At 34.9% G+C, this 115,343-nt stretch carries 77 protein-coding genes (1 of these 77 running past the window's edge); 32 read left to right on the forward strand and 45 right to left on the reverse strand.

Features of this window, described 5'->3' with window-relative positions:
* Positions 1 to 380: 380 nt before the first annotated feature.
* Positions 381 to 1,031, reverse strand: coding sequence for a porin family protein (locus OD917_RS07270; RefSeq protein WP_263522892.1), 651 nt, complete (start codon positions 1,029 to 1,031; stop codon positions 381 to 383).
* 509 nt (positions 1,032 to 1,540) lie between these two features.
* Positions 1,541 to 2,593, reverse strand: a complete 1,053-nt coding sequence (locus OD917_RS07275) for a proline iminopeptidase-family hydrolase (RefSeq protein ID WP_263522893.1) — start codon at positions 2,591 to 2,593, stop codon at positions 1,541 to 1,543.
* A 565-nt stretch (positions 2,594 to 3,158) separates the two neighbouring features.
* On the opposite strand from OD917_RS07275, the gene OD917_RS07280 reads away from it, so the two are divergent.
* Positions 3,159 to 3,863 (forward strand): SDR family oxidoreductase, encoded by a 705-nt coding sequence (locus OD917_RS07280; RefSeq protein WP_263522894.1) that lies wholly within the window; start codon positions 3,159 to 3,161, stop codon positions 3,861 to 3,863.
* A gap of 309 nt (positions 3,864 to 4,172) precedes the next feature.
* A complete protein-coding gene (locus OD917_RS07285; protein ID WP_263522895.1) occupies positions 4,173 to 6,185 on the forward strand; it encodes a M13 family metallopeptidase in 2,013 nt (670 codons plus the stop codon).
* A gap of 111 nt (positions 6,186 to 6,296) precedes the next feature.
* Here the strand turns inward: OD917_RS07285 and OD917_RS07290 are convergent, their stop codons facing one another.
* The 3 genes from OD917_RS07290 to OD917_RS07300 all read right to left on the reverse strand — a co-directional run bounded on the left by OD917_RS07290 (position 6,297) and on the right by OD917_RS07300 (position 16,035).
* Entirely contained in the window at positions 6,297 to 6,761 is a 465-nt protein-coding gene (locus OD917_RS07290; RefSeq protein WP_263522896.1) for a hypothetical protein, read from the reverse strand.
* A gap of 215 nt (positions 6,762 to 6,976) precedes the next feature.
* Positions 6,977 to 8,137 (reverse strand): type IX secretion system outer membrane channel protein PorV, encoded by a 1,161-nt coding sequence (porV, locus tag OD917_RS07295; RefSeq protein WP_263522897.1) that lies wholly within the window; start codon positions 8,135 to 8,137, stop codon positions 6,977 to 6,979.
* Positions 8,138 to 8,265: 128 nt separating this feature from the next.
* Positions 8,266 to 16,035, reverse strand: a complete 7,770-nt coding sequence (locus OD917_RS07300) for a S8 family serine peptidase (RefSeq protein WP_263522898.1) — start codon at positions 16,033 to 16,035, stop codon at positions 8,266 to 8,268.
* Between the two features lie 519 nt (positions 16,036 to 16,554).
* Here OD917_RS07300 and OD917_RS07305 point away from each other — a divergent pair.
* Complete coding sequence (locus tag OD917_RS07305) at positions 16,555 to 18,201, forward strand: tetratricopeptide repeat protein (protein ID WP_263522899.1); 1,647 nt, start codon at positions 16,555 to 16,557, stop codon at positions 18,199 to 18,201.
* Between the two features lie 64 nt (positions 18,202 to 18,265).
* Here the strand turns inward: OD917_RS07305 and OD917_RS07310 are convergent, their stop codons facing one another.
* Positions 18,266 to 18,631, reverse strand: coding sequence for a winged helix-turn-helix transcriptional regulator (locus OD917_RS07310; protein WP_263522900.1), 366 nt, complete (start codon positions 18,629 to 18,631; stop codon positions 18,266 to 18,268).
* Positions 18,632 to 18,726: 95 nt separating this feature from the next.
* Here OD917_RS07310 and OD917_RS07315 point away from each other — a divergent pair, with 95 nt between their 5' ends.
* From OD917_RS07315 to OD917_RS07325, 3 genes are all read left to right on the forward strand, one after another.
* Positions 18,727 to 19,335 (forward strand): NAD(P)H-dependent oxidoreductase, encoded by a 609-nt coding sequence (locus OD917_RS07315; RefSeq protein WP_263522901.1) that lies wholly within the window; start codon positions 18,727 to 18,729, stop codon positions 19,333 to 19,335.
* A gap of 17 nt (positions 19,336 to 19,352) precedes the next feature.
* On the forward strand, positions 19,353 to 19,868 hold the full coding sequence (locus OD917_RS07320) for a hypothetical protein (protein WP_263522902.1): 516 nt from the start codon (positions 19,353 to 19,355) through the stop codon (positions 19,866 to 19,868).
* Between the two features lie 216 nt (positions 19,869 to 20,084).
* Positions 20,085 to 20,360, forward strand: a complete 276-nt coding sequence (locus OD917_RS07325; protein ID WP_263522903.1) for a hypothetical protein — start codon at positions 20,085 to 20,087, stop codon at positions 20,358 to 20,360.
* Positions 20,361 to 20,503: 143 nt separating this feature from the next.
* On the opposite strand, the gene OD917_RS07330 is transcribed toward OD917_RS07325, so the two are convergent.
* The 5 genes from OD917_RS07330 to OD917_RS07350 form a co-directional block, all read right to left on the reverse strand.
* The gene (locus tag OD917_RS07330) at positions 20,504 to 22,708 is read right to left on the reverse strand and encodes a TonB-dependent receptor (protein ID WP_263522904.1); all 2,205 of its coding nucleotides are present in this window, start codon (positions 22,706 to 22,708) and stop codon (positions 20,504 to 20,506) included.
* 27 nt (positions 22,709 to 22,735) lie between these two features.
* A complete protein-coding gene (locus OD917_RS07335; RefSeq protein ID WP_263522905.1) occupies positions 22,736 to 24,022 on the reverse strand; it encodes a HupE/UreJ family protein in 1,287 nt (428 codons plus the stop codon).
* A 111-nt stretch (positions 24,023 to 24,133) separates the two neighbouring features.
* A complete protein-coding gene (locus tag OD917_RS07340; RefSeq protein WP_263522906.1) occupies positions 24,134 to 25,270 on the reverse strand; it encodes a DUF3500 domain-containing protein in 1,137 nt (378 codons plus the stop codon).
* A 114-nt stretch (positions 25,271 to 25,384) separates the two neighbouring features.
* Positions 25,385 to 26,068: a LytR/AlgR family response regulator transcription factor gene (locus OD917_RS07345; protein WP_263522907.1), complete on the reverse strand. Its 684-nt coding sequence runs from the start codon at positions 26,066 to 26,068 to the stop codon at positions 25,385 to 25,387.
* Positions 26,065 to 27,165 carry a sensor histidine kinase gene (locus OD917_RS07350; RefSeq protein WP_263522908.1) on the reverse strand — a complete coding sequence of 367 codons (1,101 nt, stop codon included), beginning with the start codon at positions 27,163 to 27,165 and terminating at the stop codon, positions 26,065 to 26,067. The genes OD917_RS07345 and OD917_RS07350 overlap by 4 nt, the downstream gene beginning before the upstream one ends.
* Before the next feature lie 195 nt (positions 27,166 to 27,360).
* On the opposite strand from OD917_RS07350, the gene OD917_RS07355 reads away from it, so the two are divergent.
* Entirely contained in the window at positions 27,361 to 27,939 is a 579-nt protein-coding gene (locus OD917_RS07355; protein WP_263522909.1) for a hypothetical protein, read from the forward strand.
* Between the two features lie 136 nt (positions 27,940 to 28,075).
* Here OD917_RS07355 and OD917_RS07360 read toward each other — a convergent pair whose 3' ends face one another.
* From OD917_RS07360 to OD917_RS07425, 14 genes are all read right to left on the reverse strand, one after another.
* On the reverse strand, positions 28,076 to 30,391 hold the full coding sequence (locus tag OD917_RS07360; RefSeq protein WP_263522910.1) for a glycoside hydrolase family 3 C-terminal domain-containing protein: 2,316 nt from the start codon (positions 30,389 to 30,391) through the stop codon (positions 28,076 to 28,078).
* A gap of 285 nt (positions 30,392 to 30,676) precedes the next feature.
* Positions 30,677 to 31,975 carry a glycosyl hydrolase family 8 gene (locus OD917_RS07365; RefSeq protein WP_263522911.1) on the reverse strand — a complete coding sequence of 433 codons (1,299 nt, stop codon included), beginning with the start codon at positions 31,973 to 31,975 and terminating at the stop codon, positions 30,677 to 30,679.
* A 293-nt stretch (positions 31,976 to 32,268) separates the two neighbouring features.
* Positions 32,269 to 33,762 (reverse strand): RagB/SusD family nutrient uptake outer membrane protein, encoded by a 1,494-nt coding sequence (locus OD917_RS07370; RefSeq protein ID WP_263522912.1) that lies wholly within the window; start codon positions 33,760 to 33,762, stop codon positions 32,269 to 32,271.
* 12 nt (positions 33,763 to 33,774) lie between these two features.
* Positions 33,775 to 36,783, reverse strand: a complete 3,009-nt coding sequence (locus OD917_RS07375; RefSeq protein ID WP_263522913.1) for a SusC/RagA family TonB-linked outer membrane protein — start codon at positions 36,781 to 36,783, stop codon at positions 33,775 to 33,777.
* Between the two features lie 745 nt (positions 36,784 to 37,528).
* A complete protein-coding gene (locus tag OD917_RS07380) occupies positions 37,529 to 39,472 on the reverse strand; it encodes a glycoside hydrolase family 97 protein (RefSeq protein WP_263522914.1) in 1,944 nt (647 codons plus the stop codon).
* Positions 39,473 to 39,868: 396 nt separating this feature from the next.
* Complete coding sequence (gene xyl3A / locus OD917_RS07385) at positions 39,869 to 42,463, reverse strand: xylan 1,4-beta-xylosidase (protein WP_263522915.1); 2,595 nt, start codon at positions 42,461 to 42,463, stop codon at positions 39,869 to 39,871.
* Positions 42,464 to 42,503: 40 nt separating this feature from the next.
* Positions 42,504 to 44,081, reverse strand: a complete 1,578-nt coding sequence (locus OD917_RS07390; protein WP_263522916.1) for a glycoside hydrolase 43 family protein — start codon at positions 44,079 to 44,081, stop codon at positions 42,504 to 42,506.
* 55 nt (positions 44,082 to 44,136) lie between these two features.
* On the reverse strand, positions 44,137 to 44,979 hold the full coding sequence (locus OD917_RS07395; protein ID WP_263522917.1) for a sialate O-acetylesterase: 843 nt from the start codon (positions 44,977 to 44,979) through the stop codon (positions 44,137 to 44,139).
* An 18-nt stretch (positions 44,980 to 44,997) separates the two neighbouring features.
* Positions 44,998 to 46,227, reverse strand: a complete 1,230-nt coding sequence (locus OD917_RS07400; RefSeq protein WP_263522918.1) for an SGNH/GDSL hydrolase family protein — start codon at positions 46,225 to 46,227, stop codon at positions 44,998 to 45,000.
* Between the two features lie 81 nt (positions 46,228 to 46,308).
* The gene (locus OD917_RS07405) at positions 46,309 to 48,036 is read right to left on the reverse strand and encodes a glycoside hydrolase family 43 protein (protein ID WP_263522919.1); all 1,728 of its coding nucleotides are present in this window, start codon (positions 48,034 to 48,036) and stop codon (positions 46,309 to 46,311) included.
* 141 nt (positions 48,037 to 48,177) lie between these two features.
* Positions 48,178 to 50,118 (reverse strand): RagB/SusD family nutrient uptake outer membrane protein, encoded by a 1,941-nt coding sequence (locus tag OD917_RS07410; protein ID WP_263522920.1) that lies wholly within the window; start codon positions 50,116 to 50,118, stop codon positions 48,178 to 48,180.
* Between the two features lie 12 nt (positions 50,119 to 50,130).
* Positions 50,131 to 53,220 (reverse strand): SusC/RagA family TonB-linked outer membrane protein, encoded by a 3,090-nt coding sequence (locus tag OD917_RS07415; RefSeq protein WP_263522921.1) that lies wholly within the window; start codon positions 53,218 to 53,220, stop codon positions 50,131 to 50,133.
* Between the two features lie 607 nt (positions 53,221 to 53,827).
* A complete protein-coding gene (locus OD917_RS07420) occupies positions 53,828 to 54,532 on the reverse strand; it encodes an NUDIX hydrolase (protein WP_263522922.1) in 705 nt (234 codons plus the stop codon).
* A gap of 411 nt (positions 54,533 to 54,943) precedes the next feature.
* Positions 54,944 to 55,975 (reverse strand): LacI family DNA-binding transcriptional regulator, encoded by a 1,032-nt coding sequence (locus OD917_RS07425; protein WP_263522994.1) that lies wholly within the window; start codon positions 55,973 to 55,975, stop codon positions 54,944 to 54,946.
* A gap of 673 nt (positions 55,976 to 56,648) precedes the next feature.
* Here OD917_RS07425 and OD917_RS07430 point away from each other — a divergent pair.
* Complete coding sequence (locus tag OD917_RS07430) at positions 56,649 to 57,254, forward strand: NAD(P)-binding domain-containing protein (RefSeq protein ID WP_263522923.1); 606 nt, start codon at positions 56,649 to 56,651, stop codon at positions 57,252 to 57,254.
* Positions 57,255 to 57,522: 268 nt separating this feature from the next.
* On the opposite strand, the gene OD917_RS07435 is transcribed toward OD917_RS07430, so the two are convergent.
* Complete coding sequence (locus OD917_RS07435) at positions 57,523 to 58,551, reverse strand: rod shape-determining protein (protein WP_263522924.1); 1,029 nt, start codon at positions 58,549 to 58,551, stop codon at positions 57,523 to 57,525.
* 189 nt (positions 58,552 to 58,740) lie between these two features.
* Positions 58,741 to 60,210 carry a M28 family peptidase gene (locus OD917_RS07440; protein WP_263522925.1) on the reverse strand — a complete coding sequence of 490 codons (1,470 nt, stop codon included), beginning with the start codon at positions 60,208 to 60,210 and terminating at the stop codon, positions 58,741 to 58,743.
* 341 nt (positions 60,211 to 60,551) lie between these two features.
* Between OD917_RS07440 and OD917_RS07445 the strand changes: the two genes are divergently transcribed.
* The 7 genes from OD917_RS07445 (at position 60,552) to OD917_RS07475 (ending at position 73,471) form a co-directional block, all read left to right on the forward strand.
* Positions 60,552 to 61,139 carry an RNA polymerase sigma factor gene (locus tag OD917_RS07445; protein ID WP_263522926.1) on the forward strand — a complete coding sequence of 196 codons (588 nt, stop codon included), beginning with the start codon at positions 60,552 to 60,554 and terminating at the stop codon, positions 61,137 to 61,139.
* A gap of 211 nt (positions 61,140 to 61,350) precedes the next feature.
* The gene (locus tag OD917_RS07450) at positions 61,351 to 62,397 is read left to right on the forward strand and encodes a FecR family protein (RefSeq protein WP_263522927.1); all 1,047 of its coding nucleotides are present in this window, start codon (positions 61,351 to 61,353) and stop codon (positions 62,395 to 62,397) included.
* A gap of 265 nt (positions 62,398 to 62,662) precedes the next feature.
* A complete protein-coding gene (locus tag OD917_RS07455) occupies positions 62,663 to 65,968 on the forward strand; it encodes a TonB-dependent receptor (RefSeq protein WP_263522928.1) in 3,306 nt (1,101 codons plus the stop codon).
* Between the two features lie 11 nt (positions 65,969 to 65,979).
* A complete protein-coding gene (locus tag OD917_RS07460) occupies positions 65,980 to 67,347 on the forward strand; it encodes a RagB/SusD family nutrient uptake outer membrane protein (protein WP_263522929.1) in 1,368 nt (455 codons plus the stop codon).
* A 65-nt stretch (positions 67,348 to 67,412) separates the two neighbouring features.
* A complete protein-coding gene (locus tag OD917_RS07465; RefSeq protein ID WP_263522930.1) occupies positions 67,413 to 68,363 on the forward strand; it encodes an ABC transporter ATP-binding protein in 951 nt (316 codons plus the stop codon).
* 15 nt (positions 68,364 to 68,378) lie between these two features.
* Positions 68,379 to 70,646, forward strand: coding sequence for a Gldg family protein (locus OD917_RS07470; RefSeq protein WP_263522931.1), 2,268 nt, complete (start codon positions 68,379 to 68,381; stop codon positions 70,644 to 70,646).
* An 11-nt stretch (positions 70,647 to 70,657) separates the two neighbouring features.
* Entirely contained in the window at positions 70,658 to 73,471 is a 2,814-nt protein-coding gene (locus OD917_RS07475) for a M16 family metallopeptidase (protein WP_263522932.1), read from the forward strand.
* Positions 73,472 to 73,647: 176 nt separating this feature from the next.
* On the opposite strand, the gene OD917_RS07480 is transcribed toward OD917_RS07475, so the two are convergent.
* Positions 73,648 to 74,739, reverse strand: coding sequence for a hypothetical protein (locus OD917_RS07480; protein WP_263522934.1), 1,092 nt, complete (start codon positions 74,737 to 74,739; stop codon positions 73,648 to 73,650).
* Positions 74,740 to 75,434: 695 nt separating this feature from the next.
* Between OD917_RS07480 and OD917_RS07485 the strand changes: the two genes are divergently transcribed.
* From OD917_RS07485 to OD917_RS07495, 3 genes are all read left to right on the forward strand, one after another.
* On the forward strand, positions 75,435 to 76,382 hold the full coding sequence (locus OD917_RS07485) for an AraC family transcriptional regulator (RefSeq protein WP_263522935.1): 948 nt from the start codon (positions 75,435 to 75,437) through the stop codon (positions 76,380 to 76,382).
* A gap of 103 nt (positions 76,383 to 76,485) precedes the next feature.
* A complete protein-coding gene (locus OD917_RS07490) occupies positions 76,486 to 77,409 on the forward strand; it encodes a helix-turn-helix domain-containing protein (RefSeq protein ID WP_263522936.1) in 924 nt (307 codons plus the stop codon).
* Positions 77,410 to 77,456: 47 nt separating this feature from the next.
* Positions 77,457 to 78,395 carry a helix-turn-helix domain-containing protein gene (locus OD917_RS07495; protein WP_263522937.1) on the forward strand — a complete coding sequence of 313 codons (939 nt, stop codon included), beginning with the start codon at positions 77,457 to 77,459 and terminating at the stop codon, positions 78,393 to 78,395.
* Between the two features lie 10 nt (positions 78,396 to 78,405).
* On the opposite strand, the gene OD917_RS07500 is transcribed toward OD917_RS07495, so the two are convergent.
* The 11 genes from OD917_RS07500 to OD917_RS07550 all read right to left on the reverse strand — a co-directional run bounded on the left by OD917_RS07500 (position 78,406) and on the right by OD917_RS07550 (position 87,880).
* Complete coding sequence (locus tag OD917_RS07500; RefSeq protein ID WP_263522938.1) at positions 78,406 to 79,026, reverse strand: pyridoxamine 5'-phosphate oxidase family protein; 621 nt, start codon at positions 79,024 to 79,026, stop codon at positions 78,406 to 78,408.
* Positions 79,027 to 79,143: 117 nt separating this feature from the next.
* Positions 79,144 to 79,578, reverse strand: coding sequence for a DoxX family protein (locus OD917_RS07505; protein ID WP_263522939.1), 435 nt, complete (start codon positions 79,576 to 79,578; stop codon positions 79,144 to 79,146).
* 122 nt (positions 79,579 to 79,700) lie between these two features.
* Complete coding sequence (locus OD917_RS07510; protein WP_263522940.1) at positions 79,701 to 80,390, reverse strand: isochorismatase family protein; 690 nt, start codon at positions 80,388 to 80,390, stop codon at positions 79,701 to 79,703.
* A gap of 89 nt (positions 80,391 to 80,479) precedes the next feature.
* Positions 80,480 to 81,454 (reverse strand): alpha/beta fold hydrolase, encoded by a 975-nt coding sequence (locus OD917_RS07515; protein ID WP_263522941.1) that lies wholly within the window; start codon positions 81,452 to 81,454, stop codon positions 80,480 to 80,482.
* A gap of 42 nt (positions 81,455 to 81,496) precedes the next feature.
* Complete coding sequence (locus tag OD917_RS07520) at positions 81,497 to 83,293, reverse strand: amidohydrolase (protein ID WP_263522942.1); 1,797 nt, start codon at positions 83,291 to 83,293, stop codon at positions 81,497 to 81,499.
* A 17-nt stretch (positions 83,294 to 83,310) separates the two neighbouring features.
* Positions 83,311 to 84,000, reverse strand: coding sequence for an alpha/beta hydrolase (locus OD917_RS07525; RefSeq protein WP_263522943.1), 690 nt, complete (start codon positions 83,998 to 84,000; stop codon positions 83,311 to 83,313).
* 321 nt (positions 84,001 to 84,321) lie between these two features.
* Positions 84,322 to 85,116 carry an alpha/beta fold hydrolase gene (locus tag OD917_RS07530; RefSeq protein WP_263522944.1) on the reverse strand — a complete coding sequence of 265 codons (795 nt, stop codon included), beginning with the start codon at positions 85,114 to 85,116 and terminating at the stop codon, positions 84,322 to 84,324.
* Positions 85,117 to 85,231: 115 nt separating this feature from the next.
* Positions 85,232 to 86,578, reverse strand: coding sequence for an alginate export family protein (locus tag OD917_RS07535; protein WP_263522945.1), 1,347 nt, complete (start codon positions 86,576 to 86,578; stop codon positions 85,232 to 85,234).
* An 82-nt stretch (positions 86,579 to 86,660) separates the two neighbouring features.
* Positions 86,661 to 87,110 (reverse strand): DoxX family protein, encoded by a 450-nt coding sequence (locus OD917_RS07540; protein ID WP_263522946.1) that lies wholly within the window; start codon positions 87,108 to 87,110, stop codon positions 86,661 to 86,663.
* An 11-nt stretch (positions 87,111 to 87,121) separates the two neighbouring features.
* Positions 87,122 to 87,529, reverse strand: coding sequence for a hypothetical protein (locus OD917_RS07545; protein WP_263522947.1), 408 nt, complete (start codon positions 87,527 to 87,529; stop codon positions 87,122 to 87,124).
* A gap of 51 nt (positions 87,530 to 87,580) precedes the next feature.
* A complete protein-coding gene (locus OD917_RS07550) occupies positions 87,581 to 87,880 on the reverse strand; it encodes a phosphoribosylpyrophosphate synthetase (protein ID WP_263522948.1) in 300 nt (99 codons plus the stop codon).
* A gap of 312 nt (positions 87,881 to 88,192) precedes the next feature.
* Here OD917_RS07550 and OD917_RS07555 point away from each other — a divergent pair, with 312 nt between their 5' ends.
* From OD917_RS07555 to OD917_RS07565, 3 genes are all read left to right on the forward strand, one after another.
* The gene (locus OD917_RS07555; RefSeq protein WP_263522949.1) at positions 88,193 to 88,774 is read left to right on the forward strand and encodes a TetR/AcrR family transcriptional regulator; all 582 of its coding nucleotides are present in this window, start codon (positions 88,193 to 88,195) and stop codon (positions 88,772 to 88,774) included.
* A 96-nt stretch (positions 88,775 to 88,870) separates the two neighbouring features.
* A complete protein-coding gene (locus OD917_RS07560; RefSeq protein WP_263522950.1) occupies positions 88,871 to 89,923 on the forward strand; it encodes a proline iminopeptidase-family hydrolase in 1,053 nt (350 codons plus the stop codon).
* 37 nt (positions 89,924 to 89,960) lie between these two features.
* Positions 89,961 to 91,028, forward strand: a complete 1,068-nt coding sequence (locus OD917_RS07565) for a TlpA disulfide reductase family protein (protein WP_263522951.1) — start codon at positions 89,961 to 89,963, stop codon at positions 91,026 to 91,028.
* A gap of 111 nt (positions 91,029 to 91,139) precedes the next feature.
* Here the strand turns inward: OD917_RS07565 and OD917_RS07570 are convergent, their stop codons facing one another.
* From OD917_RS07570 to OD917_RS07590, 5 genes are all read right to left on the reverse strand, one after another.
* The gene (locus OD917_RS07570) at positions 91,140 to 92,123 is read right to left on the reverse strand and encodes a type I glyceraldehyde-3-phosphate dehydrogenase (RefSeq protein ID WP_250836550.1); all 984 of its coding nucleotides are present in this window, start codon (positions 92,121 to 92,123) and stop codon (positions 91,140 to 91,142) included.
* Between the two features lie 138 nt (positions 92,124 to 92,261).
* Positions 92,262 to 93,023 carry a sulfite exporter TauE/SafE family protein gene (locus OD917_RS07575; RefSeq protein ID WP_263522952.1) on the reverse strand — a complete coding sequence of 254 codons (762 nt, stop codon included), beginning with the start codon at positions 93,021 to 93,023 and terminating at the stop codon, positions 92,262 to 92,264.
* Between the two features lie 2 nt (positions 93,024 to 93,025).
* Entirely contained in the window at positions 93,026 to 93,922 is an 897-nt protein-coding gene (locus tag OD917_RS07580) for an alpha/beta fold hydrolase (protein WP_263522953.1), read from the reverse strand.
* 17 nt (positions 93,923 to 93,939) lie between these two features.
* The gene (locus OD917_RS07585; RefSeq protein WP_263522954.1) at positions 93,940 to 94,809 is read right to left on the reverse strand and encodes an alpha/beta fold hydrolase; all 870 of its coding nucleotides are present in this window, start codon (positions 94,807 to 94,809) and stop codon (positions 93,940 to 93,942) included.
* Positions 94,810 to 94,851: 42 nt separating this feature from the next.
* Positions 94,852 to 95,262: a nuclear transport factor 2 family protein gene (locus OD917_RS07590; protein WP_263522955.1), complete on the reverse strand. Its 411-nt coding sequence runs from the start codon at positions 95,260 to 95,262 to the stop codon at positions 94,852 to 94,854.
* A 562-nt stretch (positions 95,263 to 95,824) separates the two neighbouring features.
* On the opposite strand from OD917_RS07590, the gene OD917_RS07595 reads away from it, so the two are divergent.
* Both OD917_RS07595 and OD917_RS07600 read left to right on the forward strand, forming a co-directional pair.
* The gene (locus OD917_RS07595) at positions 95,825 to 96,751 is read left to right on the forward strand and encodes a helix-turn-helix domain-containing protein (RefSeq protein WP_263522956.1); all 927 of its coding nucleotides are present in this window, start codon (positions 95,825 to 95,827) and stop codon (positions 96,749 to 96,751) included.
* A gap of 101 nt (positions 96,752 to 96,852) precedes the next feature.
* The gene (locus OD917_RS07600) at positions 96,853 to 97,791 is read left to right on the forward strand and encodes a helix-turn-helix domain-containing protein (RefSeq protein ID WP_263522957.1); all 939 of its coding nucleotides are present in this window, start codon (positions 96,853 to 96,855) and stop codon (positions 97,789 to 97,791) included.
* Between the two features lie 24 nt (positions 97,792 to 97,815).
* On the opposite strand, the gene OD917_RS07605 is transcribed toward OD917_RS07600, so the two are convergent.
* A complete protein-coding gene (locus OD917_RS07605) occupies positions 97,816 to 98,793 on the reverse strand; it encodes an AraC family transcriptional regulator (protein ID WP_263522958.1) in 978 nt (325 codons plus the stop codon).
* 412 nt (positions 98,794 to 99,205) lie between these two features.
* On the opposite strand from OD917_RS07605, the gene OD917_RS07610 reads away from it, so the two are divergent.
* The 9 genes from OD917_RS07610 to OD917_RS07650 form a co-directional block, all read left to right on the forward strand.
* On the forward strand, positions 99,206 to 99,751 hold the full coding sequence (locus OD917_RS07610) for an RNA polymerase sigma factor (protein WP_263522959.1): 546 nt from the start codon (positions 99,206 to 99,208) through the stop codon (positions 99,749 to 99,751).
* A gap of 78 nt (positions 99,752 to 99,829) precedes the next feature.
* Entirely contained in the window at positions 99,830 to 100,894 is a 1,065-nt protein-coding gene (locus OD917_RS07615; protein WP_263522960.1) for a FecR family protein, read from the forward strand.
* Positions 100,895 to 101,068: 174 nt separating this feature from the next.
* Complete coding sequence (locus tag OD917_RS07620) at positions 101,069 to 104,629, forward strand: SusC/RagA family TonB-linked outer membrane protein (protein ID WP_263522961.1); 3,561 nt, start codon at positions 101,069 to 101,071, stop codon at positions 104,627 to 104,629.
* Between the two features lie 18 nt (positions 104,630 to 104,647).
* The gene (locus OD917_RS07625; RefSeq protein WP_263522962.1) at positions 104,648 to 106,000 is read left to right on the forward strand and encodes a RagB/SusD family nutrient uptake outer membrane protein; all 1,353 of its coding nucleotides are present in this window, start codon (positions 104,648 to 104,650) and stop codon (positions 105,998 to 106,000) included.
* Positions 106,001 to 106,011: 11 nt separating this feature from the next.
* A complete protein-coding gene (locus OD917_RS07630; RefSeq protein WP_263522963.1) occupies positions 106,012 to 107,988 on the forward strand; it encodes a TlpA family protein disulfide reductase in 1,977 nt (658 codons plus the stop codon).
* Positions 107,989 to 108,013: 25 nt separating this feature from the next.
* Positions 108,014 to 110,611, forward strand: coding sequence for a prolyl oligopeptidase family serine peptidase (locus OD917_RS07635; RefSeq protein WP_263522964.1), 2,598 nt, complete (start codon positions 108,014 to 108,016; stop codon positions 110,609 to 110,611).
* Between the two features lie 137 nt (positions 110,612 to 110,748).
* Positions 110,749 to 113,544, forward strand: a complete 2,796-nt coding sequence (locus OD917_RS07640) for a M16 family metallopeptidase (RefSeq protein WP_263522965.1) — start codon at positions 110,749 to 110,751, stop codon at positions 113,542 to 113,544.
* 418 nt (positions 113,545 to 113,962) lie between these two features.
* Positions 113,963 to 114,775 (forward strand): helix-turn-helix domain-containing protein, encoded by an 813-nt coding sequence (locus OD917_RS07645; protein WP_263522966.1) that lies wholly within the window; start codon positions 113,963 to 113,965, stop codon positions 114,773 to 114,775.
* An 11-nt stretch (positions 114,776 to 114,786) separates the two neighbouring features.
* A protein-coding gene (locus OD917_RS07650; protein ID WP_263522967.1) for an SDR family NAD(P)-dependent oxidoreductase crosses the window boundary here: on the forward strand, positions 114,787 to 115,343 show its 5' portion. It continues 241 nt past the right edge of the window; 557 of the gene's 798 nt are visible here — the first part of the coding sequence; its start codon is at positions 114,787 to 114,789; its stop codon lies beyond the right edge, outside the window.

A 115,343-nucleotide genomic window follows, 5' to 3' on the forward strand; every position in this document is an offset into this window, starting at 1 on the left:
GTTTTGCGGGGTGCAAATGTAGCACCTTTATTTAGATTTCCAAGCACTCGACATGAGTTTTTTTCTAACTTTTTTCAAACTTTTTTTTTAACTCACTGATAACATAATATTTATGTTTTAAAATTTTTACATTGTAGTAAAGCTATTCTTGCTTTTAAGCATTAAAAGCAAGAAAGTACTTGTATAAAATCTCTTTTTATTGAATTCACGACTTGAAAACAGCTATTTTCTTTGTCATTACATAAGACAACTTTCCCTAAACTACTATAAAATCACTCTTAAATAGCTTGATTACGCTGTTCAAGTAAATACTTAACTTATATAAATAAAAAAGCCTGAGATATTCTCAAGCTATTTTAAACAATTTTAATGAAGTAATTTTATTTACTGAAATCGTAACTAAGTGAAGCACCTAGTCCAAATTGAAATGTCGATGCGTAATCAGTAACAGCTACTGGCCCCCAATAGTAATCCCAATAATAATCATATCCTACAGCCGCTGACATTGATTGCAGATAAGCATGGAGATTAATTGATAATGGTGAATTGGTTTTTACTTTGACACCTGCCTTAATTTCCCATGCAAAATAAGTTCCGCTGCCACTCTTTGGCGTCTCCAGAATTGCAACTCCTAAACCAGCACCCAGAAATGGAAGCGCTTTTTGAGAACTTGAGCCGAAATAATAAGTATAATCTGCCAATATATAATTAATTGCCCCTTTATCATCTCCAGCATTAACTTGTGTTCCAGCTGGAATAGTACCTTCCCCTAAAGGAATCTTTGTGTATAATGGCATTTTTGTATCAAGTCTGTTATATTTTAATTCTACAGAAGCGTTATCCATTATAAAATATTCCAAACCTATACCATATTCAAAACCATCTTCTACTCGTGCGTATGAAGAATCAAAATCTATCTTGTCAGAAAAGGTATAACCTCCGTACAAATTAAGCAAAAATGACTGCGCACTTTGTGCTGATAAAGTCATTGAAAAGAAAAAAACGATAACTAATAAATGATACTTTTTCATAATTTTTAATTTTGATTTATAATAAATGGTTTAATTTTTTTTTTAAACCTCTTAGCTAAATTGAAAAAATACTTTTATGCTTTTGTATAGGTGGCTTGGTTTGGTTAAGAGGCTCAAGCTTTATTTTTACTAATTAATTCACTTCTTTTTTCCGGCTTTGAATACTCAGAGCAGTAAAATATTTAGAACTTTTTTCATCGTGCATTAATGTATGAAATAATTAGCTGTTTCAAAATTATTATACAAAAAACGTTTTATCACAAAGAAATAGACTTTATCATGTTCCAAATTATAAAATGAAACCATTTTTTTCGAGCGTGTATTAATTTAATCATGAAAAGACAAAAAAATTCTCTTCTTTTATTTAATATAATTTAAGATCTAAAAACTTAAACAACTATTAATCAGAATTATTCTCTAAACCAGTAACCATGAAAAAGTCAGATTAATCTTTGTTTTTTTTTGCAAATGCTTAAGAAAAACCTTTTGGTTCTCAGACCTTCTTGTTTTTATTTTATGTTCTGATCTGCTGCATCGGTATCTTTCAAAAACTTTATAAGTCCGTTCATATAAATGTCCTGATCATCATACATACACATATGGCTTCCATTGGGACAGTACAGATAAGTACCGTTTTTAACCTGAGAGGCAATCCATTTCATATGCTCGGGATCCATAGTATCATATCGAGCTCCAATGGATAATGTAGGCACAACCAGTTTTGGAAGCTCCTTTTTTATATCCCATTTCTCGAGTTTTCCTGACAGTCCAAATTCACTAGGCCCTTGCATAGTTACGTAAAGCGACTGGTTTATTTTACTAAAGGATCTATTTACGGGCTCCGGCCACTTATTTGGATCTAAACGTAGTATATGTTTAGCGTAAAAGTTCGGCATTAATAGCTCCATATACTGTGGATTTTCAAAATCTTTATTCTTCTCTATCTCCCTGATCTTTGCCAAGACATCCGGATCCATCTGTTTTGCCAACACTTCATCTGCATACTTATCATAAGCAATGGCACTCATCATCATATTGGAAATAATAAGCCCCTTTAGATGATGCTGATACTTCAATGCATACTGAGAGGCTAAAATACCACCCCACGAGTGACCTAAGAGATAAAAATTGCTCTGATCTAGACCAAGGGCCTGTCGCACCTGCTCCACTTCTTCTACATAGCGATTAAGATCCCAAAACGCTGGATCATTGGGATTATCGGAATTACCAGTACCTAACTGGTCATAATAGATAAACTCGATCCCTTCTTGAGGCAGAAAACTCTCCATACACTCAAAATATTCATGGGTGGTTCCTGGTCCTCCATTTAAAAGTAGCAGCTTTATTCTCGGGTTATTTCCGATACGCTTGGTCCAGACTTTAAACTTTCCTTTCGGCGTGTTTATCTCTATAACTTTTATCCCTCCTGTTTTTATGCCTGGAGATGTGTCTTTTAAGTACGTACTGAGAGATGCGCTTTCCTTTTCCGTCTGCTTATTGTTGCACGATGTAGCACACAGCATGCCAAGTACCACAAGAAATGTCTTTTTATATGCATTCATGAGATTTTAATTTAAATTTACAGCTTTTAGTTTTCCAGCTCTAATATACTAAATTTCAGCTAAAAGGGTTCTTATACCTGATACATCAATATTGTCTATTTGAAAATCTTAGAGTGGTTTAGGTATATTAATTACCATAATTTTGATTTAAAAGATATCTTTTAAATTTCAGAAACTAAATATTAAATTAGCATCCTATCACACTCACTATTAGACGTTTGTGAATTTACCAGCAAACAGATAGACCAAACCGCAATTTTAATATTCTTTCTTTCCAAGTCCACTAACAGAAATACTTTTATATTGAGACTTGTTTCCAGCTTGAACAGGAATCAAAGCTATATTATGCAATTTTAATTAAATCACAAGCAATCAAATTCAAACACAAATATTCCCTCACTCCAGCCAACTGCCCTTCATACTCGTTATTAGCCAAAATAAAAAAGAGAGCCTGCAATACTAATAATTTATCGTATTTTTATAGACCGTCTCCTTTAAAACAAAGTTCAGACAAAACATTAAACGTAGAAATGAAAATAAAAAAACTTCAATTAATCTTATAAAAATGCAGAACATAGAAAACAAAGTAGCATACATAACTGGCGCATCTAAAGGCATCGGTTTGGGAATTGCAGAAGCTTTAGTGCGAAGCGGAGTAAAAGTGGCTATCTCAGGAAGAGACAGCAAGGCACTTGAAAAGGCTTATCAGGCATTAGGAAACCAGAATGTGATTGTAATAGAATCTGATGTCAGAAATTTCGATGACGAAGTAAAAGCCGTCCAGCAGATTGTGTCTGAGTTTGGAAAACTCGATATTGTCATTGCCAATGCTGGGGTGGGAAAATTTGGATCCATAGACGAAATCTCCCTAGAGGACTGGAACGCAATGATTGACACCAACCTAACTGGGGCTTTCCATACCCTGAAAGCGACCTGTGAACAGCTCAAAGCAAATAAAGGCTATTACATTTCAATCGCATCGCTGGCTGGAACCAATTTCTTTGCGAAAGGAGCTGCTTACAATGCATCAAAATTCGGCCTTGTGGGTTTTACGCAGGCTGCCATGCTGGATCTTCGTGATTATGACGTAAAATGCACCACTATTATGCCAGGCTCGGTTAGCACAAACTTTAACGGCAATACGCCGAGTGAAGATGATAAATGGAAAATACAGCCATCAGATATAGGCCAGATGGTGGTAGACCTCTTAAAAATGAATCCAAATGTACTGCCAAGCAAAATAGAAGTCCGTCCGACAAAAACTAAGTAATTAAAATTTTCTTTCTATTTACATCTCCATACATTAAAAGCGGCTCAAAAGGCTGCTTTTTTATTTACTCTCTATTGGGCACTATTAAGTATACAACTTTGAAGTAATACAGGAAGCATTCTTCACAGAAAAACAATAGGCTAACAATAATAACTGCTTATAATTATGGTTTTTACAAGTAATAATTCTCACAAAAACTTTAGAATTAAAAACGGAATTCCTATATTGTTCTGCTAAAAGATGCCTATGTCAGGCATATACTTGCTTTTAACCTTTTTTCAGTTCATTTTAATAGAAATCATCTAGATTATGAAAAAATCATTACTGTTCTTCGTTACATTAATAGCTTTTACAGCATGCTCAAAACATCAAGGAAAAAAAAGTACCGCTATTAGTGGAGTAGATTCTACATTGCGGCCAGGTAACGATTTTTTTAAATATGTAAATGGCAAATGGTACGATTCTGTATCAATACCTGCCTCTCAGGCTGGAGTGGGTGCCTACATGTTTATGAATTTCCCACAACGAATTCGATTGCAGGGAATATTGGATAGTATCTCCCAAAACAAGAATCCAGAAGGAAGTATAGCACAAAAGGTAGGCGATTTTTATGCGTCAGGTATGGATACTGTGACCATTGAGAAACGCGGTTATGCGCCTATCAAACCTTTACTTGCCAAAATTGAAGCAATTAAAGATCTACCGTCCTTAATGAATTTTGTAGCTAATGAAGAAAAAGCGGGCAATTCTTCTATTATAGCTTTTGGAGTATCATCTGATCAAAAAAACAGCAGCATGAATATTGCCGAAATCTATCAAACTGGAATTGGTTTGCCTGACAGGGATTATTATTTCAAATCCGATTCATCAACTGTTGCTATACAGAAATCATACAAAAAATATGTTGCTGCATTATTTCAACAAATAGGCAGCGATGCCAAAGAGGCTAAAAAGAATGCCGATTTGGTTTACGATATTGACAAACAAATTGCAGTTTCGCATAAAACAAAAGTTGAACTTCGAGATGTGCAGGCAAATTACAACAAAAAGGCTGTAAAAGATCTTGTAAAAAGACATCCCAACATAGACTGGACTTCTTTTTTAAATAATTTAGGTGCTAAAACAGATTCTATTAATGTTTGTCAGCCAGCTTATTATGATGCCCTTAATAAGCTTTTAAAAACCATTCCTATTAATAATTGGAAAATTTATTTGAAGGCAAATTCTATAGAAAGATATGCCGATGATTTGAGCAAACCTTTTGTAGATGCCTCATTTGAGTATACAAAAGTTCTTTCTGGTCAAGCTGTCCAAAAATCACGTGGCGAAAAAATGGCGAATATTATTGACAATTACTTAGGCGAAGCACTGGGTGAATTGTATGCAAAGAAATATTTCTCAGAAGATGCTAAAAAACGTATGTTGATTCTCGTAAATAATTTGCAAAAAGCGTATGCTAAAAGAATCGATAAATTGGAATGGATGAGTCCTATTACAAAACAAAAAGCAAAAGAAAAATTATTTGCTATTACTAAGAAAATAGGATATCCAGACAAATGGAGAGACTATAGCAACGTACACATCGCTAGGAATACCTATTTTGAGAATATAGTTTCGGCCTCTACAGCTGCATATCAATTTCAATTGGCAAAATTGGGGAAACCAGTCGATAAATCAGAATGGTTTACTACTGTTCCAACAGTTACAGCATACAATAATCCTACTGCAAATGAAATTGTTTTTCCGGCAGGTATTTTACAACCCCCATATTTTGATAATGATGCAGATGATGCGCTTAATTATGGAGGTATTGGAATGGTTATAGGTCACGAAATAACCCACACTTTTGATGATCAAGGTGCTCAATATGATAAGAATGGCAACCTGAAAAACTGGTGGACAAAAGAAGATTATGCACAGTTCAAATCAAAAATACAACAGGTTATCAATTTGTACAGCACTTATACTGTTTTAGGTGATCTACACATTAACGGCGCAATGACAGTTGGTGAAAACACCGCAGATATTGCTGGAATAGCAGTTGCTTATGATGCTTTTAAAATGACTCAACAAGGACAAGAAAACACAAAAATCGATGGCTTTACACCAGACCAGCGCTTCTTTATCTCTATAGCCAAAATATGGAGAGTAAAAATGAAAGACGAGTTCCTGCGTTTGTGGATTAACAATAATCCACATTCTCCTCCAAATTGGCGTGTTAACGGTCCTCTTATGAATACTACTCCTTTTTACGAAGCATTTGATGTAAAACAGGGAGATAAAATGTTTTTGCCAAAGAAAGATCGAATTACAATTTGGTAGTATCTCAGTGAAATAAGCGTTTTTCTTATGAACGCAAATCACTTTATCTAAAAACAAAAGCTTCAGATTTCTCTGAAGCTTTTTTGTTGTAGCGGGAAAAGGACTAATTTATTAATGTTTACCTTTTCCTTTTCCGCTATGGCCATTATCATGGTGTCCCTTTTCTTTTCCGGATTTATTGTTACCATTGCCAGGTTTCTGTCCTATTGTTTTCTGAGGTTTCCCTTTATAGCCTTTAGCGTATTTTACTTTATGATTTTTGAAATTATCATAAGGACGGTCGCCTCTGTAATCTGTCAGTACAACCTTGTATTCACTGTAAAGATCATAATTTCTGTAAGCCGATGGCAGAGATCTGGTTCTGATCCATCTTCCATTACTTAAATAAACATAATTAGATGTGCTGATATCATAATACGTTTCAAGATCAGGCAGATAATAATATCGAACGTCTGTATAGCCTACCGGTCCCCATGCAGGAGGATTTCCAATATTAACGTTTACCGATACCTGCGCGTTGGAATAATTAAAAGAAAGAAACAATACTCCAATAATAAAATATTTGATAGTTTTCATGATTACTTTTATTTATTATTATATCAATTTAAAAAGACAAGAAACGTGCCAAAAAAAATAACCTCTAAGAGACACAATAAGTTAATTCATTGTAAATCAAATAAAAAAACCTCTAAATTAAATTTTAGAGGTTTTTAAATATCATCTCAATAGATAAGAAATAATCGGATCTAGCTATTTAAAATGCAGATCAGAGAATCAGAAAAACATTTGTCTTAATTAGCAGGTTTTTCTTGTTCCTGCTCTTCAATCCCAGTCGCAGCATTATCACCAATATTAAAAGACAAAGAAAATCTTATCATATTATCTAATGGAGACTTCTGCTTTGCCGCAGAGCTTAAATAAGAGAAATCAAATTTAACTTTCTTGTATTTAAATCCAGCTCCTAGGGTTAAGTATTTGCGGTTTCCCTTTTCACCGCTTTCATGAAAATAACCTGTTCTTAGGGCAAATGACTTTTGATATAAATATTCCAATCCAAGAGCCCAAGTAACTTCTTTTAATTCTTCACTAAAACCTCCTGGCGCATCAGTAAAAGAACTGAAAGCTCCTTTAACAAATCCAGTTTCCTGATATTGTGCATTAGTTTGGTCATTTTGTGGTGATGGAACTAATAATTTATTAAGTTCCATCGAAGCTGCTAATGTGTTGTCCTGATCAAAAATAAAATCAAAACCACCGCCTACTTTTAAATTAGCTGGCAGAAAGCTTTCAGATCCTGAATCTCCATTATATTTTAATTTTGGACCAAGATTTGAAATATTAAATCCTCCTCGCCAGATACCATTAAAGTTTTTGAAAGCTGTTTCCGGCGTCTGAAAATATCCTGCAATATCTACTGCAAATGAACCCGACGCATGGCCACTTGAATTTCCTTGCTGAATTTCTAAATTAGAATGAATGTATCTTCCCGTAACAGACATGGCAAACTTTTCACTTAATTTTAATGAATAAGATCCATCAAATGCAAATTCATTTGGCTTTACAATTTGCCCTGAATCATCCTCATCTTGTTTGAATAAGGTTTCTCCGATTCCAAAATACCTCAAACTGAATGCAAAGGCACTTCTTTCATTAATCTTGTTAAAGAAATTTAAATTCAATAAACCCGTATCATTTGACAATGAAGACATATAAGGCGTGTAACTCAACCCTATTCCAAATTTATCTTCTGCAAAAGGATATTTCGCCGCATTCCACTGCTGTGAGTAGACATCTGCTGAAGTCGCAACTCCCATATCTCCCATTCCTGATGCTCTTGCATCTGCTGAAACTTGCAAAAAAGGAACTGCAGTAACAATTGCCCTATTTTGTTCTTGAGCGAGTAGATTTCCAACTCCAAAGAGTATTATAAATAATAGAAATATTTTTTTCATGTGTATCTGTTAATTGTTTTTGATTGAAATTCCAATGCGCTTCTGTGATGCAATATCTATTGTCAGACATCAGATTGAATTCTTATGCAACATTAAATTGCATCACCGCGCATTAATTATTTCATTATTTACTCTCCTGATCTTTTGATAAATTTGAAAACTGATGACGTTCCTTCTTTTCCGCTAACATGCAAAAAGTAAGCGCCTGTCGGCAATGTGCTCAAATCTAACTGGCTATATTGTTTCAACTGTACATCATCAATATTAAATCTGCGTACAATTGAACCATTAAGAGCTACAACCTCAACAGTAACATCTCCAGCCCAACGGCTTGTCCACTTGATATTAACAGTATTTACTACAGGGTTAGGAAATATGTTAAGCTCAGCAACTTCTGACTGGTTTACAATAACCGTCACATGCTGTTCTGTACTTGCTCCGTAAATATCTGTAGCTGTTAAAACTAAATCGGTTTGACCATTAGAAAGACTTTCAACTGTAAAACCAGTTGCTGATGTTGATACTGATGCAATCGCAGGATCTGCTATAGTTGCCTCATATGTCAATTCATCTCCGTCAGGATCAGTAAAATATTTATCAAAACTAAAGGCCTCTTGCACAGATAATTTATTGAAGATAATTGCTTCTCCGCCAAGCGCAACAGGAGCGCCATTATTTATTACTTTAACAAGTATGTGTATTTCTGTACTTAATCCAAAAGCATCTGTCGCTGTAAGGGTTACGATTGTTTCGCCTACAGTGTGCGTTTCAATTACAAATTGCCCCAATTCCTGACCAACTGTTACAGTTACAATTTTATCATTTACCGTCGTTGCTTTAAAAGTCATTTCATCGCCGTCTGGATCTGTAAAATAATCCTTGAATTCTTTCACATCGAAATAATCCAGTTTAGAATAAATTAATTCTTCTGACTTAGCAACTATCGGTGCACGATTGGTTTTCAAAACCTTAACTTCAAATACTGCTTCTGAAGATGCACCAAGCTCATCTGTTGCAGTGTAATTGATTGTATATGTTCCCGCAGTTTCATAACCCGGAGCAAGTTTTACTGAAAGTTCACCATTAGTCAGTTCAAATGTAGCCCATGACGGAGCATTAGAAGACTGAACTGTAATTTTATTCGCTTCTTGATCAGTCAGCCCGATTTTTACAATTGCTTCTGAAGCTTCATTAACAACGATAGTTTCTACTGGTAAATTCGAGAAAACTGGAGCTTCATTAATATGCAATTTAACAGGAACCTTTCCAACACTATTAACAGGATCGTTTGTTCTAATGTTTAAAACTGCATGCTGATCTCCACGAACTCCATTTGCAGCTATAAAGTCAAGCTGGACTTCTTTTTTCCCACTAGGAGTAATCGTTCCATCTGAAAGTCCATTTATAGAAACCCATGCATTAGAAGTATATTTTTCCTCACCTGCTCTTACCATCCATCCGTAACCTGGATATAAATCTGCTTCTTGTAAATCATACCATTTCTCGCCATCGCTTAATGTATATCTGCCAGGAGTATCTTCAATCCCGGAAATAGAACCTTGTACATACGGTAATTCATAAGGATATGTGATTACTACATAGAAATCTTCATTTGGATAAAGTCCTTTAGGCTCTTTTATAGGTAATGTTACCCAAGCCCCAGTTTTACCGCCTTCGTAAACATAATCAACAGAACCCTGATCGATTATTGTTGCATCTGCAACCGAAGAACCGCCTGCTCTTATCTCGTAAACAATCGTCCCTGATGGTTTATCCATACCAAACATAAAGGTTTGAAAATGTGATAGCGTAAAACCTTCTTTACCTGCATTAAATCTTGTTGCGGTTGTAAAAGGTTCGCCTCCATCATAACCAAATCGCGTATCTGCAGCTGTTTTGTCTTCATGAGCCAATACTCTGTTAAAAGTAGGTTCAGCATAAATACTCACGCCTCCTTTTGCCACTGGATTTGATTTTAATAATGAATCTGCTTTGGCTGTTTTTGTCTTTTTAGCCATCGATTCTGAACGTAAAGCAATACCTTCTGGAGCTTTTCTCAAATAATCAATGCTCAATTCGTATTTTAAATTTCCACCATTTTGACCATTCTCAAAAACAGCATATTGTGTATCGGTATCTGTTAAATAATTAACAACACTATTAACTTCAGTAGTTTTTACTGCTAAAGCTGGTGGCAGCACAACCTCAGCTTTAATTGGAATTAAGAATTTTGCTGCAGTAGCATTGCTTTCAATAACAACATGATCACTAATAGAACCTGCTGCTGTTGGAGTATAAGTAATTCTAAATTTAGAGTTTTCTCCTGGTAAAATTACTGGGTAATTGCCTGCTAAGTCATTAATATTTGTCCAACTCCAATAGCCTCCGCCAAACCAGCCTGTAAAAAAAGCATAAGTTTCAATGGCATATTGAGAAGAAACACTTTCTATCGAAATATTAGAGATTTGAAGTTTCTCTGCACCTGTATTTTGAACTAAAAATTCTCGTGAATAAATTGCATCTGGATTAACCATTATCTCGCCAAAATTTATTTCTTCTAAACTTGATGCAATAATTGGTGCTCCTGTAACGGTTAGATTAATTGGTTTTTCAAGCAATTCCTGATTCGGAACATTTGTACGCAATTTTAATTTTCCACTATATTCTCCTGCATAAATATTACTTGCATCAATATCTATTTGAGCACTTAAAGTCGTTCCTGCAGGAATTATATGTTTTTTTGCAGGGCTGATCAAAAATGCTAAACCTTTATTATGATTAACTTTTGCATGATTTGAAATGATAACAGAATCTGACTGATCAGCATTTTGAAGGCCTATAACCGACAAATTTGTTGTAAAATCTGCACTTCCGTTAACTTTATACTGAAACTTCATAGTACCATTTTTATAAATGATAACCTGAGCAGAAGTTGGATCTCCTAATCCGCCAAAGAAATTTACAACGTATTCCCACGAGATAATAACTTTATCATTATCTGCATAATAGAAAACTCCAACATCATCTTTTGGATAAGTCATCGTATCAAATGCACCAAATACCCAATAAGGAGCAATAATCGTTTTTAATTCATCTGTTGGCATATTTCCAACAAATGGTGCAGGCGCTTCTGGTTGGTCAAAAGTTAATAATCCAGATATGCCAATATGCATGTCTGTATAATCTTTACCATAATAATTAAAAGACCACGGCATGGTTACTTTCTTCCAATATCCGTCAACATTAGTTGGATCATCACCTACTGATAATTGAGTTCCTGTTTTACGAATATCAATCCATTGATAGTTTGTTCCGTCATTAGAAAGCTCATAACTATAAGTGAAATTTGGAATAGCCTCTGCCGCAGCTGTCGGTACAGACATTGTTAGCCAGTTTGTACCCGTAGCTACCACTTCAAGATCAGCTTTACCTGTGTTTTCAATAAGTAAAGGATATTTAGAGGTTTCTCCGTGCTGTAAAGTCTCTGTTATTAAGTCTAAATTCGTAACTTTTATTCCTGGAGGATCTAATACTTTTCCAGCAAGTGAAATCGTATAATTACCTCCTTTATTATCTGTAATATGCAATATATCTGCAAAATCACCTACAACGTCACTAGGTAAAATAACGTCGTAAACCTTAATAAGTCCCGGTGCTATTGTTGCAGTTGTTTCGCCTGTTACTTGAAATTTATTATTGTCTAAAGTAAAGCCTGTTAATGTTACTGGTGTAGTTCCCGTATTTTTAATACTGAATTTTTTGGTTGCAACAGCTCCCTGAAACACATTTCCAAAATCAATATTTGTTTCAGATATAGCAAGCTCTGCCTTACCTCCGCTTGTGATATTTATTTGTATTAAAGGATTAACCTGCGCATTTACTGGATCTGTAGAAACGATATTCAAATATCTGTTGATCATACCTTCATTCAAGGCTGCCGTTTCCATAACGATATCCATTTTTGCAGATTCACCTGGCAATAAAATTCCTCCAGCATTAGTTACAGAGGTAATCATATCTGGACCTGGATAATCAAAACCTAAAGCAAGTCCTGAATAAATATTTGTTATTTTACTATAATTATTGACTAAAATACCATCTGTCTGATCATAATCTTCTATAAGAACGTTTATATATCCAAGGGTTTCATTTTGATAATTAATATTGTCATAGTAAAAACGGATATTTCCATCGGCAAATAAAACCATCTGTGCACCGATCTTTCCTCCAAGTCCATCATCAAAATTAGAATATTGCACTATAACTCTATCTGCTTCCACTTTATAATGGACTGAACCTCCTTTGCTTAAATCAAAGTACGTTCCTAAAATCGAAATAAGACCTTTTGGAGAATAAGGTGCTCCATCTAAAACTGGATCATTAATAGGATTTATTTCATCATCAAAAGCTGTAAAACCTTTGTAGCTAATGTACAGGGTTTGCATTTTCTTAGCATAGTAAGGAAAATCAAATCCCATTTCAAGAGGATAATACCGGTTTGATTCTGCTTTAAAATAACTTGTAATATCAGTTCCCGTTGCTGAAATGTCATTGTATTCATAAGTTAACGGAGACGTCTCTGAAGCATAACTTGTACGGAATTTATACCCATATTTATGATATCCTCCTTCCCATGTATCACTAGTTCCTGACTGATCAAATTTTGGAACAAAATATTTTAATGCAGCTTTACCTTCATTTTTCACATTAACTGAAGCCGTCACTTGATCTCCTAACGCAACATTATCGATAAGTTGAGTCATTGGGTCAACCACTATTTTTGCAGGTTCAGAACTTACTCCGAATAAAATAATACGCAAAGTTTTAGAACTGCTAGAAGAGGTAAGCGTTAAAAATCCATTATCGTTTCCTGTAGCGCTTGGTGTATATTTTACTTTAAGTACCGCTTCAGTATCTGCGGCAAGCTGATTTGGATAACCGCCAACAAGTTCAAAATTTTGATTAGAGATATTTAGAGCAATATCATTAAAATTACCTAATCCTGTATTTTTTACTACGAATTCCAATTCTTTGGAAGTTCCCTGAAAAACACTTGAGAAATCGAGTTTTTCTGGCCCTTGTAAAACTGGCTGCTGACCTGATACATTTACGGTAACCGGAATTTTAAGCTCTCTTTGAACTGCATCATTAGACTTTAAAATTGCATTAGCATAATAAGTTCCATTTATCAGATTAGAAGCATCAGCAGAAAGGACTGTTTTTTCATTTGCTTTTCCGTTTACTTCACCACTAGAAGGATCTAAAGACAAATATTCTCCTAAATATTTATTTTGGCTGCTTATAATATTGAACCAAGCAAAATCATTGCTATCAAGAGCTGTGCTCAACGGCCCCCATGTTTGTCCAACATCAAAAGAAATAAAACAATTATCAGAACCTTCAGGCGTATTTTCATAACCAAGTCCTAAAGGGTAAAGATTTCCAGCTGGAATATGCAATACAACCCAAAAAGTTTCTCCCTGCTGAAAAAACAATTGTTCCTCTAAATTAATCGACACATAACCTTCAGACGCATCAAAAGGAGTATATTCTTGCGCGTATATTAAATTTTCTTTGTTTAATGACGTTCCTTTATAAACTTCAATTACAACAGGACCAAATTTAGGATCTACTTTTAGGTAGCTTGTAATTTGTGTTAAGTTAAAACCATCTGCTTCACTAACAATGTATTTTGAAGCAGCTGAGTTTGGAAGATTAGTATCTGTATCTCCAATAAGATTTGTAGGATAATCCGAATAACCTTTATCTACTTGCGTAAATCCAAACGGCTGGATTGCTGCTTTTTTTGATGTAGCTGCAATTTTAGATTTACTTCTACCCACTTTTCCTGCTGCTGCAACTTTTGTAGTTTTAGCAGAAGGATATCTGATATTTTTAGCAGAATAAGACAGAGCAGTTTCTTTATGACGGGCTAAAAATTCCCATCTCAATACTCCTTCACCGTTATTTAAGATTGTCATGTCATGAGATCCCTTAAAAGAAGTATCTGCATCTACATTTATCACAATGTCTTTACTATTATCGTCTACCGTAATTTCTGGACCTGCATTTGTCGTTCCCTGAACACTATTTGATAATTCAGACAGATTGTTCCATCTGTCTCCTGAAATTACCGTAAAGTAATAGGTTGTCAATCCTAAAAGCCCGTTAATCGAATGGGTTATCACTGTTCCAGGTTCAACCGTATTTTTGATAATATCGTACTTTGCCGAAGCCAGATTATTCTTTGTCAATGGTGAAGTACTATAATAAATTCTAAAATCTACCGGTTTTAAATCATCCGTATCTGCTGGAACTGTCCATGATAAATTGGCAAATTCCTGTGCTATTCCCGTCACTGCCAGATCTGAAATCGCATTTGGCGCAACACCAGCGTTATTTTGGATTGCTAAAAATGCATCTATATGACCTGAACCTAATTTCCCTTTATAATCAGGATTATGAGAATCGATGTCTACTACTCCCGTCAAAAGTTTAGTTCTCAAAACTTCTGGTGTTAACTGGCTTTTTCTGTTAGCCAAAGCAAGTGCGGCAATACCTGAAACGTGCGGACAAGCCATTGAAGTTCCCTGATAGAATCCGTATTGATTTTTAGGTAATGTGCTTAAAACCCCATTTTTTGCCCCAAGTTCAGTTTCTCCTCCTGGAGCTGCAACGTCTACCCAGGTTCCATAATTAGAATAACTAGCTTTTTGCCAATTTGGTCCAATTGAACTTACAGATAGCGTATTCTCATAATAACCAGGAAACCATTCTCCATCAGAATTACTGTTTCCTGCAGCAAAAATTACTATTCCACCTTTCATTGGACTATTTGGATAATCTCCTGCTTCGGCAATAAAATAATCTATAGCCTCTTTTATCGATTCGTCAAAATTTCCTGGTTCTGTATATCCCCAGCTATTTTGAGAAATTACCGCACCATTGTTTGCCGCATAAATATAACTTTCTTCAAAACTTCCGCCACCTAAAGTCTGAACAGACATAATTTTGGTACCGTCGTTATTGCCGCTTCCTCCAGCAACTCCACAAACACCAATTCCGTTGTTATTTACAGCAGATATTGTTCCCGCTACGTGCGTCCCGTGAGGCTGTCCTTCGATCGCTCCACTATTTTTGTCAAAATTCCAGCCATGAATGTCATCAACATAACCATTTCCGTCATCATCAACTCCAGCAACTCCGTTAAGTTCTGCTTTATTAGTCCAGATATTCGCCAGAAGATCCGGATGCTGAATATCTACTCCCTGATCGTGTATTGAAACTACAATTTCCGGATTCCCTTTTACAATATCCCAAGCCTTAAACAAATTAATATCTGAACCATCTGGATACCCAGTTTGTCCTGTATTGTTATAATGCCATTGTTCTGGCAATTTAGGATCGTTAAAATAAGAATCAGCTACCGAAGATTTTGCATTGCTAATTTCAACTGTTTTAAAATTGTAACTGGACAGCACTTTTTGTTTCTCTGTTTCTGCCGTTTCAATTTCAGCAATTCCCTTGTATTTTTGTACTGCATCTTTAGCGCTCTGGTTCGCGTCTATGTCTACAACATACCATAAATCAAGTTTATGCTTTTTCAATTTTGCTTCTAATCTCGGATTAGGATTTTCTGGAAAGAGCCTACGCATATTCCGGGCTCCAACCTTACTAGAAATCTGATCAAAAGCCTGAATTCCGGTGGTGAGTTTTTTTCCGGTGGTCAGATTCATTTTCTTTAAAGTCGGCGCCAACTGTCCTGAAAATTTAATTTTCACAGAACCTTGCTTGACACCTTCTTTAAAAGTCGCCTGTTGACCAAAGGAAAAAACTGACCAAAGCGAAAAAATAAAAAACCATAATAATCGATTTCCTTTTTTGTAATAATTTGTCATTAAAAATTGTTTTTTGGTTAGTTAATGATTTTGTGTAATTAATAAAGCAACCATTTGATTAAACACTAATCTTAGTATCGAAATAGTTTGCTGTTTTCATTACCCATTAAATGTTTCAGAGCAAGGATATGGAAAAATCAAATAGTGAGGATTCAAACTATAGTTACATCTTATATATAGCGAATAAACAGCCATTACATTTATATAACATAAAACAATAAAATATTGAAAAACAAATATTTACAAAGTAAAAATTATTTTAAAAAAGAGATTTTAGATGATTGAAAACAGCAACAAAACGCACAAAATTTCAGCATTATATTGCATTAAAAAAAAGGAGAAAGTTCGAAATGCAGACCATAATAAGCTTTGCAGACTTTACATTTCTATAAAACCTCAGCTATAGAAAACTTTGCATGCTCTACGATAAAAATCAATCTCTCTACTTTTTGAGCAAATCCCTTTTATATAACTAAATCTTCAAAAATTATTCATAGTTTAGCAAACAAATCATTTAAATTGAAACGTTTTAACATTTATGCCGTTTTTTTCATATTTGTCTGTGAAGCATTGTTTTCACAAAATATTGCCCATTTAAAAGTGCAATATGAAAAAAGCACTGATCCAGATACAAAAGTAAATCTCCTTGTTAAAATCGGGCAAAAATTAGAGAAACAAGACTTGAATTCAGCTCTGTTTTATTATAGAAAAGCACTTTCATTCGAAAAAAAAATCAGTGACACCATTTTAGCCAAAGTATATTCAAATGTCGGAGATGTAAATTTATTGAAAGGTAATATTGATGTCTGTCTGGAATATCAGTTAAAAGCACTGAAATTATATGAGCGTTATCCCCCTCAACAAAATATTATAGGTGTTTACAATAGTATAGCTCTCGTTTATTATTATCAGACTGATTTTGATAAAGCTCTTGAAAAATACAATCAGCTTAAAGCCTTGCTGAATAAAAATATTGTAAAAGATTCTAAAAAACTTCATTATATCAAAGGAAAACTACTCAATAATATTGGTATAATTTACGATAATAAACTTCAAGGAGATCTTGCACTAGAATATTATGTACAGGCTTCAACTCATAGTAAAATAGCTAAGGATAATGAAAATCTGTCTTCTGTATATTCAAATATGGGAATCATTTACCTCAAATCGAAACGTTACGATCTTGCTAAAGCCATTTTCATCGAAGCTCTTAATTTGCGAAAAAAAGAAAATAACATTTTCGGATTATCCAAATCAAATTACCACTTAGGAAGGCTTTATAAGGAAAAACAGGAATTCGATAAAGCGCAACAGCACTTGCTTGCCAGCCTAGAATATTCTAAGCAAATCAAATCTTCATCTTCCAGAGCGTCTGCTTTGGAAGAATTGAGTCTTGTAATGGCAGAAAAAGGAGATTATAAGAGTGCCTACCAATATCATGTTGCTTACAAAGCCCTAAATGATAGTCTTTATAATAAAGAAAATCAGCAAAAAATTACTCAGGCCGAAATGCAGTATAAATTTGATAAGGAAAAACAGGCAGCAAAAATAGCTCAAAACCACAGAGAGCTAGTTTACGCTATTATTGCGATTGTTCTGATTCTGTTAATTATTATCGTGGTTATAATGTACCGACTTCAGGAAACCAAAGCCAAAATCCAGCAATTGGCAAAAGAAAGCGCAGAATCGAGCAATAAACAGCTATCTTTAAGAGAAGATACCTTAAAAAGGGAATTGGAATTTAAAAATAAAGAGCTTACAACAAATATTATGTATCTCTTAAAAAAGAACGAATTTAATACTGAAATTTCAAACCGATTGATGGAGCTTAAAAAGCAGATGAAAAAAAACGATCAGGACGTTATTCAAAAAATAATTCTGGATATTAAAAATGCTCAGGATGATGATATTTGGAAAGAATTTGAAGTTAGATTCAGTCAGGTTTACAATGACTTTTACGAACGTTTAAACATTAAATATCCTGATTTGACACTGAATGAAAAGAGAATCTGTGCCTTTTTAAGATTAAACATGACGACTAAAGAAATCTGCGCATTGACACGTCAGTCTTATAATAGTCTTAATGTGGCAAGGGCGAGGTTAAGAAAAAAACTTAATATTCAAAATGAGGAAATCAATCTGGTGACTTTTTTAGAAAACATATAAGTGTATTACTTCAGCTCAGATAAATAAAAACCAGAGCAAATTTCTTTTACTCTGGTTTTTATTTTCAACTTGATATCTCTTCGATAATCATTCCCTTATCCTCTACTACCTGATTACCCCATTTATGTATAGCATCCAGAACAGGCAGAAATGTTTTTCCAAATTCAGTTAGGTTATAAAGCACTTTAATGGGTGGTTTTTCTCCATGGACTGTTCTGGAAACCAGACCGTCTTCTTCGAGCTGTTTAAGCTGTAGGCTCAATGTTCTCTCTGTCACAGCAGGAAGCTCCCTTCTAAGATCGCTATAGCGCTTTTCACCATCTTTTAAATGATAGAGGATCACCGTTTTCCACTTTCCTCCTACCAGATCCATCGTAAGACTAATGGAACAGGGATACATTTTTCCTTTGACTGAAACAAATTTTCCCATCTTCTCAAATTTTATTAGTCCTATCCATTTGGATAGTTATTGCAAAATTAATTAACTATAAATAATTTTGCAACTATAATTTTTATAGTTACTTAATGAAAAAAATATTTGTAATAAACGGAGGGAGAAAATTTGCACACTCGGGAGGTAAACTAAATAAAACAATAACAGAATGGGACAAAGAGTTCTTTACAGAAGAAAGGGGATTTGAACTCATTACCACAGATTTAAGTGAAACTTATCAAACTGATAAGGAGCTTGAAAAATTCATCTGGGCTGATGTTGTAATCTACCATTTTCCGATCTGGTGGATGTATATTCCTTTTCAACTAAAAGAATACCTAGACAAGGTTCTCACAGCTGGACACCGCAGAGGTATGTATTACAGCGATGGTCGTAAAGCAGATAATCCCGAACGCAATTACGGAACAGGTGGACTAATGCAGAAGACTTCGTATATGGTTACTACAACATGGAATGCTCCAAAGACGGCTTTCACACTTGCGGAAGAATTTTTTCAAGGCCGAAGTGTAGATGACGGAGTCCTTTTTCCCTTTCACCGCATGAATGCCTTCTGTGGCATGAATCAACTGGAAAGTCTTCATTTTCATGATGTCGAAAAAAATGGATCCCCTGAGCTGGTCGCCTCATTTAAAGACCAATATATAAATCATCTCCAGAAAGTTTTTGCATTTGATAATTAATTAAAATAAAACACAAAATGAAACAGAACGCAATAATATGGCCAGAGGAATATCTTCCTGGCACTACGGACAATTACTGTTCGAATGAAGTAATCGTAAAAGGATTGACTACTCTAGACATCTGGCCTTTATTAAATGATCCTTTTCAATGGCCTACTTATTATGCCAACTCATCAGATATTGAGTTTGAAAATAATGGGCAGACCGAATTCAGTGGCAATACCCGCTTTCGATTCAAAACATTTGGATTTCCAATTGAAGCAGAAATTACTGAACATGTTCCCCCTTCAGCCGGAGAACCAGCTCGTATAGCGTGGCACGGATGGGCAGAAGGAGATGCTGATACGAAATTGGATGTTATACATGCTTGGCTGATTGAAGATCTTTCTGGAGGCAGGGTGCGTATCCTGACACAGGAAAGCCAGATTGGAAAACCAGCCCTAGCGCTCGCGACACAAAAGCCCAATCCAATGATAAACGGACATCAGGACTGGCTTGATGGACTTGTCGCTGCTGCTAGAAGCAAACAATAACAGTATATAGCGATCTTTAAAATTTATAAAAAAATATTTATTGCGGTTAATGGACTTAAAGTTTAAAAAAAGACCAAAACCATAAAAAAAGAGTATAAAGAAATGAATATTTAAATCTTAAATCAAATCTAAACCAAGCAACGGAGAGAACTGTCTTGGCTGTCATAATGCAAACCAAAATGAAGATTTTTTCGTATATGAGGTTAAACGGCATTTATGAATACAACAGCCTCTCTTTTCGCAAAAATCCTAACAGCACTTTCTGACAGGGATAGTGGCTTGAATTTGGAACATCTTGCAGCACTTGTCACACCTCTACCAGACAGTGTGGCTGGCTTACACACCACCGAAAAAAATGGGCAGGCTGCATTGCTCGACGCTTTAATAGCCCTGAATGATGGCGGGTATATTGCCTTAAATCCGCTTACCGACCAGAGTCGCATAACTTTAAAGGGACTTGTTTGGATAGGCACAAAAGGCAACTTAAATTAACCATTCATCAAAAATTCAGCTGATAATGATTTTTTCGAACGCCTCAGAAGCAGAATAAAGAAAAACATCAATTCGAATCCAATTAGGATTGCAAAAAAAATAAAAGCCTGAGAAATTTAGATTCTTCAGGCTTTAAAAAATTATTACCAAGCATATTTCAAAATCAATCTTGCATTAAAAGGAGTTCCCGCCGTAAAATGGATTTCTTCAACAGGATCGGTTTCATTGGCCAATCTTGATTCGGTTAAAAACTGTGTTTCTTTCCATTTTGTATTAAAGATATTGTCGATGTTTACACCAATTGAAACTTTCCTAATCTGATAATTCACAGAAAAATCAGTTATGCAGTAACCTTTTGCTACAACTGAATTATCCTCGTTTGCTGGTCTGTCTCCTAAGAAACGAGTCCTTAAACTGCCTGAGAATCCTTTTAGATCTTTTACTGAAAGGCCACTCATCAAAGTATTCTTTGGAGCGAGAGGCAAATAGTCATTTCCTTTGGGCTCGTCTATCGCTCTTGCGTGGGTATAGGTATAATCTGTATTCCAAAACAGCCAGCTGGCCAATTGATATCTAATGCCAAAATCGAAGCCTTTTCTCTCTGTCTTCCCGCTTGGCTCTACTACAGCTTCATCTCCAACATACACAAATTCCTGCGCTAGATACAGATACCAGATCGCTGAATTGATAATCATTCTTGGAAATGGCTTCCAATTGATCCCTAAATCTGCCCCGTAGGTTTCTGGAAGGATCTTTTCTCCTTTCTGCGCCACCACCACACGTGTGTCGTTGCTGTGAAATCCTTTTCCTAACTTTAGAAAATACTGTAATTTGTCATCCTGAGTATACAAAAAATTCAGTTTTGGACTTACAATTGCTTTGGTTTGTGTCTGGTTAGAATAAGCTACAGCTAACTGATCTTCATAGCCAAATTTGAAATAATCTAAACGCAAGCCAGAATTTATCAACCATTTGCGTGATCTAAAATCAAGACTCGCGTAAGAAAAAAGATTTGTTTGATTTACATTTCCTAGACTCAGATATTCTAAAACCGTTTTTCTGTTTAAAGTATGCGAAAGTTCAACATCTTTATTATTGTCGTTTCTAAGTCCAGCTCCTAATTTAAAACGCCATTTTTCATTTATTTTCTGATCATATTCAGACTGAAAGCCTATAATGCTTCTATTTTCCTTTTGCTTGATTTGATCGCCGTTTAAAGGATCATTTAAGAAAAATGTGAAGTTGGAATACAATTCAAAATCATATCTGCTCAAATAGGCAGTACTTTTAATGTGTGTGTTTTCGTCAATTTTAGCTTCATATTGCAAATTGAAGTTGGTTCTATCAGTATTTCCGCCTTCATTGGAATCAATAGCTCCGTAATGCGAAATGGTTCCATCATTTACAGCACGGTCAGGAATCTGTCCGCTGGCATCCCATTGGCTTTTAAAATGCGAAACCGATACAGCCAGGCGGTCTCCGTTCTCCATTTTGGCACTATATTTTCCAAATAGATTAATTCGACTAAAGTTCTGGGGCGCATCAAAATAGCCATTGGTCATCATATAATCCCCCGCAAAATAAGCCGACTGGTTTTCTTTATTAAGCAGATTGAACATGGCAACGGTACGGAAAGTATCAAACTGTCCGCCTTCAAAAGAAATAGAACTGTCCTGCAGCGCATTTTTAGTATTAAAACTCACATATCCTGCCGTTGTAAAATCTCCTTTATCTGCAAAATACGCTCCCTTATCAAAGTCAATATTGTCAACCGTTTCTGGAATCACAAAGTGCAGATCTGAATAACCCTGCCCGTGTGCATGCGAAACCATGTTGACCGGCATTCCATCAACAGTGATATTGATATCGGTTCCGTGATCGCAGTCAAAACCTCTTAAAAAGATCTGTTCTGCCTTTCCCCCACCTGCATGCTGTCCAATGAAAAGCCCTGGAACCTTGCGCAATAGATCCTGAGAATTTGAAACGGGTTGAATCTCTAAATCAATTTTTGAAATAGTATTTAAATACTTCAGATTATTGCTAATTTTAACTTCTTCCAACAAAAATGCTTTTTCTATTAAAACAGCCGAAAATGAATCTAACTTCTCAGCTTTAATCTTTAAGGTTATAAAACCCTGTTTTGAAATCTCAAGACTGTCATTTAGGCTTGTATTTTCTAAAATAAATGTTCCTTTATTGTCCGAATGTGCGTGTGTCTTTGACATCAGATTTCGGATCAATGCATCATTGAGTGGCTTTCCTTTTTCATCGGCTATGTATCCTTTTAAAGATTGGGCATGAAGCGCGAAAGAAAATAGACAAAAAAAAAGGAAGAGAAATTGTTTCATAAAGTTTAAAAAGAATTATTGGCGCTGTTAAACCGGCTTTTTCAATAGAAGCTGTTTTTTAAAAATCAGCTGTGCAAAAGTCATAAAAATTAAAAGCAAAATCAAGAATTTTCCAAATTCGGGAAGTAAAAGCAATTTCTGGGTCACAAAATTTGGTGAACCTGTTACCCTTTCTATAATCCAGAAAACAGAGGCAATGAAAGCTGCAAAAGCGCTAACATTTTTGAGATAACGATAGTTTTTATCCCTGCTTAAAATAAGCAACCAAGGCATAATGAGGAGCACTACAAAAAGCTGCATGATTTCTATGCCAAGATTAAATCCGAGCAAGCTTATTGCCATTCTTGATGGTGAGAGATGAAGGCCCGTTAGAGTTTCAGCAAATGCCAGCCCATGTATTAAGCCAAAACCTAAAGCAATGTAGATTTCTTTATCAGGAAATAATGGCCATATAGCATGAACTGCCGTTATAGCAACCGATACGGCAATTAAAATTTCGATAAGCTGTGGCTGAATGTCAAGCCAGCCAGCCGTTCCTGCAATTAGCGTCAATGAATGACCAATGGTAAAACCGGTTATTATTTTAAAAATTTTAAGCGTGCTTTCTTTTGCTCCTGCAACTCCACTCCATTTTTTTGATTTTACAAGTAAAGCAGAGGGAAGCAACAGAACCAATAAAAATAATAGATGGTCAACTCCTTCTCTGATATGTTCTATCCCCAAAAGAGCCATGCTTTTAAATCCTTTCCAATGACTAGCTTGCGAAAGATTTATTTTTAGAGGAAAGACCTTATTCTTTTCTGTATTCATGCTTATTACAGCGATTTGCTGCGAATCATTATCTACCCTTCCGCCCAGCCAATCCTGGCGGATAGTAATCAGTGCCTGATGATTGATAACCTGATGGACAATAGCATCATAGAAAAGTGTAAATGCTCTACCTGATTGGTTCGCTGGCATTCTGCAGACTAAGGAAACTTCAAGCTGATTAAATGGCCCTGTATAAGACTGCCTTGATCTGCCAATTTTCATACTGCGAATATCCAATCTCCATTTTTTTCCATTTTGCCCCAGAATATGAAAATGACTTTTGATATAATTGGCCAATTCAGTATGATAAGCTTTGATAGATGACTCTGGATCTGAATTTAGGCTTTTTCCAAATGCTAGTTCCAGCTCGCTCAGCGGAAGGCTCAATTCTACATTAGCTGCTTTTTCTTTAATATCAAAAATCAGCAATGAATTCGGAACTGGATGCGAAAAAATGACTAGAGGCAGAACCAGCATTAAACAAAACAATAGATATTTTTTCATGATATAAAACAGGATAAAATAAAACGTCTCGGACTTTTAAGAACAGTTTTTTGCAAGCCATTCAGATAAGGCCAGATAACCATTTATCTGGACCTTACCTAAATTTGCCTCTTACAGTCCTATATAATCTCTTTTATGATCTCTCATAACAGTATGATAATGTATTCCTGACATTACCACTCCATTTTGGCACACAAATTCGATCCAGACACTTGGTCCGTCAATTCTCACGTAATCTGTATTAGCGGTTAAAAAAGAACTTGCTGTTCCTGCTGTAGCACTACTATTGCTGGCATAGCCTACATAAGTGTCCGCCAGCTCATTCTGATAAATAGCTAAGTAAGAAGCTGCCGTTGCATCATCCACATCATTTACCCAAGCTGCGATGGCAGTCAACACTTTTGCCTGCGTTGCGGAACTAAGTGCGCTTACTTTTATTCCTGCTTTAGTGCTTGGCATTGTGTTGGATGTAGAGCCTGGCACCATCAAACAGTCCGAAAATGTTCCTGAAATTTTAGCCGTTGCCAATTCGGTGCTCGACAAAGCGCCAAGCATTTCCTGCATAGCTGTATGTTCAGATTCTATCGGTCCCGTGTACGTCGTTCCTTTATAGGTAAAAGATCCTTTAGGCTCTACCGCTTCGTGCATTGGCGTAATGCTCGTAACTGCTCCGGCATCATAAGTGATATTCTGCGCATAATGGTGTCCACCAATCTGCAGTTGCCATTTTCCTGTTGTGCTTGGAGTTCCTAGAAATGCAATAACATAATTTCCAGAAGAATAGCCAGAAGCTGACAATCCCAAATAATCATCAGCAGTCATGATCTGAGAGAATTCATCGTAACCCTCTCCTGTTCCAGTTCCAAAAGCAGCCTGCGCTAAGGTTTTTGCCGCCGCAAGCTGCGAAGTGCTCAGCGAGCTAAATGCAATTCCATTTCGGCATGAAAGCCCACAAGGAAGATTAGACCATCTTTTCGCATTGGTAAGATTTAAAGCAATCACAGCAGAAGACTGCTGGCTCTCGCTCAGTGTGGCCAGAAAATTATTGGCCAGACATACGATTTTTGCGGTTCCTGTCAGGGAACTGCAATCTGATTCTGCATAATTTCCTGTGCTTTCTGATGCGCCTGTAGCTGTTTCAGCATCTGAAGAATCATCATCGGCGCTTTTACTGCATGAAATCGCAAATGAAACGCCTGAGAAAAGAACCGCAAGCAGAAACACTTTTAAGTAGATTCGGTTTTTCATATTAATTAAATTTAAGAATGGTTAAAAAAAAATATTTTTCTATAATTTTCTATAAATTAAAAAAATGAAAATGAGCGGTTTAAAGTTGTGTGGCAAACGGGCTATTTTCTGTGGTTAAATTCCCAATAAGGCCATAAAATCGTCCTCATAAGTCTTTCCTAAAGGAATTTCTTTTTCTGAAATAAAAATTGTTTTATTTTTAAAGGCAGTTATTTTTGGCATAGCTGCGATATAGGAGCGGTGCACCCTGCAGAACTGTCTGGCAGGGAGCTTTTCAAGAATATTTTTAATGGGCATTCGGATCAGAACAGGCTTTTGGCTGGCTAAATGGATTTTAATGTAATTATCAAAACCTTCAATATACAGGATATCCTGCACACTAATTTTTACCAATCCATAATCCATCCTAAAATAAAGTTCGTTATCCAGCGACTGGGATAAGAGCTTATGTTGCTCTATGGCTTTGTCAACCGCTTTTTTAAAACGTTCAAAGCCAAATGGCTTCAAAAGATAATCTATAGCACCAAACTCGTAGCTCTCAACAGCATATTCTTTATAAGCCGTAGTGAAAATCACCATTGTTTTCTGCGAAATAGATTTATAAAAATCAATTCCAGAATGTGAAGGCATATTAATATCCAAAAATATAAGGTCAACGGCATGTTCCTCCAAATAGAATCTGGCCTCGCTTGTCTTTGAAAATATCTTTTTCAGATCGACTGTCTCAATCCTGCTGCAGTACAGTTCGATGATCTCCAGTGCTGGCATCTCATCATCTATTGCTATTGCTGTTATCATATTAGGGTAATTTTTAAAACAACCGAAAAAGTGTCTTGTGCATTGTCTATCGCTAAACTATGTTTGTTTTGATAAAACAATTCCAGCCTTTCTTTAGTATTCTGAATTCCTATATTGGTCGATTCAATGTTTACAGAAGTTACAATACGATTAAAAACCTTTAAAATGACTTCCTTTCCCAAAGTTTCTATCTGAATGCGAATAACGGATTCCTCATCGGGATTGACGCCGTATTTAAAAGCATTTTCGATAAAGGTGAAAAGAAGCAGTGGCGCAATTTTTTTCCCTTCAAAATTTCCTGAAGTATCATAAGTCAAGTCAACCGTATCTCGCAATCGTGACCTTTGCAGATCAATATAATTACTAATATACTCAATTTCTTTTTCTAAAGAAACTTCATTCTGGTAAGAGTCCTGAAGCAGATAACGCATAAAGTCTGAAAGCTTTATCACCGTTTCTGCCGCCCTTTCGTCTTTTTTAATAGAAAGGGCATAGATGCTGTTTAGGGTATTAAATAAAAAATGCGGATGGATCTGCATTTTTAAATGAGCCAATTCTGCATAAAGCTTTTCGTTTTCTATTTTTCGAATCCGGTTCTGAACCTGCATCAAAATTGAAAAAACGATGATAACCGCATAGAGATAAATATGGTGGCTGATCTGATTCCAAAAATTACCCAAAAAACCAAAGTCTTCCGCAGTTTCATGACTAACTATATGAGGCATTCTTGGAGCATTATGCAAAGGATTTCTTCCTGTAATTAATGACGGTACAATAGAAATCAGAGCAAGACCTGAGAGAATAATAATGCCATAGAGAAAGTATTTTTTTTTGATAAAAAATTTCTCAATGAGATAGTAATAATTCGCATAAAATATGCAAAGCATCATCAGATTTGCAATAAAATCTCGGCGCGTTGGGACAGACAGCAGAAAGTCTTTTTCTTCTGGCGGATGTGTAGGGAAAATTATGGGCGTTGCCATAAAAATAACGCAGGCTATGATATGAAAGGCTATATTTCTGTATTTCCCCATACGAGATGATTTTTTCATCAAATATAACCTATCATTTGCTGATGCGAAAAATAATGTTGCCAATGTGCTAAATTCTGGGGTCAATCAGTAAATTTGTAAGCATAAATGCTTTTCTGCCATAAAAAGCTAAGGCAAATCTTAAAGATCATTCACTTCTCTAAAAAAGATTTTATAAAAAATAATTAAGAACGCATTTTTAACGCCATTATCTTACTCTTCAATTTTCGTTAGCACACCCAATAGTTAAAAAATAACTTTATGAAAAAAAACTTCTGTTATGCATTAATACTAATTATAGCACTTTCCTGTTCTGAAAAAAAAACACAGACAGAAAATATTATAATTAAAAATAGCAAATCCGATACTGTTTCTAAAATGAAGAATGATGAATCGGAAAACGATTCAGATTGCGTATTTGATGACAATTACAAAAAAATAACAGAAGAATGGCTCAATGCGCTTGAAATCAAAAAATATGTTTGGGATTCAAAAACTAACAAAGCGTCATTACTATACAATGGTGATTCTCTAACTGTATATAAAGGAGGCTGTAATCATTTTATCAGTTCAGTGGAAATTAAAACAGATATTTACCCAAATAAGGAATTAGACAGTGCTTTAATAAGAAAAATTAATGATGTAGCATGTAAATTTAAATTTGACAACTATTGCAAAAAGCTTATTGAAGGCCGATTTAAAAAAAATGACAATGGTGATTCATCATTTTTTTTGGAGTTTGAAGATGATGATTCAGAAGATAATTTAGTCTCTGAAGGGATACAGATTTTAGAAAGAGAAAAAAACACATTCATTACAATATCAGAATACTATAATTAAAACTGTTGCTAACAGTGGTTTAGCACTTCTAATAAAAAAGAGCATAATGACGAAAATTAAATCCATCACTTATACTCTCCTTTGTATAAAAAAGTGTGAACATCTTAGTTGCCTACATCCACACTTATAGCCAATGCTACGGTTGCAATTTCAAAACATCATGGCATTTGACTGTCTGCGCCACCGCCTTGAATTCAACATTCTGGCGAATATCATCTGCTGATGCGGCGAAATGTGCAACATAAACTCCTTTGTCAGTAATAAAAGCCTGCTCTGATTCGTCATAAGATGCCAAATCATAATTGGTAAATGTCATATCAATCTTCTGGCTTTCGCCTGGCTGTAATTCTTTTGTTTTTCCAAATGCTTTGAGCTCATAAACTGGTTTTACCAATTTTCCTTTGGGTGCAGTAATATATAACTGGACAGCTTCTCTACTGCCGTATTTTCCAACATTCTTCACAGTTACTGATGCTGTGTAAACGCCGTTCTTTCCCTTAACTGAGGCATTAGCATATTCAAATTGCGTATAATTCATTCCAAATCCAAAAGGATAGGCCGTTTTCTTTCCTGCTGTCTGGAAATATCTGTAGCCAACATCCAAACCCTCATCGTATCTAGTTTCTCCCAAGTTAGGCATTTTATTAATCTCATCCTGCTTGACAAAAATTTCATCTCTCCATGTCAGACCATTAGGGAAATTCTTAGTAGAAGGAACATCAGCCAGAGCTTCCGGCCATGTCATAGTCAGTTTTCCAGAAGGCGCTGTTTTGCCTGTAAGCACATCGACGATACTGTTTCCTGCTTCCATACCAGGCTGCCAAGCCAGCAGTATGGCATCTGAATATTTCTGTATTGGAGCTGTTTCAATTACGCCTCCTACATTTAAAATTACAATGACCTTTTTTCCCTTTTTATGGAAAGCCTCGTAAGTCTGTTTGAGCATATCAAGTTCATCTACGTTTATATTAAAATCTTCAAAAGCACGGTCATTGCCTTCACCAGAACTTCTTCCTACGGTAACAATCGCAAATTCATTTCTTTCTGCAGCATTTGTATAGGTAAAAATTCCCATCTGTGGTTCTTTAACCCTAGGCCTCGGAAAATAGCTCGATGATGAAAAAGCCCCCATTTCAGATTCTGCCTCATGATGGGCATAGTCTCGATATTTTGAATAAACGGTGTTCAAAGTGTCATCAATTCGAATACCAGCGTTTTTGAGTCCCTCAACTAAATCTACCACATACGGCTTATTTACATCGCCAGATCCTGAACCGCCGGCATAAAGATGATAAGAAGTATGTCCAAAAAGAGCCGCTTTTTTCACTGAAGAAACAAGAGGAAGCACATTGCCTTCATTCTTCAGTAGCACCATTCCCTGAGGCGCAGCCTTGCGTATTATTTCTGCATGGGCTTTTAAATTAGGACTGTTTGAAAATTTATATCCATTGAATCTTGGGGTTTTAACTATATATTCCAATACGCGTTTTAGGTTACGGTCGACATCCGCCATAGAGATAGAGCCGTTTTTCAATCCGTCCGTAATCTGTTTAATCTGCTCGGCGTTTCCTGGTGTCAAAAGATCATTTCCAGCATGCACCTGTGCCGCGGTATTTCTGGTATTCGTCCAGTCTGTTAGTACAAGGTTTTTGAACCCCCATTCATCCCGCAGTATTGTAGTGAGCAGATCTTCACTTTCCTGTGTGTACACTCCGTTAATATAGTTGTAGCTGCTCATGATAGTCCAAGGCTGGCTTTTCTTTACCATTATTTCAAATCCTTTCAGATATAGCTCTCTCAATACACGCTGGCTGGCTATCACATTATTGTGGGTTCGGTTCCCCTCCTGATTGTTGGCCGCGAAATGCTTCGCAGAAACTCCAACGCCTCTGCTTTGGATTCCATTAATAATTGCCGCGGCAATCAAACCAGAAACAAAAGGATCCTCAGAATAGTATTCAAAATTGCGTCCACATAGCGGATTTCGCATCAGATTCATGCCCGGCCCCAATATAACATCCACACCATACTCTTTGACCTCGCTTCCGAACGTGGAGCCAATTTCATTCATAAGCCCTGTGTCCCATGTAGAGGCAAGCAGCGTTCCGATTGGAAAACCAGAGCAGTAGTATTTTTTTTGATCATTCGGCCTTTCAGCGCTTATATGGACTCCTGCTGGCCCGTCTGCAAAAACAGTGTGAGGTATTCCAAACCTGTCATTTTTGGCAGTATTACCAGCTGCTCCGAGTACAATAGCTCCGGCATTAGGATCGGGATTAGTTGGCAGTCCCCAATACGATTTTCCAAAGCTATAGCCTACAAGCATATTGGCTTTTTCTTCAATGGTCATTTCCTTAATGACTGCATCAATGTTTTTTGGGTTTAGCTTTATCTGCGCTGTAATACTGCCTGACAGCAGCACAACACCTAGCATAATAATTGCGTTCTTCATTTCTAGCGGTTTTTTAGATAGTAATATTATACTGTAAATCTAAACGTTATAAGAATACAATCGTAAGGTAGAAGATAAAATGTAGAAGACAGAAACATTTAAAAAACTAAAAATCAATATATTAACATCAGTTATTTATCTAAAAAAAGTAGCTATTATAGGTTTGAGAAGAAAATTAAAACCATTAAAAAAGTTCTTCTAAAACTATTGTAATACACTATATATAAAATTATTTGCAAAATTTAGAAACAATGCTGTGCTTTTCATAATTTTTTGTTTAAAAAGTTATTTCACTTCAGGAACAATAATTTGGTATTTTCCGCTAAGATGCATTAGACTAAAAAGATACATCAGCCCGTCATAGTAGGGATCAAAATAGCCGTCTTGATAAGGTTCAAGCTTTGCATTCCAAACCGCATGAACAAAATCCATACTTTCTTTATCGTTATTGACTAATGAAGCAGTGGCTGAAGTCGCTACTAACCCAATGGAATGCCTTAGTTTTTTAATAGGACCAGCCTGAAGAATAAAATCTGGATTAGAACCATCTAGATTAAACTGATCCTCAAATTTGTCCAATCCTTTCGATCGAAGAAAATTTTGAAATCGTTTCGCATATTCTTCCTGCCATTTTTTATCTTTTCCGTACCAAGTATAATCCATTGCCACGTTCATAGGAACACGCCAGGAATCGTAACGAAATCCTTCAGGCATCCAAGGTGTTGGATGCGGTTCGCCAGTAAATTCAGTATAATCTGAATTCAGGCCTGTTAAAGGATGGCATGCATTATGCAAAAAATTTCGCGAAACTTCTGCACATTCTTTATAAAACTGTTCGTGTCCATCTTTAGCATACAATGCCCATATTTCGTAAAATGCAGGGACATGATAAGAAGGATCTGTCCAATTATAGCCTCCACCTTCTGGCACAAATGAAATCTGTTTGTGAACAGTATTTATGATATTATGCACATTGCCAGTGCCGTCTTTTTTCCACATGGCATCCAGAATTTTCCTAGCTTCTTTGTAGTAGTGTATTCCTGTAGCGTTTCCCCATTTATTGGAAGCAAAAAGAAGACTCGTTATATAATATAATTCTCCATCTGAAGCAGATCCTGGAGAATTCTGCTTTTTAGTCAGCGGATTCACGCTCCAAGCAAAATAGCCTTCTCTGGGCCCATTCTGATGCTGCATGTATTTTACAGACCATCGCCAAAGCCTATCGAAAACTTCTTTTTTATTGAACTGAACGGCAATCATCATTCCGTAAGACATTCCTTCGGTACGAGCATCTTTATTTTTGACATCAGAGACGTATGCGAGAGCATCTCCTTCTTCAAAATATACTTTATTTGGCCCTTCAAAAATATCGTAATAGGCTTTAGCTACTTTTTTTTCTATTTCGTCTTGGCTGTAGCCAGCTTCTTTAAAAAGATTTCGGTATTGAGGTCTGCCGACTTCTGTTTTTGCTGTATTTTTTTTCTTCTGTCCCATAACCGAAATTGGCACAGTGATCATGAAGATTAGTATCGAAGTCGAAATTGTAATCAGATGCTGGTTTGATTTTTTTTTATATACAATCATATTTATTTAAATATTAATTATTCATCAGAAAAAAATGAGATTTTTATTTTACGAGACTTACACCTTCTATTGTCTAGGCTATCTTTTATAAACAAGAAAACCAAGATTGGCTGTAAAAACATCTTTGACAATGGGATTTTAAGCTTCTGTCTACCCTGTAAATAAATTACAAAGGAGTACAAATGTTCTATTGCACTAAACAATAAACAGCGCAGTAAAATGCGCTGTTTACAAAAAACTAACTTAACTTAACTTGACTTAACTTAAACTAACCAAAATTTAATTTAATTATCTTAATAACCAGGATTATTATCGCTTGGTTTTATTTTAGGATTCGAAGATGTTTCTCTGTTTGGTATAGGCCATAATTCACTTTTACCAGTAGTAAAACCTGTGCCTTGCAATACAGTGCTTGCTATACCCCATCTTATAAGATCGTCAAAACGAGATTGTTCTCCAGCAAGTTCTACTTGGCGTTCGTGAACAATAGCTGCAAAAACTGTCTCTTTTGTTGGCGTAATATTAGTTGTCAAGTTTGCTCTATCTCGAACTTCTTTAATGTATGCAATCGCTGCTGTTTGCGAACCACCATCTCTTTGATTTTCACATTCGGCTTTCATAAGCAATACATCGGCATAACGCATCACTTTGAAGTTAATGCTAGATCGTGTTGCTTCATCTTCTCTATTATAATAGTTTTGATATTTTTTCCAGCCTGCTCTCCTTACCCCTGCAGAAGTAGTAAAATTACTTGCGAGCATTACCTTGGTTCCTTTTAAATAAGGAGAACCAGGCACATAAAAAGTATCTCCGAAACGGTTATCACCTGGCTCGTAAGAATCGAGAAGATCATCTGATGGATAAACATTATACCAGCTAAGATTTCCATATTCCTGACCTCTAAGTGTTGACTCATCAAAACCAGTTCCGCCACTATCACCAACAGCACCCCATTGATCACCAGTTCCATTTTTTTCGTCAAACTCGATTTCAAAAATCGATTCTTTACCATGTTCCGTTTCTTGCATGAAGTTGTTATAAAAATTTCCTTTATCTTCAAGGCTGTAGCTTGTCACATTATTTAAAGCAGCCAAAGCTTCACTGTATTTCTTTTGGTACAATAATACTTTACCTAATTGCGCATAAGCCGCTTCTTTATTAGCTCTTCCTGCTGATTCTGATGCTTTTGGCAAAAGATTTTGCGAAGCAAAAACAAGATCTTCTTCAATTAAGGCATATACCTCTGTTTTAGGGCTTCTTGCATTTCCTATAATAGTACCTGTTTTATAGATTGGCAAATCACCAAAACGTCTTACTAATAGAAAATAATAGTATGCTCTTAAAAAATGAGCTTCTCCTAAATATTTGTTCTTTTTTTCTTGAGATAAAACAGAATTCGGAAGAGCATTGATTTTAGGTTCGTTATCCAACACAAAATTGGCTCTCGAAATTCCTGTATAACAAGATTCCCAGTAGTATTGAATAATATCATTTCCTGCATTAAAAGAAAAATCCTGAAAAGGTTTCTTGTTACCTTCTAATTGTGGATTTCCTAAAGCATCATGTCCCATAAGATCCATGGCAAAGAAAAGATTTCTTCCATAAAGGCCTCTTGTCTGAAGATTTGCATACGAAGCGTTTACAGCAGACTGCACCTGCGTTTCGGTTTTAAAGAAAGTTTCGGGCGATAAAGTATTGGGATTAGTCAATTCTAATTCGCTACTATCACATGAAGTTAGAGTTAAAACTCCAGACAGTACTATAAGTATATATTTAATGTTTTTCATCGTCTCTAAATATTAAAATGTAACATCGATTCCAAAAATTACCGATTTTGGCTGTGGATATCTCCCTAAATCAATTCCTGCTGAATTTGCATTACCATCTGCGCGTGCAATTTCAGGATCTAAACCGGAGTAATTTGTAATTGTTATAAGGTTCTGTGCACTTAAGTAGAACCTTGCTTTTGAGAAATAACTCTTAAAAGTGTCTCCTGATAATGTATATCCAACAGCGATGTTTTTTAATCTTGTGAATGAACCATCTTCAATATAGCGTTGATTTGCAGAAGACCAGTTGATATCAGCTCCTTGAGCTCTCGGCAATGTAGCTGAAGGATTTGTCACCACACCATTTTCAACAATTGCTCTATCTAAAACGTCTGTGCTTGCATTAAACAAACGGTTCATTCCTTTTAGATCAAAAGTGTTAGCATTATAAATATCGTTACCGGCAACTCCTGTGATAAAACAATTGAAATCAAAGTTTTTATACGCTGCCGTTAGATTCAAACCATAAGTAAAATCGGGGTATGGATTTCCTATGTTTGTTTTATCATCTGAATTGATCACTTTATTGCCATCGCGATCCACAATTTTAATGTCACCTGGCTTTATAGTAGTCTGACCTGGTCCAAAAACAGCATCTACTTCTGCCTGATTTTGGTAAATCCCATCGGTCTGATATCCATAAAAATAGAATAACGGCTGCCCTACTTCTAATCTAGAGAAATTTTCAAGACCTGCTCTTGCTGAAGGTCCACCTAGAACGCTGGTTACTCCTGGGGCTAAACCAACCACTTCATTTTTACTTGTTCCAAGATTTGCTATTGCAGACCATGTAAAGTCTCCTTTTCTGTCATTGTAACCAATAGAAACTTCAAAACCGCTTACTTTTACATCTGCAATATTTTGAATCTGAGTTCCACCGCCTGCAGATCCAACAGAAGCTGCAAGAGGAACTGCAAAAAGAATGTCGCTACTTTTATTGTTGAAATATTCAAACGAACCTGTTAGCTTATCATCAAATAAACCGAAATCAACACCTATATTTCTATCTAGTTTTGACTCCCATTTTAAATCAGGATTAGCTGCAACGCCCAACGAAACACCTGGCGCATTTTCTCCTCCAATTGGATAATTGTAATTTGCCAATAAAGTAGCACTATATTGGTAGTTATCTATTCTATCGTTTCCTGTTGTTCCTGTACTAGCCCTAAGTTTTAAGGTACTGAAAATAGAATTTTGCATAAAACTTTCTTTCGCAATATTCCAACCTAATGCTACAGAATAGAAATTCCCCCAACGGTTATTTGCTCCAAAACGAGAAGAAGCATCTCGACGCCCTGAAACCGCCAAAAGATACTTACCATCATAGTCATAGTTGATACGCGCTATATACCCTAAGTTCTTTTCTTCATAATTAGCAGATCCTAAGCTTCCCTCATTATATCTTAACTGATCAATTTCGTTTGAAATATAATAACGGCTTCCCGCTGCTAAACTTTGCCCTTTTCCGTCAATTTTAGTGATAACTCCCAATATCTCAAGGTTGTGCTTTTGAGCTATAGTCGTTTTATAAGTTAAACTATTATCAAAAACGATGGTTTGCCCTTGAGAATTTGTCTCATTTGTTGAAGAAAATGCTTGCTTATGATAAGAACCATCTTGATAGCTTGGAATAAAAGTATGGTCTTTACTAGTATAATAATCTAAAGAAACCTGTGATCTGAATTTTAATCCTTTGTAAATTTCTAATTCTGCATAAATATTTCCGATAATAGATAGATTATTAATTTTCTGATACCCTAAATTAGCCACGCGTACAGGGTTTTCAGCATCATTTCCGTCAATTGCACTAGGCCCTTGATATCCTCCCAAACTATTATCATTATAGATTGGCAAATAGGGAGCCATTTTAATTGCATGCTCTAGTAATGTTCTTCCTCCCGAGCTACGTTCTGGATTAATGGTACTGAAAGAAACCCCAATGTTGCTTCCTATTTTTAGTTTTCCAATATCTTGTGTATTATTTGCTCTAAAAGAATAGCGTTCGAAACCAGTATTTATAATAGCTCCATCCTGTTTCATATATTCTGCAGAATAGCGTCCTGTTGAAGTCTCAGTACCATTTGAAAAACTCAAATTATAATCCTGCATAACTCCTGTTTGAAAAATCTGATCCTGCCAGTTAGTATTGATATTTCCAAACTCAGCTGCTCTAGCAGTTAAATCACTTCCTAAATCTTTAGCGTATTGAAGGTATTGCTGCGTATTTAAAACATTATATCGTTTTGTCACTTCCTGTCCGCCAACGTAAGTGCTAAAAGTTAACTGGCCCGGACCTTTTTTCCCTTTTTTAGTGGTAACCATAACAACACCATTAAAAGCTTTAGATCCGTACAAGGCTGTTGTGGAAGCATCTTTTAAAACAGAGATACTCTCAATGTCATTAGGGCTTAAACCTGAAAGATTTCCAGTTAAAACTCCGTCAATTACATACAAAGGAGCACTATTTCCCATTGTAGCCAATCCACGAATAGTAACTGTAGGATTTGAACCCGGCGCGCCATTTACAACTGTAACCCCTGCAGCACGTCCTTGTAAAGCAGATTCAGCATTAGTAATAGGCACTGCGGCAATATCTTTTGAACTTACTGTTGCAATTGCTCCTGTAACCTTAGCTCTCTTTTGTGTACCATAGGCAACCACAACTTCATTTAGATTTTGCGTATTTTGAACAAGAGTTACATTAATTGAGCTTCTTTCTCCAACAGTAATAGTCTGTGAGATTAAGCCAACATAAGAATATGTTATTTTATCGGTAGGATTAACTCCTTTTAAAGAATATTTACCGTCAAAATCTGTAGACGCGCTATTCTGCGTACCTTCTACATTAATACTGGCACCTGGCAGCGGAAATCCCGAAGGATCAGTGATCACGCCATGAATGGTCTTTGATTGTGCCATTATACTATGGCTACTAACTAGTAGCAGTCCAATTAGTGCAATTTTAAGTTTTAACTTCATAATGGTTTTTTTGTTTGGTTTAAATAGTTAATGTGGTTTTTGTTTTCTAAAGGTTAATATTCATAATTGATATTTTTTATTTCATTAATAATTGGAAATCTTCAATTTTAGAAGGTTACTTTAATGCAAATCTGTTTCATGCTATTTGTAACAAATATAAAAAAAGAACACAAAAAACAATCGGTTGCATAAATTTTTATTTAATAAAAACGTAAAAAACAAGTATTATAAAAACATTAAAGACAGCATTTAGATTAAAAAAATAATTATTATTCAATATCAAAATAATTTTAAAATATAAAATATCAATTATACAGTCAATTACTATTTTTTTGACAAAAAATGTAATATTAAAAAAGTGAATAAAATTCTTAAAAATGGAATTAAAAAATAAGTATAAACTTGTTAAATATAGATAAATGTGTGATTTTTTTGATTTTTAAAATACAAAAACATTTTTGAAAACGTTAAAAAGAAACAAAAGAGCAATCGGTTGCTAAAAAAAATAATTATAAGTATCTAATGTTACCCTTAAAATTTAACCTAACTGACAGTACTGGATTTTAAGTAAAAGAAAGATAACGATTTGTGTCCGTGCTACAGATTGTTTACTACTAGATAGAAATTTGCAGTTATCTAGTTAATTACAAGACGCATTTCAAACAAAAAAGCCAACTTCAAAATAAGTTGGCTTTTTGTGGATTAATCAAATTTAAAAGTGTCTAATGATGACTATAAAAATCTTTTAATTTGTTATCAATATTCCTCCATTGCGTGGTATTTTTATTTCGACTTCTTGGTTTCTGTCCATTTTAAAGGTACTTACATTCCCATTTAAATGTTCATCGTCCGTGTAACATTTTACTTCCATACCAGACGCTAGCATTTCTAATTTTAATTTTGTTTTCAATACTTTATTTTCAGCATTAATTCCAGCGATATACCACTTTGTGCCATTTCTCCTTGCCAATATTACATATTTGCCCGGGTAGCCTTCTAAAAAACGAACCTCATCCCACAATGTAGGCACTTCTTTCATAAATTTTATGGCCCAATCGGGAGCATCGTATAAATTGTTTGGCGCTAAGGCAAAATGCTGTATTCCACTTTGAAAAAGTACGGAAGTCGCTAATGCAAATACATCAGAAGTCATTCTTTTTGAACCTTTATTTGGTGTGTTATCGCTGTTATAGAATTTATTTAAAGCACTTCCTCCAAAATCCATGCTTCCTACAGTGTTTCTAATAAATGTATGCGTGGCAGCACTTATTGCTTCATTGTCGCAACTTTGCTGTCCAAAATGCAAGTTTTCGCTTGCTAGAACGGCTTCACTTGAGGCAAAATTTGGATACATTCGCTCCCAACCTCGGGGCAGTGTACAGCCATGAAAAATAACCATTATTCCAAAGTCATTGGCATCTGTTAGTATATCTTCGTATAATTTCATAGTAACCTGCTTGTCACCACCAAAAAAATCAACTTTAATTCCTTTTACACCGATGTTTTTCATCCATGCCATTTCTTTACGTCGAATACCTGCATTGTCCATTAACCCCCTCGGTCCCTGCGGAGCATCATTCCAATATCCATTTGAATTGTACCATAAATAAAGCCCTACTCCTTTTTGTGCGCCATATGCTGCTAGCTCTGCAATTTTATCACGACCTATCTGCGTATCCCAAAGTGCATCTATTAAAATGGTTTCATATCCCATCGAAGCGCTAAAATCGATATATTGTTTTTGTATAGGGAAAGTGGTATTATTATCCATTTTCATAATCCAGCTCCAAGTTCCTTTTGTATATTGATAGTCTTTAGAAGCTTGGTATTTTGGCTTAACCAAATCGAATGGAATAGTAGTCTCTACAATAGGCGCCAATGTTTCTCCAATTGTAATGGTTCGCCATGGAGTTTCTCCTGCAAGCGAAATTCCTGGAGAAGTTGTCCCGTTCCCGTTATTTTCTCCCAGCATCGGAAATCCAATTGTGTATAATCCGTCCTCATAGCCTATTAATCTGCTTGCACAATAACCACTGTCTACGCCTGTTTCAGAAATTAAAACCCATCCGTTGTTATTTACTTTAAACAAACATGGAAATGTATAGCCATTTCCCAAACCGTTTTTTCCAACAGCATCATCGAGAGTGTATGAGGTTTCATAACTAGGGGCTGTTCTAGCATATCCTGTCATTGGATTACTTTGCGGACACAAAAATGTAGTGGCTCCTTTAGGCAGTAAAAAACCCGAAACTTCTTCCTGAACCACACATGAAAGAGTTTCCATCTGCGGATATAATTTATATTTAAATCCCAGATTATTATTGCTCACTCTAAATATAACATCAAAAGCAGACTTGCCGTTTTTTGTAAACGAAAAAACAGCTTCATTAGCAGTATACTGAACCTTGCTCTTTTTTATGTTGCGCTGCTGATAAGATTCGTCTATTTTATTTTGTGTAATATTTGTTTCTAAAGTTAATCCCGAACTGAAATCTCCAACATTCGTTTTTAAACCAAGAGGAGATTTCTCGATGAATGTTTTTTCATTGTAAATTACACTATACTGAGCCGTTCCGTTATTTACGTAAACTGATACTGCAAGCTTTCCGTCTGGGCTTTTTATTATAGATTGGGCGTTTAGCTTAAAGAAACTAATTAAACATAAAAATATTAAGCTTTTAAAATTCATAACTTTTAAGATTTACCTTTTGTTAATCGCTTGAACTCTTTTTTTTTGGAAAAATAATGTTTTTAAATGATTATTTCGAAAACATCCAATATTGAAAGTACATATTTTTTTCAGGGGAGTTTCACTTGTATACAAAAAAAGATCATGTACACCTGAAACTTTTTTGATATCTGCTGTAACCAAAGACCATCTGTCATTTCCTCCCGTCATTGGAGCTGGATCGGCTTTATAACTTGTCTGTACAATAGATTTTGACCAAAACCATATACACCAAATAAAAATATCAGAAAAAACAGAGCTATAAATTTAGGTTTAAAAAGCATAAACGCAAACGATAGTTAATAGAACCAAAACAAGATTTACATTAGTTTTCATATCAATATTTTTACGCGTTTTTTATTGTATAACTACTTTAAGTATTTTAAGATCTTTTGCTGCCGAACTATTGCCATAATAGACTTCATATTCGCCAGAAGCTACTTTCAGCCCAGTTGTAGCTGCATCATAAAATTCAAATGAAGAAGCTGGCAAGTCTATAAGGACGTTTTCTTTACTTCCGGCTTTTACAGTAACTCGCTTAAAAGCTTTTAATGTTTTTAAAGGACCATCAGTATCATTTACTTTTTTAACATATACCTGAATAATCTCGGTTCCGTCGTGCTTACTGATATTTTGCACAGGAATATTCAATTGAATATTTTCATCTGATCTTATTTTGCTTTTACTCAATTTTCCTAAGCCAACAATAAACTTAGAATAGCTTAATCCAAAACCAAAAGGAAATAATACATCTGTCGTATATCTGTAAGTACGTCCTTTCATAGAATAGTTTTCAAAATCGCCCAATATTTCAGAATTTTTGTAGAATGAAACAGGCAATTTTCCGGCAGGATTATAATCTCCAAAAAGCACATCAGCAACAGCCTGTCCTCCAGATTCTCCAGGATACCATGCTTGCAAAATAGCATCACAGCTCGACGTTTCTGGTGTTAAAGCAATCGCAGAACCCGAACAGTTTACAAAAACTACTTTTTTTCCTGCCTCTTTTAATTCTTTCAAGCATTTCCTCTGCACGGCTGGCAATTCTATATTGGTTCTGTCACCTCCTTTAAAACCAGGAAAAGAAACTGGCATTTCTTCTCCTTCAAGCAAAGTTGAAAGTCCCCCAACAAACACAACAGTATCAATACCTTTTAATTTTTGGATTAAAGAGGAGAAGTTGATGTCAAATTCTTTCCCAAAATCAAATTCAAGATTCGCCTGCCAGTTGTTTGACTGTGCAAAATCAATTTCAATTGAATAAGTTTTTCCAGCTTCTACGGGAAATGGAATATTTCCTGGAACTGTTCTCCAGTTTGTATATTTTGCGATAGATTTTCCGTTAACCAATAATTCAAAAAATCCTGTCACGCCAGTTTTAAAAACAAGCGTATCCGTTGTTTTTGCGGTAAATTCAGTTTCGTATTTTGCAGAAAAGCCTTCCAATTTAACTCCAGAAGCAAACTCATGCTGTCCAGCTGTTGTCATTTTTATAGGATTGGTAATCTGCGTTGAAATAAGACTATTTCCTTCTCTGTTTGGATTATTCCAATATGTGGCCTTCATTCCTTTTTTGCCTTCAAAAGAAATCTGGTCAAAATAGCTTTGGTTAACTTTATCTTCTACCAAATCACAAGCTTTATCATAAAAGATTTTATCTGCTCCCGTTTTGGATTTAATTCCTTCCTTAATTGTAATTGTTTTAACTGGTGTTCCATTATAATTTCCCCACAGCATCGGTTCATTGGCCGCATTGGGTCCAATAACTGCGATTTTTTTTGATGTTTTGTCTAAAGGAAGAATATTGTTCTTGTTTTGCAGTAATGTCATTGATTTCTGAGCCATTTCTAAAGCCAGCTGCTGATGTTCTTTACTATTAAGCACTGAGGTTGGAATTTGAGTCCATGGCACAATCGCATCATCATCCATTTCTCCTAATTCAAAACGACCTTCTAATACACGCTGTAAGCTTTTGTCGATATCTACTTCTTTAATTAAATCTTTTTCAACGGCTTCTGGAAGATTTTTAAAAGGGTAATTTTCCCATACACATTCTACATCTGTTCCAGCCAATACTGCTTTAGAAGCAGCATGCACAGCATCTGACGAAACTTTGTGTGTAGTATAAAAATCGGTTACGGCTCCACAGTCTGAAACTACCATATATTTAAAACCCCATTCGTCTCTAAGAATACGTTGCAGTAATCGGGTATTGCTGCAGCAAGGCTCATCGTCCAGACGCTGATAGGCGCACATTACTTCGCGGACATCAGCTTCCTGTACCAATGCTTTGAAGGCGGGCAGATAGGTTTCATACAATTCACGCGGATTTACATTATTCAAATTCAATTCGTGTCTGCTCCATTCTGGGCCAGAATGTACGGCAAAATGTTTGGCGCAGGCTAAAAGTTTGCGATATTTGGCATCTGCAGGTCCTTGTAATCCTTTTACAACCGAAATTCCCATTCTGGATGTGAGGTAAGGATCTTCTCCATAAGTTTCTTGTCCACGCCCCCATCTTGGATCTCTAAAAATATTGACATTTGGTGTCCATACCGATAAGCTTAAAAAACGTTTGTTCTCATTTCCATCTTTAATCCATTGGTTGTATTTAGCTCTTGCCTCATCAGAAACCGCATCAAAAACACGATAAAGCAGTTGGTCATCAAATGAGGCCGCCATTCCTATAGGTTCTGGAAAAACAGTCACATTATCATTGTTTGCATAACCGTGTAAGGCTTCGCTCCACCAATTAAATTTTTTAATGCCGAGTCTCGGAACGGCGTCTGATTGATCGCACATTAACGCTGCTTTTTCTTCGAGCGTTAATCTTGAAATTAAGTCTTTTGCGCGATCAGAAGAACTTAATGACGGATTTTTATACGGCATCAGCTGTGCATTGACACTAACTGCCAAAAACAAACTTATAACAAACAAATACCTTATTCTCATTGTTTCTATTTTTAAAATGTATTTAAAACCTTTGTAATGATTAATTCATTTCCGAAATTTTATCCTGCAGACGGAAATAATCAAAATCAGCAAAACCTCCTTCTGTTTTTGTAGCATAATTAAACAGTCCAAATCGGTAACCCATAAAATATGGAATAGTGTACGGCATCTTGATCTTTTTTCCTATCGCAATCCATTTTTTTCCGTCTAAACTGTAATAAAATCTCCCTTGATCTGCTTGGTCTTTAAAGTTGCATTCGGCTTTGAAATATATTTTGTTCTGATTTAATAAAACACTTTCTATTTCCTTCGGATTTCCTTTTTCTGCATCTATCATTATAATTTTTTTCGTCCCATGATCAACTTTTACTCCAACCAGACCAAAATCTTTTTGCAGCAGGCAAAGTCCTGCAAAATCTCCTTCTTTCATATTAGAAAGCTCCAGCATTGTGGTTCCAGAGCATACGGGGCCAAAAGTTCTCTGGGTCAAAATGTTTTTTACCTGCGTAAAACTGCTGTCTATTCTCGATGTTTTTAATCTTAAATAACCCTTTCTTTCTTTAACTGACCAATGAGCATTATCTGGATTATGATTCCATTGCCAAACTAATGGCAGATCATTTTCTCCATTTTTACGGGTAAATTCGTCTGAGTTTACAATTCCGGGAATTAGGCTTTTATTCGCTGGAAGATTTAATTTTTGAGGCACTTTACCATTTTCTCCCAATATTGGCCAGCCGTTTTCCCATTTTACAGGAACAAGATACGGAATACGTCCTACGCCTCCTGCATCTCTAAATAAATAAGAAAACCATCTACCGTCTGGAGTATCAATAAGTCCGCCTTGTGCAACTCCCATATCCTGCAGTCCCATCTTCCCTTCCCACGGACCTGAGATACTATCTGCTCGATGTATAATTACTGTACGCATACCATTTTTGGGCCAGCAGATATTAAATAAATAATATTTCCCGTTAATTTTAAAAAGCTGTGATCCTTCTGCAGGCAGCATAATATCGCTCTTCGCAGGAGCATTCGCATTTTCAATTAAAACTTTTTTCGTCTCTTCTTTAACTTCTGACAGATCTTCTTTTAATTCTACAATTTGAAGTTTTCCGCCACCCCAAACCAAGTAGACTTTACCGTTATCATCAAAAAAAAGAGAATGATCGTGATAAGAATTATTTAAAACCGTTCTCTTCCAAGACCCTTTTTCAATATCTTTTGTAGAAAAAATATAAGTTTTACCGGTTGTTCCCGAAAAAGTGCTTACATAATACATATTATTGTGATAGCGTAAACTGCTCGCCCACGAACCTCTGCCGTAATCATTTTTTTCATGATCTAAATTTAGTCGGTCATCATTATCTTCTAAAGTTTGGTATGCATAATTAACAAGATGCCAATTGACTAAGTCGCTAGATTTCATAATCGGAACTCCAGGATTCATGTGCATAGTCGTACTGCTCATGTAGTAAGTATCCTTAACCCTGATTATCGATAAATCAGGCACATCGGCAAAAATAATAGGATTCTGAACTTTGCCTTTTTGAGACTGAGTGGTTAAGATAGTAAAGGCAATTGCTAGAAACGCATACCTAATTTTTTCTATTTTCATACTAGTTTCTATTTCAATGTTTCTAAAAAATATCAAACGGGAAATATTACAGTTTTCAAATGCTATATCCCAACAACAAAAGCATTTTTTCCGCATAACGTCTTCCTAATTCTCTGTAACCTGCCGCATTAAAATGCAGGAAATCTGAAGCAACAGCACAGCCTTTTGAAGAAATCACATAAGATGTTGGAATGGTTTGAGGCAGAGTTGCAATAATTTTATTCATGCTGGCGCATTTCCCCTTTTGATCTTCGTGAACAGTTTCTCCAGAAAGCAGAGGCACTTTTTTAGGATCCAAATTCAGATCTTTCATCAGATTGTCGTATACTATTTTGACCTTTTTGGCCCATAGTGTGTCACCAGTATTAGATTCTCCCTGATGCAGTAAAATTCCTTTAATAACTCCATCTTTTTGTGCAATTTTTGCCATTTCGACAAGTCTTGCATACGGACTGCCGTTATATTCTTTAATCATACCGAGCATCCAATCTGGCGCTGTTTTTACATAATTTTCAAAATTATCTTTATCAAAAAGTTCTATTTTACATCCTCCCACTGCAACATTTACCACTCCTACTTTAATATTTTTAGGAAGATTGGCTACCATAGTTCTTCCAAAATTATCCGTTAGTGTCAATCCCGTTTTACATCGGCATAACGGCGGTATTGCCGTATACCATTTTCCCATTTCACGGTTTAAATCTGGGCAGTTTACTGCTTCTAAAACCTGAAAACGAGGATCGACATTTATTTTGTCTTCAGCTTCTATTGGAGCAGAACCTTCCATATTGGACTGTCCGAAGCTTAAATAGACATGGAAATTTGGATTCTGAGAATATCCATTATATCCTGCAAAAAATAGGACTGTAAATGCGAAAAATCTAATTATTGATTTCATGATATTTTGTTAATCTTCTTATTTAAATAAATTTAAATCTATTATTTCACCCATTCTCTTGTATCCTAATTCATTAGGATGCAAAAAATCGCCGTCGTGCATATTTGATAAGATTGTCTTTGAATCTGTTTCTGAAGCCATTTCTTTATCAAAATCTATAACTGCATCAAATTTGTTATTTCGAATCCAAGCATTTACAATATCTCTTGCTTCTTGTTTAAAAGGTGCATCATAAAATGACTTTTGAAAAGGCAGAATCGTACAACCATATACTTTTATGCCTTTGGAATGCGCTTTATCTATCATAATTTTATAAGCCTCTATAATTTCCTGCGCTTTTGCAGGAGCGTCTTCTGCTCGTTTAATTCCTCCTATATCATTTATTCCTTCTAAAATTACAAGCCATTTTGCGCCTGCTTGCGAGAGCACGTCTCGATCAAAACGCTCTAACGCCGTTGGTCCAAGTCCGCCTTTTACAACACAATTCCCTCCAATTCCTAAATTTAAGACTCCAATATTTTGGGTCGTTTTATCTGCTGCAAGTCGAGCTGCTAAAATATCGGTCCAGCGGTTTTGTTTGTTTGTTCCAGAACCGCGTCCGTCTGTAATTGAGTTTCCGAGACAGATTACATTTGATGTTTTTTTTGATGCCACTACATCGAGTCCCATAATAGAATACCAATGGTCTGTTTTTATTGCGCCCGAAAAAACCTCATCATTGAGGTGATCGCCTTGCAAAATATAAGAGGTCGTTCTTGAGCCTGGATGCCCAGATGTTTTTTCTGAAGCGGCACCATAGTAAATAGTAATAGCTAGTAACTGCCCTGATTTTAATTGAAAATTCACCTCATCTGAAAATGCTTCCTCACCAGGATTTAATGTTATTTCTTGATTTCCATTAAAACTGAGATTTTTTTGTGTGGTCTTATCAATTGCGGGTGCTTCAAGTGCATTGGCTACGCTGACTTTTTTTAAAACTGTAACTTGATCGCTAAACAAATTGGAGAAACGCAATCGAATATGTTCTCCTCCAATCGAAACTTTTATAATTTGACGAATTGTATTTTGTGCCAAGCCTAGAGCTGGAGGCATATTATGCGGTTCTACAAGCATTTGTGCACAAGCCCATGATCCTACCCAATTTGCTGCAACTGGCTTTTCTGAAGACTTTACTAATGTCTGATTGGGCTTACATCCTGTTATTAAAACAAAGAGTAAAAACAATGCATATTTTAAATATCTTTTCATATTCACTTTTAAAAATTTAAAACATTCTATTCTATCTAAAAGCACATTAACAAAGTACTTCTTTTTTGGCAATTGCTGTTTCTATTTCAGATTTGAATTATTTGCAGTGGTAGCATACAGTCCTATCAAAGCTCCTGTGAATCCTCCAGCTACATTTGTCGAAAGAATATCTCCTGAAACTGGATTTCCAAGATTTTCGAAATCAACACCATTTATGGCATAACTAAATTGATAATTGTCTCCTTCGGCTTTTACTTGTAAACGTAAAGTTCCTTTGATTTCTATTTTTGCACTTGATATAATTTCTGACTGGCCATTTTCTGTTCTTTCCAACAATATATAATTATCTTTTCCTTTTTTAGTCACTCCAAAAACATAATTAAATCGTTCATTCTGAAGGCATACAATTCCTGCCAAATCTTTTTCAGATTGAGGTTTGTAATCTAATGTAGTCGAAAAAGAAAATGAATTGTGCTGTTGTCTGTAGAACAATGTTGAAGTCGGTTTTAATTCTTTGATATTTACAGGAAATGGATTAATCTGCAGACCTTTTTTAACAACAGAAATAAAATTTTCGCGAGGTCCTCTTAATCCGATCCATCTATAATCTAATTTTTCCGAAGTAAAATTCTCTGTGAATGTAAAATTGCCATTCGGGAAAAAACCATCCTTACCTGTTTTATTTTCTACGCCATTAGGCATTTTCAATTTTGGTCCTATTGGAACTAAACCATTCTCAAAAACAGGAAAAGTTCCCGACCAGTCAACTGGCAACATAAATGTTTCGCGGCCTGCATTTACCCTGTCTTTTTCGTTTGGACGAATTCCTAGAAATACGCCATAATATTTATTGTCTCGGCCAAGCACTAAATCTGCATGCCCTGCCCAATCAACTTTATTTGGCCTGTTTTGAGGGAAATATCTTTGAGTAAGAATCGGATTATTTGATGACGGTTTAAATGGTCCTTTTGGACTATCGCTAATAAAAACAACTTCACTATGATTTCCTCCTGTTCCGCCTTCAGCGCACATTAAATAATAATGATTGTCTTTTTTATACAAATGAGGCGCTTCTATCCAAATTGGCTTTTTAGAAAGGTCAACTCCTCCGTCAACAATAATTTTATCAGTTCCTGGAATTACCTGATCTTTCTCTAAATCATATTCCCAAACTTTAATTACGCGATGTCCGTTATATAATTCTTTTCCTTTATCTGGAGCATCATTATGCACGACATAACCTTTTCCGTTATCATCAAAGAAAATAGAAGGATCAATTCCGTCAAAAGCCAATTTAATCGGACTTCCCCAACCTTTTTTAGGATCTTTAGTTTTTACAATTATATTTCCTAAACCGCCTGTAAAAGCTGTTACAATCATATAGAAAGTATCGTTATGTGGATTATAGGTAATTCCTGGCGCGTATACACCAGCGCTGATACCAGTATCATGCGGACTAAATTCTGAAACATTATTTAAAACTCCTCCTAAATCTGTCCAGTTTACCAAATCTTTGGAATGAAAAATCGGTACACCAGGAAACATTGCAAATGAAGAGCATACCATGTAATAATCTTCTCCTTTTCTTGTAATAGCTGGATCAGGATAACATCCTTGCAGAACTGGAGAATAAAATTCATCTACTTTTAATGGATTGTTCTTATAAATCTGATCATCTCCTTTGTATGTAACATTCGAAAAAATGGGAGCCTTTCCGTTTTTTATTTTTTTTGTACTCTCCTGTGCTTGCATAAGCAGCGAGCATAATAGTCCTACAATAGGTAAAAAAAAAGCTTTTTTATTGTTCATGTTCATTATTATTAAAAATCTTTAAAAAATAGTAAAAAGCCGAGAGCATGACTCTCGGCCCTAACTAAACTAACTTAAATCTTAATAGAAGTAACTTGTAAGATTAACACTATTATGATGTTAGCTTAAAAAAAATAGAATTTAATATCCTGGATTCTGATATGCCGCTTTTTCCTCTGCAGACATTTCCATACCATCCATCTGTCCTTGTGGAATAGGTCTTAAATAATGATGCGCATCAATAGTCCTTGTTATAACTTCTGGCGTATGCTGCCCGTAGTTAGATCCTCCAATAGAATACTTGCCAGCAAGTTCATTCCATTTCTGAGTCCTTACTAAATCATACCATCGGTATCCTTCTCCAAAAAATTCACGTGAACGTTCTGCAAGAATGTAATTAATATCAACTACGGTTGGGGTCGCACTTGTCATGGCTGCACTATTGTCTTGTATTTTAGCAGTATTTCCATTATTATCCCATTTCCATTTTCCTGCTCTGGCTCTTAATACATTTACAAGTGATCTGGCACTTAAAGATCCTGTAGCTCCCTTTACAGCTGCTTCTGCGGCAACAAGATACAATTCTGAGAATTTTGCTACAGGAAACGGTCTTGTGCTTCCTGCATTAGGCTGTCCTAGTCCACCAGCATTATCTGTTCTATAAGGTCCAAGTTTCCAGAAACCTGGGTATACAATTCTGCTAATACCTTTTGGTGAGATTACATAATCTGCTCTTCCTGGCAGTACACCCGCTCCAACTCCACTTTCTCCTTGTCCTGAAGGATAGGTAATAGGAGTTCCTGGCTCATCATTAAGGAAGCTTAAAACAGCATCTCCTGGTTTAATTGTCAGACCATTTGCATTGCTTAGAGTTGCAACACCTGTAAGACCAGTTCCTATAAGATTCCAATTCCCTCTAAAAACTGTTGTAAAGGTTCCATCATATCTTGAATCATTGGTCTTATCTGCAAAAGTGTTGGTAAAAACTTCAATAGGTGGCGCCATTCTTGTCCATGGACGTCCCAAAAATTGATTTGCTTCTCTCTGAACTGAAGATACCGCAGCAGTTCCGTTTTTACTTCTAATAGCGGTATAGTTCCACGTCACCATCCAGCCTGAAAAGTTGTCTGGGGCACCACCGCTACCATAAGTAAGGCTGGCTCCATTATAATATTCACTTTCCTGTGTATGATCTGCATAAAGCATTACTTCTTTGTTTCTGTCATTTGCTCCAGAATTAACATCATAATAAGAATCAAGAAGTCCGTATGGTCCAGGATTATTTATTCCGTCAACAGCCAGATCATAAGCTTTTTGAAAATACCACTGCGCATTATGTCCATCAGGGTCTGTTCTTTGAGCATCTGGATAGGTTGGAATATTGTTTGGATTTTCTAACCACCAGCCATAAGTAAGATAAGCCTTTGCTAAAAATAATCTTGCAACGGTTTTGGTTACCGTACCGGTCAATCTTGGCGCATCAGGAAGATCATTAACTGCTGTAAGTAAATCCGGAAAAATGGCTTTTGTATATACTTCAGGAACCGTATTACGTTTAGAATATCTAGATGGTTTACTGTTAAACTTTAATTCGCCAGCCCCTAAATCCATCGGTACGCCTCCAAAAGTCTGCACAAGCAGAAAATAATCAAATCCTCTAAAAAATTTAGACTCTGCAATTAAACTACTGGCAACTCCTACGGCTGCGCCATTCTCTATAATACCGCTGGCAGTATTGATATCATAATAAGAATTATTCCACAAAACATCCGAACGGCTTGAAGTTGGATTAATAATACCTACTCCAGATAAATCGTGGTCTTTAAAATTACCGTCTGCACTCTGTGCATACGTAGCTTCATCTGTTCCTGTCTGGCAAGCATTGTAAAAATAAGCTTGTCCATAAATCCAACGCAAATGCGCATAATGAGAAGTTAATCCTTGTTTAACACCCTGTTCTGTTTTAAAATAGCCAGGTTCATAAAAATCATGCGGTTTTTCTTCTAATATATCAGAACAGCCAGCTAAAGAAAATAAAACTGCTGATCCTATTATTAAATTTTTAAAAATATATCTTTTCATTTGTGTGTCTGATTAAAATGTTAAATTAAGTCCAAATAAATAATTTCTGGTTGTAGGAGTATTTGTTCCGATAACCGAAAACCTTCTCTGATAAGAGGCAACAGCTTGATTTTCATCTCCTAATGAATTCGTTTCAGGATCCATTCCAGATAAGTCATGATATGGAGAAAATAAAACAAACGGATTTTGTGCAGTGAAATATAATCTTAATTTGTCAATGCCTAAATTTCTTGTAAAATTCTGGTCAATCGTGTATCCTAAAGTAAGCGCTCTAATTTTTACATACGATGCATCAAAATATCCCATAGTTGACATATATTTAGGGTTATCGCCGCTTCTAATCCCTCTTGGATTTGGGAATTCTGCATCTGTATTATCAGGAGTCCAGTAGTCTACATCAACATTGCTTCTTCTTCCGTTTAATAAGTTCATGTAGCTAGCTCCTCCATAGAGTGTACTGATTAATACTCCACCACTTTTAAATGCTCCCACTGCATTAAAATCAAAACCTTTATAAGTTACGTTAGTGTTGAAACCTCCCTGAAAATCTGGATCTGTTTCAATAATCTGACGATCGCTGGCATTTATAGCTCGCGTTGGTGAACCATCTGCATTATATTCTCCAGTATATTTTACTTTAATAGATCCCACAACCGTTCCTTGCTGATTGACATCTGTTGGCCCTGGTTCATAAATTGACATATATGGATCACCTTCCTGCCAGAGGCCAATTTTTTGATAATCATAAATTGAATTGATATTATATCCAACAAACCAGTTGTTGGCTTCATCACGGCTGGCTCCAGAAGCGAGAGCAACCAGTTGATTTTCATTTTTGTAGAAATTAACCCCCACAGACCAAGTCACACCATTAGGATTATCCAAAATAACCCCGTTTAATGAAATTTCATAACCTTTATTCTCTGTTTCTCCAACATTAGCAACATAACTGCTCACTCCAGAAGTTGCTGGAAGACCTACACGCTGAAGTAGGTTTTTGGTATTGGTTTTATAGTATTCAACTGTACCAGATAGACGGTTGTTAAAGAATCCGAAATCTAATCCGTAGTTCCATGTCGTTGAAAATTCCCATCCTAAATTAGGATTTGGCAACTCTGTAACATATACTCCGGTCGAATTAGTGCTTCCAAAATTATAAGGTCTTGTGCTCAACGCTCCTAATGTTGCATAAGGCGATACTGCTTGATTAGATGTCTCTCCATATCCAGCTCTCAATTTCAATAAATTAATATGCTTGACATCTTTAAGGAAAGACTCATTTGAAAGTGTCCATCCTGCTGAAACTGCTGGATAAGTTACCCATTTATTGCCCGGAGAAAGTCTTGAAGAACCGTCAGAACGAACTGTTCCAGATATGAAATAACGATTATCGTAAGAATACATTAACCTTGCCATATATGAAGTTAATCCCCATTGGGTATAATCCTGATCGGCTGGATTAATAACAGCTTCTTCTTCGCTTTGTCCTAAATTATAAAATTGGAAGGCATCAGAAGTAATCCCATTTCTTGTCACTCTTGAACTCTGTCCTGTATATTGCTCATTTGAATACAATCCGACAAAATTTATAGTATGTTTCTGCGCAAAAGTTTTATCGTATGTCAGCAAATTTTCTAAAAGCCATTGAGTAGACCAGCCGTTAGTGATTGCAGCATTGGAAAGTGTTGTTGGATTTACATCAAAGACTCCTTGCCCCTCATAATACCCAGCGTTTGAAGTACGGAAATTCAAACCTGTATTAAGTCTGTATTTTAAACCTTCAACACCTGGAATTTTTACTTCTGCAAAAATATTATTATATGAACTAAAAGCTCTATTTAAATTAACATATGCGTCTCCTAAACTTTTGATTGATTGCCTTGTATACACCCATTGATCATCTGCAGCCATACTAACTGTTCTTTTAAGGGTTCCATCAGCATTATAAGGGTCTGCTAGAGGTGAAGTTGATAAAATATTACCCGTTCCTATATTATCACCGTTAGTAATGGTGTAATTGCTATTTGTATTGAATCCCATACGTATAGATCTATTAATTTGCTGGTCTAAACCTGCTCTTAAACTAAAACGCTCATAGCTCTGGCCAGGAAGAACAGACTCTTCTTTATAATATCCTAAGCCTGCATTGTAAGCTCCTGTTTCAGTTCCTCCTGAAACACTCACATCATGACTGATCATTTCACCAGAACCATAGAGTAAATCCTGCCAATCTGTATTTACATTTCTTTTCTCATCAACACCATCTACATATAAACCAGAATAATCACGAAGCGTGGCAAATTTAGATGAATCCATCATTGGGTATTTAGACCAAGCCTGTTTGATACCGCTGAAACCATTGTATGTAAATGTGGCTTTCTGATTTTTTTTCCCTTTTAGAGTAGTCACTAAGATTACACCATTTGCTCCTCTAGAACCATAGATCGCAGTTGCAGAGGCATCTTTTAGAATGTCTACAGACTTAATATCGGAAGGATTTATATCTCCAATTGATCCAGCAAAAGGTACTCCATCAAGAACCACCAGCGGATCATTACTTCCTGTTAACGATCTAGTTCCTCGTATTCTGATCTGCATTGCTGCTCCAGGTTTTGAAGAGGTCTGAGTCATTTCAACTCCAGGAAGCCTGCCTTGAAGTGCCTGAGTAATATTTGCCGCAGGAACTTCGTTTAATTCCTTGCCACCAAGAGAAGCCACTGATCCTGTCACAGCCTCTTTAATCTGAGTGCCGTACCCGATTACCACGACTTCCTTTAAATTATTGGCATCTTCTTCCAGCTTTACATTAATATTTTTCTGTCCGTTTACAGCCACTTCTTTACTTTTTAAACCGATGAAACTAAAAATAAGCACCCCGTTTGCTGGCACATTTATAGAATAAGTGCCATCAAAACCGGTACTCACTCCGTTTTTAGATCCTTTTAAATTAACATTGGCTCCCGGAATCGGTCCGCTACCATCAGTTACTGTTCCAGTAACTGTCGTCTGTGCTTTAGATTGAAATGAAAACGCAAACATGAGCATAAAAAAACAAAAACATTTTAAAAGTCTCTGTTTGCTTGCAATAAATTGGTTAGTCATAAAAATTGATTTAATTATTAATTGGTTTGTTGTTAGTAAGCATTCTTTAGCACCTATAATAAACTCAAAAGGAAAGATTATTTTACAAGTGTGTTTACTACAAATATAGAAAACATTTTTAAAAAACAATCGGTTGTGTAAATTATTTTTTGATAAATATTAAAAAAAACATTAGTAAAATAATTTTTATTATATATTTAATCGAAAAATTTTAATAATATATCAAAATCAACTACAACGTTATAGAAATATTTAGGGATAACAATAAGATTTTTAAAGATTCTTAAAGAAACCATAATTTTTAAATAATTGTATTTTTTCAGCAGTACAAAATTTTAAAAACTGCACAAAATACTAGGATTCATAAAAAATTACAGTAGAATATTATATTTTTAAAAATCAGTTATATACAAGGTCCCTATATCAAAAAATACGCTAAAAACAATCGATTGCTTTAAGATTAATATAAACCAAAAAATTAATCAAGAGAGTAAAAACAAATAAATGAAGTTTTAAAATTATTCAAGCAACAATACTTTCAAATCAAAACTTATGGTATGATCCAAAAAAAAACAGAAAACGTTCTTAAACTATCAGAATATATTTTTTAAAAAAGAAAATTGAATTTTACATTCCAACTTATTTCATCTTTTGACATATTTAAACTATAAAATTTAGCAGCTCTATATGAAACTCCTTCTTCTTTTTCATTTAAACTATGCACAAGTCTTCTCTGCAAAATCTTTCTTCTAAAATTAGTCTTATTAATTTTAATCCCTAAAACCTTCTCATACAGATGAACAACCTGAAGCAGAGTGAATTTTTCTCCTAAAAGATTAAAACCTATTGCACTGCAGCAAATGTTTTTTTTCAGCTCTTTAAGGCTAAAATCTAGAATTGTTAAATCATTTTCTCCTAAATGAGCTACATTATTGGTTTCAATCCAAATTAAATCTGAATTTAATTCTTCGTCTTCAACGGTTTTTTCTTTCTTAACCATTGCATAATATACAATTGAAATATTCTCTTCTACTAATGAAGAAGGATGACCAAATGCTTTTAGTTGATCTAGAAAAAAATCATCTGAAGGAATGTATTTTTTTACTATCTGTCTTGCAGTTTTCAACATTGACATTCCTTTTAAGCCATCACTAGGCAATTTCCATCTTAAGCTCTCAAAGCAACTTTCGTTTTTTACTAGCAAAACTTTTAGCTTTTTCTGCTCAAAACAGAATATTACGCAATTTATTTCTATCTTATTTTCATGATATGAATTGTGGCATATTCTCTCTTCTGACTTTTCTTTTTTCATAAAAAATAAATTAAAATACTTTTTAATCAATTAAAACCTTTTATTAAGTAAGGATCGTGATAACCGAAACAGTTTTCAAGACATCTAATCTTAGTTGCTTTTTATGTTCTCCATATGGGACGTTTATAAAAAATTATAAGATTTATATTCATTAAACAAACAATCGGTTGTGTAAAAATATGCAAAAAAAATATATAAATTAAAATTTAATCATTTATATTTAGATATTTACAAATAACAACCGATTGTATATTATGAATTCTTAAAACTTTACGCGCTCATTTTTTTTAGAGTTTTAAAATACTCTCACACGCTTTTTATGTTTTAAATCTCCGTCAACTAGAACCTAGTTAAAAAAGAAACTGCTCTTACATTAAATGCAAGAGCAGTTTCTTTTTATGGTTAAGAAATTTATTTTCTTTTTGAAGACTCACGAACAAGAACCTCTGTATTAAGAAAGGTTATTTCTTTTACCTCCTCTTCTTTTGAAGATTCTATATTTTCAATAACTATATTTGCAGCTGCTTTTCCCATTTTCTCTGCAGGATGTGTAATCGTTGAAATATTAGGTTCGATTATCTCAGAAATAGGATCATTGTTAAAACCAATTATAGCAAAATCCTGAGGCACTTTGATTCCTTTCTTTTTTGCTGTCTGCAAAGCACCAACGGCAAGAATGTCACCTGGCGCAAAAAGACCATCTGGCGGATTTTTTAAACCAAATAGCTTATTACAAGCTTTAACCCCATCGTCATACGTTATAGCTTTGAGATTTATAATTAATTCTTCGTTAAATGGAATTCCATTATCAGCCAAAGCATCAATATAACCTCTCTTTCTTTCATTGTAAAGATTGCCAAATTCGGCACCAGCAGTCATATGCGCAATTCTTTTGCACCCTTGATCAATAAGATGTTTTGTTGCTTTATAACCAGCCGTATAGTTATCAATTACAACCCTAAATGCATTAAAACCTTTAGGAACACGATCAACAAAAACAAGAGGAATATTGCTATTTAAAAACTGCTCAAAGTGAGAGGTGTCTTTTGTCGCCATTGCCAGCGAGCAAATTACACCACTTACTCTACTGCTATACAGTGATTTGGCCATTTTAACCTCTTCATCATAAGAATCATGTGACTGCATAATAATAACTGAATAATAAAATTTTCTGGCCTCAACCTCAATACCACTAATTAATGATGATAAGAATGGCTGAGTTATCGTTGGAATTAAAACACCAATTGTTTTAGACTTATTTCCTCTTAATCCAGCTGCCAAAGTATTTGGAACAAAACCCATCTCTTCAGCTGTTTTTTTTACTTTCTTAATAGTCTTCTCACTAATGCTGTGATGGTCTTTCAATGCACGTGAAATTGTAGACGTAGCGAGATTAAGCCGCTCCGCAATATCATAAATAGTTACATGTCTATGCTCTTCCATTACTATATAATAAGCTATAAATATAATATATTTTAAAATCATCAACTGCAGCCTATATAATATGACTCTCGATTCTTTTAAAAGAAACAGATTTTTTCTAATTAAAGTTGATACTTTTATAGTTAAAATAAGACTTAAAGTAATTAATTCCGAGATAAAATCAATAAAAAGAGTCAAAATATTAATAGTAATACCTTAACTTTTATTTTTTGTTTTGCATCCCTTCTACTTGCCAATACAGAAATTAACTTTCCTTATTTAATAAGGTTTAAGCAATGCCGAAATACAATTAAGGTGTAAATTTTTAAATATAAAATTCTTACAGAATAAAAAAAACAAAAAAGAGCTGTCTTTATAAATAAATAAATAAGCCTTCAATAGATCGGTAACAAAGTAGTTAAAAACAGATGTATTAAAAATATCTAAATTTTGCTCCCATACTCATAACCTTCAATTTCAATCTCTCAATAAAACTGAATACTAGCTTTTAAACTTCTCAATAATTCTGTTTGCCAATAAAAACAAGTAAAAATACTCTGATTAAAAACAAATAATAGCTTTAAATTTATTCCTGAGATAAGGAGACATTTTCTCGAATGAATCCATATGCAACTACAGCATAAACATTCTTAAATTTTACTAGTGAGCAGTAATTATTTAAAAAAAAGAACTTATGAAAATTGGAATCATCGGCATCAGCAGTTTTACTCTTGAATTAGCCCGTAGGGCATCAGACGCAGATTATGAAGTTATAATAAACAATCCTAGGGGCGGAAGTCTGATAAAAGAGACAATAAAAAAAATGGAGCCCAATGCAAGGATTGGAAGCATAGAAGAAGCAGCTTTTCCGGAAATAGTAATATTATTTCTTCCAAAGGATGATTTAGAAAACGTTATACAGTCTCTGCCTGACATGTCAGGTAAGACAGTCGTTCATACTAGCGGGCTGATTTTCGATCCCCATCTGCTGCTATCTGGAATTACAAATGCCATGACCTATAAGACAACGGCCTCACTACTTCCAGAGGCTCATGTAGTAAAATTATTCAATCCAGTCGAAATTAAGCCAAAACAGATCTCAGCCGAGAATAAAAACAAAGAGGATATTTTTTTTATTGCTGACCACACAGATTCCAGAAACCAGATCCGAGCTTTACTGAAAAAACTCCATTATTTTCCTATTGACCTTTCGACCAGATTTCATCTGCAGAAGGAAATAAATCTAAAAAGATTCATTAACCCTCTTGCTATCAAACCCTTTAAAAATAGCCATAATTAAAAGAATATCAAAGATATTTCCCTTAGTAAAAACTGTTTTTAATTTTCCAAAGACATTAAAGGGAGCGGATCTTGGCAAGGCATCTTTGATATGAACAGTATATTATCTGCAATAGCAATTACTGCCAAACCCCTCTCTTCTGCCCTTTTTCTAATAGCAAATCATTAGATTAATTTCAGAAAGCGATTCCATATGGATTATAATCGTATGTCTATCTATGCTTTTTTAATTTCATTATCTGCTTCGCGGCTGCTTGACCGTTTAAAGCCTACTTAACCAGCACGCTTTTATATTTGTCAATATTTTTTAAAACAATTCCTGTCCCTCTTACTACTGCTCTAAGGGGATCTTCTGCAATATAAACCGGCAGATCTGTCTTCTGGGAAATTCTTTTATCAAGACCTCGGAGCATTGCTCCTCCTCCTGCCAAATACAGTCCAGTGTTATAAATATCTGCCGCCAGCTCAGGAGGCGTAACTGAAAGCGTTACCATAATGGCGTCTTCAATTCTAAGTATTGATTTATCTAAAGCTCTCGCAATTTCTCTTGAGGTTATCTGCACCTCTTTGGGTTTACCTGTAAGCAGATCTCTTCCCCGCACCATCATATCAACTGGAGCATCTTCAAGCTCTTCAATCGCTGCACCCACTTCTATTTTTATCTGTTCTGCGGTGGCTTCACCTACATACAGATTATGATGCGTTCTCATGTAATAGAGTATATCTCCGGTAAAAACATCTCCCGCAATTTTTATGGATTTATCGCAGATGATGCCGCCAAGAGCAACAACCGCAATTTCTGTGGTTCCTCCCCCGATATCCACAATGATATTTCCTTTGGGCTGCATAACATCAAGCCCCATTCCTATAGCCGCCGCCATAGGCTCATGAATCAAGAAGACTTCTTTTCCGTTCACCCTTTCGCAGGACTCTTTTACCGCTCTCATTTCAACCTCCGTAATGCCGCTTGGAATGCAGACCACCATACGCAGAGCCGGCTTAAAAAGATTTTTCTTTATCTCAGGTATATTACTGATAAACCAGCTAATCATTTTTTCCGAAGCATCAAAATCAGCAATGACCCCATCCTTAAGCGGTCGAATAGTTTTAATATTCTCGTGGGTCTTACCCTGCATTAAGCTGGCTTCTTTACCCACAGCAATAATTTTTCCGTTCCTTATGTCTCTTGCCACTATTGAAGGGCTGTCTACTACAATCTTTCCTCCGTGGATTATTAAAGTGTTGGCAGTTCCCAAATCCATAGCGATTTCCACTATCATAAAATCAAATAAGCCCATAGTATCGTTTTATAAAAAAACGATACAATAGGAGTTTTATTCTCTTTTGTCTGAAAATATAGTGGTGAATTTATATAAAGAATACTTAAATCTTCCCCAAAGAGGGAATTCACGAATCATTAACAGGTAACAACAAAACTAACCAAAAGTAAAAAGATGTCTGACAAATCAGACATCTTTGTGATATAACTAATTCTCTTTTTTTTGCGGAATCACTTTTGGCCGTTCATGCTGATTAGATAAAATCCAGCCAGTTCTATAAATCCAATCTGTCATTTTATGCAGTTTTGCAAAATCAATATTCTCAGATTCATCCATTGGAGTATGGTATTGGCTGTGCAGTACACTTGTAAAAAATACTGCCGGAATATTTTTTCTGGCATAAGGCAAATGATCAGATCTAAAATAAAAGAATTCAGGATGTTCGGGTCTGTCCCAAAGTTTATCAAGTTCGAATTTTGGCCCTTCGTCGTTGGCTTTTTTAGCGGCAGCGACCAAATCGGGCGAATTTTGATGCGGCTCGCTTGAACCTAAAAGTGCTGCCTGATTGATATTATTTCGACCTATCATATCGCCGTTTAAAACTGCAATTATATCTTTTTCAGTTACTGTAGGATGTGAAGCATACCAGCTCGACCCTAACAATCCTCGTTCTTCTGAACCATGAAATACAAATAGAGCGGATCTTTTCGCAGGCTGCTTTCTGTAAGCTCTAGCAATAGCCAGCATCGCCACGCAGGTACTTGCATTATCATCTGCTCCGTTATAAATTGAATCCTGTCCGTATTTCTGTCTTACGCCATCATGGTCTTGGTGTCCGCTGAAAAGTACATATTCATTTTTTAATTTAGAATCAGTTCCTTCAATTTTTCCAACAACATTTACAGATGGATATTTGTAAGTTTCTGAAACTACTTCGGCAGATAAAAAGTCTTTTGTATTTTTAAGAAATTCCATTTGATCATTGTGCACCCAAAAAGCAGGCATTCTAGGAGGAACAGGCATTTTATCGCGGTATCCTTCAATTCCGTAAACGCCTCGCCTCATTTGAGGCTCTACTTCAGGCCAGCTTTTTTCGCCCAATTCATCTGCAACGATAATAAGAGCTGCAGCACCTCTATAGGCTAAATCTTCATAATATTTCTGTTTCACAAATCCGGGATAACGCCTTTCAAAAAGTGAAATATTATCTAGAATTCCGTCTTTTGATGCCAGAACAACAACAGCTTTTCCTTTCACATCTATTTTTCTGATTTCTTCTGCAGAAACTTTTCCTAAAAATAAAATTGGAGCTTCAACTTTTTTCGTGGTTGTTTCGGCCACTAGAACATCGCTCCATAATTTAAATTCTTTTTGCCCGATTTTAAATCTGGTATTATTGGTAACTTGATGCCTGTATAAATCAAAAAACTGAAAGAAAGTGCCATCGTCTCCCGCTGGTGACATTCCTGCTTCTTTGGCTTTCTCTGCCAGCCACATGGATACTTTTAATTCATCTAAAGTACCAGCTTCACGACCGTTAAAATGATCGCCTGCCATTTGGTACATATCTGTTTTAAGATCCTTTAAAGTGATCGCACTGACCAAAGGTTTTTTGATCGTTTGCGAAAAAATCACATTACAGCTTAAACTGAAAAATAAAAATAACTTCTTCTTCATAATTAAAAATCAAATTAAAGATTGAATAATTTTCTGATAAAAAAAGAAGGGTCTGAAAAAAAGACAAATCTATGTTTTTTATAAACATACTTCAAAAAAAGATAAAATTTCAATTCTATTCTGTTCAATTTTCAATAAAAACAAGACTTAACCTACAATACATCAAACATCAAAACAAAACACTATTGAATCTTATGCAAAAGAGCATTACTTATTTTTACGATAATTTATTATTTTAATGATAAAATGGTAAAATAACATTTTTCGAGGCTTGTTATCGATAAATAATCTTCATTTCAAAAAAAATAAATAATATTGCTGAATTGATTGTTACCAAAAACATGGCTCAAAATTCGAATATAGACGAAAAAAAACTTCTTCTTGAATTGTCTCAAGGAAGTGAGCTTGCGTTTACCAATATGTACAATCAATATAAAAATAATGTGTACTCTACTGCTTTACGAATCACGAAATCGAAAATTCAAGCAGAAGAAGCCGTTCAGGACATTTTTTTAAAGATATGGCAGAATCGCGAGAATTTAGCTGAAGTTACTCATTTTGAAAATTACCTCTACATAATCTCACGCAATCATTTGTTCAATTCGATTAAAAAAATTGCCCGAGAAACAAGTCAAATAACCGAATTCAATCAGAAAGAAGCTGGAATTATTGATACTGACAGCAATATCAAAGATGAACAGTACAATACGATTTTAAATCAAATCGTTGAACAGCTGCCACCTCAACAGCAAAAAGTTTATCAAATGGCCAAAAGAGACGGCCTTAGTCATCAAAAAATTGGTGAAGATTTAGGCATCTCAACCGAGACGGTAAAAAAACATATGGCTCAGGCTTTAAAATTTATACGTCTTAAAATTTCTCCATACATGAATATATTCATGTCATTACTGCTATTTTTAAAGTTCTAGACTAAAGTTTTTTCTTTCAAAAAAGCCGAAAACTACATTTTTTTACATTTTTTTTTCATTTTTTTCACTTTCGACTACTCCCTCCTCTTTTTTAAATGGTCTTTATATAAAAGGGACATTTAAAACGTGTTCTATCCCTAAAATTAGAAGGGCTAAAAAAAAACTCCAATCTATCATTTACAAACAAGTACTAATTTAATTAACGAAACAAATGCAGCAAAAAAAATTCAAAGAGTTATTTGAAGGCTATCTGCAGAATAATCTATCTGATGCGGAACAGCAGCAAATGATGGAAATAATTCAGCAGGGAGAGCATGATGATTTTCTGAAGGAAAAAATTCAAGATATGCTGAAAGCAAATTACGCTATAGATGTAATGGATAAAAAACAAAGTGACGACATTCTAAATTACATTTTATCTAAACCGCAAAGCGAATCTAAAGTTGTGGAATTGAATCCGAAGAGAAGAAGAAAAGTAATTTTGCAATCATTTTTAGTCGCTGCTAGTGTCGCTTTATTGATTGTATTAGGAAACTCATTGTTTTTTAAACAAAAAACAACTCTTCCTCTTGCGCCAGAGACACCTACTGTTGTGGCACAAAATACTTTAATTGATTTTAGCGGAAAACAATTGGTGCATCTTCCTGATGGAAGTACTGTTCTTTTAAATGATAACAGTACGTTAAAATACGATCAGAATTCTTTTGACTCCGAAACTCGTGAAGTTACCTTAACTGGAGAAGCTTTTTTTGACATTAAGCACAATCCTAAAAAACCATTTATCGTACATACTGGTAAAATTCAGACTAAAGTTTTAGGAACTGCTTTTAATATTAATGCTCAAAATTCTTCTAACAGCATTGAAGTTACAGTTGCTCGCGGTAAAGTTCAGGTGGGAGATACCGAAAAAATATTTGGCGTAATCACTCCTAATCAGCAGATTAAAGTCAACAAAAGCACTTTAAATTTTGAACAGAATAACGTAAGCGCGGCCATTGTAACCGAATGGAAAAGCAATTACTTAATTCTGGATGATATTAATATGGCCGAAGCCACTTCTTTAATTTCTCAAAAATACAAGGTGCAGATTTTGATCTCGAATGATAAAATTAAGAATTGCCGAATAACAGCAAGTTTCTTAAACGAAGAAGATTTAGATCATGTATTGAAAGTAATAAGCAGTGTTATAGAAACTGAATATCATTACAACAAAGCTGGAGCTGTTATTTTGGACGGAAAAGGCTGTGAAAAAGAGTAAAGAAAAAAGAGTAAAGAAGATCAAAGCTGACTAACCTCCTACTTAGAAAGCTTTCGAAAATAAATATTAACCTTAAAAACAAAGACCAATTAACCAAAACTAAATTAAAAAAGCCATCTAGCTCCTACACCAGATGGCCTAGATTTTTAACAATTAATCCAGTAACCATTAAAAAACAAGCAAATTTATGAAATTACGCTGTAAAACAACCATGTTTGACAGGGAAAAGAATTCGTCTTTTTTTCATCTGTCAAAAAAAACCATTATGATTATGCGAATCAGTTTATTCCACATTTTCTTGCTGACCTGCGGTACGCACATGATTTTCGCTACCGAAATGAGCGGTCAGAATTTAGAGTCAATATCTGTTGACATTGAACTGCATAATCAGGATATTAAAACGCTTTTTAAAACTATAGAAACCAGAACAGGGTTATTGTTTGCATATCAGCCACAACTTATAAAAGATTTTCCGAAAGTAACTACTCAAAGAGGAAGAAGAAGCGTAAGCGAAATTTTAAATTCTGTATTTCAAGGTACTAATTTAGTCTACAAACAAGTTGACAAAAATGTTGTAATCTATAAAAAAGAAGTTGTCAAAACTGCCGAAAAAACAGAGAATGAAAAAGAAGTCAATTTTATGCTTAACGGAAAAGTGCTGGATGAAAACGGACAGCCACTTCCTGGTGTTTCTGTAGCGGTTGTAGGCGGCAACAAACAAGGAATATCTGATTTTGACGGACAGTTTTTTATCGAATTGCCTAAAGGAAAACATATCTTAAGAATATCTTATTTAGGATATAAAACACAGGACGTTACAGTTGAAAACCAAACTTCGATCACAATCAAAATGCAGCCTGATTTGGCAAAATTAGACGAGGTTGTAATTATTGGATACGGTACAACCACTAGAAGAACTTCAACTGGATCTGTAGTTAAAATTACTGCCGAAGATATTGAAAAACAGCCCATAACTAATATTCTGCAAAGCTTACAGGGAAGAACTCCTGGTGTATTTGTGACACAAACTTCCGGATATGCAGGAAGTAACATGAATATCAGTATTCGCGGAACAAATTCTATTGCGGGCGATAATCTTCCTTTGTATGTAATTGATGGTGTTCCTTACATTGGCGATGATATTAAAGAGCAGGTACAATCCGATCGAGTAATTAGAGGTGCTCAAAAATCAACTAGTCCATTAAATGTTATAAATCCAAACGACATTCAAAGCATTGAAATCCTTAAAGATGCCGATGCAACCGCAATTTACGGATCTAGAGGTGCAAACGGCGTTGTTCTTATTACTACAAAAAAAGGAGAAGCAGGAAAAACAGTCTTTACTGTAAACACCAACTCTGGAATTTCTGACGTGGCACATATGGTGAAAACTTTAGATACTCCAACTTATTTAAACATGCTTCGTACAGCACTAACCAATTCTAATGCGCAGCCAAGCAGTTTCAGTACGGGAATTGCTTTAACAGATTTTGATCAAAATGCCTATACAAACTGGCAGGAAAAATTAATTGGGGGAACTGCCGATTTTACAAATTTCTCTGCAAGTTTAAAAGGAGGAAATGAAAATACAAACTTCTTATTAAGCAGTGCTTACCACAAAGAATCTACTGTTTTGCCAGGGGATTTTGGGTACAATAAGTTTTCTACCAACTTTAATATTAACCACTATACATTAAACAAAAAACTGAAAATAGGAGCTTCAGTTATTTTCTCAGCAGACGATAATAAACTGCCTTATTACGATATTACCAATTATGCTGTTAACACGGCGCCAAACCACACTATTTATAATGCAGACGGATCATACTACTGGTCACCAACTTATTTTAGTGATGTAAATCCGCTGGCAGCTTTAGATAGGAGAGTTGAGGATAAAGGAAATAATTTAATCACAAGTTTTAGCCTTCAATACGAAATTGCAAAAGGATTATCTTTTAAAACTGATTTAGGATACGGAAGAGCACAGATGACTTCTGAACAATTTTTACCTGCATCGGGAATGAATAATGTGTATTATACAGCAAATAATATTTCGCTGAATGCATCTAGAAGTTATACGGTTTCAATCAATAATACTAACAATTTTAGTATTGATCCGCAGTTAAATTATACAACTCCTTTATGGAAAGGTAATCTTACTGCTTTAGTAGGTGGCTCATGGCAAAATAGAAAGTCACGTATGCCTTCTTATGTAAATACTTCAGGTTACAGCTCTGACAACCTTGTTGGTATTACAGGAACTGCAGCAACAGCATCAATCTACAATGGTTCATCAGAATATAAATATGCATCTATTTTCAGTAGGGTAAACTATAATATCCAAAATAAGTATATTCTTAATGTCAATTTTAGAAGAGATGGTTCTTCTCGATTTGGAGCTAATAACCGTTATGGTAATTTTGGCTCAATTGGTGGCGCATGGGTTTTCTCAGAAGAGAACTTTCTTAAAGATAACGGTATCATAAGTTTTGGTAAACTTCGTTCAAGTTATGGAGAAGTTGGTAGCGACGCTATCGGAGATTACGGATATGCAAATACGTATTCGACTGCAACTTATGGCGTTGGGAATTCTTCTATGGCGGCGACCAGAATTGCCAATCCAAATTTTCAATGGGAAGTTACAAAGAAATTTGAGGCTGCGATAGATTTAAGTTTTCTTAATGACAGAATCTCTTTCACTACGGCTTATTACAGAAATCTTTCTGGAAATCAGTTAGTAAGTGCAACTTTAAGTCCGCAGGCTGGATTTACTTCTTATCAAGCTAATTTAAATGCTGAAGTTGAAAATAAAGGATGGGAATTTACTTTGGCCGCGACCAATATTCATAATAAAAACTTGAATTGGACTACTTCTTTCAATATTTCAACAAACTCAAATAAATTATTGTCTTTTCCAGGCATAGAAACCTCTAGCTACTACTCTACTTATGTAGTTGGAAATGCTTTAAGCGGTAGATATCTGTACAATTTTACAGGAGTAAATGAAAACGGTATTGCTCAGTTTGAGGATGTAAATGGAGACGGAAAAATATCCTCAGGATTTGCTCAGACAGGACTTGGCGATAGAAAATATTACGGTGCTACTTATCCGAAATATTATGGTGGAATTTCAAATTCAATTTCATACAAAAATTTTGCCCTTGACTTTTTGTTCCAGTTTGTAAAACAAGACGGAAGAAGCTTGCTTTCATCTATTGCGGTACAGCCAGGATACCCTTATGGTCTTGCCAACTATCAAGTTGATGAATATAACGAATATTTAGCGCAAGGAAATGTATTGAGCTCAAACTATCAGGCTAGCTTCTTTAATTATGCAGGATCTACAGCAACTATTGTTGATGCATCTTATATTAAATTAAAAAATGTAAGTGCAACTTATAATATTCCTTTAGATCAAAAGACTCAAAAATTCATACAAAATATACGTCTTTCACTTCAGGGACAAAACCTAGTCACTTTTACTAAATACAAAGGATTTGACCCTGAAACTCAAGGTTTAAATTTACCTCCGTTACGTACCATAACTTTAGGAACACAGTTTACATTTTAAATCTAAAAGACATGAAAAATACATCGATTAAATACACCTATATATTTTCGTTTTTCCTTTTAATTGGATTTACGAGCTGCGAAGAAATGCTTGATGTTGATCTTCCAAGCAATGAATTATCTTCTGTTACCATTTATGCTTCAGATCCTACGGCAGAGGCTGCTGTAAATGGTATCTACCAAAGTATGGTTACAAGTACTTTTTACGGATCATTACATTATGTTTTTGGAGAAACTTCAGACGAGCTTATCCTTAAAACGCAATTGGAAAACGTTTACACTACTAACGAAATCCCTGAAAATGATGGAACTACAGGCTCCATGTGGACTGAGTTTTATAAAACCATTTATAATGCAAACAGTGTTATAGAAGGAATCGGCGCAAGCAAAACATTAACATCAACCAAAACTCCACGCTGGATTGCCGAGGCAAAATTTTTAAGAGCTTACTGCTATTTCTATTTGACAAATATTTGGGGCGATGTTCCTTTGGTATTGACAACAAATGTTGATCAGTCTGCTTTAGCGCCACGCACAAGCCAAGCAGAAGTTTACAATCAAATCGTACTTGATTTGACTGCTGCTGCAGCTGATCTTCCTGTAGATTATTCTAATTATAATTCCCAAAGAATTAGAGCTACCAAATGGGCAGCAGAGGCATTACTAGCAAGAGTAAATCTTTATTTAGGAAAATGGAGTGAAGCTTCAGCTTATGCCACTTCAGTAATCGGCCAGACAGCAACTTATAAAATCATTCCAGATCTAACTTCTACAAACAGTCCTTTTATTGCTGATAATAACGAAGCTATTCTCCAAATTCCTTATTTTACAACTGCTTATACTTACGAAGGTGCTGCATTGTATACAACTGCTGGAACCTATATGCTGAGAAAAGGAAACACCATGTTTGAAACGGGTGATGCGAGAAAAACAAATTGGACTATTAGTGTAGTAGCCTCAGATGGTTCTACTTTTTTAGCGCCAAGAAAATATAAAAACTCTTATGTTTCAAGTCCGGTTGAGCGTTCTACGGTTCTTAGATTGGCAGAGCTTTATTTAATAAGAGCTGAAGCAAGACTAAAATCAAATGATATAACTGGCGCACAGCAAGATATAAATGTAATTCGCAACAGAGCATTATTACCTTCAACTACAATAACAGATCCAACGCAATTGGCAGCTTTAATTTTGCTAGAAAGAGAACGCGAATTGTTTGGAGAATTTGGTCACAGATGGTTCGATCTTAAAAGAAGCGGTACAATAGATCAAGTTCTTGGAGCTACAGCTGGAAAAATCTGGTCTTCTACAGACAGTCTTTTCCCTATTCCAGACACGGCTATTCGTTCTAATCCCTTCTTAACCCAAAATTCAGGATACTAAAAAAATTAAAAGTAACGCAGGAATGATTGTATAGAAAACTCATTCCTGCGATTTTAACAAACACTATGGAAACAACAACTATTGTAAGAGTTGAGGACTTGTCGCATCAATACAGTAAGGATTGGGCAATTCAAAATATCAATTTCGAAATTAAAGAAAACAGGATTTTAGGCCTTTTAGGATCTAATGGAGCCGGAAAATCGACAACTATGAATATTCTTTGCGGCGTTTTAAACCAAACCAAAGGAAACATTTTTATCGACGGAATTAACTTAAAAGAAAATCCTGTAGAAGCTAAAAAAATGATTGGTTTTTTACCGCAAACTCCACCGCTTCATTTGGATTTAACGGTGGATGAATATCTAATTCATTGTGCGCAATTAAGATTAGTCCCAAAAGAAAATTTGAGAAACGCTGTAGAAAAAGCAAAAGAAAAATGCGGAATTTCACATTTTAGCCACCGTTTGATTAAAAACTTATCAGGAGGTTACAGACAACGTGTGGGAATTGCGCAGGCTATTATTCACGAACCAAAATTGGTAGTTTTAGATGAACCTACAAACGGATTAGACCCAAATCAGATTTTAGAAGTTCGAAATTTAATTAAGAAAATAGCACAAGACAAAGCCGTAATCTTTTCTTCACACATTCTTTCTGAAGTTCAGGCAACCTGCCAGGATATCAAAATGATTGAAAATGGACACATGGTTTTTTCTGACACGCTGGAAGCTTTCAACAATTATATCGAAGCAGATAAATTAACGGCTAGTTTTGAAAATCCGCCAGCTATTGAAGCTTTTAAAGAAATTTCAGAAATCACAGAAGCAGTTTATCTGACTCCTAAAAAAGTACAAATTACTTTCAGCGGAACACAAGAAGTTGCCGAAAAAATTGTTTCATTAAGCGTTTACAATAACTGGAAACTTCGTGAAATTCAATTTGAAAAAGTTTCATTAGACGAAATCTTTGCACAATTATCTAAAAAAGCCCCATCTAAAAACGCTATTCTTTCTTAAAAAAAAAATATACAAATGAAAACAATATATAGAATTGCTAAAACAGAGCTCAACACGATGTTTTACTCGCCTGTCGCATGGGTTGTTTTAGTAATATTTTCAATCCAGTCAAGCTGGAAATTCTTTGGCACTATCGAACGTTTCGAAAAAGCCCAGAAAATCGGACAAAGCATGGACAATTTATCGCAAATTGTTTTTTCAGGCTTTAGCGGTTTATATACCGAAATGCAGAATTATCTTTATCTCTATGTTCCACTTTTGACAATGGGATTAGTGAGTCGCGAAATCAACAGCGGTTCGATTAAGCTTTTACTTTCTTCACCTATTAGAATTAAAGACATTGTATTGGGTAAATATTTAGCTATAGCAGCTTACTGTCTTCTGTTCATTGCAATTTTAGGTTTGCAAGTTGCCATTGCTTATTTTTCTATAGAAAATTTAGATCTTAAGTTTGCCATATCTGGACTAATTGGTTTGTATTTATTGGTTTGCACTTATGCCGCAATCGGACTTTTTATGTCATGTCTGACTTCTTATCAGGTTGTAGCAGCCATTAGTACTTTGGTAGTTTTAGCAGGTCTAAATTTTATTGGAAAACTTTGGCAGGATGTCGAAATCGTAAAAGATATAACTTATTTCCTTTCGATTGCAGGACGTGCCAACGAAATGCTTGAAGGATTAATTATCAGTAAAGATGTCTTTTACTTTGTTTTGGTAAGCAGTCTTTTTATCGTATTGAGTATTTACAAACTTCAGACAGGAAGAGATGCACAAACAGTATCTAAAAGAGTTTTAAAATATACTGTTTTAATTGTTGTTGTTTTATCACTTGGCTATATAACCTCTAGAGCGCCGCTGACGCTTTACACGGATATGACCCGCAATAAAGACAAAACATTGACTCAAAACAGTTTGAATATCGTTAAAAAAATTGAAGGTCCGATAAAGCTAACTACTTACGTGAATTTACTAGACATCAATTATTTTATGGTTTTGCCTGTTTCTCAGAATTCAGATATTGCCAGTTTTGAAAAATACACTCGTTTCTTGCCCCAAATGGAAATGGAATATGTTTATTATTATGCTAAATCAAATAATGAAGCTTTATACGCGCAAAATCCTGGATTGAATGACAAACAGCTTGCAGAGAAATTGGTAGAAACACAGAATATGAAACTGAAAAAGTTATATTCTCCTGCCGAAATGAAAAAAATTATCGATTTAGAACCAGAACAAAACAGAGTAATCAGAACGGTTGAATACAATGGAAAAAAGACTTTCTTAAGATTCTTTGACGATTTATTTAAAGTTCCGATGGAGAAAGAAATTTCTGCTTCTTTAAAAAGATTGGTTACTACAGCTCCAAAAATTGTTTTTGCAACTGGAAATATGGAAAGAAGCGTTGATAAAAACGGAGATAAAAATTATAAAACGGGTTTCAATGAAGTTTCATTTAGATATTCTTTAATCAATCAAGGTTTTGATGTTGCTTCTGTTGATATTAATGCACAGAATATTCCAGCAGAAACAAGTATTTTAATCATTGCCGATCCTAAAACGCAATTAAGTCAAGGAGCTGTTGATCGCATTACAAAATATATCGATCAAGGAAAAAACTTAATGCTTTTGGCAGAACCAGAAACTAACTCAGCTTTAGCTGCTGTTACAGATAAATTAGGCATTAGTTTCACTAAACAAGCATTAGTTCAAGAAAGCGAAACCAATTCTCCTGATTATTTAGTAACCGAAGTTTCAAAAAATATCGATTCGACTGTAATCAAATTAAGCAAAAACAGAAATAATAGTCTAATTCCGTTTTTAGGAAGCAGCGGACTTACAACAACAAAAGATGCAGGTTTTAAAGTATCAACACTTTTAAAAACAAACGCTAATCCTGCTTGGGAATCTCCTACAGGAATCACTTCAATTTCTGAAGATTTGAAAAAACAGCCTTCTGTTAAAGAAGTTCCGCTTGTTGCAGCTTTAACGAGAAATGTTAATGGTAAAACACAAAAAATAATTATTGCTGGAGATGCAGATTTTATGGGCAATGCCGAACTAAGCCGTGGCGGATCTGGAACTTTTCAGTTTGTAACGGATATTTTCAGCTGGTTCAGTAATTATGAATTTCCAATTGATACAACTCGCCCAGAAAACATTGATAAGAAAATTACAATAAATGCAAATCAGGTTTTCATCAACAAAATTGTATTTATTGCCTTGTTTCCATTACTGATCATCTTGAGCGGTGCTTTTATACTTATTCGAAGAAATAGAAGATAAAATTCAAAAAAATGAATACTAAAAAAAATATCATCATTGCGATAATGGCCTTGTCTTTTCAAGGCGCATTTTCGCAGTTTAAAACCACAATTCCGCTGAATAAAGACGTGACAACCGGAAAATTAAAAAACGGTCTAACGTATTATATTCTGCATAACGAAGAGCCAAAAGACAGAGCGAGTTTTTACTTTGTTCAAAATGTCGGTGCTATTTTAGAAGATGACAACCAAAACGGATTAGCGCATTTTCTAGAACATATGGCCTTTAACGGAACCGAACATTTTAAAGGAAAAGGCATTATTAAAATGCTGGAAAAAAATGGTGTAAGTTTCGGAAAAGACATCAATGCTTATACGGCTCAGGATGAAACGGTTTACAATATCAGTACTGTTCCAGTTACGAACGAAAAACTAATCGACTCTACACTTTGGGTTTTACACGACTGGTCTGGTTCTCTTTCTTTAACGAATGAAGAAATTGATGCCGAAAGAGGTGTTATTCGAGAAGAATGGAGAACGCGTCGTACAAGTGATTTTCGTCTAAAAATGCAGACGGATCAAGTTTTGTATAAAGGTTCAAAATACAGCAAAAGAGATGTTATTGGTGATTTAAATATTATCAATAACTTCAAATATCCTGAATTGAGAAACTATTACAAAAAATGGTATAGACCTGATTTACAAGCCGTAATTATCGTGGGAGATATTGATGTAAAAGCGATGGAACAAAAGGTAAAAGCTATTTTCTCGGGAATTCCGTTAGCCAAAAAAGTTGCACCGCGTACCTATTCTGAAATTCCAAAACACGATGAATTGTATTTTGGAACAGCATCTGATAAAGAAGCTTCTTCTACAGCAATTACATTGAAATATGTTTTGGATGAGCCGTTGGTAAAAGACAGTATTTTGAGCCGCAAAAATGTGATGAATTCTTTTTACACGAGTATTTTAAACAACCGTTTCAAAGAATTAATCTTGAAAAACCAAAGTGCTGCCTTAAACCTAACAACTTATTTTCAGCCGATTTCGAGATTAAATACTTCGTTTAACATTTCGGCTGCAGCCAAAAAAGGAAAAACGCTCGAAGCTTTTGAAGATGCTTACACCGAAGCTGAACGCTTAAAACGTTTTGGAATTGCACAAACAGAACTCGATAGAACTAAAAAGCTATTTATAAGTTCTTATGATGATTTTTTAAGTAATAAAGATAAAGTCGATAATGATTCTTGGTCGGATAAACTGACGAATTATTTCCTGAAAGCAAAGCCGTTTCTTTCTGCCGAAGACGATTATAAATTGATTGTCGGCATTATCAAAAGCATCACTTTAGAAGAAATAAACACTTATATAAAAACCATTCAAAAACCAACCAATCAAGTTGTTTTGGTAACGGGTTCTGATGAAGACAAAGCAAATTTCCCAACTAAAGAAGCTGTAGTTGAAGTAATGAAAAAAGTCGAAAACAAGACTTTAGAACCTTACACAAAAAAGGAAAACAACGAACCTTTAATTGCAAAAGAATTAAAACCTGCTGCTGTCAAAAAAACATTTGAAGTACCAGGAATTACAACTGCAAAAGGATATACTTTAGAAAATGGTGCAAACGTAATTGTTCTTCCAACGACTTATTCTCAGGATCAAGTTGTGATGACAGCATTTTCTAAAGGCGGTAAATCTTTAATTAAAACCGAAGATTTGGCTTCTGCCGAAATCGCTACAACAATTGCAAGATCGTCTGGTTTAGGAAATTTTGATAATATTGCTTTAAAAGAAAAACTGACGGGCAAAGTAGCGCAATCAGCTCCTTTTATTGGCGAGAATACACAAGGTTTTCAAGGAAGTTCTAATAAAGCCGATTTCGAAACGATGCTGCAATTGCTTTATCTTTCTTTTGAAGCGCCACGTTTTGATGCAAATATCTTCAGCATTTTAAAAGAACAGTATAAAAACCGTTTGGAAACTATCAAAAAAGACAACGGAAATACGTTTAAGGATTCTGTTGCTTTAGCAAATTCAAATCACAACCCGAGGACTTTTGTTTTTGATGAAAAGTTTTTACAAAATATTGATTTAAAGAAAGCGGAAAGCATTTACAGAGATCGAATTAAAAATGCTTCAGATTTCACTTTTGTATTTGTTGGGAATATTCCTGATGGCGCTTTAGAAATGATTCAGAAATATATTGGGAATTTAAAATCAAATCCTGCTGTAAAAGAAACTTTCGCAGATCATAATATTGGTCCAAAAAAAGGAAAAACAGTTGTGCATTTCAAACGTCCTATGGAAGTTGTAAAAAGTACTGTTTATCTGAACCTTTCAGGAAAAACAGAATACAGTAAAGAAAATGCCATGACGATGTATATTATCGGTGAATTGCTTTCAAAACGTTTTCTTCAAACTATTAGAGAAGAAGAAGGCGGAAGCTACGGCGTAAACGTTGGCGGAAATCTTGAAATAATTCCAAAACCATCTTTCAGCCTTGCGCTTACTTTTGACTGCAATCCTGATAAACAGGAAAAATTAATGCAGATTGTCTGGAAAGAAATCAACGATTTAAAATCGAATCCAGTAAACGCAAATGATTTGGAAGACATTAAACAAGCTTTGTTGAAAAACAGAGAAGAATCGCTTAAAACGAATACTTTCTGGGCGACAACTTTATACAATTACAGCTTAAATCAGATTCCGTTTTCAACAGATGAAGAATACAAAAATTTAATTTCTAAAATTAATCAGAAAACTATTCAGCAGTTTAGTAAGCACGTTTTGGATAGTTCAAGTAGCGTCGAAGTTATTATGAGCCCTGAAAGCCAATCAGGAAAGTAAAACTTTAGAATACATTTTTTTTATTTTATTAGTGGAGAGAGGCTGTCCTAACTAGACAGCCTTTTTTTAAAAGTCTGTTCATGCAGTTAATTTATTAACCGCAAGCAATTCTTAAAATTAAAAAGAAGCTTGTCTAAAAAACAGCGCTTTAATGCTTAATAGGCCTTTCTGCCGCTTTAGTAATAGGTCATGGTTCTGGTTGTCACATTGCCGTTGTTTGGAAAGGTTAAAGTATCCCAGTTGCCATATCGGTCATAAGTATAGATACGCTCAAATTCCTTAAGCTCTTCTCCATTATCAACTGCCGACGCAAAACGGCTATGGCTGTCGTATATGCAGTCATATTTAAAGTATTCGTTTTTTTCAAGCGTCTCTCTGATTGATGTTATGTTGCCCTCGCCGTTATATTTAAAATAGCCGCTTGCTCCCCTTGAGCTCACCAATTCGGTGATTCTGCCGGCATCATTATGCTTTACGGAAACTTCCAGATCTAATGAACCGTCTTGTGAAAAAACAGCAATGCGAAAAACCCTGCCGTTCTTATCGAGAAAATAGATTGATTTTGAAGTAAAGTTCTCTTTGGATGTATGGCTGGCCGATAATCTGCTTCCCATGATATGGTAATATCTTTCCACTATCGAATCCCTGTAATTTTCATAAACGGTTTCACCCACCTCTTCCAGTGGAGTATTCAGATGATCGATGGAACGATAGTATTTTTTCTCCAGCATACCGTCTTTTGAAAACTGGTTTTCAACGACCATTCTCCTGTAGCCTCTGCCAAATTTTTCATCCATCTTCAATGTGCTGGAGTGCTTTATTATATTTCCGCTGCCATCAAAAAAAATCGAATCGGTTTCTGCAGAAGACACAATATTCCCATAGTTCGAATTCCTATTGCTTTTAGCGACCACTATCAGGTTTTCAAGATACTGGTAAATCATTGTGCTGTTTCTCAATTTATTTTCACAGCGCTCAATCCTGCCATCTGCATTAAAGGCCAGATGATATTCATTGATTCCATCGCTGTTATTGTCAATGCTGACCTGTTTAACCGGTTTGCCTTTCTTCAGATCAAAATCGGTGCTTTTAAAAGAATAGTTGTTTTTGTAGAATCCGTTGTTCCTGTTTGGATTAATATAGGTTCGTACTAGTTCCTGATAACTGTCTTCAGGGATATCCAGCGGCAGGCCCAATCCGGGAGCTTCTGAAATCTGGGCTGACATTTTAAGGGAAATTAGGGCAAGAATTAAAAGGACTTTTTTCATATGGTTATTAGCTTGGCAATTCGTAGCTAAAATAGCATTTTCGATTCATTGGCATCATATTCTCACTACTCATTTTTAAACAAAATATTACAAAAAGCAATCTCCTTCCAGCTAACCTCTATCAACGGCCAAAACAAAAAAAGAAAAGAGAAAAAACTAGTAACTAACTAGCTTTTAAATAGTCTATACATTCAAACAGATCTCCTAACCTAATCAATTTTACCATCATCGGTCAAAATCATAATTAGAAAACATTTTTAGAAAGAAAGAAATCTTTACAGGGCTTTTTGTACTGAAATATTCTTTTCAATGAAATTCATTTTGCATAAAACTTAAAACCGTAAAATGCATCTGTTTTACCTTAACCTATATCATGCTAATTTGTTGAAATTACTAGTAAAATGCCTTACACTCTGTGAATAAACAACTAATGATTATACAAAGCTAAGATTCAGAAAAGGTTTACATAATAATATTAGCACAACTCATTTTTCTTTAGTACTTATGCATAATATAAGAAGTTGAATTTTAATATTTTACAACAAAACACCATAATAATATACTTTCAATACCTTCTCATTATAACTCAACTCTTATAGCATTATAAATAGTACAAACCTAGAACAATAATGTCACAGCAAAATAACGCGCTTTTGCAACTGTAAACATTATTTTTTCTTTCATATATCGTTGACATGGAAACTAAAATAGAAATGCTCAAGACTTTAGCTGAAGTCCGCAATTGGTTTGGAATATCTTGTACTGAATTTGCATGCGAAGATTTTATGCTTCAGGAAATAGACACGTTAAATCAAAATAAACTGCTTAAAGCATCTAATTCTTATAAAGCAAATTTCTTTACTATATTTATAATTTATGAGGGCAGTGCAACTCACCTCTATAACAATAAGGAGATGAAATTGGAATCGTCAAGTATCTTTATAACAACTCCTGGATATTTTCGCAATTATAAAATAAACCATATCTCTAAGGCGTATTTTATCTGCTTTACCGAAAATTTCATTGCTAACTACTGCATTCCTGATATTTACAAGAAATTTCCTTTCTTATTATCAGACTCTTTTATGTACACCATCGTAGACTTTCAAAATTATCAAATAGTAAAAAGCAATATCGATCAGATTAAACAGGAAACAAAAAAAGAATATCAAGATATGATTCTAATTGGCAATATGTTAGAATTTCTGCTTATAAAAATCAGCGAGCTTTTTCACAATCAATCCAATCCGATTCTTGATAAAAACATCAATTCAACTGTAGTTAACAGATTTTATCAAGATTTAGATAAGCACTTTGATGAAGTATTAGACGGTAAAAAGCCTAAGCAATTAAAAGCAGGTGATTTTGCTGCATTGCAATTTTTAAATGAAGATTATTTCTGCAGAATGATAAAGGTAAAAACAGGCAGAACCCCAAATACATGGATTAACAGCAGACTATTGGCCGAAGCCAAAACCTCATTAACTGAAACACCAACATCCATTACAGAGATCTGCAGCTTATTTCAATTTACCGACAATCGTTCTTTTAGCCGTTACTTTAAAAAACAGACTACTATGACTCCTAGTGAATATAGAAAAAATCTACAGCCTATAACCAAATCTTTGAATATTATAAATTAATGCCAATTTTAACGTATAATATACATAAGCCTTTGCTATATCTTTGAATATTGTAAGTTTCCAGATTTGCCAGTTGACTTTCCATAACCAAATATTTATAACTATGATAATGCAACCAACCAACCTCAGCACTTATAAAGATCAGATTGAGTTTTTAAAGCTTTCTTATCATGATTATATTGATAACGACGAATTTTCAATTGTAAAAGTACATGAATGGAACTTGACTTTTCCATTTAACTCCCCAACTTTCAGATCGGATTATTACAGCTTTACTATTGTAACCAATGCAAATGGTAGCTTTACTGTCGGAGACGATAAGTTTGAACTGCATCCCAACCATGTCGTATTGGCCTGTCCTGATTCTTATTTTAAAATCCACTGGACCGATATGGAAAAAGTTTACAATATAGCATTCAAGAAGTCGTTCATTTTAAAACACTTTCCGGGTGGAATTGATAATATTATGGAGTTCAACACTAAGAACGGCTACTGCTGCTGCCTCACAGAAGAGACCATGAATTATTTTGAACAGACCTGTCTTGAAATGCATAAAATAGCAACCTCAGAATTATGCTTTAAGAATGATTTAATGGCAAACATGGCACTAAATCTTTTATTTTTAGTGCAGCTGGAAAAGGAAAATGAAACAGATATCAGAATAAATACCGCAAAAAACAATAAAATTGTCGTCGACTTTCGCCAAAATATTGAAAATAATTTTAATGAACTTGCTCAAGGCAGATGTCTCTCGGTAATGCGAATCAAAGAGCACGCCCGTATGCTTAATTTAGATGAGAATTATTTATCTAAAACTATAAGCGCTATCACGAAAAAAACGGTAAACGAATGGATTAACAAAAAGCTTATCGATGAGATTAAGTATCTGCTGAAAAATTCAGAAAAATCAATGAAAGATATTGCTTTTCTGTATGGTTTTAACGATCTGAACTACTTTTACAGCTTTTTCAAAACACAAACCCAATCTGCCCCGGGAATCTACAGAAAACTGCATCAGAATACTTAACGCATGTATTATAGCATATTAATGCAATCAATTTAAGGTTTTTAATAATGAGTACAATTAAAAAAAAAGATACATACGAACTCTATGATAATGTAAGAGTCATGGGAATGGATTACTCTGAAGGGCATCTTGGTGACGATGATTTTTCATTGATAATTTCCAAAATACTGCACCCAAAAGAAAGACTTCCATACACCTATTCATTATTTCGCTCTACTCTTTTTACCATTGGAATTGTTATTGATTCCTATGGGGCAATGAAATATGAGGATATAACTGTAGAAATAAAACCTAATATGCTTTTCATGAATAAACCTGGTGATCTGCAGGAATTACATTGGGAAGAAGTAACCGAAACTTATGGTTTACTATTTTCTGAAGATTTTATTCTGAAATATGCCGGAATCTCCATCTATGAAATGTTTCCTTTCTTATTATTTGAAAGACATCTGCCTTTGCATACCTCATCAGAATTTCAGCAGGAACTCAGAGCCATCATTCAGCTGATTCATCAGGAATTGAAAAAAGACTCACCGCTTAAGAAAAAATTATGCGCCAACCTGCTGACCAGGATTCTGCTTAAAATCAAACAAGAGTTCTGGGTGGGTTACAGCGTACATAATGCACAGTCCAGAAATCCTGATATCTTAAATGATTTTACGCAAAATCTGGAATACCATTATGACCAGCTGCTAAAAGGAAAAGTAAAACAAGTGCTTCATATAAAAGATTATGCTGAAATGCAGCAACTACACGAAAATTATCTATCCACTATCCTAAAAGAAAAAACTGGTAAAACTGCTGGTCAGTTAATTGCTGAAAAAACACTTGCTACGGCAAAAATTTTAATTCAGGATTCACAATATACTATGAAAGAAATTGCATTTATGCTCGGATTCAGCTATACCTCCTATTTTAGTATTTTCTTCAAAAAACATACTGGCATGACACCTTTAGATTACAGGAAACAAAGTTTACTGGACTAATTTCAATATATTATTTTGACTTTTGAGCCAGTTTTTCTTCCAGTTCTTTAATTGTATTTTCCAATTTAGCAATATATTCTTTCTGAGGCTGAAAAGCCATTTCAATATCTTCTTTCGTAAAACGTGGTGTAATATGCTGAGGGCAATTCCAATCGTACGCCTGAATTTCGAATAGTATCATTCTCTCAGGTCTGAACTTATAATCCGAAGGCTTTAGCTGATTGTATAATTCCTCGTTGTCTTTCAATTCTACTGCTTTCGCGCGGGCATAAATTTTCAGTCTGGCTCTTTGCGGATAAGACATCAGGAATAAAGCGACTTTATCGTTATTAGAAATATTTCCTAGCGAAATATATTGTCTGTTTCCTGAAAAATCCACAATACCAATTGTTTTGTCATCAATAACCTTAATAAAACCGACTGGTCCGCCTCGATGCTGTATGTATGGATATTCATTCTCACCATAACTGGCCATGTAAAAGCTGTCTCTTTCAGAAATAAACCCGATTTCATTTTCAGTCAGCCCATCAACTATAGATCTCTTTTCCATATTTTCATACGCTGATCTGCTTCCGTTTTCCTCCTGAAGCTTTTTAATGGCATCCGTAAATGCTAATTTTTGATAATTCATAATCGATAATTTTACAGAGTTAAAAATTATTAGCGCTTTTAAAATATGAAAACTTTTAATTCTAATTATTTGTTCCCAGGTTCGATTCCCGGCGACTCAAAAAAAAAAGAAAGTATTTTATTTTTTTCTTTTGCTGATGATATAATGGTCAATCGAATATTTGCCTGCGCCGGTAAAGCAAATCAGTAAAAAACAAAGGCTGTACATTAACGGAGTATCTTTCACTAAGATAGGATCATTAAAATGCACGATAAAATAACCTGTCATCGTAACGGCTAAAATAGGCAGAGCTGCTAAACGCGTCATAAAACCTGCTATTATAAAAATTGGCATTACAAGATTTGCGCCTGTGGCAAAAACTTGATTGAAGACCTCATTCAAACCCAAGGGATTCGGAACAACTTCTGCCAATTCAGTTCCTACACCTATCTTCTTTAGTCCATGTGCAAAAATAAGTTCCAATGAAACGGCAATCCTAAAAAAGAACAAAACAAAGTTATTCAATCTGGTTCCAACATTTGAATATAGCAGCGAAAAAAAAATATTTATCATGGTTTTCATTTTTAGATTAACTTTTAATTTTATTGGCCTAATTAAGTACATTCTCCAGATTATCAATTCAGAGCTTGTCTTATTGAAGGCCAATAAATTAAACTATTCATTTATACAATAAACTAGTGTTTAAGCATTGCTCTGCTGTATTGAACACCAATTCCGTAAGAACCGCCAAATCTTTGAACTAAATCTGTAACAGCTGTATACGTTTCCGATCTTCCCCAGTCGCGCTGCAATTCTAATAAATACTGCATTGACGTAATTGGTCTTGCTCCAGCCTGAACCATGCGAGTTACCGCCTGATTGTGAGCTTCGTCTGTTACATCCCCGCTTGCGTCAGTGATTACATAGACAGTATAGCCGTCATTTATAGCTGATAGCGCAGGTCCTACAATACAGACAGAAGTCCATAAACCGCCCATTACAATGGTTTTGTTTCCTTTGCTTACTACCTCTTTGTAAGCATTGGCATCTTCCCAGAAATTCATAGTACTTCTGTCAAAATATTTGGTGCTTGATTTAGGATAAAATTCCTGAACTTCAGGAAAAACGGGACCACTGAAAGACTCTTCTGCTACTGTTGTAATTACTGTAGCTACTTTAAAAATCTTTGATGCTCCTGCAACCATTCCTGTATTTGTTCGCAGCTGATCTACAGGAATATTGCCTACTGAGAATGCCATCTGACCTTCATGATCCACTAAAACCAATGTGTGATTTTTAGGAGTCAATAATTGCGGACTTGGTTTTTGTGCAAATGCAGTTAGAGATGACAATACAACTGCTGCTGTTAAGAGTAACTTTTTCATAATAGTTGAGATTTATTGATTAATTTAATTGGATTGAGAAATAATTTCTTGGATAGATTTAAAGTATTCCAAAGCATTGATGAATACTGTTATTTAATTTTTTTACTCAAAAAATTTATAATAAGCTTTGAAACTTCTGAGTAGTGTTCTTCTAAGGCAAAATGGCCTCCGTTTACGAAATGAATTTCTGCACTTGGATTATCTTTCTTATAAGCATTTGCTCCTGGTGCTGTAAAAAACTGGTCATTTTTACCCCAAATAACCAGCATAGGCGGTTGATATTTTGCAAAATACTGATGCCATTTTTCATATAGTGCGATATTGGATCCGTAATCGCGAAAAAGTGCCAGCTGTATAACGTCATTTCCAGCTCGATCCAAATAATACTGATCAACGATATAGCTTTCTGGTGCCACGTTTTCAGAATTTTCAGCGCCTGTTAGATACTGCCATTTTGTAGCATCAAGCATCAGGAAAAAACGTGCTGCCTTTTCTGTTTCAGTATTTTGATTTTCGATGTATGCTGTAAGAGGTTTTAAAATTTCGCCTAAGCCTTCAACGTAAGCATTTGCATTTTGAATTATAAATGATTGAATCAGTTCAGGTCGTCTCGTTGCTATCCTCAAACCGACAGGTCCTCCATAATCCTGAATATAAAAACTCGCTTTCTTAATTTTCAGTTTATCTATGAAGTGCTCTATCGTAACTGATAAGTTGTCAAATGTATATTGATACTTCTCTGGAGTTGGAGCACTGCTTTGTCCAAAACCCGGATAATCAGGAGCAATAACGTGATAATTGCCAGCCAGCTCGGTCATCAGATTTCGATACATATGAGAAGAAGACGGAAACCCGTGCAATAGGATAATTGTAGGCTTTGCTATTTCTCCCGCTTCACGGTAAAATATATTTAAACCGTCAACAAGTATTGTTTTGTATTGAACAGGATTGTAAATAATATTATTTTTTACCTTTCCATTTTGCTCCGCAGAAAACTTTGCATACAACTTAAATTGATTGACACTCACTATCGTCAGCATCAATAGGATAATTTTTATTTTCATTTTATGATATTATTTAGATGCATTTAATGCTTTAGAAATATCTTATTTTTGATAACCTCCATAAAAATTGACAGGTGACCAGTCAGGAATTGCTTTTTCTGATGCAGGTCCCAATTTTGAAAACTCTTTATCTCCAAAGACTACATTTCCTCCTACTACTGTTAATACAGCTGATAAATCTTTTATTTGGCTTTCTTCAATAGTGAAATAATCATCAGATAGAAGGATAAAATCGGCAAACATTCCTTTTTCTAAAGTGCCTTTGACATTTTCTTCTTTGGATACCCAAGCACTGCCTTTGGTATATAAGAATAAAGCTTCTTGACGGCTAAGCAGGTTATCAGGAGCACTTAATTGCATTCCTCCCACAGTTTTACCAGAAACCATCCAGTATAAAGCAGGCCACGGATTATAACTGGCAACTCTTGTCCCGTCGGTTCCTGCTCCTACAGGAATTCCCATTTTGATCATTAATTTTAAAGGCGGTGCATATTTAGCTTTGGCCGCTCCGTACCTTTCAACAAAATATTCTCCTGCGTAAGCCATTCTAGACTGAATAGCAATTCCTCCATTAAGTGCTTTTATTCTTTTCAGCTGTGGTTCTGTAACTGTTTCTGCGTGATCAAACAGCCATCTTTCCTTTGCTAATTTCCCATTAGTTTCTTTATTGACTTCTTCGATAACATCTAATAAATTAGCAATGGTTTCACCATAAGTGGCATGAATTCTGAACGGCCATCCGCTATCGACATGCAGGCGGATTACTTTCTTAATATCATTTCTCCACGATGGTCTATCTTCGAGCATAGGCTGCGGTGCCAAGAAATTTTCAAAGTCACCTGCGCTCCATGTCAGGAATTCTCCTCCTCCTTCTAATTCGTATCCATGTTCCAAATGAATTTCTCCATTGTGACCTACTTTATTTGATTTTATCCAATTTTGAAATTCTTCGAATTCACTTCCTTTATTTTGAGGAAATAAATAATAAGACAATCTTATTGGCATTTTTCCCTGATCTGCAAGTTTTTTTGTAGCATCATAATCCTTCGGAAACACATGTCCTCCACCTCCGGCATCGATACCGCTGGTGATACCAAAGCGATTCAATTCTCTATAAAATTGTCTGGTTGAATTAGACATTTGCTCTTCAGTCATGGAAGGAAGCGCTCCAATACCCGCATAAAGTATCGTCGGATTCGGTTCTGCGAGAAACACTCCTGTCAGTTTACCATCTGGACCTTTTTCATACGAGCTTCCTTCGGGCGGTTTCGTATTTTCGTCAATTTTAAGAGCTTTTAAACCGCTTTTATTCATCCAAGCTCTGCTGTAAAGAAATAATACAAAGGCGGGAACATCACCTGTTGCCTCATTAATTTCCTGAACGGTGGGGAATCTTTTTTCTTCAAATTGAAAAGGACTCCATCCTCCTACGACACGTACCCACTGCCCTTTTGGAGTTCTTGCTGCCTGTTCTTTTAGCATTTGCAATGCTTTTTTTAAAGACTTGACACCATCCCATCTTAATTCGGCATTATAAAAACGTCCGCCTCTCGTGAGATGCAAATGAGAATCATTCAATCCCGGAATAACTGTCCTTCCATTAGCATCAATAACTTTGGTCTGTTCTCCTTTGAGTTTTAGCATTTCCTCATTCGTTCCAAATGCTAACACTTTTCCTTTTTTTACTGCTATTGCTTCTGCAATTATGCTGTTCTTGTCCATAATGGCTATTTTACCATTGGTCACAATTAAATCGGCTGCAGTCAAATTTTCTTTTTTCTCCTTTTGACAGGAAATAAATAGTATTATGATCAATACTGAATATAAAATTTTTCTCATTTTGCTTTTTTTTTATATTATGATGAGTGTAGAGAAGCTTTAACAATTACCTCAGCTACAGCTTCAGGTTGCGATATATAAATGGCATGGCTTCCCTTTACGTAAGTAGCAGCTGTTTTAGAACGTTTGTACATTGCTTCCTGAATTTCGGGCGGGATACTTTTGTCCTCGGTCGCAATTACAGCATAAGAAGGTCTTGATTTCCACGCTGCTTTTTTAATTGGTGTTACAAATCCTTTAGCATAAAAAGCACCTTGTGAAGCAAACATAAAATCTGCATCTTCTGCACTTATATCAGCACATATTCCCATATGATATTTATCTTTATCATAGTAGATAATACCATTTTCATCTGCAGGCAAAACTCCATTCTCTGGTGTTGGCGGAGCAGTTTTCAACCATTGCAAAGCTGTTTCTCCATCTCCAGGCTGAAATGCCGCCACATAAACTAAAGCTGCCACATTTTGATGGTTACCAGCTTCGGTAATAATTGCTCCACCATAGGAATGACCAACAAGAACAGCGCTTTCGTCAATTTTGTCTAAAGCAATATTTACAACTTGAACACCATCTTCTAACGATGTTAATGGATTATGAACCACTGTTATATTATATCCTTTAGCTTTGAGAATATCATATATACCTCGCCATCCTGAACCATCTGCAAATGCACCATGAACAAGGACTATATTTTTGATTATATTCATATTGTTTTATTTTAAATATTCAAACACTTGTTTTTTTTGCAGTTTTAAGACCTTAGAAATATTATGACAACTTTTGATTAGAAAATTTTGAGAGTTATTAAAGCTTCACAAACTGACTTTGATATTATTGTTGAAGCAAAATTACACCCAATGAAGAGCTTCTTTTCTGTGAATAATTCACTATAAATTATAAAAAACTAAGATTTCAAAAACTTCGATGCTTAATCTCATTAAAAACAATCTGAAAGACTGATAAATACGGTATAAAAAACTTCTGCTAATCATTAATGCAACTAGCAGAAGCTTAATAGTTACTGCAATTTATTTTGCTTCCTCACTTAATATAGAAGCGACCACAGCTGGCTGTGAGAAAAAAGGAGTATGACTGGTTGGCAAAGAATATGTTCTGGTTACATTAGCTCCTTTTGCCATACTTTTTTGCAGTGTAAGCCCTATTGCATGATCATATTCCGTAAAAATATACACCTTGTTTATCTTTCCAAAATTGGCAGCAGTTAGTGTAACTGGAGTTGCTAAAGGCCCTAATGGTTCAGCTTTAAAGTTAGCAACTAGCCTTTCAGCAGTTTTACTTGGCGCGTCTGCTGCGAAGAAATCTAAAATCCCATTTTTGGCAATTCCAACTACTCCTGCTTTTTCATCTGGCTGTATGTATTGTCCTATGTGAGTTTCTTTATCTGCAGCTGAAATAGAGAAAAGACTTTCTCCATTATTTGGCAGAAATGCGCAAAGGTAAATCAGTTTTTTAATCTGTCCCGGAATTTGCTCTGCGGTCTCACTGACCACCATTCCGCCAAAACTATGGCCAACAAGAGTTACATTTTTTCTTGTTCCGATTGCTTTTTTGACCGTGTCAACATATCCTTGTAGCGTTAGAGATGAGACAGGTGTCTGGTCATCTCCATGTCCTGGCAGATTTACTACTATTACTTCATTGCCACTTTTTTTAAGTGATGCTTCAACATCCTTAAAATCCTTAGCCGATGACCATGCACCATGAACAATAACAATTGTGCTTGGATTAGCTGTATTAGCCTGAAGCGGTGCTCCGATAGCAGTCATTAAAATAATTGCTGCTGTTGTAATTGATTTTCTCATTTTTTAAAATTTTTATAGTTAAATTAAATGCTCATTTATTAGTGATTTCTTTATGAATTGATCTACTATTTTTAGCTAACGTTCTATGGCTATCAATTAAAGAACAAAAGGTATTTTATAAGATTAAGGTTAAAGTTGCCGCTGTAAACAACATGTCTTTGCCATTACTGACATCCTTAATAAAATTGCCGCTTTTAAACCATGTTCCTTCAATAGTAAAAATCAGGTATTTATTAAATTCATAATTAAATGAAGCCCCCAGCTGATTCCCTATTTTTTTTGAATTTGAACCTGAGCTGTCAAATAATATTGAAACGTTTGGCTGGTATATGGCGTCGCTTGATGAGGCTCTCCAAAACACATCATAATCCATATTAAAAAATAGTTTTCGTGTTAACTGACATTCCAGAAATGGGTGCACATCAATTAAGTTGGAAGGCCCGATTAAGGAAGCTAAACCAAAATATGCTCCACGCGGGAAAAGCGGATTAAATGTTTCTAATGATTGATCTGTTTGTATTTTGTCTCCTGATATATATTCTGCTTTTAAACCTACTTTCTGTATTGACTTTTTTATATTGTAACTGTAATAATTATTGGCTGAAAATGTCCATGCCTTAATATTTTTCCTTTCAAATCTTCCAAATTGATAGGCTGCTTCTATATCATAAAACCAATTGGATTGATTTCCAAAAATTCTAAACCCTGCCGTATTTCTATTTTCCGATCCTGAAAATGTATTGAATGTGCTTTCCGATTTCTGAAGGTTAAGGAGATATATTTCTACGTTATTCACATATTTAATTTCTCTCAAAAGTGAATAGAAACCAATAAGTTTAGTATCATCGTCAATTTTATCGTTGAAATTTCCGAATCTATTTTTTACATGATAACTGTAAAAGGCATCCGCAGAAAAATTCTTTTTGTTGAAGGTGATTTTCATAGCATCAAATGCCTGTCTGCTATTTGGTCCTTCGCGCACTGAAATCAATCTTTGCGATCCATAATACAATTCCTGCCTTCCTATTCTAAATTTTATACTTCGAAAATTAACGTCAATAAACAGCTGATGGAGATCTAAAGGATTTTCTTCAATCGGATTCGGATTTTCTCTGCTGATCGCAACGCTGCTTTGCAGCTGACTAAATAATCGAAATGAGTTGCCTACTTTTAAATCACCATAAAAGAGAGTTCTGTTGAGTAGAAAACCATTATTATCCTTCAAGTTTTCATCCCAATTTTCATTTTCAAAATATTGATATTGAGTCCTGTTTTCGGCTCCAAAAAAAAGAAATGACTGAGACTTTTTCGATATTGTAATCTGTTTGGCTTTATAATACAAACTCTGATTTGTACTGTCTATTGAAATGACATCATTATATCGTAAAAACTTGAATTCATTTATCTGCTGCGAATACAAAACGGAATGGAATGCTGCCATAATAAGAATATATTTTTTCACTCTTTTTAATTTATTTTAATCAGCATACAAAAGGTTTAGAATCACATTCAATTCCGAACATTAGAAATTGCGCATCAAATAGTTATAGATCTTTTTTAATAAAAATTTTGTCCGCTGCAAATTTACCGCCTCCCAAAATGAGCAATGCAAGAGCCATTCCAATCCATAGAATAAAATATTCATAGCCTTCTCCTTTTAGAGTTCCAAACCAATTCATAAAGAATCCGTTTTTAAAATGAGTTGTCACGATCATCCCAACAGGAAGAGCCACATACGCAGCAGCGATGACTCTTGTTCCCAATCCTGCTATTAGCGCGAATGCCCCAACAGTTTCAAGCATAATTACTAAAAAACCAATAATCCAAGGCATTCCCACAGATTCTGTGAAGAAAAGCATCGTTTTAGAAAATCCGAAGCCGCCATACCATCCCAACAATTTTTGCATGCCATGCATCAGGACAACAGAACCTAGAATCAGCCTTAAAATTAAAGGCGCATACGATTCGCTTGTATCAAATAATTTATTTTTCATGATGTTTTTAATTAAAATTCAGGTTCAGTAGCCAGCTTCTTAAAACTAAAAAATGCTGCTATTCGTGATTTAATATTTTTCAAATCCAAAAATGAAGATTGAGCTTTTACTTTTAAAAGACCAGTATTCTGTTCTTCTCGGATGGTTTGTCCCAGGAGAAATGAACCTCCAGAAAAAACGGAATTTTCTATACCGTACAAATTTTCAATTTCGCGGTCTAATGAGACAACATAATGCCCTTCTTCTGAGATTTGAAAATTGTAATCATAATTTTCGATCACTTTTCTAAGTATCGCATTATTTGTTTCCTCAAAATTGGGGTTAATGGTGACTTCCTCTTTAGTATCTGGATAAATGCCTGTTTGAAAATCTTGTGCAAATTCATTTTCAAAAGGCATAAAGTTTATTGTTAAATCCATATTTTTTATTTTTTGATTAATTACCTTATTTTATTTAGGATCTAGAAACACTTATCTTATTTGCAGTTTTTGAATCATTGCCGCATTCAAATTATCACTATAAGCTCCATAAGCATCTACCAATAATCCTTTAACACCACTCTGGGTGCGAATGGCGTAGAGTATCGATGAATCATCTGGGTTAGAATCACCTTCAAATCGATAAAAAGCGTCCACATGGAACTCATTTGCTTCAAAAGTTTGGTTTAATGTTTTACAGTTTAATGTCGAGTTGCTGAGATTAAAATCAAACGTATATCCTTCAGCTTGTTTTGTGTTAATTGCTTCTGTGAGCGTATCGTAATTTGTCATTTTTTAGATTCTTTTAGTTGGTTATAATTTTCAGATCTTCAGATTTAATTATCGTCTGCTCTGTCTCATGTTTCTATACTTTGAAATACTCTTTAGTCTGTAAACTTTTATTCTTCTAAATTGTAATCAACAGATTTTCTTTTCGTTAGAACAAAATTAATTCTAAGTACAGCTTCAAATCCTATGGAAAAGTTGTGAAGAATTATAAATATTAAAGATTTCACCATACACTATAAATTTTGCCACTTAAATTTTTTTTCTTTGAATTTGAAATAAAATATCTAATTTTGTATTAAATACTACAGAAATAAAATGCGAGGCAGACCATCAATATTTAATGAAGAAGAACTTTTAAAAAAAGCCCAGATTTTATTTTGGGAAAAAGGCTTCACTCCCACTTCACTTGAAGATCTCCTGGAGGCCATGCAAATTGGAAGTGGCAGTTTTTATAATACCTTCAAAGGCGGAAAAAAAGAACTTTTTTCTAAAGCACTTCAATTGCGACGAAATGATTTAAATCATTTCAAACAGCAGCTTATGGAAAGCGAATCACCTATTGATCTGATAAAAGACTTTTTTCGATCTCTCGCCGAAGCGGAAAAAAACAGCCATTTAATGGGGTGCCTGATTGTGAACACCATCATCGAAATGAGTTTTGTTGATCAGAAATTTCAAGATGATGCCTTGAACGTCTTAAAAGAAATGGAGCAGATGTATATTTGGGCAATTGAAAAAGCACAGAAAGAAGGCAGATTGCAGAGCAAAACCCATCCAGAAATTCTTGCGAGATATCTCGTTACATTTTGGAGCGGACTAAATGTTTTAAGAAGAATGTATCCAGACAATGCAATCCTCAAAACTCAAATAGAAATGCAGCTTAGCATCATTAGCTAAGCCTTTTTTTTATCCATTTTTGTATCATTCAACACAAAATTAAATTTTAAACATTTTAAAGCATATATTACTGATTACTAATTTAAAACAATATTCATGATTATTTACAACAGAGTTATTTTACTGATTTTTGCAATGCTTTTTCTAAACGCCTGCAATACGAAAGAGAATCAGTCTCAAACCGCCAGTACAGAACAAATTGCTTATTTCAAGGACAGCTCTAAAGGCATTAAGACAGGTGGAATCAAAATAGTAGAAATTACCACTCCAAAGGGAAAATTTAAGGTCTGGACAAAAACTGTAGGCAATAATCCTAAAATTAAAGTATTGCTGCTTAATGGAGGTCCAGGAGCTACGCATGAATATTTTGAATGCATGGAGAGCTTCCTCCCTGCCGAAGGAATTGAATTTATTTATTACGACCAGCTTGGCACTGGTAATTCTGAGAACCCGAATGATCCGTCATTTTGGGATCTGCCAAGATTTGTGGACGAAGTTGAACAGGTTCGAAAAGCATTAAATCTGGACAAAGACAACTTTTATCTGTTGGGACATTCTTGGGGCGGCATTCTGGCAGCCGAATACGCCTTAAAATATCAGGAACATTTAAAAGGTTTAATTATTTCTAATATGATGATGAGTGCTATTGATTACAGCAATTATTCCGAAGTTCTTGCCAAACAGATGAATCCGGATGTTTTGTCTCAATTGAGAGAAATTGAAAAAAATAAAGATTATAAAAATCCAAAATATATGGAACTGCTGATTCCAAATTTCTACGCAAAACATATTATAAGAATGAATATCAATGACTGGCCGGAACCGCTTAGCCGTTCATTCGCAAAAATCAATGAATCTCTATATGTTACAATGCAGGGACCGAGCGAATTCGGTATTTCGGGTAAACTAGAAAAATGGGATATCAAAAATCAAATTTCTAAAATCTCTGTACCAACATTATCAATTGGTGCTAAATATGACACCATGGATCCAAAGCACATGCAATGGATTGCCTCAGAAGTCCAAAACGGAACTTACCTGTACTGTGATAAAGGAAGTCACATGAGTATGTACGATGATCAGCAAACATACATGAAAGGACTTATTAAGTTTATAAAAGATACTGACAAGGCATCACAAAAGTTATAAAGAAACTTGATATTATTTACTGTACATACATTTTAAAATGATAAATATTAAAACCCTAAAATTAATCTTGTTCTTCGTCGCTTTGAATACTTCTATTCATAGCCAAACTACAGCAGACCGAACCGTTAAAGCTTTTACCTTAAAGGGAAGCGTAAAAGGTGATATGACTGATAGTTTTGCATATTTATATTACGGAGATATTCAGGATAGTGTAAAAATTGAAAATAAGCAATTTGAATTTAAAGGTTCTGTAAAAGATACCGTTGTAGCGAAAATATATTTGCCATCTGCTGCTAATGCTCCGCAATTCTATCTGGAAAACAATGCAATAACTATTAATATCAGTGTTGACAAAGCTCTAAAAGATGGAAAATCTATACAGACTATGCATATCGATACCGTTAAAGGATCTTATTCTTCAGAATTGCAGAAGGAATACTTAAATTTCTATAAGTCGAACGCAGGCAAAAAAGATTTTAGCAAATTGTTGTATTCAAAATTAACAACATTTTTTAGTAAACATCATTCTCATCCTTTCAGCGGGGCAATTTTGGCAGAGCTAGCGCTTATAAATCCAATTTTGGACAAACAGCAGCTTACTTCATTATATTCGATTTTAGATATTTCCAAACAAGATAGCCAATACCTTAAATTATATAAAAAAGGAATTGAGAAATTTGACACTTACGCTGTTGGAAAACCTTTTTTAGACTTTAAACTTCCAGATCAGGATGGCAATTTAGTTGGCCTTGAGAAATATAAAGGAAAAATAGTGCTTATTGATTTCTGGGCTTCGTGGTGTGCGCCCTGCAGGAAAAAAAATCCTGAATTGATTGGTTTAAAGCAGGAATTTGCATCTCAAGATTTTGAAATCATTGGAATTTCAAGGGACAAAAATAAAAAGCAGTGGACTGATGCGATAGCAAAAGATCAATTAAGTTGGACAAATTTATTAGATCAAGATCAAAAAATGGAAAATACAATGGGAATAGAAAACATCCCTTATAATTATTTGCTGGATGAAAAAGGCATAATAATAGGTGTCAATCTTACCGCAGAGGAAATCAGAAAAACGGTGTCAGATTCACTAAAAAACAAAAGTTAAGCTTGCCAGCCGGAAAAAGCAGACTTAAAACAGAATAGATTATAAATGTAAAACCTCCAAAGTTTCAAATTTTGGAGGTTTGCTTTTTAAATAAAGTAAGATGATTTCTTTTTACAATTCTTGAATCTGTCTGATCATTTGGTTTGTAAATCCCCATTCGTTATCGTACCATGCCATAACTTTTACAAGGTCACCATCGACTACGCGGGTCATTTCAAGATCTACAGTTGCTGCAAAAGCATTTTTGATCATATCGGAAGAAACCAAAGGTTCATCGCTTACATCCACTACTTTTTTATACCTGTCGGTTTGAGCTTCCTCTTTTAGAATAGCATTAATTTCCTCGACAGATGTTGGACGTTCTGTAACAAATGTGATATCCGATATAGAACCAATTGGCACTGGAACTCTCACTGCAATACCATCAAATTTTCCTGCATATTCAGGAAGTGCTTTTGTAACTGCAATTGCAGCTCCTGTTGCTGCCGGCGCTGAATTTATTGCTGCGCCGCGCCCCATGCGAGGCTCTTTTTTTGATGGCGCATCTACCAATGTCTGCGATGCTGTATAAGCGTGAGTCGTATTAAGTATTGCCTTTTTTATTCCAATTCTTCTTCCGATTATTTCTATAATTGGTCCAATATTGTTGGTTGTACAGCTTGCACAGGAGAATATAGAAACTTTTCCTTCTTCGGTATTTACACCGTGTACGATTGTTGGAGTATCTTTTGTCGGACCAGAAATCACTACAAACTTAGCGCCCGCCGCAATATGCTTTTCTGCATCTGGTTTATTGGTGAAAAACCCTGTGCTTTCAATCGCCACTTCAACATCTAATTCTCTCCAAGGTAATTCTGCAGGGTCTTTTATTGCTGTATAGCGAATTGATTTTCCGTCAATCACTATTGAGTCTCCATCTATACTCACCTTTTTTTCAAATCTTCCATAGATACTATCATACTTTAAAAGGTAAACTGCATTTTCTATGCTCATTAAATCATTAATCCCCACGACTTCAAGCTCAGGAGTTTCTAAAATAATTTTAAGAGCAGCTCTTCCTATTCGGCCAAAGCCATTGATTGCTATTTTTTTCATTTCGAAATTTTAATAGTTATTAATATTTTTACGATTGATCTTAAAGATAAGTATTTTCCGAATACGCACAATTTAATTACTTCATTTTAAAACACTTACACTTTTAGATATATTTTTTTTTAAGCTCATAGAAGTTTGTTACAGAGTAAAAAAGTATACCGCAATGATACCTCCGACCACAATTATTAATTTTCTAACCAGTTCCTGATTCATATGTCTAGAAAATACTGCCCCATAATAACCGCCAATAATTCCTCCTATTGTCAGCACAATGGTAATTTTCCAGTCTATTAAACCCGAAAATATAAAGCATAACGCAGCAATTCCATTGTTTACTGTAACCATCAGCACTTTTAATCCATTCATTTCATTTAAATCTTTCATTCCGTAAAGGGTGAAAAGAGTAAGAATCATGATTCCTATTCCAGCATTAAAATACCCGCCATAAAAGTTAATCAGAAACAACGGAAGTAGTTTTCCATGTGAATATTGAAAATGTCCGCTTCCGGAAGTAACTTTTTGAAAATAAGCCAATATAGGTTTGCTAAACGCAAATGTTCCCCAAGATATCAGGTGAAAATAAGGAACCAAAGATTTAAAAAGTTTGGGATCTGTCATGACCATTACCGTTGCACCGCATAATCCACCGATTCCGCTAATCAGTAAAATAATTTTCAAATCTTTTGACTGGATGCGAATGTCATTTTTGAATGCCTTAACACTGGCTACATTTCCAAACCACATAGACACGCAAGTCATAGCATTGGCTCGAATTGACGAAACTCCGTTTAAAACTAAACTTGGAAAAACGATAAACCCGCCCCCGCCTGCAAAAGCATTTACAGCTCCGCCCACTATGGAGGCTAAAAGTAACAGTCCGTATTGAAGATAATTTTCCATTTTTAGTGTTGTTGCAGTGAGTTGTAATAATAATCGATTATTGCCCCAGCAATCTCAACCCCAAATTCTTCTAAGGCAAAATGGCCCGTGGGATAAAAAATTAGCTTTGAACTTGGCAAAGCATTATGAATAGCGATCGCTCCTTCCTTTAGAAACACTTCATCATTTTCCCCCCAAACGATTAATGTAGGAAATTGTGATGCTATCAATTTTTCCTGCCAAGCTTTATAAAAAGCAAGATTATTTCCGTAGTCTTTTTTAATAGCCAAATGAATTTCTCTTAAGCCTATTCTTTGCATTAAAAATTGATCTAAGTGATACGATTCTGGAGCAATTTTATTCAAATTGGAAACGCCTGTAAGATATTCCCATTTGATATAATCGAATTCAACCAGCTTTTCTAGTTTTGCGCTGTTTTCGCTGTTTTCATTATCAAAGAGAAACATTGAGTTTTTAATTCCCTGTCCGAGACCTTCTTCATAAATGTTTCCATTCTGAAAAATGAGCATTTCGACTGCTATACTACTTTTTGCAATTACGTGCATCAGAATTGGCGCACCATAATCAAAAAGGTAAAAGCTCGTTTTTGTGATATTCAGTTTTTCTAAGAATCCTGCTATTATTAGAGCAAAATTTTCAAAAGTATACGCAAACTTATCTTTTTCTGGAACAGCACTAAAACCAAAGCCTGGTAAATCGGGAGCAAGAATATGAAATTGCTCTGAAAGCATCGGAATTACATTCCGAAACATATGCGATGACGACGGATATCCGTGAAGCAGCAGGAGATTTGGTTTCCCTTCCTCTCCTGCTTCTCGGTAAAAAATTTCCGTATCATTTACATAAATGCTTTTGTAAGCGACTGCGCAGGCTTGCTCCGTGATCGATTTATTAGTCATTTATCTCTATTAAATGATTAATTTTTACCCGTTTTTCTGATAAGGAAATCTTTAATAAGTTCTGAAATTTCATCTCCAAAACTTTCCAATGCAAAATGCCCTGTCGGAAACAAATGAAATTCAAGATTTTTCACGTCTTTTTTGAAAGCTTCAGCTCCCACGCCTGGAAAAATATAATCATCTTTTCCGTAAACAATCAGCATTTCTGGATTGTATGTTCTAAAATATTCCTGCCATTCAGGGTATAAAGGCACATTGGTTCTGTAATCATAAAAAAGTGCCAGCTGAATATCCCCATTTTCAGGACGTTCCAAGTGTCGCAAATCAATTTCCCAATTGTCTGGAGAAACTACTGAAGTATCTGGAACGTTGTGTGTATATTGCCATTTCAGTCCATCAGGAGCATGGAAAGTGCTTAATGTAGCTGCCGCTTCTTTATCATTTCTGTCTTTCCACAACGCTCTAAAAGGATCCCAGAAAGTTTCCAATCCTTCTTCGTATGCGCAACCGTTCTGCACAATAAGTGTTTCTATTTGGTTTGGATTTCTGCTTGCAATTCTAAAACCAACAGGCGCACCGTAATCCATTAAATAAAGACTGAATTTTTTGATTTCCAATTCATCCAATAACGTTTTAACTATGTTGCTGAAATTTTCAAATGTATAGTCAAAATCCTTAATTGGCGGCTGCTCACTTCTACCGTAACCAGGATAATCTGGAGCTATTACGTGAAAATCATCTGCAAGATAATTTATCAGATTGCGAAACATGTGCGAAGATGTCGGGTATCCGTGAAGCAGTACTAATGTCGGTTTTTGTTTATCTCCTGCTTCTCTGTAGAAAATTTCGACTCCGTTCACTTTTCTTGTGTGGTAACTTGTTTTCATAATTTTAATTTATTAGGGTTATTAATTCTTTAGTTTTTAAAATCAGATAAATTTTCGTTCACTCTCTTTAATAGGCAGATCATTAATGCTTGCGTATCTTCTTCTCATTAATCCCTCTTCATCAAATTCCCAATTTTCATTTCCGTATGCTCTAAACCACTGGCCGTTTACATCTCTATATTCATACTCAAATCTCACAGCAATGCGGTTTTCTGTATGCGCCCAGTATTCTTTTTTTAGTTTATAATCGAGTTCTTTTTCCCATTTATGAGACAGAAAATCAATAATTTCATCACGACCGTTTATAAATAGGTGTCGATTTCTCCATTCGCTGTCTATAGTGTAAGCTTGGGCAACTCTCTGCGGATCGCGGCTGTTCCATCCATCTTCCGCAAGCTGTATTTTCTCAAGGGCTGTTTCTAAAGTAAATGGTGGTATTGGAAATTTTTTCATGTCGAAATATTTAAAGGTTACTACTATTGATGCTTGCTTTCTTAAAAAATAATCAGCTATAGAGATGAACAGGCTATAAATTATTTATCTGCTTTGTTGATTATCTGAAGCAAAATTATAGCTGCAGGAAAGTTTACTAACTGTGAAAAATTCACTAAAGATTATAATTATCCAAGATTTGAGTTTTTTGATGATTTTTTGTGGTTGTCAGATGACATAGTTCTAGAAACTCTTATAATCAATTGATTTAAAAACACTTATAATTAAACAGTTAAAAAAATCAGATTTGGATATAATTGTTTTAATTTTAAAAGAAAAAAATAATGGATATTCAAATACCTATATTTGACAGTATTAGAGATGTCTTTGATTGGACGGGACTTTCCTCGGAATGTTTGATATTCGAAGAGATATCGCAAAAGTCTTCACTTTAGCTAAAATCTTTAAATTTTATAATTTTATGTCAGAAATGGTGCCTGCCAGATATTATTTTTTTACGCAACTTTGAAAAAAAATAAAAGCGCAGTTTCAAGCTTAAGAAATTGTTTATAAGCGAATTAGAATGATACCACAGCTGACTACCTTAAGTAAACTTGATGATTGTCTGGCATTTATGAAGTTGCCAGATAATTATAGCAATAATACAGATTTTGCTGCATTAAAACTGCATGAGATGAGTATCAATACACCATGCATATCACCTACTTTTCGGCCTTCCTTTTATAATCTCACCATAATTGCAAACGGCTCTGGAAACTGTATGGTAGGAAATGAGAACTTTGAACTTCGTTCAGGCAATGTATTTATTTCTCGCCCAGATTCATTTCTTTCGAGCAACTGGAGTGTTATCGGAAAAGTGTACCATATTTGTTTCAGTAAGGATTTTGTTTCAGAATATTTACCCGAAGGAATCAATTCTATTATGAACACAGACAAAATGAATGGCTGTACAAAAACGCTGTCAAAAGAAACTATGCTCTACCTCGAGCAGACTTTCATTGAAATTTTTGATGAGAATAATTCTTTTTTGCCTTACAAAGAAGAAATGCTGGCCAATCTTACCCTTTGTCTACTGTTTACAATACAGCAGCAGGATAAAGAAAAACCGTATTCCAAAATAGAAAAAAACACCTCAATTGTTAATGCTTTTCGCCAAAATTTAGATGATAATTTCAACAATCTGCTTACCGGAAAAAACAGTGTTGTGATGCGTACCAAAGAGCACGCAAAGCTTCTGAATTTAAATGAAAACCACCTTTGCAAAGTAATCAGTAATTCAACAAATAAAACGATTAATGACTGGATCAATGAAAAAATGGTTGATGAAATTAATTATCTCTTGAAGCATTCAGACAAATCAATCAAAGAAATTGCAGCATTGTTTGCTTTTACAGACGTGAATCATTTTTACACCTACTTTAAATCACAGACATTACATGCCCCAGGCGCTATTAGAAAAGACTTTTTAAATAATAAATTTAACTCCTAAAAAACATAAAATTATCGGCAAATCGCTCCCTTTTCTTCCTTATGATGACCTTCACATTCTGTAATCCGTACTCAATTATTAAATATTTAAGTTTTTAGAAAATGGAAAATGATAAAAAGCCAAAATTCACTGATTTTTATGAAACAGTGGAAGTCATGGGAAATGAATTATCTCACGGACATCTGGGTGATGCCGAATTTTCATTTGTGAACTCTCGCATACTCCATCGCGATCATACCTTTCCATGGAGCACTCCTCCATTTTATACTACCTTTTTCTCAATAGGATTTCTCATGGAAGCTCATGGAAAAATTACTGTAGACAAGGAGCAGTATATTGTAAAATCGGGAATGTTTTTTGTGAATAAACCTGGAGAACTTCAGCAGCTTACATGGTATTCTGTTGAGGAATCTTACGGACTGCTGTTTACCGAAGACTTTATTTCAAAATATGCTGGAATTTCGATTTATAAAACATTTCCGTTCCTTTTATTTGAAAGGCAGGTTCCATTACAAACTACAATGGAATTTAGACTGGAATTAAAAAAGATTCTATTGCTTATTGTCCAGCAGCTTCAAAGAGAATCTCCATTTCAAAAAAAAATGTGCGCTAATTTACTTACCCGTTTTTTACTTAAAATTAAACAGGAGTATTGGGAAGGATATAAAATTCATACCGCTCAAAATCGAAATCCCGACATTCTTAAAGATTTTACACAAAACCTGGAATATCACTATGATCAATTGCTAAAGGGGAAAGTCAACAGAATACTCTATATTAAAGATTACGCAGAAATGCAGCAGCTTCACGAAAATTATCTTTCAAGTATTCTAAAGGAAAAAACAGGGAAAACTGGCGGACAATTGATTGCTGAGAAAACGCTGAGCACTGCTAAAATTTTAATTATGGAGCAGCGATTTTCAATGAAAGAAATTGCTAATATGCTAGGTTTCTCGTATTTGTCTTATTTTAGTATCTTTTTTAAGAAACATACAGGGCTTTCGCCAGTAGAATATCGAAAAGAGAATACTAAAGCTTAATTTCAATCTATATCTTACGCAAAATTACCAGTTTGGACGGATAGGAACAACGTTGCCTTTATAAATGTGATTGTGTTCGCTGTGAGAGGCATTAAAATCATTCCGCACCACAATGGCACTTTTATGAGCATGCTTTTTAAAAAAGCTGTAAAACTGCTTCAATTCATTAAAAGCATACACTTCTGCTATCTCGGCCATTGATTTGTCCGTGTTTTTAAGAAGATATGTTATTTCATCTATGAGTTTTTCGTTTATCCATTGATTGACCGTTTTTCCAGAGCTTTTGCTTATAATTTTTGAAAGGTTACTTTCACTGATGTTTAATAATTCTGCATGTTCTTTTATTCGAAATACTGAACTGCATTCACCGGAGATGAGCAGGGTAAAGTTTTTATCCATGTTACTGCGAAATGCGGCTACAATGGCAGCATTCTTCTCATTTAAAACTTCTGCATTAATTTCATTTTGATGCTTTTGTATGAGCAACAGGATATAAATAAGAATATTTGACATTATTTCATCTTTAATTGGCGTCAGAGAAATAGCGTGTTCATATAATTCTAAACACAACTCTTCCATTCTATTAATTTCCTCCTCATTTAGAAGATAATTTATTCCATTGGATTGATCCATTTCCAATATTTCGTCCACTCCCAATGGCAGACAGTGCGAAATAAAATCCTTCCTGAAACTAATATTGTACACACTCTTCATCTCGGTCCATCCGCTGGAAACGTAAATATCAGGACGCTTCATAAATACGTGCCCAGAACTTACTTTAAAAACCTCATTTCCAGACACAAAAGTTCCTTCCCCCTCTTTTACTATTACTAAAGTGTAATGATCAGGCCTAAACGTAGGAGTTATATAAGGCATTTTTAGTCCCATCTCATGTACTTTTAAAATAGCAAAATCATCACTGTCTATATAGGAATAAACAGGGAGATTCATAAATGCGAGCATGTCACGCAGTTTTTTTAAAGTGGTGAGTTCTGGTTTCATTTATTGATTTGTCCTGCTTTCTTAATGAATTATGATTAGATAAATTTACTAAAATAACTTAAAATTACAACTCATGCCAAAGTTGAATTATGGATTGTGGCATACTAGTGGCAATTTTACTTATTAATTTGCTAGTCTAGTTTACTAATGCAAAAAGTGGATTATTTCACAATTGCTCCCATTAGATAACTTCTGGGAGAAAAGCACTCTTAATTTTAAATTTATAGACACTTAAAAATAATGCAATAAGCCACAAATATCAAAACATTAAAAAAATGGTTGAATTTAACAAAACAATCGCTATTATTTTTACCAATTAACACAAAATAGCATGAAATCTATTAAAATTTACCACTATTAGCTTTAAAAGTTTTAGATTTGCTTTAAAAACATAAGCAATTTTATTCCTTAAATGGAAAATACCACAACAGATATTTCTTTATGGCAACAAGTTAAAAAAGGCGATATTACTGCCTTTGAAAAGCTATATGATATCTATGCTGATGTTTTACTTACTTTTGCTTTACAATATACTAACGAACCTACAATTGCCAAAGATGCAATTCACGATGTTTTTTTGGACATCTACAAATACCGAAGCGGTCTTGCCGAAAGTGTAAACGTAAAATCATATTTATTCAAAATCACACAAAGAAATGTTTTGAAGAAGAATAAAGCTTCTCAAAAAATATTTTCTATTTCCTCTGATTATGATTCGGTTATCCTTAAAGAACTCTCATTTGAAGAAACTTTAATTGAAGAGGAAATCAATTTGGAGTTAAACTCAAAACTGGCTTTTGCGATGGAAGAACTTACAGAAAAACAGCGCAAGGCGTTATTCTACAGATTTAACGAAGACAAACCTTATGAAGAAATTGCCACTATTTTAGGCATTTCTATTGAGTCCTGCAGAACACTGATATACAGATGTTTGAAAGAACTTCGAAAAAAACTTTAAAAAAAGGTTATTTTTTTTGTCTATGTTTTTAAAGAACTGTTCTCTTTAGAAATATATACCCCATAAAAAAACATCGCCTTGCAAATTAATTTTAACAAAATATCGAATGATGAAAAAGATTATTTAAAAAATCGGATTCATCTTGGACTAATCGAACTAGAACAAAAAGAATCTAGGCGCAGGAAGAAAAAAAGACTTCTAGCCTATTCTGCTGCTGCTAGTATCGTTTTATTAGTTTCATTATCTGTATTCATAAATTATACAGCTACTGAAAGCAGTAAATCTCAAACAGCATTAGAGCAGTTTGCTGCAAGTACATCAATAGAATCGAATGTTGATTTAGAAAATATTTCTCTTGTTTTACAAAACCAGCAGACTATCGCGGTGCAAGATAGTTCTGTTATTAGTTATGGTAAAAATGGAGAAAAAATAACCGTTGGAAAACAAGCTATAAACACAAATTCAAATAATGCTTCGGCTTTTAATACGGTTAGAGTTCCTTATGGCAAAAGAACACAAATTGTATTGATCGACGGAACAACAGTTTGGTTAAATTCTGGTTCGTCTCTGATTTATCCAACTCAATTTGACGGTTCTATTCGTGAAGTATACTTAACAGGAGAAGCTGCTTTTGACGTTGCGCACGATAAAACAAAACCCTTTTTTGTAAAAACAAAAGAATGTAATGTTCGAGTGCTTGGAACTGTCTTTAATGTGAGTTCTTATCCTGAAGATGCAACCGTTCAAACGGCTCTTTTACAAGGAAAAGTTAGAATTACGTATTCGAAAAAAGGATTGTTAAGCAGTCAGGAAATTCAGGAAGATTTGACTCCCGGAATGATTGCTACAATTAATAAGGATAAGAAACAGATTAAAGTTGAAAGAAAAGATGTTGCTTCAATATTATCATGGCGTGAAGGTTATTTTACCTTCAGAAGCCAGTCTTTGAACGATATTTTAAGCAAGCTTTCAAAATATTATAAAATTGAATTTATAAAAGGATCCAATTTAAACTTAGATGCTAATTATTCGGGTTCATTTGCTTTAAACGAAAATCTAAATTCATTAGCAAATACCTTGTCGAGTATTACCAATAATACTTGTACAGTTAACGCAAACCAAAGAACTATTACTATAAAATAAAAAAATCAATTCTAAAACCACCAATGCCTATGATATAAGACCAAAAATAAACATATCAACCTTATTTGTAAAAACTAACCAAAAAAAAACCAAAAGATGTTGGAACCATCTTTTGGCATTGTAGAACAGTAGTCAACGCTTAAATTGACTACATCGTAAAATCAAAACAAAATTATGAATAAAAAACATAATTCAGAAAAGTATTTTTCTGGACGATACCACTATTACCTATATCTGCTGCTTATGAGATCTGTTACTGCATTTATTTGGATAAGTATGTGTAGTTTATATGCGAACCCTTCTTTAGGTCAAAATAAAATACATGTTCGTTTCAAGAACACACCGCTGATTGACTTTTTTTCGACTTTGGAAAAGCAGACTAATTATGTCTTCTTTTATAATGATGATGTATTGAAATCTCCTAATACGATTACAATGGAGAAAGATGCTTCTTTGGAAGAAATTTTAAATAACGCATTAAAAAACAATAATTTGACTTATGATATTATTGATAAGCAGGTTGTTGTAAAAAGAAATAGCAAAAAACCAGAACAATTAGAATATGAGCTAACAGGAAGAGTAACTGATAAAAAAGGTGCTCCTCTTATTGGAGTAAATGTAGTATTAAGAGGAAAACAGACTTGGGATATTACTCGAAAAGAAGGTGATTACCGAATGAGAGTTGCCCCAAATGACACAATTGTTTTCAGTTCTTTAGGATATAAAACAGTGACAGTACCTGTTAACAATAAAAGAGTTATTGACGCAACGCTTGTTCCAGATGTTATGGAACTTCATAGTGTTGAAATCACTGCTTCAAACGGTTATACCGAAATTCCTAAAGAAAGAGTTACGGGAGCTATTGGTGTTATTGGCGCTAAAGAATTAGCCGAAGTTCCAACAGTAGATATACAGTCAAGACTTGAAGGAAAAATTGCAGGTGTAAACGTTGATCCAAGAACTGGTTCTATCAGTATTAGAGGAACAAATAGTTATTCTGGTGTTGGAAGTCCGCTTGTTGTAATCGATGGTTTTCCACAACCTATAAATGATTTCTTTTTTAGTAAAAGAGATGTTTCAGGCACTTCAATATTAAGTTATATCAATCCTGATGACGTAGAAAGCATTAGCGTTTTAAAAGATGCCGCCGCAAGTTCGATCTGGGGATCTCGTGCCGCTAATGGAGTAATTGTAATTACAACAAAAAAAGGTAAAAAAGCAGACCCAACTATCAGTTTCAGCACTACTACAACAATTGGTGATAAAATGGATCTTGGAAAACTGCGTGTCATGAATACAGCCCAATATATTGATTATGAGAAAGATTTAGTTAATGGTGGATTTGTTGTAGATAATATCAGTAATTGGCAGGCTAAAAATCCAAGTGCTGCACAAGAAATCATGTTCAGACAGCAGAGAGGCGAAATTTCTCTTAATGAAAGAGATCAATTATTAAATGAGCTGTCTCAAAATGACAATCTTGGCCAAATCAATAAATATTTATTAAGAAACTCTCTGACAACTCAATACGATTTATCAGTTAGTGGCGGAAATGATAAAAGCACTTATTATTTGTCTTTAGGCTATAATAAAGATGAGGCAGCAATGAGAGGCAATGAATCGAAGTCTTATAATGTTACGCTAAACAATTCATTTCAATTGAAAAGCTTCTTAAAGCTAAATACTGGCATTAACTACGTTTCTTCAAGCTATCAGGTGAATAATACAGTAAACGAAGCATTATCAAATGTATCAAACTTTGCATTGCGCCCTTATGATATGATTACTGATGCAAATGGAAACGGAATTGACCGTTACATCATTTTCAGACCAGAAGTTGCACAAGGATTTGAATCACAAGGATATCTTCCGTGGTCGTACAATTACTTAGATGAATTAAATTATTCAAATGTAATCACCAAAGGCGCAAATCTTAGATTGAACGCAAGTTTGACTGCTACAGTTACAAACTGGCTAAATTTTGAAGCATCAGGAATGTATACCTCAATTGCAAATAAAACCAAATCATTGAGTGAACTGGACAGTTATTATGCACGAAATTTGATAAACGAAGCTACTTCTGTAAATACAGCTGGAAAATTGGTTTATGGAATTCCAGTTGGCGCTTATCTATACAATACTCTAACAGGAAACGAGTCCCAGAGTATGCGTTTTCAGATGAATATCAATAAAAATTTTAATGAAAATAACAGTCTGCATTTCTTAGCCGGTTCAGAAATCAGAGAAGAGCGCAGAGAAGGTTCAAGCCAAAGATATTACGGATTTAACGAAGATACCAATTCAGGACAGTCTGTAAATCCAACCGTTTATTACACAACAATTTATGGTTGGCAGAATATTATAGGAACTTCGGATAACAGCATCAGCAGATACCGCGATCGTTATTTATCTTATTACGGATTAGGTTCTTATGATTTTATGAACAGATATCACCTTTCTGGAAGCATTCGTTTTGATGATTACAACTTGCTAGGTGCTTCTAGAAAAAACAGAGCTTTGCCGTTATGGTCTGTTGGAACAAAATGGGATATTAATAAAGAAGCTTTCTTAAGAGACACAAACTGGCTGAGCGATTTAGCTTTGAGAGTTACATATGGTAAAGCTGGAAGTGCTCCGGGAGGAGGTTTTGGAAGCCAGAGTGCTGTGATCAGTGTTGGGTCAGTTGATTATAATACGCAATTGCCAACTGCCAGCATTTCATTGCCTGAAAATCCAGATATTAAATGGGAAACTACAACAACCCTAAACTTTGGTTTAGATTACGGATTTTTTAATAACCGTTTACACGGAAGTGCCGATTTGTACTATAAAAAGTCAAAAGATATTTTAACTAATCTGCCTTTCAACCCAACAACTGGATGGAGTTATTTAAATTACAACACCGGAACACTTGAAGGACATGGTGTCGATTTGAATATTTCGGGAATTATTATAAACGGAGCTTTTAAATGGAACAGCAGTTTTAATTTATCCTATAATACAAACGAAGTTACAGACTCTCGTTTTGAAGCAACAACTACCAACCAATACTTATCTGGTGTAACAACATTGGGCAAACCTATCGGATATCTTTATGCATATAACTGGGCAGGTTTGGATAGCAATGGACAATCTACAGTATATAAAAAAGATGGAACTATTGTGAATTCAAATCAAGGAATTGCAACAATTGATAAAGAAGATCTAAAATATATGGGAACTACATTTGCTCCTTATTTTGGAGGTTTCATGAATGATTTCTCATTTAAAAACTTCAGACTTGGAGTTCAAATTACATATTATGCAGGACACGTGTTTAGAAATACAGTTTTACAAAACTATCCTTCATACACAGGAGTGCAATATGGAGCTGTTGCCAAAGACGAACTTATTGCAGACCGTTGGAGACAACCTGGAGACGAAGCCACAACAAATGTTCCTGGCTTAGCTAACATTAGCTATAACAGTTTAAACCGTTATCAAATGGCAGATATCAATGTTCTTCCTGCAGATAACGTGAGATTACAGCAGATTTCATTAGGCTACAATGTTCCAAACCAATGGCTGGAAAAAACTTTCATAAAGTCATTGAGCTTCAATTTTGCTGCAAGGAATCTAGGATTATTATGGGTTAAAAATGATTTAGGAATTGATCCTCAGTATTTGTCAAGCAACAACTACAATACCCTTCCTCCTCAGCGCACATACACTTTACAGCTAAGCTGCAGTTTTTAATTCTAAAAAACAGATTTTATGAAACTTTTAAAGATCACATTATATATTCTTCCATTCTTTCTGTTAAACTCATGCAGAGACTATGTTGAAGTAGAGCAAGTTGGAAACAACAGAATTTTAAAATACACCTCAGATTACAGAGGGCTTGCCAATAGCTATAATGACATTAGCGGTTCTGGAGGTATTTATCTATTAGCTAGCGCCGATGTAGATTTTCCTACGGCATATCAAAATGGTATTACAACTATTTGGGGAAACAGCTACACCTGGCAGGATATAATCTATGATCCATCGCAGGGAGATTCAGACTGGGTAAGTCTGTACAAAGCCGTTTATTACAACAATGTAATTCTAGATGGCGTTATGAGCAGCGAAAAAGGAACGGATGCAGAAAAAAAAGAAATCTATGCTGAAGCCTTTGTTCATAGAGCTTTTGCTTATTTGCAATTGGTAAATACTTATGGTCCGCAATTTGATCCTGCTTCTGCAAATTCAGAAAAAGCAGTTCCGCTATTATTGAAACCAGAATTATTTTCATCATTGGACAGAAGTACAGTCGGACAGGTTTACGATCAGATTATTTCTGATTTAAAAAGCGCTCTAGCAAATGATATTCAGGATACGCCTTCATTTAATGTGCTTCCTTCTAAAAGAGCTGCTTACGCATTACTTGCCAGAACATATCTTTATATGGGCCAATATCAGCTGAGCCTTGAAAATGCAGAAAAAGCTTTAGAAATGCAGAATGAATTAATCGATTTAAAATCATTTGCTTCCGCCTATAGCTATCCAGTTCTGATTCAGAATCCTGAAGTTATATTTTCTAAAACCTTATTGCTTACTTACAATGGAGCGCCATTATCGACAGACTTATTAAATAGTTTCAGTGCTGATGATTTGCGTTATAACTATTACACAATCGCAGGAACCAATTTCTATCCAAGTTATACTGGAAGAGGTTTCGGAATCAATTCGTATAGTTATACTAACGGAATCAATATCGGAGTTTCAGTTCCTGAAATGTATTTAATTGCGGCTGAATGTTATGCAAGAGCTGGACAGACTCAAAAAGCCGTAGATTATTTGAATATTCTTAGAGCAAAAAGATACAAAGCCAACACAGCTTATGAGGTAAGTGCAACAACAAATACCGAAGCTTTAAATCTTGTTTTAACCGAAAGAGAAAAAGAATTCATAGGAAGAGGTTTCCGCTGGTTTGATCAGCGAAGATTAAATCTTGATCCAGCTTTTCAGAAAACATACACAAGAACTTTCAAAGGAACTACTTATACGCTGCTTCCTAACAGTGACGGATATGTATTCCCAATCAATCAAAATTATATCGATTTAAACCCTGAGTTAGGGAAATAAAAAAACTTACAATGTTTACAAAAATTAAGAATATCAAATTATTGGTACTGGCCTTTTGCGCTTTTACCTTACAGGTTACGAGTCAAGAAGTTAAATCCAGATTACAAGGAATGGTAGACATTCCAATTCCTGGCGCAACTTTCAGCATGACTTATGATCCAAAAGGCGGACCATTAGAAAACGTTAAAGATATTAGCGGTTATGCTTATGTTTTCAATGATTACAGATGGGAAATCGAGGACCTTAAAGTGAAAAAAAATGGCGCTGTTTACAGCGCCGATTTTACAGTTCCAAAAAACTGTGCTTTTATGGCTTTCAAATTCTATGGCAACACAGAAAATGGTTTAGTTACCGATACCAATCAAGACACAGGATATATGCTGGTTGCTTTTAAAGAGCCAAAAGTAAAAATGCCTGGAGCAGATTTAGCTTGGGCTACTTTTAGAAACAAAGATTTCAATGGTCAGTTTGGCGGCTACTTTAAAGATTTTTCTATTGACGGAGATGCAACAGAATATTGGTTAAAGAAAGAAGTTGCTGATAATGGAAACAGATTTCCAGAGTTTTTTGATACCTATTTCCAAGTATTGAAAGTACAAAAACCAGAAAAATTTCAAGAATTAGGAACTCGTTTTCTAGGAGATTTTACAAAGAAAATGAATGGAATGCCAGAAGAAGTTTATCTTAAAGTTCATAACATTTATTTGTATGAATTAAAAAATAAAGCCAAAGCAGATTCCCTTGAAAACGTAATTGTAAAACAATTTCCAAAAGGCGCTTTTTTAAGATTCAAAGCGTATCAAAAAATTATGCCAACTGCCGATGCAGCAGAGAGAAACAAAATTATCAATCAATTTTTAGCTGATTTTCCGTACACTTCAGATGTGCCAGATTCTCAGAGATATTTCTATGACAACATCGTAAAAATGCAATTCGGATATTATTTCGAAACCAAAGATTACAAAAGTATTTTGGCTATGATTCCAAATATGAATTTTGCTAATCTAAACGATGCTTACCACCAAAATATTTCTAAAGCATTGTATTTAAAATCGGTAGAACCAGAAGTTATCGAAACGATGGCAGTTCCTATGATTAAAGAAATGCAGGCTAAAGTAAACGATCTTTCTTATATGCAAGGCATTTATTGGTCACCAAATCAAGCAACTGAAAACGCAAAAAATCAGCTGAATAATGAATTAGTGATTCAGATTCGTATGTTTGACATGCTAAAAAAATACAAAGAAGTTTTAGCAACATTTGAATTGCTGCCATTTGAAAAACGCTACGAAAAAGCAAGCATCAACGATATTCATGTTAGAGCTTTAGAAGCATTAAACAAACCAATTTTTGATGTTTTGAAAAATGCGGCAAGAGCCAATACTTTGTCTGAAGGATTAACTGCGAAATTGAAAGACGCTTATTTAAAAGAAGGTAAAAAAGAAGCCGATTTTTCTGCTTATTTGGAGCAGTTGAAAAAAGAAAACAAAGCAGAAGAAAAAATTGCTCTAATTGATATCGCTGCTCCTGCAATTAAAGTGCAAGGAACTGATGGAAAAATGAAGCAATTAGATTTAAACAGCGGTAAAATTATCGTAATCGATTTTTGGGCAACTTGGTGTGGACCTTGCAAAAAAGCTTTTCCCGCTATGCAGCAATTAGTTACTAATTTTAAAGAGGACAAACAGGTAGAAACTTATTTCATTAGTACTCAAGAAACTAAAGAAACATACAAAAAAGAAGCTGTTGTCTATTTAAAAGAAAAAGGATTAAAACTAGACACTTATTTTGATTTGGTTAAAAAAGGCGGAGGAACAAACAATGAATCTTTCTCAAAATATGCTGTAATCTTCAAATCAAGTGGAATTCCTAGAAAAGTGGTGATCAAAAACGGTAAAATTCGTTTCACTTCTGAAGGTTATTCTGGAAATCCAGGGCAATTGGTTGATGAACTTACAAACGTTATCAATGTTTTAAAGAACGAATAATTTCGCTTTCTGAAAATCTAATTATATGAAAAAAATACTTTTATTGTGTATGCTCGCTTTGGGCATACACAGTATATCTGGACAAAAAAAAGCAGTTGACAGCATTGCATATCAATCATGGAAACGTGTTGGAACCAACAAAATTTCTTATAACGGAAACTGGGTTTCATACAAAACCGTTTTTCAAGATGCTGAAAAAGAATCTGCTCCTGAAACGTATATCGTTAATACAAAATCAGGAAAAAAAATAACTTTTGAAAAAGTTGGTGATGCAAATTTTGTTGGTACAGGAGATTTAATAATGTATCAGGAAAACAATGTGACATATTTGCATAATCTAGCAACTGGCGCAAAAAACGTTTGGAAAACAACAGATTACACACAAACAATTGAAGGAACTAATTATTTGTATTACAACCATTTTCAAATGGGAAAGGATGGAAATAACTCAAACAAACTAGTCTTTTTTGATCTAGCTAAAAACGATAGCATTGTAATCAACAATATCAAATCGTCTAAAATACTTCGCGGACAAAAAATCATTTTTACGCAGCTGAACAACAATTCGATTGTGCTGAAATATGGAGATTTAAAAGGTCCTTATAAAGAAATTTATAAAGGATCTCCAGCTAATTTTGGAGATTTTGCTCTTAACACTAATGAATCTGAAGGTACATTTACAACCAAATCTGATCCATCAAAAGATGTTGATGTGCTTCATTATTTCAATTTAAAAACCAATGTGCAAAAAGAGGTTTTAAATTTTAATTCCATTAAATGGGAAGATCAAAACTATAAATTTTCAAGATCGGCTTATCCGTTCACAGAAAATACACGTTTTGTATATTTAGATGTCAGATCGGCTTCAAACCAATATCCTGACAATCGTATCAAAAAATCAGATATCGATATCTGGAAATGGAACGAAGGCGCTATGGAACGAAGACTGGCAAAGGTTCGCGGAGAAAAAGCTTCTGCTAAAGATCCTTTGTATGTTTATGATCTAAAGGAAAAAAAATGCATCAGAATCAGCGATAATCATTACTCGAATATCAGTCATCCTGATGCTGTCGATTATCCTAAATTATTCAAATTTGTAAACGATAAATATACTGTTGAAGTAGATTGGACTTTTACAGAAAGAAATGATTTATACGCTATTGACGCTGCAACAGGAAAAGAACAATTGGTAAAAGAAGGAATTGGTTCTACTCCATTTTGGAATCCAACCGGAACTTTTGCTTTATTTTTTGATGAAAAACAAGAAGCTTGGCAATCTTACAAAACAGATGGAAGTTCTACTGAATTTAAAAATATTTCAACCGAAATTCCATACACACTTAAGGATCAGGAAAAAGATATGGGACGCACTCCCGTACCATATGGAATTGCTGGATGGTTAAACAACGGAAACAGTGTTGCTCTTTACGACAAATTTGACATTTGGGTGTTTGATTTAAATGGAAACATAAAACCGTATTCTCTAACTCAGGAATTTGGTCGAAAAAACAATGTTGTACTGCGTTTGTACGGTTCTGAATTTGGAGGAAATCTTACTGGCAAAACACTTACTTTAAGAGGTTTTGACACTAAAACAAAAGCTGAAGGCGTTTATGTTTTAAAGAACAGCAAAATCACTGTTTTAGCAAGCAATCCGAATTACGACATTAAAATTCAAGCTTTTGCAGGAAATCAATCAAACTATCTTTTCACGAAAGAAAGTGCTTCCATTTTCCCAGATTTATGGTGGGCAAATGAGAATTTCAAAACACAAAAAAGAATAACAGATATTAATCCGCAACAATCAGAGTACAGTTGGATGAAAACAAAACTGCTTCGCTGGAAAAACTTTGACGGCACTGAAGGCGAAGGGATTTTATATGTTCCTCAAAATTACGATGCTTCTAAAAGCTATCCTGTAATTGTTCATTTCTACGAAAAACATACGCATGAAATGAATCATTATCCAATGCCAGAATTGAGTACGTCAAACATTAATATTCCGACTTTCTTAAGCAGAGGCTATTTGATTTTTATGCCAGATGTAAATTATACCTACAACAGTCCTGGAAACAGCGCCTATAATGCCGTTGTGAGCGGAACGCAGTACTTAATTGATCAAAAAATCTCAGAAAAAGGCAAAATCGGAATTCAAGGACATAGTTTTGGAGGTTATGAAACTTCATACATCATTACTAAAACCCCAATTTATACTTGCGCAATTGTAGGTTCCGGAGTGAGTAATTTTACTTCAAACTATTTAAATTATCGTGTAAATGGTATTTCGAATATGTTTAAATACGAAGCAGATCAATACCGCATGAAAGGTTCAATGTATGAGTATCCAAATGAATACGTGGACAACTCTCCTATTTTTAACGCTAACAAAGTGACTACTCCTGCATTAATTTTCCATAATGACAAAGACGGAGCTGTTCCATTCGATCAAGGCATGGGATTATTCTTTGCTTTGAGAAGATTAGGAAAAGAAGCTTGGCTAGTAAATTATAAAACGGAAAATCATACACTGGACAGAGCCGCTAATCAAAAAGACTGGACACAAAAAATGCTTCAGTATTTTGATTTCTATTTAAAAGGTGCTTCACGCCCTGACTGGATGTAATATAAACCAATATTTTATTTATACACCGAAGACTGTTATTTGAAGGTTTCTTATGAGACCTTCAAATCAACAGCAGGAACTTCATACACTTTTTTCAAATTATAATTCAATCAAAAAAAGAACAATAACGATCAAAAATGAAAACAAAATTAATTCTAGCGCATTTATTGATTCTGGGTTTATCACAGGTTTCAGCGCAGTTTAAAACTACATTTCCCCTGCCAAAAGAAGTCGCACACGGAACGCTTCCAAACGGAATGCAATATTTTATCATGCATAACGAATGGCCAAAAGACAGAGCCGATTTCTATTTTGTGCAAAACGTTGGAGCAATTTTAGAAAATGACGATCAAGACGGATTAGCACATTTTCTGGAACACATGGCTTTTAACGGAACAGAGCATTTTAAAGGAAAAGGAATCATCAGCATGCTAGAAAAACAAGGAGTTTCTTTTGGAAAAGATATCAATGCTTACACTGCTTATGACGAAACGGTTTACAACATCAGTAATGTTCCTTCACAAAACAAAACTTTATTGGATTCTTGCATGTATGTGCTGCACGATTGGTCGGGATCCCTGCTTTTGGCAGATAACGAAATTGATGCCGAAAGGGGTGTAATCCGTGAGGAATGGCGCACGCGAAGAAACGCAGATTACAGAGCCGGAGAAAAAATTGATAAAGTCGTATTTGATGGTTCAAAATATGCAAAACGAAATGTAATTGGAGATTTGGCTGTCATCAATAATTTCAAATATCAAGTCCTTAGAGATTATTATAAAAAATGGTATCAGCCGCAAAATCAGGCTGTCGTAATCGTAGGGGACTTTGACGTCAGTTTAATCGAAAAAAAGGTTAAAGAGATTTTCGGTTCGATACCAAAACCTAAAAAAATCAATAAAAGAGAATACGAAAAGATTCCGTTCCATAAAGAAAACCGTTACGTGCTGGCAACAGACAAAGAATTGCAACGTTCCGGAATTTCACTTTCGTATACCAAATCGAAACCTTTAATCCAGGATCAGGCTGAAATGACCAAAAGCATGCAGGAAAATCTGGCGATACAAATGATGAATACGCGTTTTAACGAATACATCATTAATAACGAAACAGCAGGTTTGGCTTTCGGAATTTCAAATGATAATCTTTCGAGGTTAGACAGTAAATTTTCATTGCACATAACTCCAAAAAAAGGAAAATTCATAGAGGCTTTTAATGAAGCTTACAGAGAATTTGAAAGAGCGATGCAAAACGGATTTACGCGACAGGAATTAGACCGTTTGAAAACTAAAATGCGTACAAATTATGACAATCGTTTAGCAAATAAAGATAAAATTGGAAACAGCTATTGGGCAGAGCAATTGCAGCTTTACTTCTTAGAGTCTAATCCCGTTTTTACGGTTGAAGGAGAACAAAAATGGATTACTGCATTTTTAAACAATGTTACTTTAGATCAGGTAAATGCTGCTTTTAAATCTTTACAGCCAAAAGATAATTTAGTTCTTTCAGTTTCTGCTCCAGAAGATGCTGCAACGAAATTTCCTGAAGCAAATGACTATTGGAATGCAATTAAAACCATTTCAAACTCAAAATTAGAATCTTACAAAGAAGAAGAATTAACTGCTTCTTTAGTAAAAGAAGATTTGAAAGAAAAGCCAATTGCAAAAACAGAAGACATCAAAACATTCGCGAATGCGAAAAAATACACGTTAGCAAATGGCGCGAAAGTGATTGTTTATCCAACAACTTTAAGCAAAGACCAAATTTTATTTTCAGCTTACAGTGCCGGAGGAAACTCTCTAGCAGATTGGAAAGAGCTTCCATCCGCTCAAATTGCGCCAGCTGTGGCAGCGTATTCTGGTTTGGGGGATTATAAGTTTACTGATTTAAAAAAGAAATTGACTGGTAAAACGGCGAATGTGAGTCCGTATATTGGCGGTTTGTACGAAGGTTTTAACGGAAGCTGCAACAGAGAATCTTTGACTACTTTATTACAGCTTACTTATTTGTATTTCCAGCATCCGAGGTTTGACAGCAGTACTTTCGATAAAATCAAAGAGCAATATCAAAACAAATTGAATAATGCTCCAAACAGCAATGAAAAGGCTTTAAACGATACTATTTCTAACCTAAATGCCAATTACAGCAAACGCAACTGGCTTTTAACGCAGGATTTTATCAATGCTTTTGATTTGAATAAAGCTAAAAAGTTCTATACAGAACGTTTCTCAAATGCTGCAGATTTTACCTTTTTATTCGTAGGGAACATTTCAGAACAAGATATTGCTTTGATTAATACCTATCTAGGAAATATTCCAGCAAACGAGAAAATGGAAAAATATGTTGATCATAAGATTTTTATGAAAGACGGAAAGACTGAAAAAACAATCGTTAGAGCTATGGATACGCCAAAAACAACGGTTTATCTTCACTTAGAAAACAAAGATGTTGTGTATAGCAAAAAGAATAAAATCTTAAGCTATATGCTATCTGAATGGCTGACAAAACGTTATTTGGAGACTATTCGCGAAGAAGAAGGCGGAAGTTATGGCGTTCAAGCTGCAACGGATATTTCACAGATTCCTAGTGCATTATTTTCTTTAGAAATCAACTTTGACTGTAATCCTGATAAAGCAGATGCTTTGGTGAAAATTGTACACGCTGAACTTGCGAGAGTGCAAACCGAAAACATTCCTGCAAATATGTTAGAAGACATCAAACAATCTATTCTAAAAAATCATCAGGAACAGATTAAACAAAATAATTATTGGCTGAGTATCTTAAATTCTTACGTTCGTGATAACGAAGAACCAATCAGCAGCGAACTTCTTAAAACGATTCTAAGTGCTATAACGGCAAAAGATTTAAAAGAATTTACTGTGAATGCCTTAAATAAATCTAACAGCGTGCAAGTACTTATGAAAGCAAAATAAGAATCTCTTATAAAAACAGATTCCAGATTCTGATTTATAATGTTCTTATCGATTTTTTTATTTTTTATTTTAATTAGTTTTTAAAGGCTGTCCAAAAGACAGCCTTTATTATTTAAAACAATTTAAGCCAATTTTGCACGGGCATATCTGGCTCAAAAGCTATTACAATAAAATTTTATAAAAAAACAAGCTGTTTAGTCAGAACTCTAACGACTTAGAGAAAGGAATAGCTTCAAATCTAAACAGACTTCTTGCAGATTTTCACCAAACACTCACATACTCAGATCCTAGCTAAACATTAATTAAGGATTTCTTCAAAAAAAATATGCCAAGTCTTCAGCAGATGAGTTTGGACGTTTGAACAAAGTTGCGGATTGATATATTTGAGAAATTTGCATCAGATAAAAACGCGGAGAAAATGGAATCAAAAAAAGTTCAAACCCTTTCAGAGCCCAAGCTAATTCAAAACCTCTATTTTGGGGATAATGTTGAAGGCGAAGCCTTTGTGCCAGACCATATCTTCAGCTATATCGTAAGCGGCAGGCATGATGTATGGATAGGATCCAAAAAATATGCTTTTGCCGCTGGCGATTGTCGCTTCTTTAGAAGAAATCAATTGGCAAAATCCATTAAACATACTGAATCTGATGGATTCAAGTCCATAGCTGTCCATTTTGACCAAAATACCCTTATGGAGATTTCAAAAGAGACCGGCTTCAAGTCAGAGAGGTTTCACGGCGAGGGCGTTAAGGCCATCAAGGCTAATGGCATGCTGAAAAAATCTTTAGCCACATTTCATGGATATGCCCAAAGAAGAGATACTGATGCAGAAATTTTACGGATTAAAATTAAGGAGCTGGTTTTAATCCTTGCAGCTATTGATCCGGAAATTAAGCAGATGCTATTTGAATTCAGCGATCCCGGAAAACTGGATTTGGAGGGATTTATGAATGGCCATTATAGGTATAATGTTCCACTGGAAAAATTCGCATTTCTCACAGGGCGCAGCCTGTCGGGCTTCAAAAGGGATTTTGCCAGACTGTTTAGGATTACTCCAAGCAGATGGCTGACTAAAAAACGGCTTAATGAAGCAAAATATCTGATAGAAGACTGCAGGAGGCGCCCAAGTGAAATCTATTTAGAAATAGGTTTTGCCAATATGTCCCATTTCTCCTATGCGTATAAAAAAGAATTTGGCATATCGCCTTTACAAAAAAACAAGAATAGCTAATAATAGAAAAAATGGATTTAAAATTAAAAGGAAAAAGAGCGCTTATAACTGGTTCGAGTTCGGGATTGGGAGAGTCAATAGCTAAAATGCTGGCAGATGAAGGTGCGGCCGTTATAGTTCATGGCAGAAATGAAGATCGTGCCAAAGCTGTATGCCAGGAAATTATCAGCAATGGAGGAATGGCAGAAATAGCTTTAGGTGATCTCAGTACAGATAACGGAGCTGATCAGGCCGCTTCAGCCGCGCTTAAAAATGGCCAGATTGATATTTTAATCAATAATGCGGGCGCTACATCACATAAATCCTGGGGCGAAGCAGCGTCAATGGATTGGACTGAAATCTATAACAATAATGTGGTTTCATATGTAAGAATGATTCAGCGTATAGTGCCGCAAATGAAAACATTAGGCTGGGGACGCGTTGTCCACATAGGTGGAGGCCTCGGCATACAGCCTATTAAAGAGCAGCCCCATTATAACGCGACACTTGCCGCAAGGCATAATCTTTCAATCTCACTTGCCAGAGCACTTCAAGAAACCGGGATAACTTCAAATGTAGTTTCCCCTGG

It is taken from the genome of Flavobacterium sp. SH_e, assembly GCF_025717045.1.
Taxonomy (GTDB): Bacteria; Bacteroidota; Bacteroidia; order Flavobacteriales; family Flavobacteriaceae; genus Flavobacterium.

What these genes read in the sequence shown, in the direction of transcription:
- OD917_RS07585 (WP_263522954.1), bottom strand. Translation starts at nt 94,809, where the DNA reads ATGAAAACAAGTTACCACACAAGAAAAGTGAACGGAGTCGAAATTTTC.
- OD917_RS07530 (WP_263522944.1), bottom strand. Translation starts at nt 85,116, where the DNA reads ATGAGAAAATCAATTACAACAGCAGCAATTATTTTAATGACTGCTATC.
- OD917_RS07290 (WP_263522896.1), bottom strand. Translation starts at nt 6,761, where the DNA reads ATGAAAACTATCAAATATTTTATTATTGGAGTATTGTTTCTTTCTTTT.
- OD917_RS07570 (WP_250836550.1), bottom strand. Translation starts at nt 92,123, where the DNA reads ATGAAAAAAATAGCAATCAATGGCTTTGGCCGAATAGGAAGAGCTGCT.
- OD917_RS07330 (WP_263522904.1), bottom strand. Translation starts at nt 22,708, where the DNA reads ATGAAACAATTTCTCTTCCTTTTTTTTTGTCTATTTTCTTTCGCGCTT.
- OD917_RS07405 (WP_263522919.1), bottom strand. Translation starts at nt 48,036, where the DNA reads ATGAACAATAAAAAAGCTTTTTTTTTACCTATTGTAGGACTATTATGC.
- OD917_RS07645 (WP_263522966.1), top strand. Translation starts at nt 113,963, where the DNA reads ATGGAATCAAAAAAAGTTCAAACCCTTTCAGAGCCCAAGCTAATTCAA.
- OD917_RS07630 (WP_263522963.1), top strand. Translation starts at nt 106,012, where the DNA reads ATGTTTACAAAAATTAAGAATATCAAATTATTGGTACTGGCCTTTTGC.
- OD917_RS07555 (WP_263522949.1), top strand. Translation starts at nt 88,193, where the DNA reads ATGCGAGGCAGACCATCAATATTTAATGAAGAAGAACTTTTAAAAAAA.
- OD917_RS07505 (WP_263522939.1), bottom strand. Translation starts at nt 79,578, where the DNA reads ATGATAAATATTTTTTTTTCGCTGCTATATTCAAATGTTGGAACCAGA.
- OD917_RS07315 (WP_263522901.1), top strand. Translation starts at nt 18,727, where the DNA reads ATGAAAAAAATATTTGTAATAAACGGAGGGAGAAAATTTGCACACTCG.
- OD917_RS07380 (WP_263522914.1), bottom strand. Translation starts at nt 39,472, where the DNA reads ATGAATTTTAAAAGCTTAATATTTTTATGTTTAATTAGTTTCTTTAAG.
- OD917_RS07490 (WP_263522936.1), top strand. Translation starts at nt 76,486, where the DNA reads ATGATAATGCAACCAACCAACCTCAGCACTTATAAAGATCAGATTGAG.
- OD917_RS07410 (WP_263522920.1), bottom strand. Translation starts at nt 50,118, where the DNA reads ATGAAAAGATATATTTTTAAAAATTTAATAATAGGATCAGCAGTTTTA.
- OD917_RS07415 (WP_263522921.1), bottom strand. Translation starts at nt 53,220, where the DNA reads ATGACTAACCAATTTATTGCAAGCAAACAGAGACTTTTAAAATGTTTT.
- OD917_RS07495 (WP_263522937.1), top strand. Translation starts at nt 77,457, where the DNA reads ATGAGTACAATTAAAAAAAAAGATACATACGAACTCTATGATAATGTA.
- OD917_RS07280 (WP_263522894.1), top strand. Translation starts at nt 3,159, where the DNA reads ATGCAGAACATAGAAAACAAAGTAGCATACATAACTGGCGCATCTAAA.
- OD917_RS07465 (WP_263522930.1), top strand. Translation starts at nt 67,413, where the DNA reads ATGGAAACAACAACTATTGTAAGAGTTGAGGACTTGTCGCATCAATAC.
- OD917_RS07500 (WP_263522938.1), bottom strand. Translation starts at nt 79,026, where the DNA reads ATGAATTATCAAAAATTAGCATTTACGGATGCCATTAAAAAGCTTCAG.
- OD917_RS07375 (WP_263522913.1), bottom strand. Translation starts at nt 36,783, where the DNA reads ATGAAGTTAAAACTTAAAATTGCACTAATTGGACTGCTACTAGTTAGT.
- OD917_RS07515 (WP_263522941.1), bottom strand. Translation starts at nt 81,454, where the DNA reads ATGAAAATAAAAATTATCCTATTGATGCTGACGATAGTGAGTGTCAAT.
- OD917_RS07475 (WP_263522932.1), top strand. Translation starts at nt 70,658, where the DNA reads ATGAATACTAAAAAAAATATCATCATTGCGATAATGGCCTTGTCTTTT.
- OD917_RS07430 (WP_263522923.1), top strand. Translation starts at nt 56,649, where the DNA reads ATGAAAATTGGAATCATCGGCATCAGCAGTTTTACTCTTGAATTAGCC.
- OD917_RS07360 (WP_263522910.1), bottom strand. Translation starts at nt 30,391, where the DNA reads ATGAAGAACGCAATTATTATGCTAGGTGTTGTGCTGCTGTCAGGCAGT.
- OD917_RS07635 (WP_263522964.1), top strand. Translation starts at nt 108,014, where the DNA reads ATGAAAAAAATACTTTTATTGTGTATGCTCGCTTTGGGCATACACAGT.
- OD917_RS07595 (WP_263522956.1), top strand. Translation starts at nt 95,825, where the DNA reads ATGATACCACAGCTGACTACCTTAAGTAAACTTGATGATTGTCTGGCA.
- OD917_RS07575 (WP_263522952.1), bottom strand. Translation starts at nt 93,023, where the DNA reads ATGGAAAATTATCTTCAATACGGACTGTTACTTTTAGCCTCCATAGTG.
- OD917_RS07600 (WP_263522957.1), top strand. Translation starts at nt 96,853, where the DNA reads ATGGAAAATGATAAAAAGCCAAAATTCACTGATTTTTATGAAACAGTG.
- OD917_RS07540 (WP_263522946.1), bottom strand. Translation starts at nt 87,110, where the DNA reads ATGAAAAATAAATTATTTGATACAAGCGAATCGTATGCGCCTTTAATT.
- OD917_RS07325 (WP_263522903.1), top strand. Translation starts at nt 20,085, where the DNA reads ATGAATACAACAGCCTCTCTTTTCGCAAAAATCCTAACAGCACTTTCT.
- OD917_RS07470 (WP_263522931.1), top strand. Translation starts at nt 68,379, where the DNA reads ATGAAAACAATATATAGAATTGCTAAAACAGAGCTCAACACGATGTTT.
- OD917_RS07275 (WP_263522893.1), bottom strand. Translation starts at nt 2,593, where the DNA reads ATGAATGCATATAAAAAGACATTTCTTGTGGTACTTGGCATGCTGTGT.
- OD917_RS07480 (WP_263522934.1), bottom strand. Translation starts at nt 74,739, where the DNA reads ATGAAAAAAGTCCTTTTAATTCTTGCCCTAATTTCCCTTAAAATGTCA.
- OD917_RS07300 (WP_263522898.1), bottom strand. Translation starts at nt 16,035, where the DNA reads ATGACAAATTATTACAAAAAAGGAAATCGATTATTATGGTTTTTTATT.
- OD917_RS07285 (WP_263522895.1), top strand. Translation starts at nt 4,173, where the DNA reads ATGAAAAAATCATTACTGTTCTTCGTTACATTAATAGCTTTTACAGCA.
- OD917_RS07435 (WP_263522924.1), bottom strand. Translation starts at nt 58,551, where the DNA reads ATGGGCTTATTTGATTTTATGATAGTGGAAATCGCTATGGATTTGGGA.
- OD917_RS07545 (WP_263522947.1), bottom strand. Translation starts at nt 87,529, where the DNA reads ATGGATTTAACAATAAACTTTATGCCTTTTGAAAATGAATTTGCACAA.
- OD917_RS07625 (WP_263522962.1), top strand. Translation starts at nt 104,648, where the DNA reads ATGAAACTTTTAAAGATCACATTATATATTCTTCCATTCTTTCTGTTA.
- OD917_RS07270 (WP_263522892.1), bottom strand. Translation starts at nt 1,031, where the DNA reads ATGAAAAAGTATCATTTATTAGTTATCGTTTTTTTCTTTTCAATGACT.
- OD917_RS07400 (WP_263522918.1), bottom strand. Translation starts at nt 46,227, where the DNA reads ATGAAAAGATATTTAAAATATGCATTGTTTTTACTCTTTGTTTTAATA.
- OD917_RS07565 (WP_263522951.1), top strand. Translation starts at nt 89,961, where the DNA reads ATGATAAATATTAAAACCCTAAAATTAATCTTGTTCTTCGTCGCTTTG.
- OD917_RS07445 (WP_263522926.1), top strand. Translation starts at nt 60,552, where the DNA reads ATGGCTCAAAATTCGAATATAGACGAAAAAAAACTTCTTCTTGAATTG.
- OD917_RS07610 (WP_263522959.1), top strand. Translation starts at nt 99,206, where the DNA reads ATGGAAAATACCACAACAGATATTTCTTTATGGCAACAAGTTAAAAAA.
- OD917_RS07485 (WP_263522935.1), top strand. Translation starts at nt 75,435, where the DNA reads ATGGAAACTAAAATAGAAATGCTCAAGACTTTAGCTGAAGTCCGCAAT.
- OD917_RS07355 (WP_263522909.1), top strand. Translation starts at nt 27,361, where the DNA reads ATGAAAAAAAACTTCTGTTATGCATTAATACTAATTATAGCACTTTCC.
- OD917_RS07370 (WP_263522912.1), bottom strand. Translation starts at nt 33,762, where the DNA reads ATGAAAAACATTAAATATATACTTATAGTACTGTCTGGAGTTTTAACT.
- OD917_RS07640 (WP_263522965.1), top strand. Translation starts at nt 110,749, where the DNA reads ATGAAAACAAAATTAATTCTAGCGCATTTATTGATTCTGGGTTTATCA.
- OD917_RS07395 (WP_263522917.1), bottom strand. Translation starts at nt 44,979, where the DNA reads ATGAAATCAATAATTAGATTTTTCGCATTTACAGTCCTATTTTTTGCA.
- OD917_RS07510 (WP_263522940.1), bottom strand. Translation starts at nt 80,390, where the DNA reads ATGAAAAAGTTACTCTTAACAGCAGCAGTTGTATTGTCATCTCTAACT.
- OD917_RS07390 (WP_263522916.1), bottom strand. Translation starts at nt 44,081, where the DNA reads ATGAAAATAGAAAAAATTAGGTATGCGTTTCTAGCAATTGCCTTTACT.
- OD917_RS07450 (WP_263522927.1), top strand. Translation starts at nt 61,351, where the DNA reads ATGCAGCAAAAAAAATTCAAAGAGTTATTTGAAGGCTATCTGCAGAAT.
- OD917_RS07440 (WP_263522925.1), bottom strand. Translation starts at nt 60,210, where the DNA reads ATGAAGAAGAAGTTATTTTTATTTTTCAGTTTAAGCTGTAATGTGATT.
- OD917_RS07345 (WP_263522907.1), bottom strand. Translation starts at nt 26,068, where the DNA reads ATGATAACAGCAATAGCAATAGATGATGAGATGCCAGCACTGGAGATC.
- OD917_RS07620 (WP_263522961.1), top strand. Translation starts at nt 101,069, where the DNA reads ATGAATAAAAAACATAATTCAGAAAAGTATTTTTCTGGACGATACCAC.
- OD917_RS07365 (WP_263522911.1), bottom strand. Translation starts at nt 31,975, where the DNA reads ATGATTGTATATAAAAAAAAATCAAACCAGCATCTGATTACAATTTCG.
- OD917_RS07420 (WP_263522922.1), bottom strand. Translation starts at nt 54,532, where the DNA reads ATGAAAAAAGAAAAGTCAGAAGAGAGAATATGCCACAATTCATATCAT.
- OD917_RS07335 (WP_263522905.1), bottom strand. Translation starts at nt 24,022, where the DNA reads ATGAAAAAATATCTATTGTTTTGTTTAATGCTGGTTCTGCCTCTAGTC.
- OD917_RS07520 (WP_263522942.1), bottom strand. Translation starts at nt 83,293, where the DNA reads ATGAGAAAAATTTTATATTCAGTATTGATCATAATACTATTTATTTCC.
- OD917_RS07340 (WP_263522906.1), bottom strand. Translation starts at nt 25,270, where the DNA reads ATGAAAAACCGAATCTACTTAAAAGTGTTTCTGCTTGCGGTTCTTTTC.
- OD917_RS07525 (WP_263522943.1), bottom strand. Translation starts at nt 84,000, where the DNA reads ATGAATATAATCAAAAATATAGTCCTTGTTCATGGTGCATTTGCAGAT.
- OD917_RS07605 (WP_263522958.1), bottom strand. Translation starts at nt 98,793, where the DNA reads ATGAAACCAGAACTCACCACTTTAAAAAAACTGCGTGACATGCTCGCA.
- OD917_RS07460 (WP_263522929.1), top strand. Translation starts at nt 65,980, where the DNA reads ATGAAAAATACATCGATTAAATACACCTATATATTTTCGTTTTTCCTT.
- OD917_RS07550 (WP_263522948.1), bottom strand. Translation starts at nt 87,880, where the DNA reads ATGACAAATTACGATACGCTCACAGAAGCAATTAACACAAAACAAGCT.
- OD917_RS07455 (WP_263522928.1), top strand. Translation starts at nt 62,663, where the DNA reads ATGATTATGCGAATCAGTTTATTCCACATTTTCTTGCTGACCTGCGGT.
- OD917_RS07320 (WP_263522902.1), top strand. Translation starts at nt 19,353, where the DNA reads ATGAAACAGAACGCAATAATATGGCCAGAGGAATATCTTCCTGGCACT.
- OD917_RS07310 (WP_263522900.1), bottom strand. Translation starts at nt 18,631, where the DNA reads ATGGGAAAATTTGTTTCAGTCAAAGGAAAAATGTATCCCTGTTCCATT.
- OD917_RS07560 (WP_263522950.1), top strand. Translation starts at nt 88,871, where the DNA reads ATGATTATTTACAACAGAGTTATTTTACTGATTTTTGCAATGCTTTTT.
- OD917_RS07425 (WP_263522994.1), bottom strand. Translation starts at nt 55,975, where the DNA reads ATGGAAGAGCATAGACATGTAACTATTTATGATATTGCGGAGCGGCTT.
- OD917_RS07580 (WP_263522953.1), bottom strand. Translation starts at nt 93,922, where the DNA reads ATGACTAATAAATCGATCACGGAGCAAGCCTGCGCAGTCGCTTACAAA.
- OD917_RS07590 (WP_263522955.1), bottom strand. Translation starts at nt 95,262, where the DNA reads ATGAAAAAATTTCCAATACCACCATTTACTTTAGAAACAGCCCTTGAG.
- xyl3A (WP_263522915.1), bottom strand. Translation starts at nt 42,463, where the DNA reads ATGAGAATAAGGTATTTGTTTGTTATAAGTTTGTTTTTGGCAGTTAGT.
- porV (WP_263522897.1), bottom strand. Translation starts at nt 8,137, where the DNA reads ATGAAAAAAATATTTCTATTATTTATAATACTCTTTGGAGTTGGAAAT.